Source organism: Massilia sp. BKSP1R2A-1, assembly GCF_050586525.1.
Lineage (GTDB): Bacteria > Pseudomonadota > Gammaproteobacteria > Burkholderiales > Burkholderiaceae_D > Telluria.
On the sequence record NZ_JBOBRE010000003.1, the window covers coordinates 280,865 to 391,963 of the forward strand.

102 protein-coding genes and 3 tRNA genes (2 of these 105 only partly in view) are annotated in these 111,099 nt (G+C 66.0%); 33 read left to right on the top strand and 72 right to left on the bottom strand.

What is annotated here, in order from left to right; genetic code table 11:
* From ACQ7JA_RS06885 to ACQ7JA_RS06920, 8 genes are all read right to left on the bottom strand, one after another.
* Window positions 1-604: the 5' portion of an SIMPL domain-containing protein gene (locus ACQ7JA_RS06885; protein WP_430895913.1), read on the bottom strand. Its footprint begins 182 nt before the window's first position; only the first 604 of its 786 coding nucleotides appear in the window; the start codon lies at window positions 602-604; the stop codon falls past the left edge of the window.
* Window positions 605-1,041: 437 nt separating this feature from the next.
* The gene (gene ilvC / locus ACQ7JA_RS06890; RefSeq protein ID WP_430895915.1) at window positions 1,042-2,058 is read right to left on the bottom strand and encodes a ketol-acid reductoisomerase; all 1,017 of its coding nucleotides are present in this window, start codon (window positions 2,056-2,058) and stop codon (window positions 1,042-1,044) included.
* A 94-nt stretch (window positions 2,059-2,152) separates the two neighbouring features.
* Window positions 2,153-2,644: an acetolactate synthase small subunit gene (ilvN, locus tag ACQ7JA_RS06895; protein ID WP_027867685.1), complete on the bottom strand. Its 492-nt coding sequence runs from the start codon at window positions 2,642-2,644 to the stop codon at window positions 2,153-2,155.
* Window positions 2,644-4,371, bottom strand: coding sequence for an acetolactate synthase 3 catalytic subunit (locus ACQ7JA_RS06900; protein WP_430895918.1), 1,728 nt, complete (start codon window positions 4,369-4,371; stop codon window positions 2,644-2,646). Before ACQ7JA_RS06900 ends, ilvN begins: the two co-directional genes overlap by 1 nt.
* 399 nt (window positions 4,372-4,770) lie before the next feature.
* Window positions 4,771-5,622, bottom strand: a complete 852-nt coding sequence (locus tag ACQ7JA_RS06905; protein WP_430895920.1) for an ABC transporter permease — start codon at window positions 5,620-5,622, stop codon at window positions 4,771-4,773.
* Window positions 5,615-6,505 (bottom strand): ABC transporter ATP-binding protein, encoded by an 891-nt coding sequence (locus tag ACQ7JA_RS06910; RefSeq protein ID WP_430895922.1) that lies wholly within the window; start codon window positions 6,503-6,505, stop codon window positions 5,615-5,617. Before ACQ7JA_RS06910 ends, ACQ7JA_RS06905 begins: the two co-directional genes overlap by 8 nt.
* A 2-nt stretch (window positions 6,506-6,507) precedes the next feature.
* A complete protein-coding gene (locus ACQ7JA_RS06915; protein ID WP_430895924.1) occupies window positions 6,508-7,509 on the bottom strand; it encodes an ABC transporter substrate-binding protein in 1,002 nt (333 codons plus the stop codon).
* A gap of 13 nt (window positions 7,510-7,522) precedes the next feature.
* A complete protein-coding gene (locus tag ACQ7JA_RS06920) occupies window positions 7,523-8,398 on the bottom strand; it encodes a TauD/TfdA dioxygenase family protein (protein WP_430895926.1) in 876 nt (291 codons plus the stop codon).
* 213 nt (window positions 8,399-8,611) lie between these two features.
* On the opposite strand from ACQ7JA_RS06920, the gene ACQ7JA_RS06925 reads away from it, so the two are divergent.
* The 5 genes from ACQ7JA_RS06925 (at window position 8,612) to ACQ7JA_RS06945 (ending at window position 11,909) form a co-directional block, all read left to right on the top strand.
* Window positions 8,612-9,181 carry an RNA polymerase sigma factor gene (locus ACQ7JA_RS06925; protein ID WP_430895928.1) on the top strand — a complete coding sequence of 190 codons (570 nt, stop codon included), beginning with the start codon at window positions 8,612-8,614 and terminating at the stop codon, window positions 9,179-9,181.
* A complete protein-coding gene (locus tag ACQ7JA_RS06930; RefSeq protein WP_430895930.1) occupies window positions 9,178-9,576 on the top strand; it encodes a DUF3619 family protein in 399 nt (132 codons plus the stop codon). The genes ACQ7JA_RS06925 and ACQ7JA_RS06930 overlap by 4 nt, the downstream gene beginning before the upstream one ends.
* Window positions 9,573-10,346 carry a DUF3106 domain-containing protein gene (locus tag ACQ7JA_RS06935; RefSeq protein ID WP_430895932.1) on the top strand — a complete coding sequence of 258 codons (774 nt, stop codon included), beginning with the start codon at window positions 9,573-9,575 and terminating at the stop codon, window positions 10,344-10,346. Before ACQ7JA_RS06930 ends, ACQ7JA_RS06935 begins: the two co-directional genes overlap by 4 nt.
* Before the next feature lie 10 nt (window positions 10,347-10,356).
* Window positions 10,357-10,845 (top strand): RDD family protein, encoded by a 489-nt coding sequence (locus tag ACQ7JA_RS06940; RefSeq protein ID WP_430895934.1) that lies wholly within the window; start codon window positions 10,357-10,359, stop codon window positions 10,843-10,845.
* Window positions 10,846-10,940: 95 nt separating this feature from the next.
* Window positions 10,941-11,909, top strand: coding sequence for an SDR family oxidoreductase (locus tag ACQ7JA_RS06945; RefSeq protein WP_430895936.1), 969 nt, complete (start codon window positions 10,941-10,943; stop codon window positions 11,907-11,909).
* Here ACQ7JA_RS06945 and ACQ7JA_RS06950 read toward each other — a convergent pair.
* The 12 genes from ACQ7JA_RS06950 to ACQ7JA_RS07005 form a co-directional block, all read right to left on the bottom strand.
* Window positions 11,906-12,637 carry an rRNA pseudouridine synthase gene (locus ACQ7JA_RS06950; RefSeq protein WP_430895938.1) on the bottom strand — a complete coding sequence of 244 codons (732 nt, stop codon included), beginning with the start codon at window positions 12,635-12,637 and terminating at the stop codon, window positions 11,906-11,908. The two genes, ACQ7JA_RS06945 and ACQ7JA_RS06950, sit on opposite strands and share 4 nt — an antisense overlap.
* A complete protein-coding gene (ltaE, locus tag ACQ7JA_RS06955; protein ID WP_430895940.1) occupies window positions 12,637-13,668 on the bottom strand; it encodes a low-specificity L-threonine aldolase in 1,032 nt (343 codons plus the stop codon). Before ltaE ends, ACQ7JA_RS06950 begins: the two co-directional genes overlap by 1 nt.
* Window positions 13,669-13,675: 7 nt before the next feature.
* The gene (locus ACQ7JA_RS06960) at window positions 13,676-14,572 is read right to left on the bottom strand and encodes a class I SAM-dependent methyltransferase (RefSeq protein ID WP_430895942.1); all 897 of its coding nucleotides are present in this window, start codon (window positions 14,570-14,572) and stop codon (window positions 13,676-13,678) included.
* Window positions 14,559-14,753: a Fe-S cluster assembly protein IscX gene (gene iscX, locus ACQ7JA_RS06965; RefSeq protein WP_430895944.1), complete on the bottom strand. Its 195-nt coding sequence runs from the start codon at window positions 14,751-14,753 to the stop codon at window positions 14,559-14,561. The genes ACQ7JA_RS06960 and iscX overlap by 14 nt, the downstream gene beginning before the upstream one ends.
* A 16-nt stretch (window positions 14,754-14,769) precedes the next feature.
* Window positions 14,770-15,111 (bottom strand): ISC system 2Fe-2S type ferredoxin, encoded by a 342-nt coding sequence (fdx, locus tag ACQ7JA_RS06970; RefSeq protein ID WP_036249155.1) that lies wholly within the window; start codon window positions 15,109-15,111, stop codon window positions 14,770-14,772.
* 23 nt (window positions 15,112-15,134) lie between these two features.
* Window positions 15,135-17,024 (bottom strand): Fe-S protein assembly chaperone HscA, encoded by a 1,890-nt coding sequence (gene hscA / locus ACQ7JA_RS06975; RefSeq protein WP_430895946.1) that lies wholly within the window; start codon window positions 17,022-17,024, stop codon window positions 15,135-15,137.
* A gap of 170 nt (window positions 17,025-17,194) precedes the next feature.
* Window positions 17,195-17,710, bottom strand: coding sequence for a Fe-S protein assembly co-chaperone HscB (gene hscB, locus ACQ7JA_RS06980; RefSeq protein WP_430895948.1), 516 nt, complete (start codon window positions 17,708-17,710; stop codon window positions 17,195-17,197).
* A 4-nt stretch (window positions 17,711-17,714) separates the two neighbouring features.
* Entirely contained in the window at window positions 17,715-18,038 is a 324-nt protein-coding gene (gene iscA, locus ACQ7JA_RS06985) for an iron-sulfur cluster assembly protein IscA (RefSeq protein ID WP_227798954.1), read from the bottom strand.
* Between the two features lie 27 nt (window positions 18,039-18,065).
* Entirely contained in the window at window positions 18,066-18,455 is a 390-nt protein-coding gene (gene iscU / locus ACQ7JA_RS06990; RefSeq protein WP_281909145.1) for a Fe-S cluster assembly scaffold IscU, read from the bottom strand.
* Between the two features lie 24 nt (window positions 18,456-18,479).
* Window positions 18,480-19,736 (bottom strand): IscS subfamily cysteine desulfurase, encoded by a 1,257-nt coding sequence (locus ACQ7JA_RS06995; RefSeq protein WP_430895951.1) that lies wholly within the window; start codon window positions 19,734-19,736, stop codon window positions 18,480-18,482.
* A 26-nt stretch (window positions 19,737-19,762) separates the two neighbouring features.
* Window positions 19,763-20,242, bottom strand: coding sequence for a Fe-S cluster assembly transcriptional regulator IscR (gene iscR, locus ACQ7JA_RS07000; protein WP_430895953.1), 480 nt, complete (start codon window positions 20,240-20,242; stop codon window positions 19,763-19,765).
* Between the two features lie 199 nt (window positions 20,243-20,441).
* A complete protein-coding gene (locus tag ACQ7JA_RS07005; protein ID WP_430895955.1) occupies window positions 20,442-21,212 on the bottom strand; it encodes a uracil-DNA glycosylase in 771 nt (256 codons plus the stop codon).
* Between the two features lie 137 nt (window positions 21,213-21,349).
* Between ACQ7JA_RS07005 and ACQ7JA_RS07010 the strand changes: the two genes are divergently transcribed.
* Window positions 21,350-21,796: a CBS domain-containing protein gene (locus ACQ7JA_RS07010; RefSeq protein ID WP_430895957.1), complete on the top strand. Its 447-nt coding sequence runs from the start codon at window positions 21,350-21,352 to the stop codon at window positions 21,794-21,796.
* Between the two features lie 58 nt (window positions 21,797-21,854).
* Here the strand turns inward: ACQ7JA_RS07010 and maiA are convergent, their stop codons facing one another.
* Both maiA and ACQ7JA_RS07020 read right to left on the bottom strand, forming a co-directional pair.
* Window positions 21,855-22,499, bottom strand: a complete 645-nt coding sequence (gene maiA, locus ACQ7JA_RS07015) for a maleylacetoacetate isomerase (RefSeq protein ID WP_430895959.1) — start codon at window positions 22,497-22,499, stop codon at window positions 21,855-21,857.
* On the bottom strand, window positions 22,496-23,521 hold the full coding sequence (locus tag ACQ7JA_RS07020; protein WP_430895961.1) for a fumarylacetoacetate hydrolase family protein: 1,026 nt from the start codon (window positions 23,519-23,521) through the stop codon (window positions 22,496-22,498). The genes maiA and ACQ7JA_RS07020 overlap by 4 nt, the downstream gene beginning before the upstream one ends.
* Window positions 23,522-23,616: 95 nt before the next feature.
* On the opposite strand from ACQ7JA_RS07020, the gene ACQ7JA_RS07025 reads away from it, so the two are divergent.
* The 3 genes from ACQ7JA_RS07025 (at window position 23,617) to ACQ7JA_RS07035 (ending at window position 29,452) form a co-directional block, all read left to right on the top strand.
* A complete protein-coding gene (locus ACQ7JA_RS07025; RefSeq protein WP_430895963.1) occupies window positions 23,617-24,495 on the top strand; it encodes a LysR family transcriptional regulator in 879 nt (292 codons plus the stop codon).
* 134 nt (window positions 24,496-24,629) lie between these two features.
* A complete protein-coding gene (locus ACQ7JA_RS07030) occupies window positions 24,630-25,208 on the top strand; it encodes a gamma-glutamylcyclotransferase (protein ID WP_430895965.1) in 579 nt (192 codons plus the stop codon).
* 86 nt (window positions 25,209-25,294) lie between these two features.
* Complete coding sequence (locus ACQ7JA_RS07035) at window positions 25,295-29,452, top strand: CheR family methyltransferase (RefSeq protein ID WP_430895967.1); 4,158 nt, start codon at window positions 25,295-25,297, stop codon at window positions 29,450-29,452.
* 45 nt (window positions 29,453-29,497) lie between these two features.
* Here ACQ7JA_RS07035 and ACQ7JA_RS07040 read toward each other — a convergent pair whose 3' ends face one another.
* On the bottom strand, window positions 29,498-30,937 hold the full coding sequence (locus tag ACQ7JA_RS07040; RefSeq protein ID WP_430895969.1) for a cytochrome P450: 1,440 nt from the start codon (window positions 30,935-30,937) through the stop codon (window positions 29,498-29,500).
* Window positions 30,938-31,024: 87 nt separating this feature from the next.
* Here ACQ7JA_RS07040 and ACQ7JA_RS07045 point away from each other — a divergent pair, with 87 nt between their 5' ends.
* From ACQ7JA_RS07045 to ACQ7JA_RS07060, 4 genes are all read left to right on the top strand, one after another.
* Complete coding sequence (locus tag ACQ7JA_RS07045; protein ID WP_430895971.1) at window positions 31,025-31,957, top strand: helix-turn-helix domain-containing protein; 933 nt, start codon at window positions 31,025-31,027, stop codon at window positions 31,955-31,957.
* Window positions 31,958-32,023: 66 nt separating this feature from the next.
* Entirely contained in the window at window positions 32,024-32,515 is a 492-nt protein-coding gene (locus ACQ7JA_RS07050; RefSeq protein ID WP_430895973.1) for a YciI family protein, read from the top strand.
* A 26-nt stretch (window positions 32,516-32,541) separates the two neighbouring features.
* A complete protein-coding gene (locus tag ACQ7JA_RS07055) occupies window positions 32,542-33,159 on the top strand; it encodes a hypothetical protein (RefSeq protein ID WP_430895975.1) in 618 nt (205 codons plus the stop codon).
* A 160-nt stretch (window positions 33,160-33,319) separates the two neighbouring features.
* Window positions 33,320-33,568, top strand: coding sequence for a hypothetical protein (locus ACQ7JA_RS07060; protein WP_430895977.1), 249 nt, complete (start codon window positions 33,320-33,322; stop codon window positions 33,566-33,568).
* Window positions 33,569-33,751: 183 nt separating this feature from the next.
* Here the strand turns inward: ACQ7JA_RS07060 and ACQ7JA_RS07065 are convergent, their stop codons facing one another.
* The 5 genes from ACQ7JA_RS07065 to ACQ7JA_RS07085 all read right to left on the bottom strand — a co-directional run bounded on the left by ACQ7JA_RS07065 (window position 33,752) and on the right by ACQ7JA_RS07085 (window position 39,734).
* On the bottom strand, window positions 33,752-34,885 hold the full coding sequence (locus ACQ7JA_RS07065) for a PA0069 family radical SAM protein (protein WP_430896114.1): 1,134 nt from the start codon (window positions 34,883-34,885) through the stop codon (window positions 33,752-33,754).
* 106 nt (window positions 34,886-34,991) lie between these two features.
* The gene (locus ACQ7JA_RS07070; protein ID WP_430895979.1) at window positions 34,992-35,609 is read right to left on the bottom strand and encodes a tRNA-uridine aminocarboxypropyltransferase; all 618 of its coding nucleotides are present in this window, start codon (window positions 35,607-35,609) and stop codon (window positions 34,992-34,994) included.
* Window positions 35,606-36,976, bottom strand: coding sequence for an efflux transporter outer membrane subunit (locus ACQ7JA_RS07075; RefSeq protein WP_430895981.1), 1,371 nt, complete (start codon window positions 36,974-36,976; stop codon window positions 35,606-35,608). The genes ACQ7JA_RS07070 and ACQ7JA_RS07075 overlap by 4 nt, the downstream gene beginning before the upstream one ends.
* A complete protein-coding gene (locus ACQ7JA_RS07080) occupies window positions 36,973-38,058 on the bottom strand; it encodes an HlyD family secretion protein (protein WP_430895983.1) in 1,086 nt (361 codons plus the stop codon). The genes ACQ7JA_RS07075 and ACQ7JA_RS07080 overlap by 4 nt, the downstream gene beginning before the upstream one ends.
* A gap of 5 nt (window positions 38,059-38,063) precedes the next feature.
* Complete coding sequence (locus ACQ7JA_RS07085; RefSeq protein ID WP_430895985.1) at window positions 38,064-39,734, bottom strand: MFS transporter; 1,671 nt, start codon at window positions 39,732-39,734, stop codon at window positions 38,064-38,066.
* 232 nt (window positions 39,735-39,966) lie between these two features.
* On the opposite strand from ACQ7JA_RS07085, the gene ACQ7JA_RS07090 reads away from it, so the two are divergent.
* Window positions 39,967-41,220, top strand: a complete 1,254-nt coding sequence (locus tag ACQ7JA_RS07090; protein WP_430895987.1) for a dienelactone hydrolase family protein — start codon at window positions 39,967-39,969, stop codon at window positions 41,218-41,220.
* Window positions 41,221-41,277: 57 nt separating this feature from the next.
* Here ACQ7JA_RS07090 and modC read toward each other — a convergent pair whose 3' ends face one another.
* The 3 genes from modC to modA are packed head-to-tail and all read right to left on the bottom strand — an operon-like array spanning window position 41,278 to window position 43,781.
* Window positions 41,278-42,360 (bottom strand): molybdenum ABC transporter ATP-binding protein, encoded by a 1,083-nt coding sequence (gene modC / locus ACQ7JA_RS07095; RefSeq protein WP_430895989.1) that lies wholly within the window; start codon window positions 42,358-42,360, stop codon window positions 41,278-41,280.
* On the bottom strand, window positions 42,357-43,040 hold the full coding sequence (modB, locus tag ACQ7JA_RS07100; protein ID WP_430895991.1) for a molybdate ABC transporter permease subunit: 684 nt from the start codon (window positions 43,038-43,040) through the stop codon (window positions 42,357-42,359). Before modB ends, modC begins: the two co-directional genes overlap by 4 nt.
* A gap of 3 nt (window positions 43,041-43,043) precedes the next feature.
* Window positions 43,044-43,781 (bottom strand): molybdate ABC transporter substrate-binding protein, encoded by a 738-nt coding sequence (gene modA, locus ACQ7JA_RS07105; RefSeq protein WP_430895993.1) that lies wholly within the window; start codon window positions 43,779-43,781, stop codon window positions 43,044-43,046.
* Window positions 43,782-43,889: 108 nt separating this feature from the next.
* On the opposite strand from modA, the gene ACQ7JA_RS07110 reads away from it, so the two are divergent.
* Complete coding sequence (locus tag ACQ7JA_RS07110; RefSeq protein WP_430895995.1) at window positions 43,890-44,642, top strand: TOBE domain-containing protein; 753 nt, start codon at window positions 43,890-43,892, stop codon at window positions 44,640-44,642.
* A 129-nt stretch (window positions 44,643-44,771) separates the two neighbouring features.
* The gene (locus ACQ7JA_RS07115; RefSeq protein WP_430895997.1) at window positions 44,772-45,959 is read left to right on the top strand and encodes an esterase/lipase family protein; all 1,188 of its coding nucleotides are present in this window, start codon (window positions 44,772-44,774) and stop codon (window positions 45,957-45,959) included.
* 17 nt (window positions 45,960-45,976) lie between these two features.
* Here the strand turns inward: ACQ7JA_RS07115 and ACQ7JA_RS07120 are convergent, their stop codons facing one another.
* Window positions 45,977-47,881, bottom strand: coding sequence for a PAS domain S-box protein (locus tag ACQ7JA_RS07120; protein WP_430895999.1), 1,905 nt, complete (start codon window positions 47,879-47,881; stop codon window positions 45,977-45,979).
* Between the two features lie 182 nt (window positions 47,882-48,063).
* On the opposite strand from ACQ7JA_RS07120, the gene ACQ7JA_RS07125 reads away from it, so the two are divergent.
* Both ACQ7JA_RS07125 and ACQ7JA_RS07130 read left to right on the top strand, forming a co-directional pair.
* Complete coding sequence (locus ACQ7JA_RS07125; protein WP_430896001.1) at window positions 48,064-50,313, top strand: ATP-binding protein; 2,250 nt, start codon at window positions 48,064-48,066, stop codon at window positions 50,311-50,313.
* Window positions 50,314-50,321: 8 nt separating this feature from the next.
* Window positions 50,322-50,777 (top strand): response regulator, encoded by a 456-nt coding sequence (locus tag ACQ7JA_RS07130; RefSeq protein WP_430896003.1) that lies wholly within the window; start codon window positions 50,322-50,324, stop codon window positions 50,775-50,777.
* Here ACQ7JA_RS07130 and ACQ7JA_RS07135 read toward each other — a convergent pair.
* On the bottom strand, window positions 50,759-52,405 hold the full coding sequence (locus ACQ7JA_RS07135) for a response regulator (RefSeq protein ID WP_430896005.1): 1,647 nt from the start codon (window positions 52,403-52,405) through the stop codon (window positions 50,759-50,761). The genes ACQ7JA_RS07130 and ACQ7JA_RS07135 overlap by 19 nt on opposite strands.
* Before the next feature lie 155 nt (window positions 52,406-52,560).
* On the opposite strand from ACQ7JA_RS07135, the gene ACQ7JA_RS07140 reads away from it, so the two are divergent.
* From ACQ7JA_RS07140 to ACQ7JA_RS07150, 3 genes are read left to right on the top strand one after another with little or no spacing between them, the layout of a single operon-like run.
* The gene (locus tag ACQ7JA_RS07140; RefSeq protein ID WP_430896007.1) at window positions 52,561-52,896 is read left to right on the top strand and encodes a hypothetical protein; all 336 of its coding nucleotides are present in this window, start codon (window positions 52,561-52,563) and stop codon (window positions 52,894-52,896) included.
* A 20-nt stretch (window positions 52,897-52,916) separates the two neighbouring features.
* On the top strand, window positions 52,917-53,162 hold the full coding sequence (locus ACQ7JA_RS07145) for a DUF6691 family protein (RefSeq protein ID WP_430896009.1): 246 nt from the start codon (window positions 52,917-52,919) through the stop codon (window positions 53,160-53,162).
* A gap of 52 nt (window positions 53,163-53,214) precedes the next feature.
* The gene (locus ACQ7JA_RS07150; protein ID WP_430896011.1) at window positions 53,215-54,735 is read left to right on the top strand and encodes an amidase; all 1,521 of its coding nucleotides are present in this window, start codon (window positions 53,215-53,217) and stop codon (window positions 54,733-54,735) included.
* A gap of 38 nt (window positions 54,736-54,773) precedes the next feature.
* On the opposite strand, the gene ACQ7JA_RS07155 is transcribed toward ACQ7JA_RS07150, so the two are convergent.
* Window positions 54,774-54,849: transfer RNA gene (locus tag ACQ7JA_RS07155), tRNA-Asn, on the bottom strand.
* A gap of 124 nt (window positions 54,850-54,973) precedes the next feature.
* Between ACQ7JA_RS07155 and purT the strand changes: the two genes are divergently transcribed.
* The 3 genes from purT to ACQ7JA_RS07170 all read left to right on the top strand — a co-directional run bounded on the left by purT (window position 54,974) and on the right by ACQ7JA_RS07170 (window position 59,557).
* Entirely contained in the window at window positions 54,974-56,182 is a 1,209-nt protein-coding gene (purT, locus tag ACQ7JA_RS07160; RefSeq protein ID WP_430896013.1) for a formate-dependent phosphoribosylglycinamide formyltransferase, read from the top strand.
* A 98-nt stretch (window positions 56,183-56,280) separates the two neighbouring features.
* Window positions 56,281-58,392 (top strand): TonB-dependent siderophore receptor, encoded by a 2,112-nt coding sequence (locus ACQ7JA_RS07165; protein ID WP_430896015.1) that lies wholly within the window; start codon window positions 56,281-56,283, stop codon window positions 58,390-58,392.
* A gap of 13 nt (window positions 58,393-58,405) precedes the next feature.
* Entirely contained in the window at window positions 58,406-59,557 is a 1,152-nt protein-coding gene (locus ACQ7JA_RS07170; RefSeq protein ID WP_430896017.1) for a PepSY-associated TM helix domain-containing protein, read from the top strand.
* Window positions 59,558-59,707: 150 nt separating this feature from the next.
* On the opposite strand, the gene ACQ7JA_RS07175 is transcribed toward ACQ7JA_RS07170, so the two are convergent.
* The 4 genes from ACQ7JA_RS07175 to ACQ7JA_RS07190 all read right to left on the bottom strand — a co-directional run bounded on the left by ACQ7JA_RS07175 (window position 59,708) and on the right by ACQ7JA_RS07190 (window position 62,132).
* Window positions 59,708-59,783: transfer RNA gene (locus ACQ7JA_RS07175), tRNA-Asn, on the bottom strand.
* A gap of 67 nt (window positions 59,784-59,850) precedes the next feature.
* Window positions 59,851-60,609 (bottom strand): alpha/beta fold hydrolase, encoded by a 759-nt coding sequence (locus tag ACQ7JA_RS07180; protein WP_430896019.1) that lies wholly within the window; start codon window positions 60,607-60,609, stop codon window positions 59,851-59,853.
* A 120-nt stretch (window positions 60,610-60,729) separates the two neighbouring features.
* Window positions 60,730-60,805: transfer RNA gene (locus tag ACQ7JA_RS07185), tRNA-Asn, on the bottom strand.
* 115 nt (window positions 60,806-60,920) lie between these two features.
* Window positions 60,921-62,132 carry an aromatic amino acid transaminase gene (locus ACQ7JA_RS07190; RefSeq protein ID WP_430896021.1) on the bottom strand — a complete coding sequence of 404 codons (1,212 nt, stop codon included), beginning with the start codon at window positions 62,130-62,132 and terminating at the stop codon, window positions 60,921-60,923.
* Between the two features lie 118 nt (window positions 62,133-62,250).
* On the opposite strand from ACQ7JA_RS07190, the gene uvrB reads away from it, so the two are divergent.
* The gene (gene uvrB / locus ACQ7JA_RS07195) at window positions 62,251-64,347 is read left to right on the top strand and encodes an excinuclease ABC subunit UvrB (RefSeq protein ID WP_430896023.1); all 2,097 of its coding nucleotides are present in this window, start codon (window positions 62,251-62,253) and stop codon (window positions 64,345-64,347) included.
* Window positions 64,348-64,666: 319 nt separating this feature from the next.
* On the opposite strand, the gene ACQ7JA_RS07200 is transcribed toward uvrB, so the two are convergent.
* The 19 genes from ACQ7JA_RS07200 to ndk all read right to left on the bottom strand — a co-directional run bounded on the left by ACQ7JA_RS07200 (window position 64,667) and on the right by ndk (window position 85,183).
* The gene (locus tag ACQ7JA_RS07200) at window positions 64,667-66,685 is read right to left on the bottom strand and encodes an ATP-binding protein (protein ID WP_430896025.1); all 2,019 of its coding nucleotides are present in this window, start codon (window positions 66,683-66,685) and stop codon (window positions 64,667-64,669) included.
* Between the two features lie 83 nt (window positions 66,686-66,768).
* Entirely contained in the window at window positions 66,769-67,365 is a 597-nt protein-coding gene (locus ACQ7JA_RS07205; protein ID WP_258830258.1) for a MarC family protein, read from the bottom strand.
* A 179-nt stretch (window positions 67,366-67,544) separates the two neighbouring features.
* On the bottom strand, window positions 67,545-68,012 hold the full coding sequence (locus ACQ7JA_RS07210) for an Lrp/AsnC family transcriptional regulator (protein WP_430896028.1): 468 nt from the start codon (window positions 68,010-68,012) through the stop codon (window positions 67,545-67,547).
* Window positions 68,013-68,308: 296 nt separating this feature from the next.
* The gene (locus ACQ7JA_RS07215; RefSeq protein WP_258830260.1) at window positions 68,309-68,848 is read right to left on the bottom strand and encodes a phosphoribosyltransferase; all 540 of its coding nucleotides are present in this window, start codon (window positions 68,846-68,848) and stop codon (window positions 68,309-68,311) included.
* Between the two features lie 145 nt (window positions 68,849-68,993).
* A complete protein-coding gene (locus ACQ7JA_RS07220) occupies window positions 68,994-70,310 on the bottom strand; it encodes an adenylosuccinate synthase (protein WP_430896030.1) in 1,317 nt (438 codons plus the stop codon).
* A gap of 3 nt (window positions 70,311-70,313) precedes the next feature.
* A complete protein-coding gene (locus ACQ7JA_RS07225; RefSeq protein ID WP_430896032.1) occupies window positions 70,314-71,468 on the bottom strand; it encodes an ATP phosphoribosyltransferase regulatory subunit in 1,155 nt (384 codons plus the stop codon).
* A gap of 219 nt (window positions 71,469-71,687) precedes the next feature.
* Window positions 71,688-72,560, bottom strand: coding sequence for a protease modulator HflC (gene hflC, locus ACQ7JA_RS07230; protein ID WP_430896034.1), 873 nt, complete (start codon window positions 72,558-72,560; stop codon window positions 71,688-71,690).
* Window positions 72,560-73,855, bottom strand: a complete 1,296-nt coding sequence (hflK, locus tag ACQ7JA_RS07235; protein WP_430896036.1) for an FtsH protease activity modulator HflK — start codon at window positions 73,853-73,855, stop codon at window positions 72,560-72,562. Before hflK ends, hflC begins: the two co-directional genes overlap by 1 nt.
* Before the next feature lie 3 nt (window positions 73,856-73,858).
* A complete protein-coding gene (gene hflX / locus ACQ7JA_RS07240; RefSeq protein WP_430896116.1) occupies window positions 73,859-75,058 on the bottom strand; it encodes a GTPase HflX in 1,200 nt (399 codons plus the stop codon).
* Window positions 75,059-75,090: 32 nt separating this feature from the next.
* Window positions 75,091-75,327 (bottom strand): RNA chaperone Hfq, encoded by a 237-nt coding sequence (hfq, locus tag ACQ7JA_RS07245; RefSeq protein ID WP_026354376.1) that lies wholly within the window; start codon window positions 75,325-75,327, stop codon window positions 75,091-75,093.
* A 140-nt stretch (window positions 75,328-75,467) separates the two neighbouring features.
* Window positions 75,468-76,811 (bottom strand): ribosome biogenesis GTPase Der, encoded by a 1,344-nt coding sequence (gene der, locus ACQ7JA_RS07250; RefSeq protein WP_430896039.1) that lies wholly within the window; start codon window positions 76,809-76,811, stop codon window positions 75,468-75,470.
* Window positions 76,812-76,820: 9 nt separating this feature from the next.
* Complete coding sequence (gene bamB / locus ACQ7JA_RS07255) at window positions 76,821-77,993, bottom strand: outer membrane protein assembly factor BamB (RefSeq protein ID WP_430896041.1); 1,173 nt, start codon at window positions 77,991-77,993, stop codon at window positions 76,821-76,823.
* A gap of 188 nt (window positions 77,994-78,181) precedes the next feature.
* Window positions 78,182-78,859: a YfgM family protein gene (locus tag ACQ7JA_RS07260; RefSeq protein WP_430896043.1), complete on the bottom strand. Its 678-nt coding sequence runs from the start codon at window positions 78,857-78,859 to the stop codon at window positions 78,182-78,184.
* A 48-nt stretch (window positions 78,860-78,907) separates the two neighbouring features.
* Window positions 78,908-80,284 (bottom strand): histidine--tRNA ligase, encoded by a 1,377-nt coding sequence (gene hisS / locus ACQ7JA_RS07265; RefSeq protein WP_430896118.1) that lies wholly within the window; start codon window positions 80,282-80,284, stop codon window positions 78,908-78,910.
* A gap of 105 nt (window positions 80,285-80,389) precedes the next feature.
* Entirely contained in the window at window positions 80,390-81,682 is a 1,293-nt protein-coding gene (gene ispG, locus ACQ7JA_RS07270; protein WP_430896045.1) for a flavodoxin-dependent (E)-4-hydroxy-3-methylbut-2-enyl-diphosphate synthase, read from the bottom strand.
* 15 nt (window positions 81,683-81,697) lie between these two features.
* Window positions 81,698-82,705 (bottom strand): RodZ domain-containing protein, encoded by a 1,008-nt coding sequence (locus ACQ7JA_RS07275; protein ID WP_430896047.1) that lies wholly within the window; start codon window positions 82,703-82,705, stop codon window positions 81,698-81,700.
* A 10-nt stretch (window positions 82,706-82,715) separates the two neighbouring features.
* On the bottom strand, window positions 82,716-83,516 hold the full coding sequence (gene pilW / locus ACQ7JA_RS07280) for a type IV pilus biogenesis/stability protein PilW (RefSeq protein WP_430896049.1): 801 nt from the start codon (window positions 83,514-83,516) through the stop codon (window positions 82,716-82,718).
* A complete protein-coding gene (gene rlmN / locus ACQ7JA_RS07285; protein ID WP_430896051.1) occupies window positions 83,516-84,685 on the bottom strand; it encodes a 23S rRNA (adenine(2503)-C(2))-methyltransferase RlmN in 1,170 nt (389 codons plus the stop codon). The genes pilW and rlmN overlap by 1 nt, the downstream gene beginning before the upstream one ends.
* Before the next feature lie 84 nt (window positions 84,686-84,769).
* The gene (ndk, locus tag ACQ7JA_RS07290) at window positions 84,770-85,183 is read right to left on the bottom strand and encodes a nucleoside-diphosphate kinase (RefSeq protein ID WP_430896053.1); all 414 of its coding nucleotides are present in this window, start codon (window positions 85,181-85,183) and stop codon (window positions 84,770-84,772) included.
* Window positions 85,184-85,414: 231 nt separating this feature from the next.
* Between ndk and ACQ7JA_RS07295 the strand changes: the two genes are divergently transcribed.
* Window positions 85,415-86,113, top strand: a complete 699-nt coding sequence (locus tag ACQ7JA_RS07295) for a Bax inhibitor-1/YccA family protein (RefSeq protein WP_430896055.1) — start codon at window positions 85,415-85,417, stop codon at window positions 86,111-86,113.
* A gap of 152 nt (window positions 86,114-86,265) precedes the next feature.
* Here ACQ7JA_RS07295 and rlmD read toward each other — a convergent pair whose 3' ends face one another.
* The 7 genes from rlmD to ACQ7JA_RS07330 form a co-directional block, all read right to left on the bottom strand.
* A complete protein-coding gene (gene rlmD / locus ACQ7JA_RS07300; RefSeq protein WP_430896057.1) occupies window positions 86,266-87,654 on the bottom strand; it encodes a 23S rRNA (uracil(1939)-C(5))-methyltransferase RlmD in 1,389 nt (462 codons plus the stop codon).
* 112 nt (window positions 87,655-87,766) lie between these two features.
* Complete coding sequence (gene rpoS / locus ACQ7JA_RS07305; RefSeq protein WP_430896059.1) at window positions 87,767-88,765, bottom strand: RNA polymerase sigma factor RpoS; 999 nt, start codon at window positions 88,763-88,765, stop codon at window positions 87,767-87,769.
* 6 nt (window positions 88,766-88,771) lie between these two features.
* Window positions 88,772-89,683 carry a peptidoglycan DD-metalloendopeptidase family protein gene (locus ACQ7JA_RS07310; RefSeq protein WP_430896061.1) on the bottom strand — a complete coding sequence of 304 codons (912 nt, stop codon included), beginning with the start codon at window positions 89,681-89,683 and terminating at the stop codon, window positions 88,772-88,774.
* Window positions 89,684-89,905: 222 nt separating this feature from the next.
* Window positions 89,906-90,778 (bottom strand): protein-L-isoaspartate(D-aspartate) O-methyltransferase, encoded by an 873-nt coding sequence (locus ACQ7JA_RS07315; RefSeq protein ID WP_430896063.1) that lies wholly within the window; start codon window positions 90,776-90,778, stop codon window positions 89,906-89,908.
* Window positions 90,775-91,509: a 5'/3'-nucleotidase SurE gene (gene surE / locus ACQ7JA_RS07320; RefSeq protein ID WP_430896065.1), complete on the bottom strand. Its 735-nt coding sequence runs from the start codon at window positions 91,507-91,509 to the stop codon at window positions 90,775-90,777. Before surE ends, ACQ7JA_RS07315 begins: the two co-directional genes overlap by 4 nt.
* A gap of 115 nt (window positions 91,510-91,624) precedes the next feature.
* Complete coding sequence (locus ACQ7JA_RS07325) at window positions 91,625-93,817, bottom strand: tetratricopeptide repeat protein (protein ID WP_430896067.1); 2,193 nt, start codon at window positions 93,815-93,817, stop codon at window positions 91,625-91,627.
* A gap of 8 nt (window positions 93,818-93,825) precedes the next feature.
* A complete protein-coding gene (locus ACQ7JA_RS07330; protein ID WP_430896069.1) occupies window positions 93,826-94,434 on the bottom strand; it encodes a toll/interleukin-1 receptor domain-containing protein in 609 nt (202 codons plus the stop codon).
* Between the two features lie 169 nt (window positions 94,435-94,603).
* Between ACQ7JA_RS07330 and ACQ7JA_RS07335 the strand changes: the two genes are divergently transcribed.
* Window positions 94,604-95,578 carry an NADPH:quinone oxidoreductase family protein gene (locus ACQ7JA_RS07335; protein ID WP_430896071.1) on the top strand — a complete coding sequence of 325 codons (975 nt, stop codon included), beginning with the start codon at window positions 94,604-94,606 and terminating at the stop codon, window positions 95,576-95,578.
* A gap of 136 nt (window positions 95,579-95,714) precedes the next feature.
* Here ACQ7JA_RS07335 and ACQ7JA_RS07340 read toward each other — a convergent pair whose 3' ends face one another.
* The gene (locus ACQ7JA_RS07340) at window positions 95,715-97,757 is read right to left on the bottom strand and encodes an ATP-dependent DNA helicase (RefSeq protein WP_430896121.1); all 2,043 of its coding nucleotides are present in this window, start codon (window positions 97,755-97,757) and stop codon (window positions 95,715-95,717) included.
* A 56-nt stretch (window positions 97,758-97,813) separates the two neighbouring features.
* On the bottom strand, window positions 97,814-98,014 hold the full coding sequence (locus ACQ7JA_RS07345; RefSeq protein WP_231057281.1) for a YdcH family protein: 201 nt from the start codon (window positions 98,012-98,014) through the stop codon (window positions 97,814-97,816).
* 173 nt (window positions 98,015-98,187) lie between these two features.
* On the opposite strand from ACQ7JA_RS07345, the gene ACQ7JA_RS07350 reads away from it, so the two are divergent.
* Entirely contained in the window at window positions 98,188-98,994 is an 807-nt protein-coding gene (locus ACQ7JA_RS07350; protein ID WP_430896074.1) for a PP2C family protein-serine/threonine phosphatase, read from the top strand.
* A 71-nt stretch (window positions 98,995-99,065) separates the two neighbouring features.
* On the opposite strand, the gene ACQ7JA_RS07355 is transcribed toward ACQ7JA_RS07350, so the two are convergent.
* The 6 genes from ACQ7JA_RS07355 to ACQ7JA_RS07380 all read right to left on the bottom strand — a co-directional run bounded on the left by ACQ7JA_RS07355 (window position 99,066) and on the right by ACQ7JA_RS07380 (window position 107,078).
* The gene (locus ACQ7JA_RS07355; protein ID WP_430896076.1) at window positions 99,066-99,752 is read right to left on the bottom strand and encodes a hypothetical protein; all 687 of its coding nucleotides are present in this window, start codon (window positions 99,750-99,752) and stop codon (window positions 99,066-99,068) included.
* Window positions 99,753-99,766: 14 nt separating this feature from the next.
* Window positions 99,767-100,864, bottom strand: a complete 1,098-nt coding sequence (zapE, locus tag ACQ7JA_RS07360) for a cell division protein ZapE (protein ID WP_430896078.1) — start codon at window positions 100,862-100,864, stop codon at window positions 99,767-99,769.
* A 129-nt stretch (window positions 100,865-100,993) separates the two neighbouring features.
* The gene (gene lpdA / locus ACQ7JA_RS07365) at window positions 100,994-102,424 is read right to left on the bottom strand and encodes a dihydrolipoyl dehydrogenase (RefSeq protein ID WP_430896080.1); all 1,431 of its coding nucleotides are present in this window, start codon (window positions 102,422-102,424) and stop codon (window positions 100,994-100,996) included.
* 69 nt (window positions 102,425-102,493) lie between these two features.
* Window positions 102,494-102,835: a PspC domain-containing protein gene (locus tag ACQ7JA_RS07370; RefSeq protein WP_430896082.1), complete on the bottom strand. Its 342-nt coding sequence runs from the start codon at window positions 102,833-102,835 to the stop codon at window positions 102,494-102,496.
* Between the two features lie 64 nt (window positions 102,836-102,899).
* Window positions 102,900-104,150: a 2-oxoglutarate dehydrogenase complex dihydrolipoyllysine-residue succinyltransferase gene (gene odhB, locus ACQ7JA_RS07375; RefSeq protein WP_430896084.1), complete on the bottom strand. Its 1,251-nt coding sequence runs from the start codon at window positions 104,148-104,150 to the stop codon at window positions 102,900-102,902.
* A gap of 72 nt (window positions 104,151-104,222) precedes the next feature.
* Window positions 104,223-107,078, bottom strand: coding sequence for a 2-oxoglutarate dehydrogenase E1 component (locus tag ACQ7JA_RS07380; protein WP_430896086.1), 2,856 nt, complete (start codon window positions 107,076-107,078; stop codon window positions 104,223-104,225).
* A 278-nt stretch (window positions 107,079-107,356) separates the two neighbouring features.
* Between ACQ7JA_RS07380 and ACQ7JA_RS07385 the strand changes: the two genes are divergently transcribed.
* The 5 genes in view from ACQ7JA_RS07385 to ACQ7JA_RS07405 are tightly spaced (at most 46 nt apart) and all read left to right on the top strand, a layout consistent with a single transcriptional unit that may run on beyond the window.
* Window positions 107,357-108,028 (top strand): PepSY-associated TM helix domain-containing protein, encoded by a 672-nt coding sequence (locus ACQ7JA_RS07385; RefSeq protein ID WP_430896088.1) that lies wholly within the window; start codon window positions 107,357-107,359, stop codon window positions 108,026-108,028.
* A 46-nt stretch (window positions 108,029-108,074) separates the two neighbouring features.
* On the top strand, window positions 108,075-108,587 hold the full coding sequence (locus tag ACQ7JA_RS07390; protein WP_430896090.1) for a DUF2271 domain-containing protein: 513 nt from the start codon (window positions 108,075-108,077) through the stop codon (window positions 108,585-108,587).
* 33 nt (window positions 108,588-108,620) lie between these two features.
* On the top strand, window positions 108,621-109,442 hold the full coding sequence (locus tag ACQ7JA_RS07395) for a DUF4198 domain-containing protein (RefSeq protein WP_430896092.1): 822 nt from the start codon (window positions 108,621-108,623) through the stop codon (window positions 109,440-109,442).
* A gap of 5 nt (window positions 109,443-109,447) precedes the next feature.
* Window positions 109,448-110,455 (top strand): FAD:protein FMN transferase, encoded by a 1,008-nt coding sequence (locus ACQ7JA_RS07400; RefSeq protein WP_430896094.1) that lies wholly within the window; start codon window positions 109,448-109,450, stop codon window positions 110,453-110,455.
* Window positions 110,452-111,099, top strand: the beginning of a protein-coding gene (locus tag ACQ7JA_RS07405) for a sulfite reductase subunit alpha (protein WP_430896096.1). Its footprint extends 699 nt past the window's final position; 648 of the gene's 1,347 nt are visible here — the first part of the coding sequence; the start codon lies at window positions 110,452-110,454; its stop codon lies beyond the right edge, outside the window. The genes ACQ7JA_RS07400 and ACQ7JA_RS07405 overlap by 4 nt, the downstream gene beginning before the upstream one ends.

A 111,099-nucleotide genomic window follows, 5' to 3' on the forward strand; every position in this document is an offset into this window, starting at 1 on the left:
GCACGGCTTCCTGGGGCTGGCGGCCCATCGCGCGGGCGATCGAGACGATGCGCTCGTTCAGGTTGCGATAAGTCGCGGCGATGCGCTGGTCGTCCAGGCGCTTTTCCAGTTCCGGGCTCAGGCCGAAGTTCACACCATTGATTTGCAGGACTTTCTGCGCGGCAGCAGCGGTCTTCGGCAGCTCGGCCAGGTTCTTCGTCTTGACTTCCAGGTACTGCCCGACGCGCCAGGCGATCGGCACCGGCTTCGTGGCGGCGCGCGTAGCAGGCTGGGGCATCGGCGGCACTTCCGGGTAGACCGGATAGGTGTAGTAGCCCATGGTCTTCAGCTCGGCCTGCGGGTCGGCGCGGCGCACGATCTCCGTGCCTTCCTTCATCTTGCGGTTCACGCGTGCGGCGGCGGCGGCCTTGTCCTTGTCGTGTTCCTCGACAGCGAACATCATGGTCGCCTGGTCGTTGGCGTGCTTGATCTCGCCGAAGGCGGGGACCACGACGAGGGTGCCGGTGGTGGCCGGGGCGGCGGCCTGGGTCTGGGCCTGGACCTGGGCCTGCGCCTGGAAAGCCAGCACCAGGGCTGCGGCGACGAGGGATTTCGAAAGTTTCATTGTTGTTCTCCAGTATGTATGACGAATGTCGACGTCACTTATACGATACCGGGCTTGGGACATCTATCGTGATTTTGTAATGAACAGTTGCAAAACACCAAGCCGCGTAACAGCTGTCTTGAATTGTCTCGGCGCGATTGCAATTGATTACATGGCGTGGGTCGGATCCTCGAAGCCCGGCAGGGAGCGGATCCGTTCGACCGCGAAATCGCAAGCAATTGCTCGCGCTGGCGCCGGTCGAGATGCCTTACGCGCGCCAGCCACCTCCTGAAGCCCGCCGCCTGCATTGCCGCCTCCGCTATCGACCGGGATGGCAATCAGACAGCGAATTAGCTCGACAGTTCACCCTGACCCAACAGCCAATGGTGACAGCGCCATGCAAAAAGGCGGCAAGCGCCTGCACAGCGCTTGCCGCCCTCCGGGATGACACAGGAAGCTTAGTTCTTCGACTGGTCCACCAGCTTGTTCTTCGCGATCCACGGCATCATCGCACGCAGCTTGGCGCCGACTTCCTCGATCTGGTGCTCGCTGGTCAGGCGGCGGCGCGAGATCAGGGTCGGGGCGCCGGCCTTGTTCTCGAGGATGAAGCTCTTCGCGTATTCGCCGGTCTGGATGTCCTTCAGGCACTGGCGCATCGCGTCCTTGGTCGCCGAGGTGACGACCTTCGGGCCGGTGACGTACTCGCCATACTCGGCGTTGTTCGAGATCGAGTAGTTCATGTTGGCGATGCCGCCTTCGTAGATCAGGTCGACGATCAGCTTCAGTTCGTGCAGGCACTCGAAGTAGGCCATCTCCGGCGCGTAGCCCGCTTCCACCAGGGTCTCGAAGCCGGCCTTGATCAGTTCGACGGCGCCGCCGCACAGCACGGCCTGTTCGCCGAACAGGTCGGTCTCGGTCTCTTCGCGGAAATTGGTCTCGATGATGCCGGCGCGGCCGCCGCCGTTGGCCATGGCATAGGACAGCGCGATGTCGCGCGCGGCGCCCGATTTGTCCTGGTAGACGGCGACCAGGTGCGGCACGCCGCCACCCTGGCGGTAGGTGCCGCGCACGGTGTGGCCCGGGGCTTTCGGAGCGATCATGATGACGTCGAGGTCGGCGCGCGGCACCACCTGGCCATAGTGGACATTGAAGCCGTGGGCGAAGGCCAGTGCGGCGCCCTGTTTGGCGTTCGGTTCGACGTTGTTCTTGTAGACCTCGGCGATGTTCTCGTCCGGCAGCAGGATCATGATGACGTCGGCGTTCTTCACCGCTTCGTCCACTTCGGCGACCTTCAGGCCGGCCGCTTCGACCTTGTTCCAGGAAGCGCCGCCGCGGCGCAGGCCGACGGTGACGTTCACGCCGGATTCGGAGAGGTTCTGGGCGTGGGCGTGGCCCTGCGAGCCGTAGCCGATGATGGCGACGTTCTTGCCTTTGATGAGGGAGAGGTCGCAGTCTTTGTCGTAGAACACTTTCATGGTCATTCCTTTAAATTTTAATATTGTGTGGGTAGGCTGGCGCTGCTTGAACGCGTGGGCGGGGGACCGCCCACCCTACAAATGCGATGTATCGTCAAACCTTGAGAATCCGTTCGCCGCGGCCGATACCGGAGCCGCCGGTACGGACGGTCTCGAGGATGGAGGCGCGGTCGATGGCGTCGATGAAGGCGTCGAGCTTGCTCTTGGCGCCGGTCAGCTCGATCGTGTAGGTCTTCTCGGTCACGTCGATGATGCGGCCGCGGAAGATGTCGGCGGTGCGTTTCATCTCTTCGCGTTCCTTGCCGACCGCCCGCACCTTGATGAGCATGAGTTCGCGCTCGATGTGCTGGCCCTCGGTGAGGTCGACCACCTTCACCACCTCGATCAGGCGGTTCAGGTGCTTGGTGATCTGCTCGATGATGTCGTCCGAGCCGCTGGTGACGATGGTCATGCGCGACAGGGTCGCGTCTTCGGTCGGCGCCACGGTCAGGGTTTCGATGTTGTAGCCGCGCGCCGAGAACAGGCCGACCACGCGCGACAGCGCGCCGGCTTCGTTCTCGAGGAGGACGGAAATGATGTGTCGCATTACAGGTCCTCCGAGCCGAGCAGCATTTCAGACAGGCCGGAACCCGCCTTGACCATCGGCCAGACGTTCTCGCTCTGGTCGGTGATGAAGTTCATGAACACCAGCCTGTCCTTCATGGCGAAGGCCTCGCGCAGCGAACCCTCGACGTCGTTCGGGTTCTCGATGCGCATGCCGACGTGGCCATAGGCCTCGGCCAGCTTCTCGAAGTCCGGCAGCGAATCCATATACGACTCGGAATAGCGCGAGCCGTAGTCGATCTGCTGCCACTGGCGCACCATGCCGAGGAAGCGGTTGTTCAGCAGGATGATCTTCGGCGTCAGGTGGTACTGCTTGCAGGTCGCGAGCTCCTGGATGCACATCTGGATCGAGCCTTCGCCGGTCACGCAGGCCACGGTCGCATCCGGGTTCGCCATCTGCACGCCCATCGCATACGGCAGGCCGACGCCCATGGTGCCCAGGCCGCCCGAGTTGATCCAGCGGCGCGGCTTGTCGAAGCCATAGTACTGCGCGGCCCACATCTGGTGCTGGCCGACGTCCGAGGTGATGAAGGCGTCGCCGTTCGTCACCTTGTGCAGCTGCTCGATCACCGACTGCGGCTTGATGACCTCGTTCGAACCCGGATAGGCCAGGCAGTCGCGGCCGCGCCATTCGGCGATCTGCTTCCACCAGGTCTGCAGTGCATGCGTCTGCGGCTGCGCCGTGGAAGCGTCCAGCTGCGACAGCAGCTCGACCAGCACGTCCTTGACGTTGCCGACGATCGGGATGTCGACCTTCACGCGCTTCGAGATCGACGAAGGGTCGATGTCGATGTGGATGATCTTGCGCGGGTTGGAAGCGAAGTGCTTCGGGTTGCCGATCACGCGGTCGTCGAAACGGGCGCCGATGGCGATCAGGACGTCGCAGTTCTGCATCGCCATGTTCGCTTCGTAGGTTCCGTGCATGCCCGGCATGCCGACGAAATGCGGGCTCGAGGAGCGCGAAGCGCCCAGGCCCATCAGGGTATTCGTCACCGGGAAGCCGGTCTTCTCGACCAGGCGGTTCAGCTCATTGGAGGCGTTGGCCAGGATGACGCCGCCGCCCGCATAGATCATCGGGCGTTCGGCGCCCTGCAGCAGCTGCACGGCCTTGCGGATCTGGCCCGCGTGGCCCTTGTCGACCGGCTTGTACGAACGCATCTCGATCTCGCGAGGGTAGTCGTACACACACTTGTGCATGCTGATGTCCTTCGGGATGTCGACCAGCACGGGGCCGGGACGGCCGGTGCGGGCGATGTAGAAGGCTTTCTTGATGGTCGAGGCCAGGTCCTTGACGTCCTTGACCAGGAAGTTGTGCTTGACCACCGGGCGGGTGATGCCGACGGTATCGCATTCCTGGAAGGCATCCTGGCCGATCGCATGGCTCGGCACCTGGCCGGTGATGACGACCATCGGGATCGAGTCCATATAGGCCGTGGACAGGCCGGTGACGGCATTGGTCACGCCCGGACCGGAGGTCACGAGGGCGACGCCGACGGTGTTGGAGCTGCGGGAATAGGCGTCGGCGGCATGCACCGCGGCCTGTTCGTGGCGGACGAGAACGTGCTGGAACTTGTCCTGCTTGAAGATCGCGTCGTAGATGTAGAGGACTGCCCCGCCGGGATAACCGAAGACGTGCTTGACGCCCTCTTCCGCGAGACAACGCACCACGATTTCAGCGCCCGTGATCGGGGCTGATGTTTCGTTACTCATGTTCATTCCTTTCAAGACCCAATGGGAGTTTGATCGGATGCCCGTTCCTAACGAGGTGCGACTGCCGCAACAACCCTCATGCTTCCCTTCTCTCTGCGTGGCACGTCCGTGGTTCAGGTCGCCGTAGGGACCTTACGCACGAGCGCTGGGCGCAACTCGTTCGGCTTGAGTGTTTGTTGGCGGTGGGACGCATCTCTCGCGCTTGTGGCGCGGGTCGGAGCAAACTGCCTACAAATGAAAGCGCGTCATTCCGGAATGGGCGTGTGGGCCTGGACCGGATGACTTGGGAGCTTCGGGGGTGCAAAGCGTTGGAACACATTACTGCGTTGCACCATTTTGGTCAAGCCTTCAATGTAATAATTTACAGGCGGTCCAAAACGGTGCGTTCCGGGAAGGGTGTCAGCGCTGCATGCCCCAACGGCGGACGGTCAGGCGTTCGAGGGTCTGGAACACGAAGTGCTCCACGCTAAGGCCGATGAGGATGACGGCGGCGAGGCCGGCGAAGACTTTATCGGTAAAGAGCTCGTTGCGGCTCTGGAAGATGTACCAGCCCAGCCCGCCCTGCCCCGAGGTGCTGCCAAAAACCAGCTCGGCCGCGATCAGGGTGCGCCAGGCGAAGGCCCAGCCGATCTTCAGGCCGGACAGGATACTCGGCAGTGCGGCCGGTATCAGGATCTGCAGCACCATGCGCAGGCCACCGAGCCCATAGTTGCGCCCAGCCATGCGCAGGGTATCCGGCACCGAGCGGAAGCCCGCGGTGGCGTTCAAGGTCAGCGGCCACAGCACGGAATGCACGAGCACCATCAGCAAACTGCCCTTGCCCAGGCCGAACCACAGCAGCGCCAGCGGCAGCAGCGCAATCGCCGGCAGCGGGTTGAACATCGAGGTCAGCGTATCGATCAGCTCGCGGCCGGGCTTGCTCGAAACAGCGAGCCAGGTCAGCAGGAAGGACCCGATCACGCCGAGCACGAAGCCCTGGGTCAAGATCTTCAGCGACACACTGACGTACCCCCACAGCTCCCCCGAAGCGACGCCCTCGGCGAATGCCTTGCCGGTCTGGATCGCGCCGGGCAGCAGCAGATCGTTGTCGAAGTAGCGCGCCAGCAGTTCCCAGACGATGGCGATCACCGCCAGCATGCCGAGCTTGCGCAGCCAGGCAAGATCAGGCAACGCCGTCTTGGCTGCAGGAATAGCCGGTGACGCTGGCGCCAGCTCCAGGATGTATTCGGGACGGATCGGCGGATTATTCATTGACGACTTTCGTAGGGGTGCGTTGGACCAGTGGACCAACGCACGCTCCGCCGACCGCGCGGTCAACTCCCGCATGCTCCGCCTGACCACCAAACAACAAGCCATGAATCCTCTGCGTCGCCGCCTGAAACTCGCTACTGCCCGCGCTCGCCAGACTGAACTGATGGCTATTCAACTCCGCCCTCACCCTCCCCGGATGCGGCGACAACAACAAAATCCGGTTCCCCACCACCAGCGCCTCTTCGATCGAGTGCGTCACGAACAGCATCGTGAACCCGATCCCGTCCCATAGCGCTTGCAGCTCTTCCTGCATCGTCCTTCGCGTCAAGGCATCGAGCGCCGCAAACGGCTCATCCATCAACAGCACTTCCGGCTGCATCGCCAGCGCCCGCGCAATCGCCACGCGCGCCTTCATCCCGCCCGACAAGGTATGCGGATAGGCATCGGCAAACCTTGCCAGCCCCACTTTGCCCAGCCAGTGCCGCGCCCGCTGATCCGCCTCCTTGCGCTTCACGCCACCGGCCAGCAGCGGGAACATGACGTTCTCCCGCACCGTCTTCCAGGGCGGCAGCTGGTCGAATTCCTGGAACACGACGATCCGGTCCGGCCCCGGCCTGCTGATCGCCTTTCCGCCCAGGGTCAGGCTCCCCGCCTGCGGTGCAATGAAGCCGCCCACCGCCTTCAGCAAGGTCGACTTGCCGCAGCCCGACGGCCCCAGCAGCACGAAGCGATCGCCCCGATGTACCTCGAAACTCACGTCCTCGGTCGCGCGCACGACACCATGCTCGCCCTTGTACTCGAGCGTGACGTGCTCCGCGCGCAGCAGCGGCCCGGGCGATGGCGGTGGAACCAGAATGAGCGGATTCAAATTAGGCGGGCTCATGCTCAGCTCCCCTTCTCCAGCGCCGGGTGCACGAAGAAGTAATCGCGCCAGCTCGCCGGCTTGGTCTTGATTGCCCCGACCTCGTGCAGGAACTGCCCCAGCACCAGGGTGTTCTGCGGCGCCACCTTGAACTGCACCTGCGGATTCCTGATCACCTTGATCAACAGCGCCCGGTCGATATTGCCCTTGTTCATCCGCAAGTAGGCATCCGCCGCTGCTTCCGGGTTCGTGGACGCCAGCTGCGCCGCTTCGCTCAGCGCATCGATGAAGGCCCGGTAGGTCTTCGGATTCTCCTTGACGTACTTCTCGGTCGCATACAGCACCGTGGCCGAGCTCGGCCCGCCCAGCACGTCATAGGAATTCAGCACGATCTTCGCCTGCGGATTGCCGGCCAGCTCCTGCTCCTGGAACGGTGGATTGCCGAAGTGGGCATTCAGCTCGGTCTTGCCGGCAATGAGGGCGGCCGCGGCGTCCGGGTGCGGCACCGTCTGCGTGATCGGGTCGAGTTTCTTGAACGCCGCTTTGCCCCACTGCTTGGCCGCCGCCATCTGCAGAATGCGCGCCTGCACGGAGACCGTCACGGCCGGCAGCGCGATCCGGTCCTTCTGACTGAAGTCCGCGATGGTCTTCACCGCCGGGTTGGTGCTGACCAGGTAATACGGGAAATTGCCAAGGGACGCCACCGCGCGCACGTTCTGGCGCCCGGCCGTACGGTCCCAGATCGTGAACAGCGGACCGAGTCCGGCGCCGGCCACGTCGATCGAGTTGGAGAGCAGCGCATCGTTGACCGCCGCGCCACCCGAGAGCTTGACCCAGTCGACGTCGATGTCCACGCCCTGCTTCTTGCCGTGCTTCTCGATCAGCTTCTGGTCCTGCGCCACGTTGAGCAGCAGGTAGACGATGCCGAACTGCTCGGCGATGCGGATCCTGCCTTCCGCCTGGGCGGTCCCGGACACACCCAGGGCCAGCGCGACGGCCGCAGCCGCGAATTTCATCTTGATCATGGTTGCCTTATGGTCAGAACGGGACGTCGCCCTCGATGGTGGTGCGGTAGAGCTTGCGACGCTGCTCCTGGGGGAATGGCGTGGCCAGGTGCAACAGCGAGCGGTTGTCCCAGAATACGAGGTCGTTCGGCTGCCACCCGTGGCGGTAGACGAATTCGGGGCGGGTGCTGTGCTCGAACAGGATGTCGAGCAATTCGCGGCTGCGCTCCTCCGGCACGCCCAGGATGCGTGTGGTGAAGTGCTCGCTCACGAACAGCGCGCGGCGCGCCGTCTCCGGGTGGGTGCGCACCACCGGGTGCACGGCCGGCACCACTTCGTCGATCTGCTCCTGCGTCAGCTTGGGGCGCCAGGGATTGCGCTGGCGCAGCTCCTCGTAGCGCGCCAGGTAGCTGTGCTCGGCGCTCAGGCCCGCGATCTCGCGCTTGAGCTTCGAGGGCAGGCTTTCGTAGGCCGCGTGCTGGTTGGCGAACAGGGTGTCCCCTCCCTCGTCCGGCAATTCCTGGGCGTGCAGCATCGAGCCCAGGCTCGGCACCGCTTTATAGGACAGGTCCGAATGCCAGAAGTGGCCGGCGTCGCCCAGGCCGATCGGCTCGCCGTTCTCGCGGATGTTCGAGATCACCAGCACTTCCGGCGCCTCGGGCAGCTGGAACTGGCGCAGCACGTGGATCTGCAACTGGCCGAAGCGGCGGCTGAAGTCGACCTGCTGCTGCGGCGTGAACGTCTGGTCGCGGAAGACCAGCACATGGTGTTCCAGGTGGGCGCGGTGCAGGCGGTCGAAATCGTCGATGCTCAGGGGACGGGCCAGGTCGAGGCCGAGCACCTCGGCGCCGAGCGGCTGGTTCACGAAAGCACGGATGTCGAAATCCTGGCGGGTCGAATCGAGCGGCATGGTGACAAGGGAAGCGTTGATCGTTTTTCCAGCATATCGACGCACAAAGGGCGCAACAACGAATCATTTCGACTAACTTCATGCACTTTTTGCAGGCGGGCCCAGGCCTCGAAAAGGCCTCGCTGCGCGATTTGGATGCGCGCGCCAAGGTTTTTTGCTAGCATTCGTCAGTTTTCCTCACGGCATTCGCACCACACGCCCTTTCAACCACGCATGGCCACTGACAAAGAACTCAACGACTTCCTCGAGAATGTCGAACGGCGTGCGTTCAAGCAGGCGGTGTATGCGGTCCGCAAGGACGAATCGGCCCTCGACATCGTCCAGGATGCGATGATCAAGCTGGCCGAGAAATACGGCGACAAGCCTGCCGCCGAGCTGCCGATGCTATTCCAGCGCATCCTGCAGACCACCATCCTCGACTACTTCCGCCGCGAAAAGGTTCGCAATACCTGGATCAGCCTCTTCTCGGGCTTCAGCCGGCCGGATGGGGAGGACGAGGAGTTTGATATACTTTCCTCGTACGAAGCGGAGGAAGGGACGGCTGCTGCGGAGTCGAGCGCGGACCAGTTCGAACGCGCGCAAACCTTGCGCCTGATCGAAGAGGAAGTAGAAAAGCTCCCCGCGCGTCAACGGGAAGCCTTCCTCATGCGTTACTGGCAGGACATGGACGTGGCCGAGACGGCCGAAGCGATGGGATGCTCGGAGGGAAGCGTCAAGACGCATTGCTCACGAGCAACCCACACCCTCGCCGCGGCGCTCAAGGCCAAGGGAATCAAGCTATGAACACGGACGACATCAACCTCGCGTACAAGATACGCCATGCCCTGAACGAGAACCTCGACGCACTGCCGGCTTCGACGACCGACCGGCTGGCGGCGGCGCGCGCGGCCGCCCTGGCGCGCAAGAAGCCCGATGCGGCGCCCGCACAGCCGGGCAAGCGTCCGCTGTTCGATTTCAACGCCCTGTTCACCGGCCCCGCCCTGGCGCGCCTGGGCGTGGCGATCCCGATGCTGGCCCTGGTCATCGGCATGGGCGGTGTCTACCAGTATGAGCAACAGCAGCGCATCGCCGCCCTGGCCGACATCGACGCGGCCGTGCTGGCCGACGAGCTGCCGCTGACCGCGTACCTCGACCACGGTTTCAACGCCTACGTGGAGTCGCAGCAGCGCAAGCAATGACGAAGCCCGCTCAGAAGCCCCGACTCGCCGTTGTTGCAACTGCGGCAGCGGTCTTGATTGCCGGGGCCGCGACCTGGGCGGTCTACAACCGGTCCGCATCGACGCCGCCCAGCGCGGCCAGCGTCAATCCGGCGGACGCCACGGCGGTCGGCGCCAAGCCGGTCGCCAAGACCCTCGACAAACCCCTCTGGCGCGAACTGTCGCGCAAGCAGCAGGCGGCGCTCGCCCCCCTGAAACCCGAGTGGGACCAGCTGGAAGGCATGCGCAAGCGCCGCTGGCTCGAACTGTCCGCGCGCTTCGCCTCCATGAGCCCCGCCGAGCAAGAGCGCGTGCACGACCGGATGCGCGAATGGATGCGCCTGACGCCCGAGCAGCGCAACCTCGCCCGCGAAAACTTCAACAAGACCCGCAGGCTCGATCCGGGCCGGAAGGCCGCGACCTGGGAAAGCTACAAGCAGCTGTCCGAGGAAGAAAAGCGCAAGCTGGCCCGCTCCGGCAAACTGCCGCAGGGCGTGCCCTCGATGCCGCATTCCCCGATGATCGACACGCCCGTGACCTGCCCGCCGGGTGCGATGCGGCGCGGGACGTCCTGCATCATGCCGGCGCAGCCGGCGCCCGCCACGGCGGCAAACCCGGCCCCAGCCGCGCCGGCCACGGCGCCGTCGGCTGTTCCGGCAAGCCCTTCCTCTGCCCTTCCTCCCGCACAGAACGCATCCAATGCAAGCAGCCCAAGCAACGCCAGCGCCAGCGCCAGCAACGCCAGCAACTGAGCCGATCAAGGTGGAAACGCCGAGCGTGCGGCGGCGCCTGATGGCCATGGTCTACGAGGCCTTCTGCCTGTTCGCCGTGTGCGCCTTTGCGATCGGGCTCTACATGCTGCTGACCCTGAACAGCCAGCATCCGGTGGCGAAGATCGGCATGAACCTGTGGCTGGTAGCGACAGCGGGGGCCTATTTCATGTGGTGCTGGATCGACAGCGGCCATACCCTGGCCATGAAGACCTGGCGCATGAAGGTCGTCAAGGTGGGCCATGCGAAGCTGCCGTTCAGGACAGCGCTGCTGCGCTATGTGCTGGCCTGGGGCTGGTTCGCGCCGGCGATGATGGTGTGCTGGGCATTCGGCCTGCACAAGCCCGGCCAGATCGCGATCGCGCTCGCGGTGGGCATCGTGCCATGGGCGATGACGGCGCTGTTCGACCGCGACCGCCAGTTCCTGCACGACCGCCTGGCCGGCACCCGCCTCATCACCCTGCCCAAGCGCAAGCGCTAGACACCCCGATGCTTGCCGCGCGGCATTCGAACGCGGCATTACCCGAATCCACGGAATAATCGACAGCTTCCATCCATCTTGAAGAAAGGTGAGCCATGAAGCTTTCGAACACCCGCGTCGTCATCATGGGCGCATCGAGCGGCATCGGCGCCGCGACGGCCGTCGCTTTTGCCCGCCAGGGCGCCCGGCTGGTGCTGGGCGCGCGCGGCAAGGAAGGGCTCGACGACGTCGTGCACCGCTGCCGCCAGGCCGGCGGCGAGGCCGAGGCCCTGGTCGTCGATGCAATCGACGCCGACGCGGTCGCGGCATTCGCACGCGAGGCCCGCGCCATCCTGGGCCGCATCGACCTGTGGTTCAGCAATGTCGGCGCCGGCGTGGTCGGCAAGTATGCCGAGGTGCCGATGGGCGACCACCGCCGCGTGATCGAGACCAACCTCCTCAGCCACATGAACGACGCCCACGCGGTGCTGCCGGTCTTCCTCGAGCAGGACCACGGCATCTGGGTCAACATGATCTCGAGCGGCGGCTTCGTCGCCACGCCCTATGCGGCGGCCTACGCGGCCAGCAAGTACGGCCTGCGCGGCTTCAGCGAGGCCCTGCGCGCGGAACTGGGCAAGCGGCCCAACATCCACGTCTGCGACGTGTATCCGACTTTCGTGGATACGCCGGGGTTCAGCCACGGGGCCAACTACACGGGCGCGAAGCTGTCCTATCCGCCCGGGGTGCTGTCGCCGGAAAAGGTGGCGGATGCCGTCGTCGCCCTGGCGCGCCATCCCCGCCCCACCACGGCGGTCGGCGCCCCGGCCCTGCTGTACAGGCTGAGCAACTTCGCGGCGCCGAACCTGATCGCATCGGGCATGAACCGCGTGCTGGACAGGTGGGCGAAGCGGGCCGACCGTGTGCCGGAGACGCGCGGGGCGCTGTACGAGCCGCCGCGCGGCGCGAGCGGCATCCATAGTGGAGAGCGCAGGCCCGGGCAGCCGCAGAACAAGGCACTCATTGTCGGCGCCGTGGCGCTCGGGGCTGCAGTGGGGATGGGGCTGTTGCGGCGGCGCGCGAACTAGAAGCGTTCGTAGTCGAGCAGGTAGCGCCACTGGCCTGCCTGCAGGCCGGCCATCGGCACGCGGCCGATGCGGATGCGCCGCATGTCGACGATCTCCAGGCCGACTTGCCCGCACATGTGGTCGATCAGGCCGGGCTTGACGCCCTTGAGGGCGAAGCGCAGGCGGTGCTCGCTCTGCCAGCTGACCTTCATCGGAGGAATCGGCTTGCCGTTGAAGTGCAGGCCGTGGTTCAGCAGCGCGAGGCCGCCTTCCTTGATGGCGCCGGTCACGTCGACGATGAACTCCTGCTCGACGCGATCGCCCTCTTCCAGCAGCTTGCGCGCCACGCGGAAGTCCTGGGTGAAGACCACCAGCCCGCTCGCATCGGTTTCCAGCGGATTGGTCAAGGTCAGCTTCGCGAGGTGCCGCTTGAGGAAGCGCGGCTGGCCGTGGCCCTGCGCCAGCGATTCCGGCGTCAGGCAGTCCAGGGCCGGTTCACCGCGCGTGCCCACGCCGGAATTGAAGCCGGCCGGCTTGTGCAGCAGGATGGTCACCGGCGGCGCTTCTTCGTTCGAGGCGCCCGGCAGGACGCGCACGTCCTGCGAGGGCAACACGCGGCTGGCGGGGTCTTCGACCACCTTGCCGTCGACGCTGATGCCGCCGCTGGCGATGTAGCGTTCTGCTTCGGCGCGCGAGCAGCCCAGTTGCACGGCGACCCGCTTGGCCAGGCGAATGGCTTCGTCAGTCATCAGGCCCGCCAGTCTGCGAAGAAAGCCGTGAACACCTCGACGGTGCGCGCCACATCGGCGGCGCTCACGTCCAGGTGGGTCACCAGGCGGGTGCGCGGGCCGATCGAGGCACGGATCTGCGCACGGGCCAGGGCCTGGCGCAGCGGCTCGCAGGCCGCCGCCGGGATGTCCAGCCAGAAGATGTTGGTCTGCGGCGTGCCGACCTTCAGTTGGGCGATCTGCGACAGGCCACGCGCCAGCTCGGCGGCATTGGCGTGGTCGTCGGCGAGGCGCTCGACGTTGTTCTCCAGCGCATACTGCGCAGCCGCCGCCAGCACGCCGGCCTGGCGCATGCCGCCGCCCAGCATCTTGCGCCAGCGCTTGCCCTGCTCGATGAAGGCCTTCGGTCCCAGCAGGACCGAACCGACCGGGGCGCCCAGGCCCTTGGACAGGCAGACCGAGACGGTGTCGAAGCCTTGCACCGCGTCGCGGAGCGAAACACCGTTCTTGACGGCGGCATTGGCGATGCGGGCGCCGTCCAGGTGGGTGGCCAGGCCCTTGCTGTGCGCGAGATCGGTCGCGGCCTTGACGTAGTCCTGCGGCAGCACGCGGCCGCCGATGGTGTTTTCCAGCGCCAGCAGGCGGGTGCGTGCGAAGTGCATGTCGTCGGGCTTGATGTAGGCCTCGATGTCCGACAGCGCGATCGAGCCGTCCGCCTGGTTGACGATCGGCTGCGGCTGGATCGAGCCCAGCACCGCGGCGCCGCCGCCTTCGTACTTGTAGGTGTGCGCTTCCTGGCCGACCAGGTACTCGTCGCCACGGCCGCAGTGGGTCATGAGGGCGATCAGGTTGGTCTGGGTGCCCGAGGGCGCGAACAGGCCGGCCTCATAGCCGAACAGCGCGGCGGCATAGTCCTGCAGGCGGTTGACCGAGGGGTCGTCGCCGTAGACGTCATCGCCGACGCTCGCTGCGGCCATCGCGGCGCGCATCGCCTCGGACGGCTGGGTGACGGTGTCGCTGCGCAGGTCGATCCAGTTGTTCGTGTCGCTCATCTCGTTTTCAGTCCGCTTGGTTTGCTTCAACAGGGGTGTAGAAGCGCTGCTTCATTTCGTCGAGGCCCAGCTCGGCCATCACTTCCTGCAGGCGCTCCGTCGGACGGCGGCGCGGCACGTTCTTGTAGGTCGCGACGATGAGTTCGTTCTTCATCGAGTGCTCCCAGCCCACCAGCTCGGTCACGGTCACCTGGTAGCCGTGCGCCTCCAGCTGCAGGCAGCGCATCACGTTGGTGATCTGGCTGCCGAACTCGCGGGTGTGGATCGGGTGGCGCCAGATCTCGGTCAGCGCGCTGCGGCCCAGGTCCCTGCCCTTGTTCTTGCGCAGCACGCTCGCTACCTCCGCCTGGCAGCACGGCACCAAGACCATGTGCTTGGCCTTCTTCTTCAGCGCGAAGTCGATGGCGTCGTCGGTGGCCGTGTTACAGGCGTGCAGCGCGGTGACGATGTCGATGGTCTCGGGCAGCTTATCGGAGGTGGTCGATTCCGCGACCGACAGCGGCAGGAAGGACATGCCCTCGCTGAAGCCCAGGCGCGCGGCCAGTTCGGTCGATTTCTGCACCAGCTCTTCACGCGTTTCGATGCCGTAGACGTGGGCGCCTGCGCCATGGCCCTTGAAGAACAGGTCGTAGAGGATGAAGCCGAGGTAGGACTTGCCCGCGCCGTGGTCGACCAGGGAGACGGTCTGCTGTTGTTCCGGACTGCGCTCGCGCACCTCCTTCAGCAGCGGCTCGATGAAGTTGACCAGGTGGTAGACCTGCTTGAGCTTGCGACGGCTGTCCTGGTTCAGCTTGCCGTCGCGCGTGAGGATGTGCAGTTCCTTCAGCAGCTCGACGGACTGGCCGGGGCGGACTTCTTCCGGCAGCGCGGCCGGTGCTTGCTTCGTTTGTTTAGCGTGCTTCATCGATCCATGCTGCCTGAATGGCTTCCAGTACCCGTTCGCCGCCGCGGGTGCGGTCGTCGCTGAAGTCCTCGAGCGCCACGACCCAGTTGTGCAGGTCGACGAAGCGCACGGTGGCCGGATCGACGTCCGGGTACTTCTCGTACAAGGCTTCGGCGATGCTCGAAACGTCGGTCCACTTCATGGCAGCCCTCCGTGGTTCAGTGGTTTTTCTCTGCTGCGTGGTTGATGGTGTACTTCGGGATCTCGACGACGAGGTCTTCGTCGGCGACGATCGCCTGGCAGGACAGGCGCGAGTTCGGCTCCAGGCCCCATGCCTTGTCCAGCATGTCCTCTTCCTTTTCTTCCTGCTCGTTCAGCGAGTCGAAACCTTCGCGCACGATCACGTGGCAGGTGGTGCAGGCGCAGACGCGGTCGCAGGCGTGTTCGATCTCGATGTCGTTTTCCAGCAGGACGTCGCAGATCGACTTGCCGGCCGGGGACTCCAGCACGGCGCCGTCAGGGCAGAAGACTGGGTGGGGGAGGATGACGATTTGTGGCACTTGATAACCTCGGTTGTATGTTTTTAGACTTCGTCCAGCGACTTGCCCGCCAGCGCCTTGCGCACGCTCTTGTCCATGCGTCGCGCCGCGAATTCCTCGGTGCCCTTGGCCAGCGCCTGCACCGCCGCGTGCAGCGCGTCCTGGCGCTTGCCGGTGTCGAGCGACGCGTCGTTCGAGCCAGCGATCGCATCGCGCACGCCCTGCATCAGCGTGGCGACCTGGCCCTGCTCGGCAGCGTCGAGCAGCTCGGTATCGCTGTCCAGCGCCGACTGTGTCGCGAGCAGGATGCGCTCGGCCTCGACCTGCTCTTCGCGCAGCGCGCGCATCTGCATGTCGCCCTGGGCCGAGGTGTAGGAATCCTGCAGCATGCGCGCCACTTCGTCGTCGCCCAGGCCATAGGACGGCTTGACGGTGATCGACGCCTCCACGCCCGAGCGGGTCTCGCGCGCCGAAACCGACAGCAGGCCGTCGGCGTCGACCTGGTAGGTCACGCGGATGCGCGCCGCCCCGGCCGCCATCGGCGGGATGCCGCGCAGCTCGAAGCGCGCCAGCGAGCGGCAGTCGGAGACCAGTTCGCGCTCGCCCTGCACCACGTGCACGGCCAGGGCCGTCTGGCCATCCTTGAAGGTCGTGAACTCCTGCGCACGGGCGCAGGGAATCGTCGAGTTGCGCGGGATGATCTTCTCGACCAGGCCGCCCATGGTCTCGATGCCGAGCGACAGCGGGGTGACGTCGAGCAGCAGCCAGTCGTCGCCCTCGGCGCGGTTACCGGCCAGCAGGTTCGCCTGGATGGCGGCGCCCAGCGCCACCACCTTGTCCGGGTCGATGTTCGCGTGCGGGATGGTGTGGAAGAAGTCGCCCACCGCGCGGCGCACGTGCGGCATGCGGGTGGCGCCGCCGACCATCACGACGCCGTCGACGTCCTCGACGCTCACGTCGGCGTCGCGCATCGCCTTGCGGATCGCATTCATGGTCTTGGCGACCAGGTGTTTGGTGATCTCGGCGAAGGTTTGCGCCGTGATGCTCACCTGCACGATCTCGCCCGACTTCAGGATCGCCTCGATCGTCGTTTCTTCATTGGTTGACAGCAGTTCCTTGGCCTGGCGCGCCTTGACCATCAGGGTCGCGGTGTCGTGGTCCGACAGCGGCGCCAGCTTGGCCTGCTCGACGATCCAGCAGAACAGGCGGTGGTCGAAGTCGTCGCCGCCCAGGGCCGAGTCGCCGCCGGTGGACAGCACTTCGAACACGCCCTTGGACAGCTTGAGGATCGAGATGTCGAAGGTGCCGCCGCCGAGATCGTACACCGCGTAGACGCCTTCCTTGCCATGGTCGAGGCCATAGGCGATGGCGGCGGCGGTCGGCTCGGACAGCAGGCGCAGCACGTTCAGGCCGGCCAGCTGGGCCGCGTCCTTGGTCGCCTGGCGCTGGGCGTCGTCGAAATAGGCCGGCACGGTGATGACGGCGCCGACCAGTTCGTCGCCAAGCGAATCCTCGGCGCGCTGGCGCAGGGTGGCGAGGATCTGGGCCGAAGTCTCGACCGGGCTCTTCACGCCGGCCACCGTGTTGATCTGCACCATACCGGGGGCGTCGACAAAGTCATAAGGCAGGTTCTCGGCGTGGGCGATGTCCTTCAGGCCGCGGCCCATGAAACGCTTGACCGAGACGACCGTGTTCTTCGGGTCGGTGGTCTGGTGCGCCTGCGCCATGTAGCCGATATTGGCATTGCCGCCCGGGAGGTAGCGCACGACCGATGGCAGCAGCGGACGGCCGTCCTCGTCGCTCAGCACTTCCGGGCTGCCGCTGCGGACGGTGGCAACCAGAGAGTTGGTGGTGCCCAGGTCGATGCCGACCGCCAGGCGGTGCTGGTGCGGAGCGGTGGACATGCCGGGTTCGGCGATTTGGAGTAGTGCCATGGTGTGTCTGTTACCTGTTTGTTCTTTTTGTAGGGTGAACGTTCGTAATTCCGGGCATTGCCCGAAATTACTCCGCCCACGCGGTTAACTGCCGGTCGCGTCGTCGAATTGCATGGTGTATTTGAACGCGCGGACGGCGAAGCCGTCCACCCTACGGAAACCTGTCGCGGTTACGCGTCCAACGCCTCGAACGCGTACTGTACCTCTTCCCCGAACTTATCGAGGAACATCATCGCGCGCACGGTCTGGGCGGCGCCGTGGTAATCGGCGGCGTCGAGCTGCCTGCCGACCTGCTCCAGCATGCGCTTGCGCTCGCGGCGCAGCTCGGCGTCGATGCCGTCGAGCGTGGCGGCATCCTTCGTGTCGCGCGCGTCCTCGAGCGCCTCGCGCCATTCCATCTGCTGCATCAGGAAGGCGGCCGGCATCGCGGTGTTGGACTCGGTCTGCAGGTCGACGCCGTTGATCTCGCACAGGTACTGGGCGCGCTTCTGCGGGTTGCGCAGGGTCTGGTAAGCCTCGTTGGCGCGGGTCGCCCACTGCATGGCGACGCGCTTCTCGGCATCCAGGGCGTTCACGAAGCGGTCCGGGTGCACGCGGCCCTGGACGTCGCGGTAGGCCGCGTCCAATTGATCCTGGTCGACCGCGAACGTGGCGGGAAGCTGGAACAGCTCGAAGTGGTTCTGCATCACCTTAGATACGGAAGCTTTCGCCGCAGCCGCAGTTGTCCTTGACGTTCGGGTTGTTGAAGCGGAAGCCTTCGTTCAGGCCTTCGCGGGCGAAGTCCAGTTCGGTGCCGTCGATGTAGGGCAGGCTCTTCGGGTCGACGAAGACCTTCACGCCATGCGATTCGAAGACATTGTCTTCTGCGCTGGCATCGTCGACGTATTCGAGCTTGTAAGCCAGGCCGGAGCAGCCGGTCGTGCGCACACCGAAGCGCAAGCCGATGCCCTTGCCCCGGCGTTCGAGGTAACGGTTGACGTGTTTCGCGGCTTTTTCGGTCAGGGTGATTGCCATAACGGTGCTCCAGTCTGTACTTACGGGTTACGCCTTCTCGGCGTGCTTTGCCTTGTAGTCGGCCACGGCGGCCTTGATCGCGTCCTCGGCGAGGATCGAGCAGTGGATCTTCACAGGCGGCAGCGCCAGCTCTTCGGCGATCTGGGTGTTCTTGATCGCCAGTGCTTCGTCCAGCGACTTGCCCTTGACCCACTCGGTCACCAGCGAGCTCGATGCGATCGCCGAGCCGCAGCCGTAGGTCTTGAACTTCGCGTCTTCGATCAGGCCCTGCTCGTTGACCTTGATCTGCAGCTTCATCACGTCTCCGCAGGCCGGTGCGCCGACCATGCCGGTGCCGATCGCATCGTCGCCCTTGTCGAAGGCGCCAACGTTGCGCGGGTTTTCGTAATGGTCCAGAACTTTGTCGGAATATGCCATTTTGATGCTCCTAGTATTCGTGAATTAGTGGGCTGCCCATTGGATCGAATTGAGATCGATCCCTTCCTTGAACATGTCCCACAGCGGCGACAGTTCGCGCAGTTTGCCGACCTTCGACTTCAAGAGTTCGATCGCGAAGTCGATGTCCTGCTCGGTCGTGAAGCGGCCGATGGTGAAGCGGATCGAGCTGTGCGCCAGTTCGTCGCTGCGGCCCAGGGCGCGCAGCACGTAGGACGGTTCCAGCGAGGCCGAGGTGCAGGCCGAACCGGACGACACGGCGATGTCCTTGATCGCCATGATCAGCGACTCGCCCTCGACATAGTTGAACGAGACGTTCAGGTTGTGCGGCACGCGGTGGTCCATGTCGCCGTTGATGTAGACCTCTTCGATCTCCAGCAGGCCGCGGGCCAACCGGTCGCGCAGCGCCTTGACCTTCACCAGCTCGGCGTCCATTTCTTCCTTCGCGATGCGGAAGGCTTCGCCCATGCCGACGATCTGGTGGGTCGGCAGCGTGCCCGAGCGCAGGCCGCGCTCGTGACCGCCGCCGTGCATCTGGGCTTCCAGGCGCACGCGCGGCTTGCGGCGCACGTACAGGGCGCCCACGCCCTTCGGACCGTAGGTCTTGTGCGCGGTGAAGGTCATCAGGTCGCACTTCGTCTTATTCAGGTCGATCTCGACCTTGCCGGTCGCCTGCGCGGCGTCGCAGTGGAAGATGATGCCCTTCGAGCGGCACAGTTCGCCGATGGCGTCGATCGGCTGGATGACGCCGATCTCGTTATTCACCAGCATGACCGAGACCAGGATGGTGTCCGGGCGGATCGCCGCTTCCAGCTGCTCGACGGTGATCAGGCCGTTGTCCTGCGGCTCGAGGTAGGTCGCTTCGAAACCCTGGCGCTCCAGTTCGCGCACGGTATCCAGCACGGCCTTGTGCTCGGTCTTGACCGTGATGATGTGCTTGCCCTTGGTTTTGTAGAAGTGGGCGGCGCCCTTCAGGGCCAGGTTGTTCGATTCGGTCGCGCCCGAGGTCCAGATGATCTCGCGCGGATCGGCGCCCACCAGGGCCGCCACGTGGCCGCGTGCCTCTTCGACCGCCGCCTCGGCGCTCCAGCCGTACATGTGGCTGCGCGATGCCGGATTGCCGAACTGCTCGCGCAGGTAGGGAATCATCTTGTCCGCGACGCGCGGATCGATCGGCGTGGTAGCCGAATAATCCATGTAGATCGGGAAATGCGGCGCAGTCACGAAGCTCTGCTCGATTTGTTTGTCCAAGGGCGCGTTCATCAGTTCACTCCGGTTTCAATTTGTGCTCAGTTTTGTGCGGCAGCGGCGGCGGCGGTGCGATGCACGACCACGACGTTCTGTTCTTTCTGCTTCTGCTGGTCGACCAGGTCCTGCAAGGTGACCGAATCGAGGTAGTCGACCATCTTGGCGTTCAGCGTGGTCCACAGTTCGTGGGTCATGCAACGGGTGCCGGAAGCAGCATCGGCGCCGTGACAATTTTCTTTGCCGCCACACTGGGTGGCATCGAGCGGCTCGTCGACCGCGATGATGATGTCGGCCACCGTCACCCGGTCCGCGGAACGCGCCAGGCTGTAGCCGCCGCCCGGGCCGCGGATCGACTCGACGATCTCGTGGCGGCGCAGCTTGCCGAACAGTTGTTCAAGGTAAGACAGCGAAATGGCCTGGCGCTGGCTGATGCCCGACAGCGTGACGGGACCATTACCCTGGCGCAGGGCGAGATCGATCATCGCAGTAACAGCAAAACGGCCTTTGGTGGTCAGACGCATCACAACCCCGGTTTCATGTAAAATGTTGCACTTCCTCAAGTAATCAGTGCAGCGCAACAATTTATCTTGTGTATGCGCTTTGCAAATAACCTGATTACCCGATTGATTTAGTCAAGTATACCAAAATCCGGAGACCTTGTCTTGGGACCCGCGATTTCGGCGGGGCGGGTAACTCCCCTGCCCGCACGGCCGACCAGCCTTATCGCATTCGCAACAATTTCATCGGACCAAACAGCGCCTGCATCCCCCTGTGCTGGATGAAGGACAGGTTGTAGGGATGCTCCGCCTGGATCTGCGGCAGCCGCGCCGTCTCCGGTAGTTTCGCCAGCTGCTCCGCGATCTTCCCCCACAGCACCAGGGTCGGCGGCGCGGGACGCTCCGCCAGCGCCGCCAGCACGGTCCTGAGAAAAGGCAGCCAACCGCGCGCGTCGATCACCGGCGCCACGTGCTTGCGAAACACCAGCGCCGCGTTCAGCAACAGGAATCCTTCCGCATGCAGGTTGTCCTGCAGCTGCGCCAGGGTCTGGATCGAGCCGTCCGTGCGCGCACCTTTCGCGACCGGCGCCAGCGCCGCGCCGCCCGTATCATCCGCCTGCAACTGGCCGTCCGCCACCAGCAGCATCTTCATGAAGTTGCGCAGCGAGGTGGCCCGGTTGACGGGCTTGGACAGCCCCGTCTCGCTCCACAGCTCGCCCACCGCGCCATCCATGAAGCAGACGCCGGTCGCGCTCTCCGCGCGCGGATACGGCCCCTCCCCCACCAGCACGTGGCGCACGCGCTCGAGCGGCTGGGCGAAGGCGGCGAAGATGCGTCCGCCCGTCGGCAGGTAGTCGTCGACGGCCAGCGCCGGCAGGTAGGCGGGATCGGCGGCCGCAACGGCCTGCAGGCCCGCTTCCAGGATGGGGCGCCAGGAGGCGTCGGCACGGTCGAGCGCGTCGAGGATGGACTGGGGAATCGCGTGAATAGTCATGACTGGTCGGCAAGTCGCAGGGAGCGGGATTGTAGCTGCATTCCCAAGGTCAATCTAGCGTCCGCCTTCGCGGATTCAAGGCGTGATTTTCGGGTCGCCCGCAACGCGGGCTTTCTACCGACTCGGCAGGAGTAATCATGCAAACCATTCGTGAAGTGATGACACCCGATGTGCGCACCATCTCGCCCCAGGAAACGGTCCAGCGCGCCGCCCAGCTCATGGACGAGCTGAATGTCGGCGCCATACCCGTCTGCGACGGCGCCAGGCTGGTCGGCATGATCACCGACCGCGACATCACGGTGCGCTCGGTGGCCGCGGGGCAGTCGCCGGACCAGACCTTTGTCGGCGACGTGATGAGCACCGACGTGCGCACCTGCTACAGCAACCAGGATCTCGACGAGGTGCTGGACAAGATGGGCGACGTGCAGATCCGGCGCGTGCCGGTGATCGACGAACAGTCGAAGCAGCTGGTGGGGATCGTTTCGCTGGGGGATATCGCGACCAGGACGCACGGTGCGGCCGAGGGTGCGCTGGATGAAATTTCGTCGCCGTCGGAGCCGGATCGGTCGGCGACCAGGCATTGAGCGTGCGGTGCGCGCTTGGGTCCCAGGCCGGGACCCAAGTCAAATTTGCTTCTACAAGCTACTCCGCATCCGGCTGCTGCGCCGGGTGCGCCGCCTTAAACGCCGGCAAATCCACGCACATATCGTTGATGCGCGAAATGGTCGGATACGCCGTCACGTCGATATCGAAGCGCTGCGCATTGAACACCTGCGGCACCAGGAAGCAGTCCGCGATGGTCGGGGTATGGCCGTAGCAGAAGGTGCCGGTATCCAGGTGGCGCGCCAGGTGGGCTTCCAGGGACTGGAAGCCTTCGATGACCCAGTGGCGGTACCAGTCGGTCTTGGCCTGGTCGCTCAAGCCCAGCTGCTTGACCAGGTATTTCAGCACGCGCAGGTTGTTCACCGGGTGGATGTCACAGGCGACGATCTGGGCCAGCTCGCGCACATGGGCGCGCGCCACCGCGCCTTTCGGCAGCAGCGGCACGTCGGGATAGGCCTCTTCGAGGTACTCGAGGATGGCCATCGACTGGGTCAGCGTGATGGCGTCGTCCTGGAAGGCCGGCACCAGGCCGCTCGGGTTGATCGCGCGGTATTCACTTGCCAGGTGCTGCCCGCCGTCACGCACCAGGTGCACGGGCACGGCGTCATAGCCGAGGCCCTTCAGGTTCAGTGCAATCCGCACCCGGTAAGCGGCCGAGCTGCGGAAATAGGTAAACAGTTTCACGTCGTTCTCCGATGATAGCGAACCACCTCCTGGTCGATCGCCCCAAAAATGCTCGCACCGCTCTCGTCCACCATCTCGATGCGCACAGTGTCACCATACGCCAGAAATGGCGTCACTGGCTTGCCGCCTTCAATCGTCTCGTACATGCGCACCTCGGCCAGGCAGCAATAGCCGACACCACCGTTGGCGATGCTGGAGCCGTGCAGGCTGCCCTGTTTATTGGACACCGTGCCCGAGCCGACGATGCTGCCGGCGCCCAGCTCGCGGGTCCGGGCCGCGTGGGCGACCAGCTGGGCGAAGCTGAAGGTCATGTCCTCGCCTGCGTTCGGGCGGCCGAAGGGCTGGTCGTTGAGCGTGACCAGCAGCGGCAGGTGCAGCTTGGAATCCTTCCACGCATCGCCCAGCTCGTCGGGCGTCACGGCCACTGGAGAGAATGCGCTGGCCGGCTTGGACTGGTAGAAGCCGAAGCCCTTGGCCAGTTCGTTCGGGATCAGGTTGCGCAGCGAGACGTCGTTCACCAGCATCACCAGGCGGATCGCGTTCGCCGCTTCCTCGACGCTGGCGCCCATCGGCACCTCGCCGGTCACCACCGCCACCTCGGCTTCCAGGTCCACGCCCCAGGCTTCGTCCAGCACCGCGATCGGGTCGCAGGGGCCGACGAAGGAATCCGAGCCGCCCTGGTACATCAGCGGATCGGTGTAGAACGATTCCGGCACCTCGGCATTGCGCGCCTTGCGCACCAGCTCGACGTGATTGATGTAGGCCGAGCCGTCGCACCACTGGTAGGCGCGCGGCAGCGGCGAATGGCACTCTTCCTCGATGAAGGACTCGGCCTTGTCGGCGCTGCCGGCGTTCAGGCGCTCGTAGATTTTCTGCAGCTGCGGCGCGGCTTCATCCCAGTTGTCCAGCGCGCATTGCAGGGTGCGGGCGATCTTGGGCACGGCCTGGCAGGTGACCAGGTCGCGGCTGACGACGACCAGGGTGCCGTCGCGGCCGCCCGTCTTGAGTGTGGCGAGTTTCATTGCGATTCCTTCAAGGTTGAATGCTTTTCGCCATTACAATCCAAATCGAACTATCATACAAACAGTATTTTCCGCTCGATTTATCAGACTATCTTATGAATCCCACCCTCAGGCAGATGCGCGCCTTCGTTGCCGTCGCCAAGACGGGTAACTTTACGCTCGCCGCCCAGAACCTGCACGTGACGCAGTCCGCCTTGTCCGGTTTGATCAAGGAGCTGGAACAGACGCTGGAGGCGAAGGTCATCGACCGCAGCACCCGGCGCATCACGCTCACCGACATCGGCAAGGAGCTCTACCCCCTATTCAGCCAGATGATCGACGACCTCGACGGTGCGCTGGCGAACGTGGCCGACCACACGAGCCTGAAAAAAGGCATCGTGCGCATCGCCGCGCCCCAGCTGCTGTCCTGCACCCTGCTCCCGGAGGCGATCGCCGCCTACCGCGCGCAGTATCCGGACATCGAGGTGCGTCTGAAGGACACCGAGGTGGAAGGCGTGATCGCGCGGGTGCTGTCGGGCGAGGCGGATCTCGGCATCGGCCCCGAGCGCGAACCGGCGCCGCCGCTCGACTCCCGTCCCCTGTTCGAGATGCCCTTCGCCCTGGTCTTTCCCATAGGACACGCGCTGGAACGCCAGGCCCGCATCACCTGGCAGGACGTGGCGCGCTTTCCGCTCATTTCCCTGCAGGGCCAATTCACCGAACGCCTGCTGGACGAGGTGCAGGCGGCGCCGCTGACGCCGGCCAACGAGGTGACGTTCATGACGACCGCGCTGGCCATGGCGGCCGCAGGGCTGGGAGTGACGGTGTGCATGCCCTATGCGGCGCCGCTGGTGACGCTGTATGGGCTGGTCATGAAGCCGCTGGAAGAGCCGGTGCTGAGCCGGCGTTTCTTCGCCTATACCCGCCAGGGACGTTCGCTGTCTCCCGCTGCCGAAAGCTTCATGACTTTCCTCGACGACTTCGTGGTCCGGTAGGGTGGACGGCTTCGCCGTCCGCGCGTTCAATCGGCGTGAGAACGGACGAGTCGCGTCATCTCACCATGTATTTGAACGCGCGCATGACAGAGCCATGCACCCTACAATAGCGTATCGCCGCCATTGATCGCCCCATGTCCCTGAATACCACCGAAATCAACCGCCTGATGAACCGTTTCGACAGCCACGCAAGCGTCTGGCTGTTCGGCTACGGTTCCCTGATCTTCAAGGCCGACTTCCCCTTCCTCGAACGCCGCCCCGCCTCCATCACCGGCTGGAGCCGGCGTTTCTACCAGGGTTCGCACGATCACCGCGGCACGCAGGAAGCGCCCGGCCGCGTGGTCACCCTGGTGCCCGAGGACGACGCCGTCTGCCACGGCATGGCCTATCTGGTCACCCCCGAGGAATTCGCCCATCTCGACCACCGCGAAAAGAACGGCTACCTGCGCCTGGCGATTGAAATGACATTTGGAGATGGCGGTACGGCGGAAGGCATCGTCTATATCGCGACCCACGAGAACGCGGCCTGGCTCGGCCCGGCCAGCGAGCGCGACATCGCGCGCCAGATCGCCGGCGCGCGCGGACCGAGCGGTCCGAACAGCAAATACCTGCTCGAGCTGGCGCGGGCACTGCGCGCACTGGGCAAGCACGACGCGCATGTGCAGGGGATCGAAGCGCACCTCCAGGAATTCTTGCAATCCGAGAAAGGATAGTTCCAGAAAGTATTTCCTCGATTTTCTCTTCCAACAAGCATGGCAGATCGTCTAGACTCGCGGCATATACCTACAACGACAAGACGATGCCAAACTCCGCCGCAGCCTCCGACGCCCTGCCCTCTCCTGCGGGCGCCGCCACCGGTTCGCCGAGCTTCCCGGTGGTCGGCATCGGCGCCTCGGCCGGCGGCCTGCCCGCCTTGCTGCGCCTGTTCGAGAACCTGCCGGCGGTCAGCGAGATGGCCTTCGTGGTCATCCTGCACCTGTCGCCCAAGCACCCCAGCTCGGCCGCGGAGATCCTGCAGCGCGCCACCCGCATGCCGGTCATCCAGGTCACGTCGACTGTCAGGATCGAACCCGGCCACGTCTACGTCATTGCGCCCAACCTGCACATGTCGATGATCGACAGCATGCTGATCGTCGAGGACCTCGAGCGGCCGCGCGGCCAGCACGTGGCGATCGACCTGTTCTTCCGCACCCTGGCCGGCGTGCACCGGGAGCGCGCGATCGCGATCATGCTGTCCGGCACCGGCTCGGACGGCGCCGTCGGCATCACCCGGGTCAAGGAACAGGGCGGCGTGACCATCGTGCAGTCTCCCGGCGACGCCGAACACGACGGCATGCCGACGGCTGCGATCCGCACCGGGGCGGTCGATTTCGTGCTGCCGGCGGTCGACATACCGCAGAAGCTGATCGACCTGTGGAACAATGCCAAGATCATCAGGTTGCCGCTGGCGCCGGACAGCGACATCATCGCCGAGCCCGTGACGACGGCGACCGAGCTGGCCAACGCCGAATCGGCGCTGCAGGGCATCATCACCGGCCTGCTGTCGAGCACCGGCCACGATTTCCGCCACTACAAGCGCGCCACCGTCCTGCGCCGCATAGAGCGGCGCATGCAGGTGCGCCAGGTGCACACCTTGCAGGAATACCTCGAAGTGCTCGACGCTGACGGCAACGAGTACAAGGCCCTGCTCGACGACATGCTGATCGGCGTCACCAATTTCTTCCGCGACCGCGAATCCTTCGAGGCGCTCGAGCGCGAGGTGATTCCCGAGCTGTTCAAGGACAAGGCGGCGACCGACGAGATCCGCGCCTGGGTCGCGGCCTGCGCCACCGGCGAGGAAGCATATTCGCTGGCCATGCTGATGGCCGACCAGGCTGCCACCATGGAGCATCCGCCCGCCTACCAGGTCTTCGCTTCGGACATCGACGACCACGCGATCGACGCCGCCCGCGCGGGCAGCTATCCATCCTCGATCGTCACGGACGTGGCGCCGAGCCGCCTGCGCCAGTACTTCAACAAGGACGATGACCGCTACCGCACCCGCAAGTCGCTGCGCGACCACATCCTGTTCGCCTCGCACAATCTGCTGCGCGACCCGCCGTTCTCGCGGCTCGACCTGATCTCGTGCCGCAACCTGCTGATCTACCTGAACCGCGACGTGCAGATGCGCCTGATGCAGATCTTCCACTTCGCACTCAAGCCCGGCGGCTACCTCTTCCTCGGCAGCTCCGAATCGGCCGAATCGGTGTCGGACCTCTTCATTCCGGTCGACAAGAAGAATCGCATCTACCGCGCCCGCGGCGGCGGCCGCTCGATGAATTACCAGGGCGCAGGATCTACCACTTTTGGCACCCGCATGCCAGATACGGCGCGCATCAAGCTCCCGGGCAAGCGCCAGTCCTCCTTCGCCGAACTGCACCAGCGCGCCCTGTTCCTGGTGGCGCCGCCGTCCGTCGTGATCGACCGCGAGGGCAACCTGGTCCACATGTCCGACCAGGCCAGCCGCTACCTGCGCATGAACGCGGGCGAACCCTCGCGCAACCTGCTGTCCCTGGTGATGCCGGAACTGCGCCTGGAGCTGCGTTCGGCCATGTACCAGGCGATGCAGCACGAGACGAGCGTCGACTGCCGCCCCATCGAGCTGCTCGAGCAGAAGGAACCGGGCACGGTGGCGATGACGGTGCGGCCCTACCGCGACGAGGAGTCCGAGACCGATTACCTGCTGGTACTGTTCAACCCCGTCGAGCAGGCGCCCGACAGGGGGAGGACGCCGCGACCGGACGGCAGCCACGACGTGGTGCTGGCCCAGCTCGAGGCCGAATTGCAGCGCAAGCGCGAGCAGCTGCAGGAAACCATCGAGAACTCCGAGATCTCGACCGAGGAACTGCGCGCCTCCAACGAGGAACTGCAGGCCATCAACGAGGAGCTGCGCTCGGCCACCGAGGAACTCGAGACCAGCAAGGAAGAGCTGCAATCGGTGAACGAGGAACTCGTCACCGTCAACTACGAGCTCAAGGTCAAGGTCGAGGAAACCGGCAAGGCCAACGACGACCTGAACAACCTGATCGCCTCGACCGACATCGCCACCATCTTCGTGGACAGCGGCCTGCGCATCAAGCGATTCACGCCGCGCGCCGCCGACCTGTTCTCGATCATCGCTTCCGACGTCGGCCGTTCCCTGCTCGACCTGACCCACAAGCTGGACTACGACCAGCTCGCCGAGGACGTCAGCGCGACCTTCGACACCCTGCGCCTGGTCGAGCGCGAGGTGCGCAGCCTCGAAGGCCGCTACTACATCGTGCGCCTGCTGCCCTACCGGACCAACGAAGACCGGATCGAGGGCGCGGTGATGACCTTCTTCGACATCACCCTGCGGCGCCAGGCCGAAGAGCAGGCGCGCGTGAGCGAGGCGCGCATGCAGATGGTGGCCGACAGCGCCAAGGACTACGCCATCATCACGCTCGACCAGGATGGGCGCATCACCAGTTGGAACAAGGGCGCGACCACGGTGTTCGGCTGGAGCGCGGACGAGATGCACGGCCAGACGGCCGAGCGCCTGTTCACGCCGGAAGACCTGGCGCGCGGCGTGCCGCAGGACGAATTGCGGCGCGCGCGCGAGGACGGCCGCGCCGAGGACGAGCGCTGGCACCTGCGCAAGGACGGCACCCGCTTCTTCTGCAGCGGCGTCACGACGCCCTTGCGCAACGGCGACTTCTACGGCTACGCGAAAATCTCGCGCGACATGACGGGGCGCGCCCAGCACGACAGCGAACGCCAGCAGGCCCTCGGCCGCGAAACGCTGGAGCGCCAGAGTGCGGAACATGCGTCCGCCGTGAAGGACGAGTTCCTGTCCATCATGTCGCACGAGCTGCGCCATCCGCTCAACATGATCCACATTAACGTCGAGCTGCTCTCGCGCATGCCGGAACTGCGCCAGGCGCCCGCTGTCATGCGCGCCACCTCGATCATCCGCAACTCGGTCATGACGCAGGCGAAGATCATCGACGACCTGATGGACATGTCGCGGGTCCGCACCGGCAAGCTGTCCCTGACCATGGCGCCCGTTGCGCTCGACGCGGTCCTGCAGGGCATCGTCGACGTGGCCCGCAGCGACCCGGCGGCGCGCGACCTCGGCATTACCTTCGAAGGCAGCATGGGCGGCGTGCCGGTGCTGGCCGACGTGGCCCGCATCGAGCAGGTCGTGATGAACCTGCTGAGCAATGCGATCAAGTTCACCCCGCAGGGTGGCCACGTGAAGGTGTGCCTGCGACGCGAAGACGCCTGCGCGCGGATCGACGTGACCGACGACGGCCAGGGCATCGCGCCCGCGTTCCTGCCGCGCGTGTTCGACATGTATGGCCAGAGCGCGTCGGTGACGACGCGCTCGAAGGGCGGCCTGGGCATCGGCCTGGCGCTGGTGCGCGAGATCGTCGCCCTGCATGGTGGACGGGTCGAAGCAGCGTCGGAAGGCGTCGGCAAGGGCGCGCGCTTCAGCGTCTGGCTGCCGGTGCTGGACCGCGCCGCAGCGGTGCTGCCGGGAGAGCACGGCGCTGGCGAGGACAGCCTGACCGGCCTGCGCATCCTGCTGGTGGACGATCAGGAAGACATGGTGCAGGTGTTCAAGGCGCTGCTCGAGACCACCGGAGCCACCGTCTTCGAGGCCACCAGCGCGCAGCAGGGCCTGGAAGTGCTGGCACGCGAGGACGTGGACGTCCTGATCTCGGACATCTCGATGCCCGAGGTCGACGGCTACGAATTCCTGCGCCGCGTGCGCGCGCTGCCGAAGTGCGCGAAACTGCCGGCTATCGCGATTACCAGCATGCGGCGCGACACCGACATCGCCAACGCGCGCGCGGCCGGCTTCGCGGCGCATCTCGGCAAGCCGGTGTCGGTGGATCGCCTGAATGCGATCATCAACGACCTGCTGCCGAAGCGCCGGGAAAAGCAGGACAGCTGAGGTTTTGTAGGGAGGTCGGCTCTGCCGACCTCCCTACAGCTTCCGTTACACCCTGCGTTCGATCCCCAGCCGCAGGCCATCCTTCGGCCGCAGCGAGATATTCAACACCGTCTCCGGCGCCTTTTCTCCTTCCGGGACCGACAGCCTGAAGCGCTGCAGCACCATCGCCGCCACGGCTGTCAGCTCCGCCATTGCCAGGTGCTGCCCCAGGCACACCCGCGGTCCCGCACCGAAGGGCATGAAGGCCCCGCGCGGGATCGGCGGCGCATCCGGCGCAAACCGCTCCGGCCGGAAGGCCTGCGGCTCCGGAAAGATCCGTTCATCTTCATGCAGCAGGAAGACCGGAATCATGAGCATGGTCCGCTTCGGCACCGTCCAGCCGTCCAGCACGATCTCGCGCGTCGAGCGCCGGCTCATGAGGATCGGCGCCGCCGGGTAGAGGCGCATGGTTTCGTTGAGCGTCTGCGCGAGGTAGCCCAGGCGCGGCAGGTCGGCCTCCAACGGCGCCCTGCCTTCCAGCACCGCGTCCACCTCGCGCCGCGCCGCCTCCTGCGCCTGCGGGTTGGACGCCATGCACCAGGCCCACCAGGCCAGCGTGACGGCAGTGGTCTCGTGGCCGGCCAGGAAGGCGGTCATGCACTCGTCGATCACGGCGCGCAGGGGCCAGGCGGCGGGCTCGAGCCGGTGCAGGTGCAGGAGGCGCGCCAGCATGTCCGCCGGCCATTCCTTGACCGGCATGGCCAGGCGCGCCTCGACCTGGCGCGCGACCAGCGCCGCCAGCGTGGCCTTCACCGCCCGCTTGCGGCCATTCCAGGGCATCCAGTCGGGCCAGCTCGCCGGCCAGAACATTTCCCGGTTGGCCATCACCAGCGCCTCGTGCACCGCGCCTTCCGCGGCGCGGGCCTCGCTGCCGATCTCGCTCGAGAACATCATGCGCATGATGACATCCATGGTGAGCGCGGTCAGCGCGCTGTCGATGGCTTGCTGCTGCGGCTGGCCCGGCGCGCCGGCTGACCAGGCGTCCAGCGCACTGCTCGCCGCCGCCGCGATGGTGCCGACGAATGCCTTCACCGGACGCGGCGCGAACTCCGGCTGCAGGGCCTGGCGCTTCGCGCTCCAGGCGGCGCCTTCGGCGACCAGCACGCTGTGACCCTGGACCTGGGAGAACACCTCGATGCCGCGCTCCCAGCGCACCAGCGCGTCGTGGTGCTGCACCAGCAGCTCGCGCACCAGCGCGGGGCTGGCCACGACCAGCTCGTGTTCCGGCCACATGCGCAGGTGGAACAGGTCGCCGTATTCGGCCCGCCAGGCGCGCAATGCGGCCGGCATGTCGCGCGCCATGCGCGCCAGCAGGCTCCAGCCGGTGATGCGGACTGGCGGACCGGGCGGCCAGGCGCCGCGCGGATGGCTGGCCGGCGTCTCGCCGGGCTGCCGGGGCGGCTGGCCGCCGTGGAAGGGACATTGAGGAGAGGTCGAGGTAGTCATGCGGCACATTCTTCCCGACCGCCAGCGGCGCGTCTTGAACCCAAACGACATCGACAGGGGGCTGGCGCTTGCCTATACTTCAAACCCATGGTGCCCGATCTTCCAGCCGCTCCCCTGCCCGCCTGCCCCGGCCGGCACGCCCGTGGGCCGCGCGCATGCGAGGCGGGTAAGCAGCCCATCGACCGCCTGGTGCTGGCGCCGCCCGCGCTGCAGGGCGCGATGCTGGCCATGGTCAGCCGCGACACCTCGCACGTAGCCCTTTCCGACGCGCAGCGGCTCTCGCACTTTCCCGCCTCCCCCATCGTGACCCTGTCCTGGTACCACGAGGTGGAAGCGGGCCTGGTCCACGCGCGCCATGGATGGCAGCGTCTCGCGTCGCGCGTGATGCTGTCGGGCAGCCAGTCATCCCCGCTCGTCACCTGGTCGCCCAACAGCGGCCGTGGCTACATGGCCTGCTTCGCGCCGGATGCCGCCCAGGCATTGTTCGGGCTGGACCTCGGCGCCGTGCAGGACCGCTTCGTGCCCGCGCGGGATGTGCTGGGCTCCGAATGGCAGCCGATGTGCGAAGCGCTGCTCGCGGCGCCAGATGATGCGGTTTCGCTGAGGGTGCTCGAGCAGCACCTCGCTCCACGCTGGCGCATGCTGCAGGGGCGCAGTTCGGGACGTCCCTCGCTGCGCCAGTTCGGCCGCCATTGGGTCGAACGCCTGGCCCTGCGCGCCCATGAATGGCGCAATACCCACAGCACGCGCCAGGTGGAACGGCGCATCAAGTCCTTCAGCGGCCGCTCGCTGCGCCAGTGGCAGGCGCTGGTGCGCACCGAGGGGATGTTCTTTGCCGCACGCGAACGCTACGAGAACGGCCAGCCCTTCGACTGGGCGACGCTGGCGCTGGACGAAGGGTTTTCGGACCAGGCCCACATGAGCCGCGTGGCCAAGGAAATCTGCGGTTTTTCGCCGACGGAATTCGCGCAGCGCTACGTCGAGGACGAGTCGTTCTGGATCTACCGGCTGTGGGTCTGAGCCGGCTTCGTCACACCATTTTTATAACGATAAAGCGCGCCAGGCGCGCTTACAAGGAGAACGGAAATGTCCAGGAAGATCTTGAGTATGCTGTGTGCGGGCCTGGTGCTGGCCGGCGGTGTCGCCCATGCGGAGACGCGTGTCGCCAAGCCTGTCCCGGTGTACGACCCCGCCCTGGCGAAGGCGCTCGGCGCGGACGAACACGGCATGCGCAGCTATGTGCTGGTCATCCTCAAGACCGGGCCGAAGAAGGCCACCGACAAGGCCGAACGGGCGCGCATCTTCGAAGGGCACTTCGCAAATATGGGCCGCCTGGCCTTCGAAGGGAAACTGGCGGTCGCCGGGCCGCTGGACGGCAAGGAGGACCGGCGCGGGATCTTCATCCTGGCCACCGCGGATATCGACGAGGCCAAGACCTGGGTGGCGACCGATCCCGTCATCCAGAGCGGCGAGATGGTGGCGGAGTACCACAAGTTCTTCAGCTCGGCGGCACTCATGATGGTCAATGAGGTGCACGGGAAGGTCGAGAAGCCGAAATCCACTGCCCCAGCCAGGTAAGCGTACTCTCGAGATCAGGAGCCTTCATGCATCGCTTCACGCACGCCCTGGCGGCGCTGGCACTGGCTGCGCCCGCCGCCGCGGCCTTCGCCGCCGACACCAACGCCTTCAGCAATCCGACGGCGGGCCTCGCACTCAGCAAGCCCGCCGGCTGGCACTACCTCAGTGCGGCGCAGAACATGGACAACATCAAGCGGATGAAACTCGGCGACGAGGAGTTCCATGCCTTGATGAAGCAGTACGCCAGCGCGCCGCTGGTCGCAATGAGCAAGTACCAGGAGCCTTTCGACGACGTCAATCCCAGCTTCAAGGTCAACCTCAAGCCCTATGGCCAGCTGAAGGGCATTCCGGCGACGGAACTCATCAGGCTGATCCTGCCGCAGTTCCAGAAGACCTTCAAGGACTTCTCCCTGGTCCAGGCCCCGGTCGAGGTGAAGGTGGCAGGAATTCAGTCGGCTTACGCCCGGATCGACTACACCATGGAGTTGCCCGATGGGCGCAGCTTTCCCACTTCGTCCGAACTCTGGATCGTCCCGCGTGGAGATTATTTCTTCATGATCGGTGCAGGGACGCGGCAGGACGAAAAGACGGGCACGCGGGCGGAAATCCAGGGCATCCTCGACACCGTCAGGATCACACAATAGACACCGCCGCCGCGCCTGCCGGAGGTGGTGGCAACAGCGGCCGCTCACGAGCGGCTGCCTGCGCCGCCATCCCGAGCGCGGCGCCGGCGCCGCCCGCCCCCTCGCCCCTGGTCCCAAGGCCGTACAATGGCGCCTGTCTTCCCACTTACAGAGCGTTCATATGGAAAATAAGGACCAGCGTTACCTCGTGCAGCAAAACAAAATCGCCGATGGCGAGAAGAAGCCTCCCGTGTTTGCCAAGGTCATGCGCAGCAGGGAAGGCAAGTTCGAAGGCGTTTCCTTTATCAAGAACAAGGAAAAGGCCACGGTCATGTCGGTCGCCGAGGCGCAGGAAGTCATCGACTGGGCTGCCAGCAAGAAAAGCAATGCCGCTGAATACGCGACGAAAATCATCTGCCTGGGCCAGTAGCCCGCCCCTGCGCCATGGGCCAGGGTCTGTCTGACTGATTGAGGAAGATACAAATAATTGTTCTCTCCATCGTAGTTCAGCTCCCCTGTAAACGGCGTTATCTCCTCGCGGACGAAATTTGGACGCGCGGTCGGCGTAGCCGACCACCCTACGGAAAATACCGCTCCGCGCCCCCAAACTTACTCAGAACAGATCCAGCTGTCCCGCCGTCTTCGTGCCTGACTTGCCGCTCTTCCCCTGCAGCGCCGCCGGCACCACCAGCGGGCGCCGGAACTGGCTCGCATCGAGCCGGTCGAAGCGACTACCCAGCTTGCCCAGGCCGAGGCGCTCGACTGTCTTGGTGAAACGCTGGTGGATCAGGTCGGCCCAGACACCCTCTCCCTGCATGCGCTTGCCGAACTCGCTGTCGTAATCCTTGCCGCCGCGCATATCGCGCACACGGTTCATCACGCGCTGCGCACGCTCGGGGAAATGCGCTTCCAGCCATTGCTGGAACAGCGGATTGACCTCGAACGGCAGGCGCAGCACCACGTAATGCGCGCTGACGGCGCCGGCATCGCGCGCCGCTTCCAGGATGCGCTCTATTTCCGGTTCCGTGACGAAGGGGATGATCGGCGCCACGCTCACGCTGACCGGGATGCCGGCTTCGGTCAGCGTGCGGATGGTGCGCAGGCGCCGGGCCGGGGCCGCCGCGCGCGGTTCCAGCGTGCGCGCGATCTGCGGGTCGAGCGTGGTCAGGGTAATGGCGGCGCAGGCCTGCCCTTTCTCTGCCATCGGCGCGACCAGGTCGATGTCGCGCTCGATCAGCGAGGACTTGGTGATCAGCCCATAGGGATGCCGGCATTCCTTGAGCACTTCCAGCACCTGGCGTGTAAGGCCCCGCTCGCGCTCGCAGGGTTGATAGGCGTCGGTGTTGACGCCGATGGCGATGTGTTCCGGCACGTAGCCCGGCTTGGCGAGTTCGCGCCGCAGCAGCTCGGCCGCATTGACCTTGGCGAACAGGCGGCTTTCGAAGTCGAGGCCGGGCGACAGGCCGAGATAGCTGTGCGTGGGGCGCGCGAAGCAATAGATGCAACCCTGCTCGCAGCCGCGGTAGGGGTTCAGCGAGACGTTAAAGGGAATGTCGGGCGAACTGTTACGCGAGAGGATGCTCTTGGCGATCTCATCGCTGACGACGGTGCGGATGCCCGTCGCTTCGTCCTCGTCGCGCTCCCAGCCGTCGTCGAATTCCTCGCGGCCATTGACCTCGTAGCGGCCCTGCAGATTGGAGACGGCGCCCCGCCCCTTGCGTGCGGCGAGCGGACGCGGGCCGAGCATGGGCTGCTCGTCCAGGCGTTCTCGTTCGGGCGGGAGTTGGCGGTCGTGCACGCTGGGTCCATTACTGTATGTCTATACAGTATATTACGCCGCTCCCATCCGGAATTCAAGTGGGCCGCACGTGCGGCATGAAGGCGGCCTGCTGTTCCACAAACCCCTCGAAGGCATCGAACAGGGGGCGGAACTTTTCCGCATTGCCCTCCAGCTGGCCCAGCGCCAGGGCGGCGGCTTCCAGCGACGAGAGCTGGTGCGGCGCGTGAGCCTTGCGGATACGGTAGCCGGACGGCGCCACATCGAGCAGGGCCAGGCGCGGCAGCCGCTGCAGAAGCGGATTCAGGTAAAGCATCTTGCGGCTCTTGCGCCAGGTGGCGTCCAGCACCACCAGGCGCAGCGCGCGCGCCGGCGTCAAGGCCAAGGGCGGCGGCGCGGGCAAGGCGGCATCTCCCGGGGTCTCCGGATACAGCAGCACGGGCGTGCGCCCATCCGCATGCAGCAGCGCCTCCAGTTCGGGCGGATCAAACGCCTCGCCCACCGCCAGCGCGCTGCCGTCCACGCACAGGTGCAGCAGGCGCGCACTGTTCTTGGCGTTGCCGACCTCCAGCGGATGCTGCAGCACCAGCAGGGCCGCCTCGGAGTCGAGCGGCCTGATCCACCGGCAGATGCAGCCCGAGGCCGCCCGCAGGCACAGCGCGCAGCGCGCCCGTTTCACGATCGCTTCGCTCATGGCGCCGGCGTCCAGCCGCCGCCCAGGGCGCGGTACAGGTCGACGTGGGCCGCGAGCAGGCTGGCGCGCAGCTGCAGGACATTGGTCTCGGCGCTGAAGGCGGTGCGCTGGGCGTCCAGCTCTTCGAGGTAGGAAGCGTAGCCGTTGGCGTAGCGGTTGCGCGCCACCCGCAGCACCTCGTTCGCGGCCCGGCTGCGCGCCTCGGCTTCGAACAGCTGGCGCCGCAGGCCATCGATGCCGGCCAGCGCATTCTCGGTCTCGGCAAAGCCGGCGCGCACCGCGTTCTCGTAGGCGAACAGGGCGCGGTCGCGCACGGTGGCGGCGATGTCGGCCTGGGCGCGCAGGCGCCCTCCGTCGAAGATCGGCGCCAGCACGCTGCCGCCCACGCTCCACAACTCGACCGGATCGCGCAGCAGGCGGGCGACGCTTCCTCCCTGCGCGCCGAGCGAGGCGCTGAAGCGGATCGACGGCAGCAGCTGGTCGCGCGCAGCGGCCAGGCTGGCGTCGGCGGCCGCGACCTGCCGCTCGGTCTGGGCGATGTCGGGACGGCGGCGCAGCAGTTCCGAGGGCAGCCCCGGCGCGGGCGCCGGCAGGCGCACCTCCAGCAGCGGAACGCCGCGCGCCACCGGTCCGGGGCTGGCGCCCACCAGCAGGCGCAATGCCTGTTCCTGCTGGGCGATGGCGCGTTCCAGCTGGGGCACCACCGCGGCCGTCGCATGCAGCTCGGCCTCGGCCTGCGACATCTCCAGGCGCGAGCTGTAGCCGACCTCGAACTGGTGGCGCGCCAGCGCGAAGGAGCGCTCGCGCGAGGCCAGGGTCGCGCGCGCCAGCGCCAGCTGGGCGTCCAGGCCGAGCAGGTTGAAGTAGCCGGACGCCGTATTCGACACGATGGACAGCGCGGCCGCATCCAGGGCGGCTTCCTGCGACAGCTCCTCGAAGCGGGCTGCATCGAGCGTTGCCGCGATGCGGCCGAACAGGTCGAGTTCATAGGAGGCCTGCACCGAGCCGGCCACCGACGTCACCTCCACCGGCTGGCCGAGCGGACCGATGGCGCGTGCGCGGCTCGGACCGAACGACAGGTTCAGGGCCGGCAGGTTCGCGCTTTGCGCGACACGCACGCGCGCCCGGTACTCCTCCAGCCGGCTGCGCGCGATGCGCAGCTCGCCGTTATTGTCGAGCGCACGCCGCACCAGCGTGTCGAGCGCCGGGTCGCCGAACGAGCGCCACCAGTCGCGCGCAACCGCACCCTCTCCTCCCGGCGCCGTGCGCCACACAGCCGGGACCTGCAGGGTCGACGCGGGCTTGGGATGCGGCGCCATCGCGCATCCCGCCACCAGCAGCAGGGGAAGCAGCCGCGCCGCCCTCATCGCGCTTCCCTGCCTGCGGAGGCGGTATCGATCGTCGCCACCACCGACATGCCCGGCCGCAGGCGCTGGGCCAGCGGCTGGTTCGCGTCGATCTTGACACGCACCGGGATGCGCTGGGCGATCTTCACGAAGTTGCCGGTCGCATTGTCCGGCGTGATCACCGAGAATTCGGAACCCGTGGCCGGCGCGATGCGTTCGACGTGGCCGCGCAGCGTCGCATTGTTCAGCGCGTCGACGGTGAAGCTGACCGGCTGGCCCAGGCGCACGTCCGCCATCTGCGTTTCCTTCATGTTCGCGATAATCCAGAGCTGGGCCGGCACCAGGGCCGTCAGCTGGGCGCCGGCATTCACGAAGGCCCCCTGGCGCACCGTCACCTGCCCCAGCTGGCCGTCGCGCGGCGCCAGGATGCGGGTGTTCGACAGGTCGATCTCGGCCAGGCGCACCTGGGCTTCGGCATTCGCAACCGCCGCCTCGAGCGAGGCGCGGTTCACGCCCACCGAACGCAGGTTGGTGCGCGCGATCTCCAGCGTGGCGCGCGCCTGGTCGCGGCTTGCGACCGCCTGGGCATTGGCCGCGCGGGCGGCGTCGCGTTCGCGCGCGGACAGCGAACCGTCGGCGGCCAGCTCCTCCACGCGGCGCAGGTCGAGGGCCGTGCGGCGCGCCAGCGCTTCGGCGCTGGCCAGCGTCGCCCGGTTCTGCTCGATGGTGGCCTGGGCGCTGCGATTCGTCTGCGCGAAGTTCTCGAGCGCCGCGCGGCGGTTCGCCAGCTCGGCGCGCGCCTGCTCCAGGCGCTGGGTCGGAATGCGGTCGTCGATGCGGATCAGGAGCTCGCCCTGCTTCACCTGCTGGAAGTCCTGCACCAGCACCTCGACCACGTAGCCGCTCAGCTGGGGACTGATGATGGTCACCTGGCCGCGCACGAGTGCGTTCTCGGTGGCCTGCAAGGTAGTGCGAAACGGCGGCAGCTTCCAGGCGTAGAGCACGACCAGGACGCCGGCAAGGGCGATGGCGCCGAAGAGGGCGGCGCTGACGAGAATGCGGCGCGAACGTTTGCTGGCCGGGGATGGAGTCTGGTCTGGCATGGTGCTCAATCGGTGACGGGTTCGGGTGGTGGTGGCGCGCCCGGCGCGGGCGCGGCGGGTACGGGCTTGGGCGCGGCGAAGTACTGCAGCCAGACGGCGTGCAGGAAGATCCAGAGCGCGCTGGCGGCGGCGATCGCCGCCAGCACGAGGAAGACGTCGTTATAGGCCAGGATGTTGGCTTCGCGCGTGGCGCTGGCCGCCAGCGATGCCGCGCCCTGGCGGGTGCGCGCGGCCGGGTCGGCGACCAGCTGGCCGACGGCGGCGGCGCCGGCCTGGATGCGGTTCGCGACCAGCGGATCGAGGCTGCTGAGGTGCTCGGTGATGATCGAGGAATGGTATTTCTCGCGCAGCACCTGGAAGGTGCCGACCAGCGAGGAGCCCAGCAGGCCGCCCAGGTTCTGGGTCAGGCCGAACAGCACCGAGAAGCTGATCAGGTTGGCCGGGTTGGCGATCACGGTGCCGATCAGGGAAATCACCAACGGGCCCAGGAACAGGGTGCCGCCGAAGGCGAGCAGGCTCTGGCTCAGGTACATCTGCTCGGGGCGGGTCTGGTTGGTGGCGTGGGCGTCGATCCAGGCGCCGATCGCCATCAGCACCAGCGAGATGACCTGCGGCGCCATCAGGTGATTCACGTTGACGGTCAGCGCGGAGACCACGATGCCGGCCACCGTGGCGCACAGCACGATGCCGTACAGGGTCTGCATCTGGGTATTGTCCAGGCCCACGGAGCGCAGGAAGCCGACCGCGCCCACGCTCTGCTCCGACAGCACGATGCGCACCAGGACCATCGACACGGCAAGGCGCACGATGTTGGCGCTCGTGAAGAAGCGGATGTTCAGCAGCGGGTTGGCGCGGTTGTGCTCCACGCAGAAGGCGGCCGCCAGCAGCACGATGGCGCCGGCGAGGGCGACGCCGATCCAGGGCTGCTCGAACCACCACAGCACGCGTCCGAAGCTCAAGGCCGCGCAGAGCAGCGCCATGCCGGGCGCGAACAGGGCGAAGGTGACGAAGTCCATCGGCCGGAAGGCCTTGAAGCGGTCGCCCGGCGGCAGCTTGAGCATCAGCACCGCGCCCAGCGAGACCAGGGCCAGGCCCAGCTCGAACATGTACAGACCGCGCCACTCGGCGATCTGCAGCAGGTCGCCGGAAAAGAGATAGGCCAGCGGCAGCGCCAGCTGGGCCGTGCCGAGCGCCAGGGCCACGCCGCGCAGGCGCCATTGCTTCTTGAAGGCCTGCAGCACGTAGTACAGGCCGAGCGGCGAGATCGCCGCCGCCAGCATGCCGTGGGCGGCGCGCACCGCGATGGCCGAGCCGAGGTCGTTCACGAACAGGTGGGCGAAGGTGACCAGCGCGTAGAGCACCAGGAAGAATTCGGTGAACAGGCGCAGGCCGAACTGCTGGCGGAACTTCACCAGCAGCAGGTTCATCGAGGCGTTCGCCATGACGTAGGCGGCCGGCAGCCAGGCGGTTTCGGTGGAATAGGCGCCCAGCGTGCCCTGCAGGTTGACGAGGTTGACCGAGACCAGCGCATTGCCAAGGCCGCCGGTGACCGTGATCAGGATGCCCACGAACAGGTAGGCAAAGCGCAGCGGCGTCGGATGGGCGGGCGTCGACGGCGAGCCAGGGAGCATCGGCTTTTCATCCGGCGCCCAGGCGCGCGGCGCGTACTTGCTCATCCGGCCACTCCCTCCTGTTGTTGTCACCTTCGCATGATAACCGCACAAGAAAAAGCACGCTGGCACGACTCGCAGGCGTTCAAGATGTGGTCACCTTGACACGCCACGAAAATTTACCTTCGGAATTGCCAAAACCGATATTGCTCTGTCGATTCAGCATACCTAGAATCAATTTGTGCCTCACGGAAATTGTTCCAGAACTGTTCAGGCACGCAGTTTTGACAGAGTCGCCATGCAACCACGCCGTACGCTCCGCCAGCTCTTCGCCGCCGCCTTTGCCGTCGCCGCCATGTATCCCGGCGTCGCCGTCCAGCAGGAGTTGCAACTCGACCATCGGATGAACGAACACATCGAGCAGGTGCCCGCCGGACCGCAGGGGCGCGCCATGCTGGAGACCACCGTGTTCCAGCCGAACGGCCCCGGCCCCTTCCCGCTGATCATCATCAACCACGGCAAGGACCCCGGCCGGCCAAACCTGCAGCCGCGCGACCGCTTCTACCACATGGCCACCGCCTTCGTGAAACGCGGCTATGCGGTGATGGTGCCGATGCGCCAGGGCTTCGCCAACTCCACCGGCCGCTACCGCGACTTCGGCTGCGACATGAAGGCCAACGGCTACATCCAGGCCGAGGACATCCTCTCCACCCTCGCCTATGCGCGCAAGCAGCCCTGGGTCGACGGCAACCACATCGTCATCGCCGGCCAGTCCTACGGCGGCCTGGCGACCATCGCGGCCGGCACGAAGGACTTGCCCGGCGTGCGCGGCCTGATCAACTTCGCCGGCGGCCTGCGCGACGACAGCGACCGCTGCGCCTGGCGCTCGGCCCTAGTGACCGCCTTTGCCGACTACGGCACCAAGGCGAAGCTGCCGACTCTGTGGATGTATGGAGAGAACGATTCCCTGTTCGGCCCCGAGCTGGCGCAGCGCATGCACGCCGCCTTCGAGGGCGCGGGCGGCCGCGGCAAGCTGGTCGAATTCCCGGCCTTCAAGCGCGATTCGCACGGCATGCTGGCCAGCCGCGACGGCGAGAAGGTCTGGCTGAACGACACCATGGCCTTCCTGCAGCAGATCGGCATGCCGACCAAGGTGATCCACGACGTGCCGCCGCCTCCGACCCCGGCCCGCACCGATTACGCGAAGGTGGACGACGTCGAGGCCGTGCCCTTCCTGTCCGAGAACGGCCGCCGCGCCTACCAGGAATACCTGGGCAAGATGACCCCGCGCGCCTTCGCGGTCTCGCCGAGCGGCGCCTGGACCTGGGCCGAGGAAGGCGAAGACCCGGACGGCCGCGCCCTCGCCACCTGCACCGCGAAGAGCACCGAGCCCTGCCGCCTGTATTCGGTGGACGACTACGTGGTGTGGACGGGTGACCTCGACCAGGCGGCGGAAGCTGCGGTGACGGCGTCAAGGACGCCTGCGCCGAAGGTGGATGCGGAGAACTCGGTGCCGACGACCTCGATCGGTAGCAACAAGGCCACGAACTGACGCGCTGGCGACTTTGTAGGGTGGACCGGGCCACGAGAGGCGGCTTCGCCGTCCACCCTACGACACCAGGGCCACCGATTTCACCTGGGCCCACGCCCGGCTCCCCTGCTCGAGCTTCAGATCGAACAAGGCCCGCCGCGTGATCCGCGCCAGCAGCACCGTCTCCCCGCACTTCAGCCTGAGCAGCACCTGCGAAGGATGGCGGTCCACCGCGATCGACTCCACCGCGCAGGGGAAGTGATTCTGGATGCTGGTATCCGCCGGCTCACGCGAGCTCAAGCTGACGTCGCGCGCCAGGATCCGCAGCCGCACCGCGCTTCCCACCTTGATGCCGCTGTCGCGCAGCCATAGCGCGCCCCCGTTGAAGTCCACCCGGATCAGCTGCCACTCCGCGCTGCGCTCGGCGACCATGCCATGCACCAGCGCGCCCGCGTCTTCTGCGAAAGCTGCAGCATCACCGAGCGACAGCAGCACCTCGTCCACCGCCCCCGCTGCCTTCACCTTCCCCTGTTCGAGCATGACGACGTGGTCGGCGAGCCGCGCCAGCTCGTCGGCGGAATGCGTCACGTAGAGCATGGGGAGCTTGAGCTCGAGGTGCATCTTCTCCAGCCACGGCAGGATTTCCTGCCTGCGCGCGGCGTCGAGCGCGGCCAGCGGCTCGTCCAGCAGCAGCAGGCGCGGCATCGTGGCCAGGGCGCGCGCGATCGCCACGCGCTGGCGCTCGCCGCCGGACAGCTGGGCCACCTGCCGGCCGAGCAGGTGGCCGATGCCGAGCAGTTCGATGGCATCCGCCAAGGTGCGCGCCGCCTCCGGCGACGGGCTGCGCTTCCGGCCGAAGTCGAGGTTGCCCCGCACGTCGAGGTGGGCGAACAGGCTGGCCTCCTGGAACACGTAGCCGAGCGCGCGCCGATGCGTCGGCACGAACACGCGCGCGGCATCGTCCTGCCAGGTTTCCTCGCCCACCACGACGCGTGCCTCGCGCGCCTTCTCCAGTCCGGCGACACAGCGCAGGATGCTGGTCTTGCCGGAACCCGAAGGCCCGAACAGCACCGTGATGCCGCTGCCCGGCAGGCGCAGGTCGACGTCCAGCAGGAAGTCGGCGCGCGGCAGTTGCAGGCGGATTTGCAGCGCATGCGTCAAGGCAGCACCCGCGTATCGCTGCGGCGCAGGCTGGCCAATACCAGCAGGACCACGAAGCTGAACAGCAGCATGCCGCCGGCCAGCCAGTGCGCGGAGGCGTATTCCATCGCCTCCACATAGCCATAGATCTGGGTGGACACCACGCGCGTCGCGCCCGGGATGTTCCCGCCGATCATGAGGACCACGCCGAATTCGCCGACCGTGTGCGCGAAGCTCAGGACGGCGGCGGTGATGATGCCGGTACGCGCCTGCGGCAGCGCGACGGTGAAGAAGGCGCTCAGGGGCGAGGCGCGCAAGGTGGCCGCCACCTCCATCGGGCGCGGTCCCATCGCCTCGAAAGCATGCTGCATGGGCTGGACGGCGAAGGGCAGCGAGTAGACGATCGAGCCGACCAGCAGCCCGGTGAAGGTAAACGAGAGCACGCCCAGGCCGAGCGCCTGCGTGAACCTGCCGAGCGGCCCGTCGGGGCCCATGGCCACCAGCAGGTAAAAGCCCAGCACCGACGGCGGCAGCACCAGCGGCATCGTCACCAGCGCGGAGACCGGCAGGCGCCAGCGCGAGCGGGTGCTGGCCAGCCACCAGGCCAGCGGGGTGGCGAGCAGCAGCAGGAGCAGCGTGGTGGACGTCGCCAGCTCGACGGTCAGCCAGATGGCCTGCCAGGCCTCTTTCTCGATCGGCATCGGTCAGATCTCGTAGCCGAAGCTGCGGATCACCGCCTTGGCCTTGCTGCTCTGCAGGTACTGCATCAGCGCGATCGCCGCCGCATTGTCCTTGCCCTTGCCGAGCAGGATGGCATCCTGGCGGATCGGCGCATGCATCGAGGCCGGCACGATCCAGGCCGAGCCTTCCTTCAGCTTGCCGTCGGCATAGACCTGGGACAGCGCGACGAAGCCCAGCGCCGCGTTGCCGGTCGCGGCGAACTGCCAGGCCTGGGCGATGTTCTCCCCCAGGACCAGTTTCGGACGCAGCGTGTCCAGGAGGCCGAGCTTCCTCATGGTGTCGATGGCAGCGGCGCCGTAGGGCGCGAGCTTGGGGTCGGCAACCGCGACCCGGTCGAAGCGTCCACGCTTCAGGACCTCGCCCTGCGCATCGACGAAGCCGGCCTGCCTGCTCCACAGCGCCAGCCTGCCCACCGCATAGGTGAAGCGGCTGCCGCCCTGCCCTTCGCGCTCGAGTCTCGCAGGGGTCTCGTCGTCGGCCGCCAGCAGCACTTCGAACGGCGCACCATGTTTGATCTGCGCATAGAACTTGCCGGTCGAGCCGAAGGAGAGCACCGCCTTATGGCCGGTGTCCGCCGCGAACATCGGCGCCAGCTTTTCCATGGGCGCGGTGAAATTGGCGGCGACAGCCACCTGCACTTCGCCCGCCCGTACACCAAAGCAGATCGCCAGGCCCGCGGCCAGCATGCACCACTGTTTCATTGTCGGCCTCGCTATTCGGATCGGGAATAGCGCAACTCTAGCACAAGTGGCGGCTCGCTATTCACTAGTGGAATAGCGCATGCCATCCCGCCCTGCTACCATGGCAGGATGAACAAGCAAACCCTCCCCCTGGACGAGGTCCTCGGTTTCCAGGCCGTCGACAAGCGCATCGACATCCTGCGCCGCGTGGGACAGGCCGGCTCCATCTCCGAAGCGGCGCGCGCCGCAGGGGTGAGCTACAAGGCGGCCTGGCAGGCGCTGGAGACGCTGGCCAACCTGGCCGGCACGCCGCTGGTCGAGAAGGCGGTGGGCGGCAGCGGCGGAGGCGGCGCGACGCTCACGGCGGCCGGGCAGCGCGTGCTCGAGGCGGCGGACGACATGGCCAGGGCCCGCCGCCGCATCCTCGACAGCGTCAAGCACGGCGACGCCAGCGGCCGCGCCGCGCTCGCGCTGCGCACCAGCATGCGCAACCAGTTCCCCTGCACGGTCGGCACGGTCAGGCAGCACCGGGGACAGATGCGTGTGCAACTGCTGCTGGCCGAGGGCAGCGCCCTGCACGCGCGCATCACGCGCGAGAGCGTGCAGCTGCTCGGCCTGGCGCCGGGCATGGAGGTGCTGGCCCTGTGCAAGGCCACGGCGGTCAGGATCGCACAGCACATCGACAGCGCGGAGCCGGCCAATGTGCTCAGCGGGGAGATCGTTCGCGCCGGCCGTTCGGCGTCAGGCGGCGAAGCCACGCTGCGCCTGGCGAGCGGCGTACAACTGGTGGGCTTCGGCGCTGCGGGCGCCGCGCTGCGCGCCGGGCGCATGGGCATGGCCTCGGTCGACGAGTCCAGTGTCGTGATCGGCGTGCTGTCCTAGCCTCTGTCAAGCCTCCGACGCACTGTTTCTGTGCGTGAAGCCGCCCAGCCGCCAGGCTATGCGACACAGCGCAAACCGCATCCGGCTTTCAGCTCCGACAATGGCATCGAGCCCATTTTGGAGAAGCACATGGTTCGCATCCTCCACGCCTGCATGGCCGCGCTGCTGGCGCTCGGCATGAGCGTGCCGGCTGCCGCGGCGAACAACGATCCCGTCATCCTGGTCCACGGCTTCCTCGGCTTCGGCCCCGACACCTTCGAGCACAGCGGCTTCACCTACTGGGGCGGCTACGGCGACATCGCCTCGCACATGCAGGTCTACCGCGGCCCGCGCACCGTGTTCGCGGCCGTGGTGGGCCCGGTCAGCTCCAACTGGAACCGCGCGGCCGACCTCTACGCCCAGATCAAGGGCGGCTGTGTCGACTACGGCGCCGCCCACGTGAGGAAGCGCGGCCTGCCGGGGCAACAGCAGACGCCAAGCGGCAAGTGCTGGGCCGCCGACCCGAAGAACAATCCCGAAAACTACCCGCTCGCCCTCTACCCGGCCTGGGACGCCGCCCACCCGGTCCACTTCATCGGCCACAGCCAGGGCGGCACCACGATCCGCGCCCTGGTCCAACTGCTCGAACACGGCTCGCCCGACGACGAAGGCGGCCACGAACTGTTCAAGGGCGGCAAGGTCGGCTGGGTACGCAGCGTGACGACCATCTCGGCGCCGCACAACGGCACCACCTTCGCCGACGCCGTGCTCAACGTGACCCCTGGCCTGCAGACGCCGCTCGGCGACGTGCTCAAGAACCGCTGGGCCAAATGGGAGCTGTCGCCCGACGGTGCGCGCGAATTCAATGCCTGGGCGCGCACCTCGCCGCATATCTACTGGTATTCGGTGGGAACGGTCGCGACCGAGGCTGGCGCCTGGTGCTGCAATGCGACCGACCGCGTGATCGCTCCCATCCAGACCACCTATCACCAGTACCCGCGGCTCGACATGATCCCGGCCTTCAAGCCCATGGCGGGCGAATGGATCGTGCCCTCGGCCCTGCAGCGCGGCCTGGGCGGCTACACCCAGCAGGCCGCGGGCCGGGTGCGCATCGACAGCGACTGGTTTCCCAACGACGGGGTGGTCAATACCGTGAGCATGCGCTCACCCGCCGGGCATCCGGTGCGGGACTTCGACGGCAAGTCGGTGAAAGGCTGCTGGAACTTCCTGGGGAATCAACAGGGCTACGACCATTTCGACATCCTGAACTGGCCGAACCCGGGGCCGTCGGCCAATCCGCTTTACGAACGAATCAGCGACATCATCTTCGCGCTCTGAGCCGCTGCCGGGTCTGTTCAATGCACGCTGCGCAGCCCCCGCGCCAGGTCGGACAGTCGATACGGCTTGCTGACGAAGGTGTACTCCCCCAGCCGGCTCTGGTCCAGCTTGAGCGCCGGCTGCGGGTAGCCCGAGGCAAGCATCACCTTGATGTTCGGGTAGTTCTCGCGCGTGAACTCGGCCAGCTCGATGCCGTTCGGGCCGTTCGGCATGACGATGTCGGTGAACAGGATGTCGACATCGCGGCTGGCCAGCACGTTCATGGCATCCTGGCCGCTGGCCGCCGTCATCACGTCGTAGCCCATGCTCAGGAACAGGGCCGAGGCCACGTCCAGCAGGTCCGGCTCGTCTTCCACGATCAGCACCGTCTCGGTGTCGCCGTGCGCCGCTTCGCGCTCTTCGTTGTTCACGGCAGGCAGGTAGATGGTGATCGATGTACCCTCGCCCAGCGTGCTCCGGATGACCACTTCGCCGCCCGACTGCTTGATGAAGCCGTAGACCTGCGACAGGCCCAGGCCCGTGCCCTTGCCGGTTTCCTTGGTCGTGTAGAAGGGCTCGAAGGCGCGCTGCACGGTCTCCTCGCTCATGCCGCTGCCGGTGTCGGTGACCGAGATGCAGACATAGGGCCCCGGCGCCAGGCCCGTGACCTCGCCTTCGCGCAGCCCGACCGGCGCCGTGCCGAGCGTCAGCTGGCCGCCGTCCGGCATGGCGTCGCGCGCGTTCACCACGAGGTTCAGCAGCGCCGACTCGAAGCGCGCCGTATCCACCACCGCGCTGCCGGCCTGCGGGTCGAGGTTCAGTTCGAACGCGATGCCGGAATGCCCGGCGCGCCGCAGCACCGACTCGAAACCGGAGATGATGCGGTTGATGCTGCGCGTTTCCGGCTGCAGCGGCTGCTGGCGGGCGAAGGCGAGCAGCTGCTGGGTGAGCGTGGCGCCGCGGTCGATGGCGCGGCGCATGCTGTCCAGGGTCTTGGCATCCGCCCCAGGCCGGGTCATGGTCAGCACCTCGATGCCGCTGGCCAGTACCGACAGCAGGTTGTTGAAGTCGTGCGCGATGCCGCCGGTGAGCTGGCCGATCGATTCCATCTTCTGCGACTGGAACAGCGCGCGCTGCGCCTGCTCCAGCGCCTCCTCGGCCTGCTTCTTTTCGGTGAGATCGCGCGTGATCTTGGCGAAGCCCAGCAGCTGGCCGTCGTCGCCGTGGATGGCGTCGATGATGACGTGGGCCCAGAAGCGCGTGCCGTCCTTGCGCATGCGCCAGCCTTCGGACTCGTAGCGGCCGTCGCGCCGCGCGGCAGCCAGCGCGCGCAGCGGCAAGCCGCCTTCACGGTCTTCGTCCGTGTAGAAGCGCGAGAAATGGCTGCCGACGATTTCGTCGTAGCTGTAGCCTTTGATACGTTCGGCGCCGACGTTCCAGTTCGATACCACGCCCTCGGCCGAGAGCATGTAGATCGCATAGTCGGTCACGCCCTGCACCAGCAGGCGGAAACGCTGCTCGCTCTCGCGCAGCGCGTCCTCGGCCTGCTTGCGCGCCGTGACGTCGCGGGTGATCTTGGCGAAGCCCAGGTGGTTGCGGTGCTCGTCGTAGATCGGATCGATCACCACGTGCGCCCAGAAGCGGCTGCCGTCCTTGCGTATGCGCCAGCCTTCGGCTTCGAACTTGCCGTGCTCGAGGGCCTGGGCCAGGGCGCGCGCCGGCAAGCCGCCCTCCTGGTCTTCCGGGGTGTAGAAACGCGAGAAATGCTGGAACAGGATTTCCTGCGGCAGGTAGCCCTTGAAGCGCTGTGCACCCGCATTCCAGCTCTTCACATGGCCGGCGGGGTCGAGCATGTAGATCGCATAGTCGCTGATGCCGGCGACCAAATATTGAAAGCGTTGCTCGTCGGTTAGCGGTGGCGTGACGGGATGAGGCGAATTCATGAGCCTTGGACATTGGCGGGTCAGGTACCGAAGGATCGTATCATAGGGCCGCTCAGCAATACCGCGCGCTTCGCTTGTACAGACAAGCCAATATTGGAAAATCAGCCACTCATCCGGTTGAAGTGCCGAATTTGACGTTACAATGCTGAATTGTATCTTTTCATCGCCTTTCAGTTAGCAATATGACACAGGCCCCCACCGACCTCCTCGACCTGACCCATTGTGCGAACGAGCCGATCCGCACGCCGGGCAGCATCCAGCCGCATGGCTTCATGCTGACCCTGTCCGCGGCGCCGGGCCAGGGTATGGTGGTGCAGCAGGCAAGCGCCAATCTGGACCATTGGACCGGCATCCCGGCGAAGGAAGCGATCGGCATGCCGCTCGCGCGCATCCTTGGCGAGGCGTCCATGGCGCGCCTGGCGCCGGAGCTCGAAGACAAGCCCCTGGCCTCGCGCCCCGCCTACATCGGCACCATCACGCTCGACAACGGCGCCCACTTCGACGTGCTGGCGCATGCCTGGGACGGCCTGGTGATCCTCGAGTGCGAGGGCGTGAACCGTCCCGGCGCCGCCGACTTCCGCCACCTGTATCCGCTGATCGGCGACTTCCTGCTCAAGGTGAACGGTTCGGCCTCGATCACCGCCTTGTCCGAACTGGCCGCGCGCCACGTGCGCGCCGTCACCGGCTACGGCCGCGTGCTGGTCTACCAGTTCGACAATGACGGCCACGGAAAAGTACTGGCAGAGTCGAAGGAGAGCGGCTACGAGTCCTACCTGGGCCAGCATTTCCCGGCCAGCGACGTCCCGGCCCAGGCGCGCGCCCTGTACGCGCTGTCGCCGATCCGGGTGATCCAGGACGCCAACTACACGCCCGCTCCCCTGCTGCCCGAGCTCAATCCGATCAGCGGCGCCCGCAACGACCTGTCCTTCGCGGCCCTGCGCAGCGTCTCGCCGGTGCACCTGCAGTACATGCGCAATATGGGCACGCTGGCCTCGATGTCGGTCTCGCTGATCGTCAAGGGCCAGCTCTGGGGCCTGATCTCCTGCCACAACGCCGCGCCCTGCCCGGTGCCGGTCGAGAAGCGCACCGCCTGCGAGCAGCTGGGCCAGATCCTGGCCCTGTGCATCGAGTCGCGCGAGGATGCCACCGAGCTGCAGTTCCGGCTGGAAGTGCGCCGCATCATGGTCGAGATGCTCGGCCACCTGACCAAGGGCGCCGATTTCATCGAAAACATGAGCGGCGTGTTCCCCGAGCTGCTGCGCTTCGGGCGCGCCGGCGGGGTCGCCATCGTGGTCGACGAGCGCGTGCTGACCTATGGCGACACGCCCGACGAGCCGGCCATCCGTGACTTGGTCGACTGGCTGGCCGTGCAGGGACACGCCGAGATATTCCACACCGACCACTTGAAAGCGCTCTATCCGGCTGGCGTCGACATGGTGCGCAACGCCAGCGGCCTGATGGCGCTGCCGATCTCGCGCATCCACAAACACTACCTGCTGTGGTTCCGGCCGGAGGTGGTGCAGACCATCGAGTGGGCCGGCAATCCGCACGGCAAGCAGGCGTCCGCGAACGACCCCGCCCAGCTCACGCCGCGCCTCTCATTCGACGCCTGGCGCGAAACCATCCACGGCCGCAGCCTGCCCTGGCACGTGGCCGAGATCGAACTCACCATCGAGTTCCGCAGCGCCCTGCTCGGCATCGCCCTGGAGCGCGCCGAGCAGATGGCCGAACTGGCCGAAGAACTGGGCCGCGCCAACAAGGAACTCGAAGCGTTCTCCTACTCGGTCTCGCACGACCTGCGCGCGCCCCTGCGCCACATCGTCGGATTCTCCGACCTCCTGATCGAATCGGCCGGCGGGGAAGACCCGGAGCGGCGCCAGCGCTTCCTCAAGAACATCAAGGAATCGGCTCGCCTGGCGGGCAAGCTGGTCGACGACCTGCTGTCCTTCTCGCAGATGGGCCGCGCCGCGCTGCGCCCGACGCAGGTCGACATGAACGACCTGGTCGCGGCCTGCATCGACAAGCTCGGCATGGAGATCGGCCAGCGCAACGTCGACTGGCACATCGAGCCCCTGCCCACCATCTGGGCCGACCCGACCTTCGTGCACCTGGCGGTGTTCAACCTGCTGTCGAACGCGGTCAAGTTCACCAGCCAGCGCGACCCGGCCGTCATCACGATCACCTCGGAAGAAGTGGGCAACGAGTTCGTGTTCCACGTCGCCGACAACGGCGCCGGCTTCAATATGGAGTACGTCCACAAGCTGTTCGGCGTGTTCCAGCGCCTGCACCGCATGGAAGATTTCCAGGGCACCGGCATCGGCCTGGCCAATGTGCGCCGCATCGTCGAGCGCCACAACGGCCGCGTCTGGGCCACGTCCGTCCAGGGAGAAGGCGCGACCTTCTCCTTCAGCTTTCCGAAACACCCTAATTGAGGCATACGATGCTCAAGCCCATCCTGCTCGTCGAAGACAATCCACACGATCTCGAGCTCACACTCATCGCCCTGTCGAAAAGCCAGCTAGCCAATGAAGTCGTGATTGCGCGCGATGGCGCGGAAGCACTCGACTACCTGCACCGCCGTGGCGAACACAAGGACCGCGTCGTCGGCAACCCGGCGGTCGTGTTGCTCGATCTGAAGCTGCCCAAAGTGGACGGATTGGAAGTCCTGCGAGAAATCCGCAATACCGAGAGCCTCAAGAGCATGCCGGTCTGCATGCTGACCTCGTCGAAAGAAGAGCAGGACGTGGTGCGCAGCTACGAGCTGGGCGTGAATGCCTACGTGGTCAAGCCGGTCGACTTTGGAGAATTCCTGCGTGCTATCGCCGACCTTGGCGTCTTCTGGGCGGTCCTGAACGAACCGCCGCCGGGCTCGCGCCGCTACGTCAAGCCGAAATGAGTCCTGCCTGATTTCACGCCCGCGCCGGCGCCATGGGGGCGCTCGCGGCGGCGCAGCAGGTGGCGGATCCGCGCCGCCAGCGCCTCCGGATGATAGGGCTTCTGCAGCAGGTGCAGGGTGGCGTCCAGCTTCCCCTCATGGACCAGCACCCCTTCCGCATACCCCGAGGTGTACAGGATCTGCGTGCCCGGCAGCCGCTCGGCGATGATCTCTCCCAGCTGCAGGCTGCTGACCGGCCCCGGCATGATCACGTCGGTGAACACCAGGTCGATATGGCGGCCGCTCTCGATGATCTCCACCGCCTGCGCGGCATGCTCCGCTTCGATCACGTCGTAGCCCAGCGCCGACAGGATGCCGGCGGTCGACTCGCGCACGTGTTCCTCGTCCTCGACCACCAGGATGGTTTCCAGGCCGCCGGTGAGCTGGGCGCTGTGCACCGCCTCCACCGGGCTGGGCGCCGCGTCGCTGCGTGGCAGATAGATGCGCACGCTGGTGCCGCGCCCGACTTCGCTCGTCAGGACGATCTCGCCGCCGGACTGCTTCACGAAACCATAGGCCATCGACAGGCCCAGGCCCGTGCCCTGCCCGACCGGCTTGGTGGTGAAGAAGGGCTCGAAGGCGCGCTGCAGGACTTCCTTCGGCATCCCCCTGCCGGTGTCGGCCACTTCCAGCATCACGTACTCGCCCGGCGCCACGTCGAGCGGCAGATCGGGGCCGGCATTCATGGCGCGGATGGTCAAAGTGCCGCTGCCGGCCATGGCGTCGCGCGCATTGATGGCCAGGTTCAGCAGCACGTTGTTGAGCTGGTTGGGGTCGACCATGGTGCTGCCGAGATCGGGATCGATCTCGGTGACCACGCGCGCGCTCGGGCCCAGCACGCGGCGCATCATGTCGTCCATGTCGCGCAGCAGGTGGCCGGGATCGACCACCACCGACTGCAGCGGCTGGCGCCGCGCGAAGGCCAGCAGGTGGGCGGCCAGCTTGGCGCCGCGCTCGACGCCGGTGAGCGCCATCTCCACGCGCGCTTTCGCGCCGTCGTTCAGGTTGCCGACGAGTTTCAGCAGCTGCAGGTTGCCGCCGATGATCTGCAGGACGTTGTTGAAGTCGTGGGCCACGCCGCCGGTGAGCTGGCCGATCGCTTCCATCTTCTGGGCCTGGTGCAGGGCCGACTGGCTGGCCGCAAGCTGCTCCTGGCTCACGCGCAGCGACGCGAAAGCGCTATCGCGCTGGCGCCGCGCATTGCAGGCGCCGCTGTGGTAGCGCACGCGCGCCACCAGCTCGCGCGGGTCGGGCCACTTGACCAGGTAATCGTTGGCGCCCACGGCGAAGGCGCGCGCCTTGATCTCGGGGTCGTCTTCGGAAGACAGGACGATGACGGGGATGTCTTCAGTATCCGGGTGGGCGCGCAGGCGGGCGGTGACTTCGAAACCATCGAGGTCGGGCATGCGCAGGTCGACCAGCACTACCGTCGCACGCACCTCGCGCGCCACCTGGACCGCGCGAACCGGATTCGACTCATAGCACAGGTTATGGCTGACACAACCCGTCAGCCCGTGCGCGATAATGTCCTGCGAAAAGGGCTCGTCGTCGATGAGGAGAACGGAGCAGTCTGGGCGATCATCAATCATTGCGGCGAGGGATCGTTGGACGACACGATCTTGCAATTGGGTAAGCATTGATTCTACTACAATGTGCGGTTTTTAACACAATTGACGATCCAGTTGTGCGCGTCTGTATTGACAAACGCCTTGCAAGTTGCGGGATCTGGCACCATCTTTGCCGTATGCCCAAGCGCCAGCCTCTTCCCATCCGCCCGCCGGCCGATCCCGTGGCCGACGCGCCCTGCCCCTTGTGCGGCCGGGTGCTAGGCACGATCAACATCGACCGCCATCACCTGATTCCGAAGACGTTCAAGGGCAAGGAGCAGTTCCCGATCCACAAGATCTGCCACCGCAAGATCCACTCGGCCCTCACCGAACGCGAGCTGCTGCAGGCCTATCACACATGGGAAGCGTTGCGCGCCCACGAGGACATCCGCAATTTCATCGAATGGGTGGCGAAGAAGCCATCCGACTTCTACACCCGCACCTACACGGCGAACAAGAAGAAATTCCGCTAGCTTTCCCGCGGTGGGCGGCGATGCCGGCTACCCGCTACCCGCTACTGGTGCTGGCCGGCCTGGCCGATCCACACCGTGATGGGCGGCGCCCTGCTGGTCTCGGCAGCCTGGTGTTCGGCGCCGGCTGGGGCCTGGCCGGCTATTGCCCCGGGCCCGCCCTCGCCTCCCTGGGCTGGGGTGGGATCAAGCCCCTGCTGTTGGTGGCGGCGATGGTCGGCGGCATGGCCCTGTTCGAATTCTTCGAGCGGCGCCGGCCGCCACCTTGACAAGCCCGCCGCGCCGGGCTCTCATCATGGCACCTTCAACAAGAGGCTTGCCATGCACTTCAACGACTACCTGGACCACGACGCCACCTCCCTCGCCGCCCTCGTCGCCCGCGGCGAGGTCAGCCCGCACGAATTGCTCGACACGGCGCTGGCGCGCCAGGCGCAGGTGCACGGCCAGGTGAACGCCGTGGTGCGGCTGATGGAAGAGCAGGCGCGCCGGCAGTTGCAAAGGCCAGTACCCGGTCCCTTCGCGGGCGTGCCCTTCCTGCTGAAAGACACCTTGCAGGACTATGCCGGCCTGCCCACCACCAACGCCAGCCGCGCGATGCGCAAGCACGTGCCGACCGGGCACGCCAGCGTGGTACGGCGTTATCTCGACGCCGGCCTCGTCGTCTTCGGCAAGACCAACCTGCCGGAGTTCGCGCTCAAGGGCGTGACCGACCCCGAACTCTTCGGCCGCACGAACAACCCCTGGAACCTCGCGCACACGCCGGGCGGCTCGAGCGGCGGCGCGGCGGCGGCCGTGGCGGCGGGCATCGTGCCAATGGCGGCCGGGAACGATGGCGGCGGCTCGATCCGCATTCCCGCCGCCTGCTGCGGCCTGTTCGGCCTGCGGCCTTCGCGCGGGCGGGTGTCTGCCGGGCCGGATGTCGGCGAAGTCTGGTTCGGCGCCTCGAGCGAAGGCGTGCTCTCGCGCAGCGTGCGCGATTCGGCGCTGGCGCTCGATGTGCTGCAGGGCGCCGAGCCGGGCGATCCTTTCGTGATCGCGCCGCCCGCGGCGCCTTATGCGGAGCTGGTGCGCCGCGATCCCGGCCGGCTGCGCATCGGTTTTACGAGCGCATCGCCGATCGGCACCGACGTGCATCCGGAGGCGGTGGCGGCGGTACGGCACGCGGCCGAACTGCTGCGCAAGCTGGGGCACGAGGTCGAGGAAGCGGCGCCCGAGATCGACGGCGCGGCGCTCGCGACCAGCTACCTGCACGTCTACTTCGGCCAGGTGCCGTCCCTGGTCGCGCGCATGAAGGCGGCGGGTGCCAGCGGCGGTGAACCGGAACTGATGACGCGTCTGCTGATGACGCTCGGCGGCGCGCTCAAGGCGCCGGCGCTCACCACCCAGCTGGCGCAGTGGAACACCTTCGCGCGGGCGCTGGGCCGTTTCCACCAGCGCTACGACATGCTGCTCACGCCGACGCTGGCGCATCCGCCCGTACGCCACGGAACCGGAGATTTGCCGGCGGCGCAGCAGGCGGTGCTGGGATTCCTGCAGCGCAGCGGCATGCTCGGCCTGCTGGCGCGGCTTGGACTGCTCGACAGCACGGTCGAGCAAATCGCGCGCGACAACCTGCGCTATGTGCCGTTCACGCAGCTGTCGAATCTGACGGGGACGCCGTCGATGTCGGTGCCCCTGCACTGGACACAGGACGGGCTGCCGCTGGGCGTGCAGTTCGTGGCGAAGTTCGGGGCGGAGGACAGGCTGCTGCAGCTGGCGCGGCAGCTGGAGGAGGCGCAGCCGTGGTTCGATCGGCTGCCGGCGATGACGCGCAAAGCAATCATCGCCGCGGCAGAGGCGTAAGCAAAAAGGGCCGCGTTCTCACGCGGCCCTTCGTATTCTGGCTCCCCGACCTGGACTCGAACCAGGGACCTGCGGATTAACAGTCCGTCGCTCTACCGACTGAGCTATCAGGGAAAGGAGGCCGCATTATAGCGGCCCATTCCGGATTTGACCAGTGCTGCGCATAAACAGCCGCCAGCCAGCGCCATCGATGACGCTTTGCTATAGTTCGCACCTCCTCCAATCACCTGTAATTCCCATGACGACCGCACGCACTCTCGGCACGCCCCTCTCCCCTTCCGCTACCAAAGTCATGCTGCTCGGCTCGGGTGAGCTGGGCAAGGAAGTGATCATCGCCCTGCAGCGCCTGGGTGTGGAAACCATCGCGGTCGACCGCTATCCGAACGCCCCCGGTCACCAGGTCGCGCACCGCGCCCACGTGATCGACATGACCAACGGCGAGGCGCTGGCCGCCCTGATCGCGCTCGAGAAGCCCGACCTGGTGGTGCCCGAGATCGAGGCCATCGCCACCGAGACCCTGGTCGCGCTGGAAGAAGCCGGCCGCATCACCTGCATCCCGACCGCGCGCGCCGCCCTCTTGACCATGAACCGCGAAGGCATCCGCCGCCTGGCCGCCGAGGAACTCGGCCTGCCAACCTCGCCCTACCGCTTCGCCAGCAGCCTGGAAGAACTGCGGCAAGCCTGCGCCGAAGTCGGATTCCCCTGCGTGGTCAAGCCGGTGATGTCCTCATCCGGCAAGGGCCAGTCCAAGCTCGACGCGGCCAGCGAGGTGGCGCAGGCCTGGGAATATGCGGCCAGCGGCAGCCGGGTCGACGCCGGACGCGTGATCGCGGAAGGCTTCATCGACTTCGACTACGAGATCACCCTGCTGACCGTGCGTTCCCTCGACGCGAACGGACAGATCGAAACCAGCTTCTGCGATCCGATCGGCCACAAGCAGGTGCAGGGCGACTACGTCGAATCCTGGCAGCCGCACCCGATGAGCGCGGCCGCCCTGGCGAGCGCGCGCGACATCGCCGGCAAGGTCACGGCCAACCTGGGCGGCTGCGGCGTGTTCGGCGTCGAGCTGTTCGTGAAGGGCGACATGGTGTGGTTCTCGGAAGTGAGCCCGCGCCCGCACGACACCGGCATGGTGACGATGGCGAGCCAGGTGCAGAGCGAGTTCGAGCTGCACGCCAAGGCCATCCTCGGCCTGCCGGTCGACGTCTCGCTGCGCGCCCCCGGCGCCTCGGCCGTGATCTATGGCCAGCATGAAGCTGCCGGCATCGCCTTCGAAGGCGTGGCCGATGCGCTACGCGTGCCGGGCGCCGAGCTGCGCCTGTTCGGCAAGCCGGAGTCCTTCGCGCGCCGCCGCATGGGCGTGGCGCTGGCAACGGCGGTCGACGCCGACACGGCGCGCCAACGTGCGCTGGAAGCGGCATCGCGCGTAAAACCGGTCATCCGTTAACCCGGACAGGGGCGGCCTCGCCGCCCTGCCGGGTTGACACGGGCTCAATACGAATTGATAATAGTTCTCATTATCATTCGTATTAATAAAAAGAAATCATGTCGACCTTTATCGTCCTGCGACGTAGCCTGCTGGGCCTGCTCGTGCTCTCTACCCTTCCTCCTCTCGCCAACGCCCAGGATTCCCTTGATACCGCGCAGGTCGTCGTGACCGCCACCGGCTACCGCACCACCGGCACCAAGTCGGACCTGAAGCCGCTCGAGTCGCCGATGAGCTACGAGGTCTACGACAACGAACTGCTGAGCAGCCGCCAGGCCGACAGCGTCAACGAGGCGCTGCGCTACGTGCCCGGCGTGACGCCGGAGAGCCGCCCGACGGTAACGATCTTCGACCAGTACACGATCCGCGGCTTCGAGAGCTACCGCAACTACTACGACGGCCTGCCGCTGCAGTACGACACCCTGTGGAACCTGGTGCCGCAGGTGGACGCCTTCGCCACCGAGAGCGTCGAGATCCTGAAAGGCCCGGTCTCGGTACTGTATGGCTCGGCGCCGCCGGGCGGCATGGTCAACCAGACCGCCAAGCAGCCACGTTCGAAGCAGGAGACGAACCTGCGCGCCCGTATCGGCACCAATGCCCTGCGCGAGCTGGCCGTCGACAGCACCGGCCCGCTGTCACGCGACGTCGACTACCGCGTGGTCGCCCTCGCGCGCGAACGCGACGGACAGCAGGTCACGACCGAGGAAGAGCGCCGCCTGCTCAACCCCTCGCTCACCTGGCGCATCAGCCCGTCCACGCGCCTGAACCTGAACCTCTACTACCAGAACGATCCGGCCCTGATCCCGTCGACGCCGCTGCCGGCGCTCGGCACCCTCCAACGCGCGCCCTACGGCCTCCTGCCGTCCGACACCTTCGCCGGCGACGCCAACTGGTCCGGCATGGAGCGCGAAGTCACGATGGCGGGCTGGAAGTTCGAACACGCCTTCAACGACAGCGTGAGCTTCCTGCAGAACTTCCGCTACACGAAGGCCGACGGATACCAGAAGAACACCTATAACCGCGGCCTGCTGCCAGACAACCGCACCCTTACCCGCTCCGCCTACTTCACGGACGAAAAGATGAACGGCTGGGTGGTCGACAACCAGCTGGCATGGCGCGTGAACACGGGCGCCTTCGCGCACCGCATCCTGGCAGGCATCGACTACCAGAAGCTGCGCACCCGCGTCGGCTATGGCGACACCCTCGGCACCGGCACGCCGACGATCGACCTGGGCGCACCGAACCACGATCTGTTCGACGTGTCCCGCCTGCCGTTCGGCTTCTACACCGAGCGCCACGCGATCCGCCAGTCGCAGCTGGGCTTCTACCTGCAGGACGAGGTGCGCGTGGGCGCCCTGACCCTGATCGGCGGCCTGCGCCGCGACCGCTACCGCAGTCTCGACGACAATGCCTCGAGCTATGACGGCTTCCCATCGACCAGCTCCACCGCCATCGTCCAGCGCAAGACCAGCGACCGCATCGCGGCGATCTACCAGATCGGCAATGGCCTGGCGCCCTACATCAACTACTCGACTTCCTTCGAGCCGACGTCGGGCGTCGATACGGTCACCGGCGAAGCCTTCAAGCCGACCACGGCGAAGCAGATCGAAGGCGGCATCAAGTACAAGTCGCCGGACAGCGGTACCCAGCTGACGGCGGCGGTCTTCGACATCCGCAAGCAGAACGTCGTCGTGAACACGCCGACCTTCAACCAGTACACGCAGAACGGCGAAGTGCGTTCGCGCGGCGCGGAGCTGTCGTGGAACCAGGCGCTCACCGACCAGATCGACTTCACGCTCGGCCTGACCAAGCTCGATATGGAAGTCACAAAAAACGAGCTCGATCCATCCCTGATCGGCAAGACCCCGGTGTGGGTCGCCGACAAGCAGGCCTCGCTGTGGCTGAACTACGCGCCGGTCGACGCGCTGAGCCTGAACGCCGGCGTGCGCCACGTGGGCGAGAGCCAGATGGACGCGGCCAACAGCGCCATCGTCCCTTCGTACACCGTGTACGACGCGGCCGCCATGTATCGCCTGAACAGGACCTGGCGCGTGGGCCTCACCGCCAGCAACCTGGGCGACAAGCGCTACGTCGGCGCCTGCCACAGCGCGCAGAACTGCTGGATGGGCGCGGAGCGCAGCGTCGAGCTGACCCTGCACGCGGCGTTCTGACCGGAGTCCCGCCATGAGCTTCCGCGCCTGGTACCTCGTCCACAAGTGGACCAGCCTGGTCTCCACGCTGTTCCTCCTGATGCTGTGCGTGACCGGCCTGCCCCTGATCTTCTCGCACGAGATCGCGCACCTCACCGGCGCCAGCGTCGAGCCGCCCAAGCTCGCCGCGGAGCCGAGCGCGCCCGCCAGCATCGACGCCATCGTCGCCGATGCGCAGAAGCGCCGGCCGCAGGACGTGCCGCAGTTTCTGGTGGCCGAGGCCGACGAGCCGGAACTCGTCTACGTGCGCATGGCCGAGAAGGTGGATTCCGAAGGCCTCACCGCCTTCTACACCTATGACGCGCGCACCGGCGAATTCTTGAGCGAGTACCCGCTGGGCCAGGGCTTCATGGACCTGATGCTGCGCCTGCATACCGACATGTACCTCGGCCTGGGCGGCACCCTCTTCCTCGGCTTCACCGGCCTGCTGCTGGGCGCCTCGATCGTGTCGGGCATCTATGTGTACGGCCCCTACATGAAGAAGCTGCGCTTCGGGACCGTGCGGCGCGACCGCGCGGTGCGCCTGAAATGGCTGGACCAGCACAACCTGCTCGGCATGGTGACGCTGGTGTGGCTGCTGGTGGTGGGCATCACCGGCACCATCAATGCGCTGAACCGGCCGATCTTCGCGGCCTGGCAGGCGACCGAACTGGCGGCGCTGGCGGCGCCCTACCGCGACGTGCCGCCGGTGACCGGCTTCGTGTCGGCGGATGCGGCCATGAAGGCGGCGCGGCAGGCGCATCCGGACAAGTCGCTCAGCTTCATGGCCTATCCGGGGAACGGTTTCGCGACGCCGCAGCATTTCGTGGCGTTCATGAACGGGAACACGCCGATGACCTCGAAACTGCTGTCGATCGCGGTGATCGATGCGCGCACGGCGCAGGTGGTGGCGAGCGGCGAGATGCCCTGGTATGTGTCGACGCTGATGCTGTCGCAGCCGCTGCACTTCGGCGACTACGGCGGGATGGCGCTCAAGCTGCTGTGGGCGCTGCTGGATGTGCTCAGCATCGTGGTGCTGTGGAGCGGACTGGTGCTGTGGTGGAAGCGGAGGAATGTGACGGCGGAGCAGAAGCTGGCGTCGTTACAAGGCAATCCAGTGCCGGCAACAGCATCGGTAACGGAATAGTCACCGCCTGCATTACCCCCAGCCTCACCCAACGTCGTTCCGGCCCACGCCGGAACGACGATTCCGTACGTGCACTCTTCAAATTTCAAGGCCGCCTTTTGGCACCCACAACGAAAAAGGCCGCATCTCACGATGCGGCCTTCTGTATTCTGGCTCCCCGACCTGGACTCGAACCAGGGACCTGCGGATTAACAGTCCGTCGCTCTACCGACTGAGCTATCAGGGATTAGAGGCCGTATTATAGCAGCGCTTTTCAATTTCGCGAATACCTGAGCTAGCGAAAAGCAATATTTCTATTTCGGCACACGCGCGATGAGCTTCTTCAGCTCATCCAGCACCAGTTGCGGCTCGGTCATCTGCGGAAAGTGCGCACTGCGCGGTGCGATCACTCGCTGGCCCAGCGGCGAGAGCTTCGCCAGCCCCTCCTGGTTGCGCGCCCGCTCCTCGACCGATGCGGTCGATACCATCCAGCTCGGCAGCCGCTTGCCACCCGACAGCACGGTCACAGGAATCGGCGGGAACGCCGGCGCCTCCGCGATCTCGGCCACGGTCTCCTCCTCGTTGCTGATCTCGTCATTCGGATCCGGCGGCGACACGCGGTCCAGCAGTCCTGCCACCGCGCGCTGCATGGCCGAGCGGTACTGCTTCAGATTGATCACGTCATCAGGCGCAGTCGCCTCGAGGAAGAGCACGCCGCAGGTATCCTCCGGATACACGCGCGCAAACAGGTTCGCATGCAAGCCGCCGAAGGAATGCGCGACCAGCAGGAATGGCGGCCTGGCGCCGATCTCGCGCAGCAGGCCGCGCAGCTGCATCACGACGGTGGTGCCCAGCTGCGCCTCCTTGGGACGCGGACTCGCGCCCACGCCCGGCCGGTCGTAGCTCACCACGGCGCCCAGCGCCGCGATCTCGGGATACAGCTTGTGCCAGCCTTCCAGCGGCCCGCCGGCGCCATTGATCATCACGATGGTCGGGCTGCCCTGGCCGGACAGCGAGAAACGCAGCACCTGGCCGCCGACGGCGATGCTTCTGCTCTTTGGTAAATGCTTCACTATGCTGCCCTGATGAGAACGATGTTGCCAGCGTACTAGCTGTGCACGTCAACAGGCAACCCTCAAACGGCGAAGCAAAAACAAAAAGGCCACATCTTGCGATGTGGCCTTCCGGAATTCTGGCTCCCCGACCTGGACTCGAACCAGGGACCTGCGGATTAACAGTCCGTCGCTCTACCGACTGAGCTATCAGGGAATTGATGACAGCATTATATGTTTGCAGTGACATGCTGTCAAATTCGAAGCATGCCGTGCAGCCATTTTTGCTGCTCTTCGGAATCGAGTTGCCTCAGTTCCGAAGAGCCAAGATTTTAAAGAACTTTCGCGACGGCGTCAACGACGCGATCCAGATTGGTCGAGTTCAGCGCGGCCACGCAGATGCGGCCGGTGTCCACGGCGTAGATCGACTGTTCGCGCAGCTTGCCGACCTGCTCTTTCGTCAGGCCCGAGTACGAGAACATGCCCACCTGCTCGCGCACGAATTCGAAATCGTGGCCCGGTGCTTTTTCCTTCAGCTTCTCGACCATCAGGTTGCGCATTTCCTTGATGCGCACGCGCATGCCGGCCAGCTCTTCTTCCCACAGCTGGCGCAGCTCAGGCGTCGACAGCACCATCGCAACCACCTTGGCGGTATGGGTCGGCGGGTTCGAGTAGTTGGTGCGGATGACGCGCTTCAGCTGCGACAGCACGCGCGCCGCTTCTTCGGCGCTGGTTGCGACGATCGACAGCGCACCCGCGCGCTCGCCGTACAGCGAGAACGATTTCGAGAACGAGTTCGACACCAGCAGCGGAATGTTCTTCTCGGCGAAGCGGCGCACCACGGCGCCGTCTTCCGCAATGCCCGCACCGAAGCCCTGGTAGGCCATGTCGAGGAATGGCACCAGGCCGCCGGCGACGACGGCGTCGATCACCTGGCCCCACTGGTCCTGCGTGAGGTCGGCGCCGGTCGGGTTGTGGCAGCAGGCGTGCAGCACCACGATGGCGCCTTGCGGCATGGCTTTGAGTGCCGCCAGCATGCCTTCGAAGTTCACGCCGTGGGTGGCCGCGTCGTAGTAGGTGTAGTTGTTGACCACGAAGCCCGCGCTTTCGAACAGGGCGCGGTGGTTTTCCCAGCTCGGGTCGCTGATGTAAACCTCGGAACCCGGCGCGAAACGCTTGAGGAAGTCGGCGCCCAGCTTGAGCGCACCGGTGCCGCCCAGGGCCTGCACGGTGATCGCACGCTTCTCTTGAATAACGGCGCTGTCGGCCCCAAATACCAGCTCTTGCACGGCTTTGTCGTACGCTGCCAGGCCCTCGATCGGCAGGTAGGTACGCGGAGCCGGCTGCTCCATCAGCTTCGCTTCCGCTTTCTGCACGCACTGCAGCAAAGGCACCTTGCCATTATCGTCATAGTAGACACCGACGCCCAGGTTGATCTTGGCCGGGTTGGTGTCGGCGTTGAATGCTTCGGTAATGCCCAGGATCGGGTCGCGGGGCGCCATGTCGATGGCGCCGAAGAGGCTGGCGGAGGCTGTGGAAGTCATCGTGATAGACTGGCTAACTGAGTGAGTTTTGTCGGTGGGTTCGCAGCGGTTGTATAGACATAGACGGCAGTGCTGCACTGCGTCAAGTGGACTCCCATTCTAGCAAAGGTCTGAAAGTATGGCTGATTTATCCATCGCAAATGCCCCCGAGCCGACCGTGATCACCTACCCCGGATCGCCCTTCAAGCTGCACCAGCCCTTCCCTCCAGCCGGCGACCAGCCGACCGCGATCGAAGGCCTCATCGAGGGCATCAACGACGGCCTGATGTACCAGACCCTGCTGGGCGTGACGGGCTCGGGCAAGACGTACACGATGGCGAACGTGATCGCGAAAGCGGGCCGCCCGGCCATCGTCTTCGCGCCCAACAAAACGCTGGCGGCCCAGCTGTATGCGGAGTTCCGCGAATTCTTCCCGCAGAACGCGGTCGAGTATTTCGTCTCCTATTACGACTACTACCAGCCGGAAGCCTATGTGCCGCAGCGCGACCTGTTCATCGAGAAGGACTCGTCGATCAACGAGCACATCGAGCAGATGCGCCTGTCGTGCACCAAGTCGCTGATGGAGCGGCGCGACGTGGTGATCGTCGCCACCGTGTCGGCGATCTACGGTATCGGTAATCCGAACGAATACCACAAGATGATCCTGACCCTGCGTCACAAGGATAAAGTGGCGCAGCGCGACATCATCGCGCGCCTGATCCAGATGCAGTACACCCGCAACGAGATGGATTTCTCGCGCGGCTCCTTCCGCGTGCGCGGCGACACCATCGACATCTTCCCGGCGGAACACGCGGAACTCGCGATCCGCGTCGAGATGTTCGACGACGAGATCGAATCGCTGCAATTGTTCGACCCGCTGACGGGCCGCGTGCGCCAGAAGATCCCGCGCTTCACCGTCTACCCGGGTTCGCACTACGTGACGGCGCGCAGCACCGTGCTGAAGGCCGTCGAATCGATCAAAGCCGAGCTGCGCGACCGCCTCGAGGAATTCCGCCAGCAGAACAAGCTGATCGAGGAACAGCGCCTCGAGCAGCGCACGCGTTTCGACCTCGAGATGCTGGCCGAGATCGGTTTTACCAAGGGCATCGAAAACTACTCGCGTCACCTGTCCGGCTCGATGCCGGGCGAGCCGCCGCCGACGCTGATCGACTATCTGCCGAAGGACGCGTTGATGTTCATGGACGAGTCGCACGTGATGATCGGCCAGCTCAACGCCATGTACAACGGCGACCGTTCGCGCAAGGTCAACCTGGTCGACTACGGCTTCCGCCTGCCCTCGGCGCTGGACAACCGGCCGCTGAAGTTCCAGGAGTTCGAAAGCAAGATGCGCCAGACGATCTTCGTCTCCGCGACGCCCGCCGAGTACGAAAAGGAAAAGGCCGACAACGTGGTCGAGCAGGTGGTGCGACCCACCGGCCTGGTCGACCCGCTCGTCATCGTCAAGCCGGCGCGTTCGCAGGTCGAGGACCTGATGAGCGAGATCACCGACCGCATCGCCAAGGACGAGCGCGTGCTCGTGACGACGCTGACCAAGCGCATGGCCGAGCAGCTCACCGAATACCTGAGCGACCACGGCATCAAGGTGCGCTACCTGCACAGCGATATCGAGACCGTCGAGCGGGTCGAGATCCTGCGCGACCTGCGCCTCGGCACCTTCGACGTGGTGGTCGGCATCAACCTGCTGCGCGAGGGCCTGGACCTGCCGGAAGTGTCACTGGTGGCGGTGCTGGACGCGGACAAGGAAGGTTTCCTGCGCTCCGAACGTTCGCTGATCCAGACCATCGGCCGCGCGGCGCGTAACCTGAACGGCGTCGCGATCCTCTACGCCGACCAGATGACCGATTCGATGAAGCGCGCGATCGACGAAACCGAACGTCGCCGCGCCAAGCAGATCGCCTTCAACGAGGCGCACGGCATCACGCCGAAGGGGGTGAACAAGAAGATCAAGGACATGATCGACGGCGTCTACAGCAACGCCGCGCAGAAGGCCATGGTCGAGGGCGTCCGGGAAGACGCGGAGACGGCCAAGGTCGAGTCGATGAGCGAGAAGCAGATCAGCAAGGAGATCAAGCGCCTCGAGAAGCTCATGGTCGATCACGCCAAGAACCTCGAGTTCGAGAAGGCGGCCCAGGTGCGCGACCAGCTGCACGTGCTCAAGCAGCAGGCCTTCGGGGCGCCGGGGGCGGACAACGTGGTCTCGATCCTCGGCAAGTAAGCCCCGCTGTTCGCATGAACGGCCGACACCTCTGCTCATCCGGGCGTTGAACGCGCGGTCGGCAGAGCCGACCACCCTACGCCTTGGTTGAAACGGGATTCGGCTGCTGTTTCAATTCCGGATACGCCTTCATGGCCGCGCACAGGGCCGCGCAGCCTTGGCTATGCCGGTGCCCTCCACTCCTGCGCGCCCCTTCGCAGCTGCGCTCGAGCGCCACGTCTTCCTCTGCGATTCTCCAGGTTCTCATTCGACCGGTTCTCCCACGATGCTGGGAACCAGCCTACACCCGGCACAATGCCGGGCGCGCACGAAAGCGTGCTCAGCGTACGGCGGGGTCGCGCACCTGCGCGAGGATGCGCAGCAGTTCTGACAGGTCGGCAGGCTTCACCAGGTGGCGATTGAATCCGGCCTCGTAGGCGCGGTCGCGGTCCTCGCTCTGGCCGTAGCCGGTCAGGGCCACCAGGGTCGCATCCGCGGTCTCCCTGGCTGCGCGCAGGCGGCGCGCCAGTTCGTGGCCGTCGATGTCGGGCAGGCCGATATCGAGCAGCATGACCTCGGGCCGCTCGCGCAGCGCCCGCGCGTAGCCGGTGGTGCCGTCATATTCGACGCTCACCTCGTGGCCATGCGCCTCGAGCAGGGTGGCGAGCATCTGCGCCGCATCGGCGTTGTCGTCCACCACGAGCACGCGCACCGGCCCCGTGGCGGGGGCGGTGTCGCCCTCCGCAAGCTCCGGCGCCGGGCCGTCCTGCATCACCGGCAGGCGGACCGAGAACTCGCTGCCCTGGTTCAGGCCCGGGCTGTTTGCCGCCACCCGTCCGCCATGCAGGGCCACCAGGCTTTTCACCAGGGCGAGCCCGATGCCCAGGCCGCCCTGGGAGCGGTCCGGCGTGCGTTCGGCCTGGGTGAACAGGTCGAAGATGTAGGGCAGCACCTGCGGGTCGATGCCCTGGCCGTTGTCGCACACGGCGATCACGGCTTCGTCGCCGTCGCGGCGCACGCGCAGATCGACGCGCCCGCCCGGCGGCGTGTACTTGGCGGCGTTGTTCAGGATGTTCGACACCACCTGCACCAGGCGCGTGCGGTCGCCGCTCACGTGCATCGGCTGATTCGTCAGGTCGAGCGTCAGCTCATGGCGGCGGGCGTCCAGCAGCGGCCGCACCTGCTCGACGGCGCCGTTCACGATGTCGGCCACAGGCAGCTCTTCCTTCTCGATGGTGGCCAGGCCGCGCGTGACGCGCGAGACGTCGAGCAGGTCGTTGACGAGGGAGGTCATGTGTTCGGCCTGGCGCGCGATGATGTCGCTCGCGTGGCGGATGCGCACCGGGTCCATGTTCCCGCGCTGCAGCAGCTGGGCGGCCGTCGTGATCGGCGCCAGCGGGTTGCGCAGCTCGTGCGCCAGCATGGCCAGGAACTGGTCCTTCTGGCGGCTGGCGGCGCGCAGCTCGTCCTCGACACGCTTCCTCACGGTGACGTCGCTGCCCTCCACGAAGATGCCTTCGACGTCGCCCTTCGGCCCGAGGATCGGCTGGTAGACGAAGTCCACGAATCGTTCCTCGAGGTCGCCGCCGGCCTCGCGCTGGATGCGCACCGGCACCGCGTGGCCGACGAAGGGCTGGCCGGAACGATAGACCTGGTCGAGCAGCTCGAAGAAACCCTGGCCCGCCACCTCGGGAAGTGCTTCGCGCGCCGGCTTGCCGATCAGCTCCCGTCGTCCGATGAGCTGCAGGTAGGAGTCGTTGGTGATCTCGAAGACATGATTCGGGCCGCGCAGCACGGCAAGAATGCCTGGCGCCTGCTCGAACAAGGTCATCAGGCGCTGGTTCTCCTGTTCCCGATAGCGTTCGGCCAGCACCTCCCCCGTCATTTCGACGCAGGCGCAAAACATGCCGGCCACGTCGCCGTCCTCGTCGCGCACCGGCGAATAGGAAAAGCGGAACCAGGTGTCCTCGTCGTAGCCGTGGCGGTTCATGCGCAGCGGCAGGCGGTCCATATAGGTCGCCTCGCCCTTGAGCGCGCGCACGATCAGCGGATGGATGTCCGCCCAGATCTCGCGCCAGATGTCATGGAAGCGGCTGCCCAGCGCCGCAGGATGTTTCTCACCCAGGATGGACGCATAGGAGTCGTTGTACAGGAAGCCCAGTTCGGGGCCCCAGGCGACGAACATCGGGAACTTCGAATTGAGCATCAGGCCGACCGTGGTGCGCAGGGCCTGCGGCCAGTTGCGCGGATGGCCGAGCGGCGACGTTGACCAGTCGTGCGCCCGCATCATCGCCCCCATCTGGCCGCCCCCGCTGAGGAAAGGCAGCCATTCGGAGGGAGTCGCGTGTTCAGTTTTCATGCTTCTGTTGATGAGGGCGGACCGATGTGGTCGTGATAGCAAAATTTTGCCAGAAATACGACATCTGGCCCGCACCGCAGGTATCACAGCGTTTTGACGAACTCTCTGATACCACCCAGCAGCATCTCGACCGACATCGCCGTCAGGATCAGTCCCATCAGGCGCTCGAAGGCCGTCATGACCTGCGGGCCGAGCTTCTGCTGCAGGCGTTCGGCGCTCAGGAAGACGGCCAGCCACACCACGCCGACCGCGGCCAGCGCGGCGACATGGACCATGGTGTCGACCAGGCTGCCCGAGCTGAACAGCAGCACGGTGGCCAGCGCCGAAGGGCCCGCCAGCGCCGGAATCGCCAGCGGCACGATGAAGGGCTCTCCGTGCTCGCTGCGCCCCAGCACGCCGTCCGGATGCGGGAAGATCATGCGGATCGCGATCATCAGGAGAATCACGGCGCCGCCGATGCGCAGGGCGACCGGGCTCAGGTGCAACGCCGCGAGGAAGTGCTGGCCGAAGAACATGAAGACCAGCAGCAGCAGGAAGGCGATCGCGCATTCGCGGACCACGATCTTGTTGCGGCGTTCGATGGGCACGTCCTTCAGCGCGGCGACGAAGATCGGGATGTTGCCGAAGGGGTCGGTGACGAGGATGAGGAGGATGAAGGTCTGGAAGAAGCTTTGGGTCATGTTCTCGGTTCTTATTGTTGGACTTGCCTAGACAGGCTGATGCATCTTACCAGAGTAGGCTGGGCGGTCCTCCGCCCTCGCGTTCAACTCCCGCATGCATGGACGCGGTGCGTGCCATGCGGGCACTGTTTGGACGCGTGGGCGCGGGATCGTGATTGGTCCACCGGGCCAAATCACCCCTACGGTTCCACGGAATGCGTGCGCTTCAGGGTCCGCAGGACGAAGGTGGAGCGGCTGTGACGGATACCCGGAATCTTGTACAGGCGCTGGCGCAGGAAACGCTCGTAGCCCTCGGTGCCGGCCACGGCGACCTTGATCAGGTAGTCGTAGTCGCCCGTGAGCAGGTTCGCTTCCATCACTTCCGGCAGCTTGGCCAGCTCTTCGCCGAAACGGATCAGCATGTCGTCGTCGTGGCGGTCCAGGGTCACCTCGATCAGGACCGTGTCCGGCAGGCCGAGGGCGCGCTGCGACAGGAGCGCGGCATAGCCTTCGATGAAGCCGCCCTCCTCCAGCGCCCGCACACGGTTCCAGCAGGCCGTGGGCGACAGGTGCACGCTGACGGCCAGGTCCTGGTTGCTGATGCGCCCGTCGGTGCGCAGCGTACGCAAGATCTTGCGGTCGATGTCATCGAGTTGACCATCCCTCACACCAGCCTCCAACTCCAAATAGAAGAGATGACTACATTATCACGAAATAGTAGAAGATTCCTCTATGCATCGACAAATTCAGCGAAACTATGAAAGCACCTTTTCGCTCTCCAGTCTTACGATAGAGGGACTTTATCGAGCACTTCCCGCGCCGCCCAGAACCGCCGCCACGACCGGCGCTGCATCGCGCGCCGCGGACGCCCCTTCACGAGAGAGGCCGCGTAAAAAGCAGAACGGGCAGGAAAGGTTCACACCTTCCCTGCCCGTTCTCTTTGCCTTGTCAGGCGTGAAGCGGATTACTTTTCGAACTTCTTCATCCATGCCGCCAGCTGGTGCGGACGCAGGCCGTCGTAGTCTTCGAACGGCTGGTGGATCCACGGATTGTGCGGCAGGTCCTGCAGGTGGTAGTCCGGCTTGAAGCTCGACGTGCCCTTCACCCAGATGACGGCCGAACGCACTTCGGTGACGTCCGGGTAGTTCGTCTTCAGGTGCTCGCCGACCTTCTGCAGGGTGACGCCGGTGTCGGCCAGGTCGTCGACCAGCAGGATGCGGCCGGCCAGCGGGCCCTTGGTCATCGTCATGTACTTGGCGATGTCCAGGTTGCCCTGCTTGGTGCCGGCTTCTTCGCGGTAGGAGCTGGTCGACAGGATCGCCAGCGGCACGTCGAAGATGCGCGAGATCACATCGCCGGGACGCACGCCGCCGCGCGCCAGGCACAGCACCATGTCGAACTTCCAGTTCGATTCATACACTTGCAGCGCGAGGCGCTCGACCAGGCGGTTGTACTCGTCCCACGAAACCCAGAGGTCCTTGTCGGTCGATGCAGGGGTGTTCATTTCAGGCTATTCCTATTCTCGAACCTCTAAAAACCTACTACGCGTCGCATTGTCGGCCTGCGATGCTCGCTGTACGTTCGTACAGCTGCGCTTCTCGGCCAACACTGCTTCCGCTCGCTACGGTTTTTTGAGGTCCTTGTTTTAATTAGGCTGCGAACGGATGGCGCAGCACGATGGTTTCTTCACGGTCCGGACCGGTCGACACCATGTCGATCGGGATGCCGACCAGTTCTTCGATGCGCTTGATGTAGGCGCGGGCATTCGCCGGCAGGTCTTCCATCGTCTTGGCGCCGACGGTCGATTCGGTCCAACCCGGCATCTCTTCATAGACCGGCTGGCACAGCGCGGCTTCCTCGGCGCCGACCGGGAAGATGTCGACGTCGCGGCCGTCGACCTTGTAGCCGGTGCACAGCTTGAGCGATTCGAGACCGTCCAGCACGTCCAGCTTGGTCAGGCACATGCCGGTCACGCCGTTGATCTGGACCGAGCGGCGCAGCAGCGCGGCGTCGAACCAGCCGCAGCGGCGGGCGCGGCCGGTGACGGTGCCGAACTCGTGGCCGACGCGCGACAGGTGCTCGCCGACGCCCTGGTCGGTCGGCAGTTCGGCCGGGAACGGGCCCGAACCGACGCGGGTAGTGTAGGCCTTGGTGATGCCCATGATGTAGTGCAGCATGCCCGGCCCCACGCCGGCGCCGGCGGCGGCGTTGCCCGCCACGCAGTTCGACGAAGTGACGAACGGGTAGGTGCCGTGGTCGACGTCGAGCAGCGAGCCTTGCGCGCCTTCGAACAGCAGGCTGCCGCCGGCCTTGTGCGCGGCGTGCAGGAGCGAGGACACGTCGCCAACCATCGGACGCAGGCGTTCTACCTGTGCCATCGCGTCGTCGTAGGTCTGCTGGAAGTCGATCGCTTCGCCGCCCAGGTAGTTCACCAGCACGAAGTTGTGGTACTCGAGGTTCTCTTTCAGCTTCTCGGCGAAACGCTCCGGGTTGAGCATGTCGGCGATACGGATCGCGCGGCGCGCCACCTTGTCTTCGTAGGCCGGGCCGATGCCCTTGCCGGTGGTGCCGATCTTGTTCTCGCCGCGCTTGGCTTCGCGCGCCTTGTCGATGGCGACGTGGTAAGGCAGGATGACCGGACAGGCTTCCGAGATCTTCAGGCGCGACACGACTTCCACGCCGGCCGCGGCCAGCTTGTCGATCTCGCGCAGCACGTCCGGCACCGAGACCACGACGCCGTTGCCGATGTAGCAGGCCACGCCTTCACGCATGATGCCCGAAGGGATCAGCTGCAGCGCGGTCTTCTGGCCCTTGATCACGAGGGTGTGACCCGCGTTATGGCCGCCCTGGAAACGGACGACGCCGGCCGCATGGTCGGTCAGCCAGTCGACGATCTTGCCCTTACCTTCATCGCCCCACTGGGTGCCGATGACAACGACGTTCTTTGCCACGTTAGTATTTGACATCACTTAACCTAAGTTTTTGAGAATCCAATTTCCGTTTTCGAGGACGAGCACGCGGTCGCACTCGAACTCGTCCTGAACATTGTCGTGACCCGGCATGGACTGGATCACGACTTCGCCTGCCTTGCGCAGGTCAGCGATTTTTTCCTTCAGTTCCGGCGCATTGCCCCAGGGCGCGCGGATGGAATGCTTGCGCTCGGCCGTCGGCAGCAGACGGGCCAGTTCGCGCAGGTCGAGCGAGAAGCCGGTCGCCGGACGCGCGCGCCCGAAAGCCTCGCCCACATGGTCATAGCGGCCGCCGCGCGCCACCGCGTTCGGCAGGCCGGGCACGTAGAGCGCGAACATGGCGCCGCTTTCGTACTGGTAGCCGCGCAGGTCGGCTAAATCGATCGCCACGTCCGCGCGCTTGAGGGCGCCGGCGGCAAGCGCGGCCAGTTCGGCCAGCGCGCGGGTGACGCCCGGCAGCGCCGGCAGTTCTTCCTTCGCACGCGCCAGCACCTCGACGTCGCCGTACAGGTGCGGCAGCGCCAGCAGGGCCTTGCGGGTGCTTGGCGCGTAATTCTGCGTGAACTCGTCCAGGCCCGGCGCGTCTTTCGCGCGCAGCAGGCAGGTCAATTGCGCTTCGTCGCGGCGCGCGGCCGGGTCTTCGGCCAACAGGGCGCGCAGGATGCCGACGTGGCAGAGGTCGAGGCGCACGTCGTCGAAACCGGCCAGGGCCAGCGAGGCGAGCGCCAGTTCCTGGATCTCGGCGTCGGCTTCCAGGCCGGCGTGGCCATAGATCTCGCAGCCGATCTGGACCGGCTCGCGGGTGGCGTGCAGGCCCGACGGACGGGTATGCAGCACGCTGCCGGCGTAGCACAGGCGGGTGACGGTGTCGCGGTTGAGCAGGTGGGCATCGATGCGCGCCACCTGGGTGGTCATGTCGGCGCGCAGGCCCAGCAGGCGGCCGGAAATCTGGTCGACCACCTTGAAGGTGCGCAGCTCGGTGTCCTGCCCTGCCCCGGCCAGCAGCGACTCGACGTACTCGAGCAGTGGCGGCATCACCAGTTCGTAGCCGTACAGGCGGAAGGTATCGAGCATCTTGCGGCGCAGATCCTCGATCTTGCGCGCCTCGGACGGCAAGACATCGGCGATATTTTCAGGCAGGAGCCAATTCGGCATGGGCAGACAGCTAAGGAATTGTTTTCAAGAGCAACAGAACAAGCGCACAGACGTGCGGGCGCACGGTGCGAGCGCCGAATCGGCAATTTTACCCGAAAATGGGGAGGTGTAGGACGGGGATCTTGGTTTGACAGCGCCGGCGGGTTGCCAGAGTGCCATGTTGCAACAGTTGTATAGACTGAAACCGTAGGGTGGGCGATCCCTCGCCCACCCTACGGATTACTTCGATGCCGGCTGACGGAAATACTTGAAGAACTCCGAATTCGGATCCACCACCATCACGTCGCCGCGGTTCTTGAACGTCGCGCGGTAGGCTTCCAGCGAGCGGTAGTAGCGGGCGAACTCCGGGTTCTTGCCGAACGAATCCGCATAGATCGCGGTCGCCTTCGCATCGCCGTCACCCTTGATCTTCTCGGCCTCGCGGAAGGCTTCGGCGATGATCACGGTGCGCTGACGGTCGGCATCGGCGCGGATCTGTTCGGATTCGGCGGCGCCGGTCGAACGCAGTTCGTTGGCCACGCGCACGCGCTCGGCCTTCATGCGTTCGTACACCGAGTTGTTGATCTGCTCGATGTAGTCGACGCGCTTGAGGCGCACGTCCACCACGCCGACGCCGATCTCCTTGGCTTCCGCCACGACCTTGTCCTTCACCGCATTCATGACGGCGCCGCGCTCGCCCGAGATCACTTCGCGCACGGTGCGCTTGGTGATTTCGTCGTTCAGGGCTGCCTTTACGATCTGCGACATGCGGTCGCGCGCTCGGCTTTCGTCGCCGCTGAAGGAGACGAAGTACAGGCGCGGGTCGACGATGCGCCATTTGACGAAGGCATCCACCAGGATGTTCTTCTTCTCGGCCGTGATGAAGCGGTCGGCGTCAGGCGTGTCCAGCGTGAGGATGCGCTTGTCCAGGTAGATCACGTTCTGGAACGGCGGCGGCAGCTTGAAGTGCAGGCCCGGCTCGGTGATCACGTCGCGCACCTGGCCCAGGGCGAACACGATGGCGAAGCGGCGCTGGTCCACCACGAAGACGGTGGACGACAGCAGCATCAGGGCAATGAAGCCCGCCACAAATAAAGTTACAAGGCGGTTCATTAACGGCTCTCCCGATCACGTGAGGAATCGCGGCTGCGGTTGTCGCGCTGGCGCACCGCATCCATGGCTTGCAGGACGTCCGCCGGCGCGCCCGACTGCGGCACGGCCGGCACCTGCTGCGGGCCCGAACGGCTGCCCACGGCGTCGTGGCCGGCGTTCTGCTGCAGCAGCTTGTCCAGCGGCAGGTAGATCATCGGATTGCCCGCGCGCGAATCCACCATCACCTTGCTGGTGCTGGAGAAGATCTGCTGCATGGTGTCGATGTACATGCGGTCGCGGGTGACCTGCGGGGCCTTCGCGTAGGCGGCCACCACCTGGTCGAAGCGCGAGGCGTTACCGGTCGCGTTCTCCACCACCATCGAGCGGTAGGCTTCGGCGTCCTGCATCAGGCGGAAAGCCTGGCCGCGCGCCTGCGGGATCACCTGGTTGGCATAGGCCTCGCCTTCGTTGCGGGCGCGGGCGCGGTCCTGGCCGGCCTTGACGGCATCGTCGAAGGCTTCCTGCACCTGCTCCGGCGGCTGCACCGCCTGCATGGTCACGTTGGTGATCAAGGCGCCCAGGGCGTAGCGGTCGCTGATCTGCTGCATCATCTGGTGCACGTCGCTGGCCACCTTCTCACGGCCTTCGTAGAGCACGAAGTCCATCTTGCTCTTGCCCACCACCTCGCGGATGGCGGTCTCGGCGATCTGGCGCACGCTGTCGTCCTGGTCGCGGTTGTTGAACAGCCACTGGACCGGGTCTTTCAGGGTGTACTGGACCGCGAACTGGATGTCGATGATGTTCTCGTCATCGGTCAGCATCAGGGCTTCCTGCGGCTGCTTGTTGCGCACGTTCGCGCGGTAGCCGATCTCGGCGGTACGGATCTGCGAGACGTTGACGGTCTCGTGGGCCTGGATCGGGTACGGCCAGCGCCAGTTAAAGCCGGCGCCGGTCTTGTGGCTGAGCTTGCCGAAGGTGGTGACGACGCCGACCTGGCCTTCCTGCACGATGAAGGCGCCGCTCGCCAGCCAGATCAGGCCGACGATGACGGCCACGACGCCGGCGGTGATGCCGGCGCCGCTCGAGCCGCGGTAAGGACCGCCGCCGTCGCCGCCGCCGTTGTTGCCATTGCCGCGCGCGCCGAACAGGCGGTTCAGGCGCGCATTGAAGTCGCGCCAGAGTTGATCGAGATCCGGTGGGCCTTCACCCGGCCGGCGGCCCTCCTGGGCCTTGTGGTCACCCTGGGGTTTGTGGCCCCAGCGCGGATCGTTGAGCGACAGTTTGATGCCGCAACGCTTGAGTAAGGAAACGAGCATAGGCTAGTGGGGCCCGAATTGGGTGGAAGTTGGCATATTGTCGGCAGAACCGCCCAAGGAGCCGCCACCCGGCAGCTCGTCTTCGGCGAAGCCAATGGCTTCGTCCTGCCCTTCGTTCGTATTGTTGTTGCCTCGTGCGGAACTTGCTGCCTCGACGATTGCTGCGCGCAGCAGGTCCAGACCAGCACCACTATGGGCACTGATGAAAACGCGGCTGATCTTATCATACTCATCACGCTCGATCCCGGGCTCCAGCCCGGCCGCGTCGATCTTGTTCCAGACCAGGATCTGGGGGACATGATCGGCGCCGATTTCGCGCAATACTTCATTGACCTGCTCGATCTGCTCCATGCGCACCGGCGAATTGCCGTCGACCACGTGCAGGAGCAGGTCGGCGTGGATGGTCTCTTCCAGGGTGGCGCGGAAAGCCGCCACCAGCTGGTGCGGCAGCTCGCGCACGAAGCCGACCGTGTCGGAGATGACCACCGACCCCACCTCGTCGCCCAGATACAGGCGGCGGCTGGTGGTGTCCAGCGTTGCGAACAGCTGGTTCGCAACATACACGCCGGCCTTGGTCAGCGTGTTGAACAGGGTCGACTTGCCGGCATTGGTATAGCCGACCAGCGACACGGAAAAGGTCTGGTTGCGGCCGCGCTGGCGGCGCTGGGTCTCGTGCTGCTTGCGCAGCTTGGTCAACCTGGTGCGCAGCATCTTGACGCGCTCGCCGATGAGCCGGCGGTCGGTCTCGAGCTGGGTTTCACCGGGACCGCGCAGGCCGATACCGCCCTTCTGGCGTTCAAGGTGGGTCCAGCCGCGGATCAGGCGGGTCGCCAGGTGCTGCAGCTGGGCCAGCTCCACCTGCAGCTTGCCCTCGTGGCTCTGGGCGCGCTGGGCGAAGATGTCGAGGATCAGGCTGGTACGGTCGACCACGCGCACTTCGAGCCTGCGCTCGAGGTTTCGCTGCTGGGCGGGCGACAGGGCGTGGTTGAAGATGACGATGTCGATCCCATCGGCCTTGCAGGCCATCTTGATTTCGTCGGCCTTGCCGCTGCCGACGAAATGGGCGGGATCGGGACTGCTGCGCTTGGCCGTGATCGTGGTGATCGGATCGGCGCCGGCGGAGCGCGCAAGCAGGGACAGCTCTTCGAGGCTGGCGGAAAAATCGCCAGTACCGAAGTCGATGCCGACCAGCGCTGCGCGCATGGAGGTGTTGCCGGGGGCGTCAGCCATCGGCCTTACTCGGCTTCGGAGTCGAGGTTAAGGTTGACGGCGCGAGCCGGAACGACGGTGGAAATGGCGTGCTTGTAGACCATCTGGGTCACGGTATTACGAAGCAGGACGACGTACTGGTCGAAGGATTCGATGTGGCCTTGCAGCTTGATGCCGTTGACCAGGTAGATGGAGACGGGGACGTGCTCCTTGCGCAAAGCGTTCAGGAATGGGTCTTGTAACAGTTGCCCTTTGTTGCTCATAACAGCTCCGTAATGTTGTTGTAGTTTAAAAGTTGTGGCGATTTGCCGGTTTTCAAGTGCTTGGGCCACATTCCGCTGTGGCGAATGAAAGCCCTAAGCTACTGTAACCTGTTTCGCCAATTTTTGTCGTACTGCTACGCTTAACTCTGCTCCTTGGCAAAGGGATTTTTACCGGACTTGAACTCGATGCGCACCGGGGTGCCGACCAGGTTGAATGTCTCGCGGAAATGCTTTTCCAGGTAGCGCTTGTACGGGTCGCTGACGGCTTCCAGCGCATTGCCGTGGATGACGATGATCGGCGGATTCTGGCCGCCCTGGTGGGCGTAGCGCATCTTCGGACGGACACTGCCCTTGCGCTTCGGTTCCTGCTTCTCGATCGCTTCCTGCAGCGCGCGCGTGAGGCGCGGGGTCGACAGGTTGGCGGTGGCGGCGGCATAGGCCGAATCCACCGACTTCATCAGCTGGCTGATGCCGGTGCCCTTCAAGGCCGAGACGAAGTGGGTCTTGGCGAAGGACAGGAAGTCCAGCTTGCGGTCGAGGTCCATCTTGACCTGGTCGCGCTGGTCCGACTGCAGGCCGTCCCACTTGTTGACGGCGACCACGAGCGCCCTGCCCGACTCCAGGATGAAGCCGGCGATGTGGGCGTCCTGCTCGGAAATATCCTGTTGAGCATCCAGTAGCAGGATGATCACGTTGGCGTCCGAGATCGACTGCATGGTCTTGATGACCGAGAACTTCTCGATGGCCTCGAATATCTTGCCGCGGCGGCGGATACCGGCCGTGTCGATCAGCGTGTACTTCTTGCCGTCGCGCTCGAAAGGCACTTCGATCGAGTCGCGGGTGGTGCCCGGCATGTCGAAGGCGATCACGCGCTGCTCGCCGACCAGGGTGTTGATCAGGGTCGACTTGCCCACGTTCGGGCGGCCGACGATGGCGATCTTGATGCCGTGGTCCGGATGCTCCGGCTCGCTTTCCTCGTCCGGACGGTTCTCGAAAGCGAAATCGAGCGCCTCGTTGACCAGGTCGTGCACGCCGTCGCCGTGGGCGGCCGAGATCACATACGGGTCGCCCATGCCGAGTTCGTAGAAATCGGCGGTGACCGAGGTGTACTTCATGCCCTCGGACTTATTGACTACGAGCATGACCTTGCGGCCCGTCTTGCGCAGGTAATCGGTGATGGTCTTGTCGTGCGGGGTCAGGCCCTGGCGGCCGTCGACGATGAACACGACGACGTCGGCTTCCGCCACCGCCTGGCGCGTCTGCTGCGCCATTTCGTGCATGATCCCCTCCTTGGCCACCGGTTCGAAACCGCCGGTGTCGATGACCAGGAAGGGGCGCTCGCCGATGCGGCCCTCGCCATAGTGGCGGTCGCGGGTGAGACCAGGGAGGTCGGCCACCAGCGCGTCGCGCGAACGGGTCAGGCGATTGAACAGGGTCGATTTCCCGACGTTGGGGCGACCTACGAGTGCGATTACCGGCTTCATGTATTTATTCTATTCGACCGCGATGGCGGTCACAGTTCCATTTTGTGTTTGAAAAATCAGGTGCGATCCGGCCACCACGGGGGTGCCGATGATCTGGCTGCCGTCGGTGGCGGCGCGCGCCAGGAAAGAGCCGTCTTCGCGCGACAGGAAGTGCACGTAGCCCTGGTAGTCGCCGACGGCCACGGCGCGGCCGTAGGACACCGGGGTCGACAGGCGGCGGAAGGCCAGCTTGTCGTTCTTCCAGGCATTCGCGCCCGTATCGCGGTTATAGGCGAACAGCGCGCCCTTGTCGTCCGGGGCAAAGACGTAGAGCTGGTCGACGGCCACGCCGACGCTCGCGGACAGGTCGCGGGTCCAGCGCTGCGAACCGCTCGCCACTTCAAAGCATCCCACGCGGCCCTGGTAGGACACGGCGCAGACGTCGGTTTCGAACAGCACCGGGGCGCCGCCGATGTCGGTCACGCGTTCCAGCTCGGTGGCGCCGCGCGAGACGCCCACTTCCAGGTCCCAGCGCGGCGCGCCGGTGGCCAGGATCAGGGCCGAAAGCTTGCCGGCCGGCTGGGCGACGATCACGTCGGTGCCCGTCGTCACCATGCCCGGCGCGGTGCGCAGGGTCAGCGGCGGCGAGGTGCGCTGGGTGGTCCACTTGGCCTGGCCGGTCTTGGCGTCGAGGCCGACGATGCGGTTGTCCAGGCTGCGCGCGACGACAATGCCTTGCGACACCACCGGCGAGGACAGCAGCTCGCTCGAGAGCTGGGCGTCCCACAGCTTCTTGCCGTCCATGTCGAAGGCGAGCAGCTTGCCCTTGTCGCCGCCGACGACGATCAGGTTGCCGTCGGTGCCGACGCCGCTGGAGAGCTCGGTGCCGGCCTTGATGCGCCACATCAGCTTGCCGGTGGCGGCCTCGACGCGGGCGATGTCGCCGCCATTGCTGGCGACCACTACCGTGTTGCCGGCCAGCGCAGGCGAGAAGGTGAAGGCGCCGGCCTTGCCGATGTCGAGCTTCCACGCGGTGCGCACGGCCATCGAGCCCTTCAGCTCGACGAGCGGGGCCGGCTGGTCGCCCTTCTCCTTGGACGAGAAGGGATTGAGTTTGCTGAGCGAAGACAGCTGCGGCACGCTCGAGCAGCCCGTCACCAGGGCCAGTACACCAACACCAACAAGTTTGCTGCTAATACGCATATTCTTTAACCTTGTTCCTGGACTATGGAGGAGCAAAGCCCGCGCCTACCTGAGCTCGTAAAAAAATCCTTCATGGCTGCGTTGCATTCGTCTCGCCGTACTAGCGTACTGTCTTCGACGATGCGCCTTGCCCTGAAGGTTTTTTTACAAGCTCTTGATGGCGGGCGCGGGCCTTTCAATCTGGGGTATTACGCGGCCGCTTTCGTCTCGCCGGCTTTCGCATCCTTGTCCGCCGGCACGGTGCCGCCGATGGCTTCGAGCTTGACCTGGACCAGCTGGCGGCCCGGGTTTTCCTTCGCCATCGCGGCGTAGGCGGCGGTATAGGCCTGGCGTGCTTCGGCCAGTTTATTTTGCGCCACCAGCACGTCGCCCTTGCGGTCCGACACTTCGGCCGAGAAGGTCGCCGGATACTGCTCGTTCAGCAGCTTCAGTGCCGCGTCATAGGACTTCTCGTCCAGCAGGACGCCGGCCAGGCGCAGCTTCGCGATGGCCTTGTACTCGTCGTTGCCCTTGTCGATCGCCCACTGCAGCTGGGCCTTGGCGGTCTTCAGGTCGTTCGCTTCGAACGCGGTCTTGGCGGCGCCCAGGGCGGCCATCGGCGCGTAGGCGGTGCCTTCGTACTTCTTCTGGATGTCGCCGGCAATGCGCTGGGCCTTGGCGTTGTCGTTGGCGGTCACGGCATTCTGCAGCTCGTCGTACAGCGCCGAGGCCTCGACGGCCTGGGTGCGCTTGTGCGAATTCCAGTAGTTGTAGCCGGCGTAGGAACCCAGCGCGATGATCAGCACCCACATGATGAGGTTGCCGAAGCGGTTCCAAAAGGCCTTGAAAGTCGCTATCTGTTCCTGTTCTTCGAGATCGTATGCCATGTTCTGCTCTGTTGTTCTGGTTGTGGGTGGATCGGTTGGGGGTGCTGCTTATGGACGGTGGTGGTGGCCGTGTTCCGCGCAGTTCTCGTCGTCGCAGTCGTGCTCGCCGCCGCCGATGATCTGGTCGACGACGTGGTCCACGAGCTCCTCGAAGGCGACGCTGGTCTGCTGCTGCTCGCCCGCTTGGCCTCCAACTGCGCGCATCGACTTGACGGCCGCCTGGCCTTTCGCCATTTCGTCTTCGCCGATGATGACGGCAAACGCCGCGCCGCTGCCGTCGGCCTTCTTCATCTGACTCTTGAAGCTGCCCGCGCCCGCCGGCGTTGCGCAATGTAACACAACATCCAGGCCGGCATCCCGCAGGCGCTCGGCCATGATGAAGGCCTGCAGCTGGGCCGCTTCGCCCTGGTGCACCATGTAGACGTCGCACTGCGCCGGGGCCTGCGGTTCGCCGAGGCCCTTCATCAGCTCGACGATGCGCTCGATGCCCATCGCGAAGCCGACCGCCGGGGTCGGCTTGCCGCCGAACTGCTCGATCAGCGGATCGTAGCGGCCGCCCGCGCAGATGGTGCCCTGCGAGCCCAGCTCGTCGGTGACCCACTCGAACACGGTGCGGTTGTAGTAGTCCAGGCCGCGCACCAGGCGCGGGTTGATGGTGTACTGCACGGCGTTGCGGTCGAGGATGTTCTTCAGGCCGTTCAGGTGCGCCAGCGATTCTTCGCCGAGGTAGTCGAGCAGCTTGGGCGCGCCGTTGACCATGTCCTGCATGGCCGGGTTCTTGGTGTCCAGGATGCGCAGCGGGTTGCTGTGCAGGCGGCGCTTGGCTTCCGCGTCGAGGATGTCCTCGTGCTTTTCCAGATAGGCGATCAGGTCGGCGCGGTGGCGCAGGCGCTCGTCGGCGTTACCGATGGAGTTCAGTTCCAGGCGCACGTTCTGCAGGCCCAGGTCGTCCCACAGCCGGCGGCACAGCATGATCAGCTCGGCGTCGATGTCCGGGCCCGAGAAGCCGACGGCTTCGGCGCCGAACTGGAAGAACTGGCGGTAGCGGCCGCGCTGCGGACGCTCGTGGCGGAACATCGGGCCCTTGTACCACAGGCGCTTGGGGCCGTCGTAGACGAGGTTGTGCTCGATCACGGCGCGCACGGCGCCGGCGGTGCCTTCCGGACGCAGGGTCAGCTGGTCGCCGTTCATCGAGTCCTCGAAGGAATACATCTCTTTCTCGACGATGTCGGTGACGGCGCCGATGGCGCGCGCGAACAGGGAGGTGTCCTCGACGATCGGGGTGACGATCTTCTGGTAGCCGTAGCTTTTCAGGATGGTCTCGGCGGTGTTCTCGAACAGCTCCCACATCGGTGCGTCTTGCGGGAGGATGTCATTCATGCCTTTGACGGCGACGATTTTTTCTGGTTTGGACATGTCTTTAATCTTTCTTGTAGGGTGGGCGGTCCTCCGCCCACGCGTTCACATCAGGCATGCACTGTTTGAACGCGTGGGCGGGGACCGCCCACCCTACGAAAACCGTGGTGTATTTTATTGCGCCGCCACTTCGCGGCTGTAATTCTTCTGTACGTAATTCAGCACGATGGTCTTGAACTCCTCCACGATGCGCTCGCCGCGCAGGGTGGCGAATTTCTGGCCGTCGACGAAGACCGGCGCCGCCGGCGATTCGCCCGTCCCCGGCAGGCTGATGCCGATGTTCGCGTGCTTCGATTCGCCCGGGCCGTTGACGATGCAGCCCATGACGGCCACGTTCATCGCCTCCACGCCCGGATAGGTCTTCTTCCACTCCGGCATCTGCTCGCGCAGGAAGGTCTGGATGTTGTCCGCCAGTTCCTGGAACACGGTCGAGGTCGTGCGGCCGCAGCCCGGGCAGGCGATCACCATCGGGGTGAACTTGCGCAGGCCCATGGTCTGCAGGATCTCCTGGCCGACCACGACTTCGCGCGAACGGTCGCCGCCCGGTTCCGGGGTCAGCGAGATGCGGATGGTGTCGCCGATGCCTTCCTGCAGCAGCACCGACAGCGCCGCGGTCGAGGCGACGATGCCCTTGCTGCCCATGCCGGCCTCGGTCAGGCCCAGGTGCAGCGGGTAGTCGCAGCGGCGCGCCAGTTCGCGGTAGACCGCGATCAGGTCCTGCACGCCCGAGACCTTGCAGGACAGGATGATCTTGTCGCGCGCCAGGCCGACTTCTTCGGCGCGCACGGCGTTCTCGATCGCGGAGGTGATCAGGGCTTCGTACATCACGGCCTGGGCGCTCCACGGATTCGCACGCGACGCGTTCTCGTCCATGATGCGGGCCAGCAGCGACTGGTCGAGCGAGCCCCAGTTGACGCCGATGCGCACCGGCTTGTCGTACTTCGCGGCGATCTCGATCATCTGGGCGAACTGGGTGTCGCGCTTGGCGCCCTGCCCCACATTGCCCGGGTTGATGCGGTATTTCGACAGCGCCTGCGCGCATTCCGGATAGTCGCGCAGCAGCAGGTGGCCGTTGTAGTGGAAGTCGCCCACCAGCGGGGTGTCGATCTCCATGCGGTCGAGCTGCTCGCGGATGGCGGGCACGGCGGCGGCCGCCGCCGGCGTATCGACGGTGATGCGGACGATCTCGGAGCCGGCGCGGGCCAGTTCCTTGACCTGGATCGCGGTGCCGATCGCGTCGGCCGTATCGGTGTTGGTCATCGACTGGACGACGACCGGCGCATCGCCGCCGACCCAGACCGTACGCTGGCCGTGCGAGACCGCGACCTTGCGGCTGGCGCGGCGCGCCAGCGGACCGGACGGAATGGGCCGGGCCGCGTCAGGCTCGCCGATGCAGGGTTGGTTCATGTTCTGTTCCATTGCTTACTTCAGGGAGATTTGCGCGAACTTCTTGCCCGGCGTTTCCTGCAGACCGACAGCGGCGCCACGCAGGGTTGCCGTCACGCCGGCCGGATTGCCGACGGTCAGGGTGACCGGGCCGGCGAGATCGATGGTCTCGGTCGAACCAGCCTTGACCTCGCGCCACAGCAGGGCCTTGCCGCCGCCGACCGGTCGCACGCCGATCCAGGAATCCTCGCGCACATTCAGCACCAGCGTGTTGCCGCCGGTGCTTGCGGGCGCTGCGGCGGCCGGTGCGGTCGTCGCGGCTGCCGGCGCAGCGCCAGCGGCGGACGGCGTCGCGGCAGGCGTGGTGACCGGAGCGGTTGCGGGCGCGGTGCCCGGCGGGGTCGCAGGCGCGACGGTCGTCGTGCCGGGGGCAGCCGGGGGAGTCGCCTCGCCGGCCGGCGCCGGCACCGAGATCAGCGGCACGGACGGGCTCTGCAGCGTGTCATGCGGCGCCGGCGCGGCGCCGTTCGGCGTCACCACCGGGGTCTCGAGCACGGCGCCATCGGTCGTGCCTTGCGAGGCAGGCTGCCGGCTGCCCGGGATCAGGCCGAAATGCCACAGCGCGGCGCCGGCGGCAACCACGACCGCCACGCCGGCGATCAGGCCGACCGGCACTTTGGCGCGCTTGCCGCCCACCGGGAAGCGGCTTTCCGAGAACGAGGTCGGACGCTGCTCGCGGCGCACATTGCCGGCGCCCGCCTGCGCTTCGGCCGGCATGTTCATCTCGATCATGGCCACCAGCGGGGCGGCGTCGATCTTCAGGAGCTTGGCATAGGCGCGCACGAAGCCGCGCGTCACGGCCGGACTCGGCAGCGAGGCGTAGTCGCCCGCTTCCAGCGCCACCACCTGGCGCGGCGCCAGCTTCAGCTGGTCCGCCACCTGCTCCACGCTCCATCCCATCGCTTCGCGCTGGGATTGCAGGGTCTTGCCGGGGATGCCCGTGTCCTTGCCCGGGGTTGCCGGCTGGTCTGCATGCTCGTTCATGTTCCTCGTCTCACTCGTCAAAAGCGCCGCGCTCGAAAGCCGCATACTCGGGCGAACCGGGGAAGCGGCGCCGCAGCTGGGCTGCCAGGCTCGCATCAATGGTTCGATCGTCCAGCTTGCGCTTTACGCGCAGCGCCAGCCATAGCGTGTCGGCCGACAGCGTGTCGAGTTTCGCTGTCTCGATCAGGCGGTTGATGAAAAAACCGGCGCGCGGGTAGGCGCGCCGCTCGTAATAGATCCGCGCCAGGCCGGCGTTGCTCGCCTGCAGGTCGGGGTTGTAACGCAGGGCCTCGAGCAGGTAGCGCTCGGCGGCGTCGAAATTCCGGTTGCGGATGCCGCACACGCCGGCGTTCACCAGCGCGCTCACCGGAGTCTGGTAGCTGCGGTTGCCAAGTGCCCGCTCGAAGTAGGGCATGGCCTGCGCCGGCTTGTTCAGCGACTGGCACAGGAAGGCGCCGTAGTTGTTCGCCAGGTCCGGGTTGTTCGGCTGCAGGCGCAGGGCGTGCTGGTAGTTGTCGTCGGCCAGCGGCAGCTGGCCCATCCCGGTATAGATCAGGGCGCGCAGGCCGTAGGCCTCGGCGTAGTCGGGGTCGATGGCGATCGCCTGCTTGACCTCGTCGAGCGCCGTCTCGTACTGGGCGTTCTGGTAGTAGCCGACCGCCAGCTGCAGGCGGATCGCGGCGCGCTTTTCGATCGCCGTCTGGTCGGACGCAGTCCTCAGCTCGCCGCTGCCGCTCCCGCCATTACTGGCGCATCCGCCCAGCAATGCCAGGGCGGTGAGGAATGCTGCACAGCCGGCGAGGCGGCCCATCAGGAGGGGATCTCCACGATGCGCCCGAAGTCGGCGCCGAACTTCTTCTGGTATTCGGCCATCTTCTCCATGCGCTCGGCCACGCGGGTACGGTCCTTGACCTCCCCCGCCAGCTGGCCGCAGGCGGCGTCGATGTCGTCGCCGCGCGTCTTGCGTACGGTGGTCACGATGCCGGCATTCATCAGCACTTCCGCGAAGGCCTTGATGCGCGGGTTCTTCGAGCGGGTCAGGCCCGATTCCGGGAAGGGATTGAAGGGAATCAGGTTGAACTTGCAGTTCACGCCGACCACCGGGTCGTTCACCAGCGCGATCAGCTCGCGCGCGTGCTCGTCGGAATCGTTGAAGCCGTCGAGCATGCAGTATTCGAAGGTGATGAAGTCGCGCGGGGCGAATTCGAGGTAGCGCTTGCAGGCGGCCATCAGCTCGCGCAGCGGGTATTTCTTGTTGAGCGGGACCAGGATGTCGCGCAGGGCGTCGTTCGACGCGTGCAGCGACACGGCCAGGGCCACCGGCACATCCTGAGCCAGCTTGTCGATGTTCGGCACCACGCCCGAGGTCGACAGGGTCACGCGGCGGCGCGACAGGCCGTAGGCGTTATCGTCCAGCATCAGCTTGAGGGCGGTGACGGTCGGTTCGTAGTTCAGCAGCGGCTCGCCCATGCCCATCATGACCACATTGGTGATCTGGCGCTCGCCTTTCGGGCCCGGCTCGATGCCCTTGGTGCGGCGCAGCTCGAACTCGGCCATCCACAGCTGGCCGATGATCTCGGCCACGGTGAGGTTGCGGTTGAAGCCCTGCTTGCCGGTCGAGCAGAAGCGGCAGTTGACGGCGCAGCCGGCCTGGGTCGAGATGCACAGTGTGCCGCGGTTTTCTTCCGGAATGAACACGGTTTCCACGGCGTTGCCGTTGCCGACGTCGACCAGCCACTTGCGGGTGCCGTCGTTTGACGTATGGTCGCTGATGATGCCCGGCGCGCGGATCTCGGCGCGGGTCTTGAGTTTCTCGCGCAGCGATTTCGCCAGGTCGGTCATCTCGTCGAAATTCGACGCGCCGAACTGGTGGATCCAGCGTTGCAGCTGCTTGGCGCGGAACGGCTTCTCACCCAGCTCGGCGCAGTAAGCCACGAGTTGCGCGGGATCGAAGTCCAGCAGGTTGGTGAGAGTCGTCATGATGTTCAATACCTAAAAAATGATGCATTCCCCGCTCGCCAGGCCCGGGGCATCGGGCGAGCGGTTCTTATTGCTTGAAGCCGATTACTTCAGTTCTGGGAAGAAGTAAGCGATTTCGACTTTTGCAGCTTCGACAGCGTCCGAACCGTGGACGGCGTTGGCGTCGATCGAATCGGCGAAATCGGCGCGGATGGTGCCTTTTTCAGCCTTCTTCGGATCGGTTGCGCCCATCAGGTCGCGGTGCGCCAGGACGGCATTCTCGCCTTCCAGGGTCTGGATCATGACCGGGCCCGACACCATGAAGGTGACCAGGTCGTTGAAGAAGCCACGCTCTTTGTGCGCAGCGTAGAAGCCTTCAGCCTGCTCGCGGGTCAGCTGGGTCATGCGCGCTGCAACGATCTTCAGGCCAGCGTTTTCGAAGCGGGTGTAGATTTGGCCGATCACGTTTTTTGCAACTGCATCTGGTTTGATGATCGACAGGGTGCGTTCGATTGCCATATAAAAACTCCAATAAAAAGAAAGGTTTGGATCAAGAACTGAACAAAATTTTAGGAACTCAATCAACCTTTAATTTTACCATACATCCCTCATATAGCCGATATTGCGGCACTGGCAAGGAAAGTGCTAGAGTTGCGGCGAGAATTCGTCCTGAATGGGGTCTGATTTAAGCGGCAACTAAGTTTGCGGTCCTATTTTGTCAGTGACGCTCATCCACTAACCGGAGGCACCATGTTCCCTAATTCGCAACCACGCAGCACCATCGACCTGACCAAGGCTGGCCGGGGCCAGGTCGCACGCAACAACGTCCTGCGCAACACCTACTGGCTGCTGGCGCTGTCGATGATCCCGACCGTGCTGGGCGCCTACATCGGCGTGAGCTTCGCCCTGCCGATGCTGACCGGCGGCCTCGGCTTCATCGTCTTCCTGGCCATCGCCTTCGGCTTCATGTTCGCGATCGAGAAGACCAAGCATTCCGCAGCGGGCGTGGCCGTGCTGCTGGGCTTCACTTTCTTCATGGGCCTGATGCTGACCCCGCTTCTGCGCCATACCCTCGGCTATTCAAATGGCGGCACCCTGATCATGACCGCCTTCGGCGGCACCGCCTGCGTGTTCGCGGTGATGGCCAGCATCGCCACCACCACCAAGCGCGACTTCTCGGGCATGGGCAGCTGGCTGATGGCCGGCGTGATCGTGATCCTGCTGGCGGCCGTGGCCAACATCTTCCTGCAGATGTCGGCGCTGTCGATCGTGATCTCGATGCTGGCGATCGGTATCTTCTCCGCCTTCATCCTGTATGACGTGCAGCGCATCGTCAACGGCGGCGAAACCAACTACATCACCGCGACCCTGGCGATCTACCTGGACGTGTACAACATCTTCACCAGCCTGCTGCACCTGCTGGGCATTGCCGGCGGCGACCGCGACTAAGCGAACCCTTCTGCAATTGAAAAGCCGACCCTTGAGGTCGGCTTTTTTACGCCCCGAAACCCGGTGTCAGGTCTGACATTCGGACACAAGCTCATCCGAATTTGCGGTTGAGTCCGTGTCCGAATGTCAGACCTGACACCCAGGGGTTGAGGTTAATCGGTTTCGGCAGGGACTTCGTAGGCGGCAGCGGCGACCGGCTTCTCGCCCAACTCGAACACGGCGATCGACTCCACATGGGAGGTATGCGGGAACATATTGCAGACGCCCGCCTTTTTCAGCACATAGCCGGCCTTGTGCACCAGGATGCCGGCGTCGCGCGCCAGGGTCGAGGGGCTGCAGGAGACGTAGACGATCCGCTGCGGCATCAGTTCCTCGTGGGTCTCGCGCAGGTCGGCCAGCGCCAGCGAGAGGGCCATGGCGCCGTCGCGCGGCGGGTCGACCAGCATGCGATCGAAACGGCCGAGGGCGACCAGGTCGTCCTTCGTCACTTCGAACAGGTTGCGGGTCGAGAAGGAGGTCTTGGCGGCCAGGCCGTTGGCCTGGGCGTTGTCGAGCGCGCGGGTGGTCAGTGCCGTGCTGCCTTCGATGCCCACCACTTCGCGCGCCTGGGTCGCCAGCGGCAGCGTGAAGTTGCCGAGGCCGCAGAACAGGTCGGCCACGCGGTCGTTCGGCTGCACCTCGAGCAGGCGCAGGGCCTTGGAGACCAGCACGCGGTTGATCTGGTGGTTCACCTGGGTGAAGTCGGTCGGCTTGAAGGGCATGCGGATACCGAATTCCGGCAGCGTGTAGTAGAGCTCCTTGCCCAGCGGGTAGTAGGGATAGGCGGTGTCCGGGCCCTTGGGCTGCAGCCACCACTGGATGTTCCACTGGTCGGCGAAGGCCTTGGCCAGTTCCTCGTCCGCCGGGGTGAGCGGCGCCATGATGCGCAGCACCAGCACGGTGACTTCTTCGCCGATGGCGACTTCAATCTGCGGCATCTGGTTGTAGATCGACAGCTTGCCGACGAACTCGCGCAGCGGCACGATCAGCTGGGCCACGTGGTCCGGCAGGATCTCGCAGTAGGTGATGTCGGCGACGTAGGATGAGGCGCGCTCGTGGAAGCCCACCAGCACCCCGCCCTTCTTGGCCACGTGGCGCACCGACAGGCGGGCGCGGAAGCGGTAGTCCCAGGTCGGGCCGTACATCGGGCGCATGATCATCTCGGACTTCACCTTGCCGAGGTGCCAGAGGTTATCTTCCAGCACGCGCTGCTTCATCGCCACCTGGGCCGAGGGCTCGAGGTGCTGCATCGAGCAGCCGCCGCAGTAGCCGAAATGCTTGCATTTCGGCTCCACGCGCATCGAGGAGGCGCGCTGCAGGGTGACCATGCGGCCCGATTCCCAGTTCTTCTTCTTGCGCAGCGTCTCGAAGCTGACGCGCTCGCCCGGCAGTGCGCCTTCGACGAAGATCACTTTACCTGGCGTGCCGTCCTCGTTCTCGAGGTGGCCGACGCCGCGCGCGTCCGCATCCAGGGCCTTGATGTCGATGAAAATTTCTTGCATGGTGATGAAGGAAAAGGGAAAGGGGCGCAGGACAGGCTGCGCGGGGAGTTCGCAAATAAAAAATGGGCGGAAAACGCCCGGCGGGCATGATAGCAAGGAAACGGGACAGGCGCTACAGCAGGGAGTCGCGCACCACGCCGCGCGCCGCCATCGCCCGCTTGAGCTTGACCAGCGCCTCCTGCTGGATCTGCCGCACCCGCTCGCGGGTGACGCCCATCTCCTCGGCCAGGGTTTCGAGCGTGGCCGGATCGTCGTTGTCCAGCCCGAAGCGCCGGGTAACCACCACGCGCTGCTTGTCCGGCAGCCGGGCCAGCCAGTCGCGCACCAGCACCGTCATCTCGTGGTGCTCGGCCAGTACGTCCGGCATGATCTCGCCCTCGTCGGGCAGCATGTCCATCAGGCTCGATTGGGGGTCGTTGTCGAGCGGGGCGTCGAGCGAGGCCGCGTGCTCCGACAGGGCCAGGATGTCCTGCACCTCTTCCACGGGACGCCCGACCAGGCTGGCGATGTCCTCGGCGGCGGCTTCCTTGCCGTCGTGCTTCTGGGCTTCGAGGTGGTATTTGGCGCGCAGGACGGCGTTCAGCTCGCGCACCATGTGCACCGGCAGGCGCACGGTGCGGGCCTGGTTCATGATGGCGCGCTCGATGCTCTGGCGGATCCACCAGGTGGCGTAGGTAGAAAAGCGGAAGCCGCGCTCGGGCTCGAACTTGTCGATGGCGCGCATCAGGCCGATGTTGCCCTCTTCGATCAGGTCGAGCAGCACGACGCCGCGGTTGATGTAGTGCTTGGCGATCGAGACGACCAGGCGCAGGTTATGCTCGATCATCTTCTGGCGCGCGGCGAAGTCGCCGGCCTTGGCCAGGGTGGCGACCTGGACTTCCTCGCTTGCCGTGAGAAGCGGCCGGGTGCCGATCTGGTTCAGGTAGTGCTGGGTGGTGTCGGTCGCGAGCTCGGCCTGCAGGACCTTGCGCAGCTCGTCGCTTGAATCGACTTCGTGGGCGGCCGGGAGGACCTCCGCCCCATCCGTGGTCGCAAGCGCGCCCTCGCTCTCCGGTTCGTCCGGAAACTCGTCCGTATCCTGCGGGTCCAGCGAGTGCGGCGGCTGCGTCATAACTCCCTATCGGCCGGGCAGGAACCTCGACGGGTCGACGGGTTTGCCCTGTTGGCGGATTTCGAAATGCAACTTCACCGAGTCGGCGTCCGAATCGCCCATTTCCGCGATCACCTGGCCCTTGGCCACGTTGTCGCCTTCCTTGACGACGATCTTGCGGTTGTGCGCGTAAGCCGACAGCAGGCTGTTGCTGTGCTTGACGATAACAAGGTTACCATAGCCACGGATACCGCTGCCAGCGTACATCACCTTGCCCGCGCCGGCGGCCATCACGGCCTGGCCGGGTTTGCCGGCGATGTCGATGCCCTTGTTGCGGCCTTCGTCGAAGGTGGCGACGATGCGGCCGTCGGCCGGCCACATCCAGCTCAGCTTGTCGTCGTCGTTGGCGCTGACGATGCTGCCGGTGGCGATGCCGCCTGCCGGCGCCGGAGCGGCTGCGGGCGCGACGGCATCGGCGCGGGCGCCCGATTCGCGCGGCGCGCCGGCGACCGTGCCTTCGCTGTAGGGCTGCTTGTCGGCGCGCGGCGCGGTCTTGCGCGGCGGCGCGGCCGGCGGCGGCATCGGGACCGGCTGGGTCTGCATGTTGGCGCTGCGCTCGCCCTTCTCCGGCGGCGCCACGCGCAGGGCCTGGCCGACCTTGATGTCGTCCGGGTCGGACAGGTTGTTCCAGGCGACGAGGTCGCGGTAGTTCTGGCCGAAGTCCAGCGCGATCCGCAGCAGCGTGTCGCCGCGGCGCACGGTGTACATGCCCTTCTCGTCCTGCTTCGGTTCCTCGGCCTTGGCCGGCGCCGGGCGCGGATGGGTGGCCGCCGGGGCCGCGGTGCGCTCGACGACAGGCGCCTGGCGCGTGAGGGAGTTACAGCCGGCCAGCAGGCCGAGGGCAAGGGTGAGCAGTGCTAATCGGGGTGCTTGGTTCATTGTCTTTCTGTTTTCTGTTTCAATTCGTTGGCCGCGACATCCCAAGGGAGCGCACAGGCCGCCGGCGGACCACGCGCTGCGGGTCATGCCGGCCGGAGGAGTCCGGGCCAAAGGCCGGGACCGCGACAGAGTGCCAGACTCTACAACGCCGCTCATGGGTGCGGCGATGACACGGCTGTAATGACCCTGCCCCACAAGGGATAGGGTCGCAAGGGGCAACGCCTAGACGGTGCCCGGGCGCAGCGGCACGAAATGGCACGCTTCCAGCGTCTCGCTGGTCCATTCGCTTTTGCCGATGCGGGTGATGCGTTCAAGGTGCTGGACCTGGGCGCCTACCGGTGCAACCAGGTGGGCGCCGATGGCCAGTTGTTCGAGCAGGGCGCGCGGCACTTCGAGGCCCGCGGCCGCGAGGATGATGCCGTCAAAGGGCGCAACCTGCGGCAAGCCTAGCATACCATCGCCGTATTGCAAACGCAGGTTCGAGATCCGCATCGGCCGCAGATTGGTCTTGGCCAGCTCGTGCAGCGGCTTGATGCGCTCGATCGAATACACCTCGCGCGCGACAAAGGACAGCACCGCGGCCTGATAGCCGCAGCCGGTGCCGATCTCCAGCACCCGACCCAGCTGCCCGCCTGCCCGCATGGCTTCGATCATGCGCGCCACGATATAGGGCTGCGAAATCGTCTGGTTGTGCCCGATCGGCAGCGAGGCGTCGATATAGGCCTGGGCCGACAGCGCCGGCTCGATGAACAGGTGGCGCGGCACCGCCTCCATCGCGGCCAGCACGACGCCGTCCTTGACGCCCTGGCGCGCGACCCGGCCCACCATGGCGCGGCGCACCGCTTCCGAGGCCAGCAGGTCGGAGCGCTGGGCCACCGGGGCGGATGGCGTGTGTGCCTGGGCATAGCCGGGCGGACGCGGCGCGGGGCCGGGTGCGGCCGGCGGCAGGGACGCGCCCTTGTTCACGGCCGTGTGCGCGGCGTTGCGGGTCGCGGTCTGGGGCGTGGCCACCGGCGCGGGCACGCGCGGCTTGCGGGCATCGCCGCCGGTCACCGAGGACAGCGGCAGCGGGAAGGTGCTGCGCTTGTCGTTCATACCAGCCCTCGCAGCAGTTCCAGCTGGGCCTTGTGGGTCAGGTCGATCTGCAGCGGCGTGATCGACACCTTGCCCTGGGCGGTCGTGTGGAAGTCGGTGCCCTCGCCCGCATCGCGGCAGGCGCCGGGCGCGCCGATCCAGAAGATCTCGCGGCCGCGCGGGTCCGTCGAACGCACCACCGGCTCGGCCTGGTGGCGGCGTCCCAGGCGCGAAGGCGTCAGCGGGCCGATCTCTTCATACGGCAGGTTCGGGATGTTCACATTGAACAGGAAAGGCAGCTCGAGCTTGTCGAAGCGGCGCTCGACGATCTCGCGCGCCACCTTGGCCGCGGCGTCGACGTGGGCCCAGCCGGCGTTCACCTGCGAAAAGGCGATCGCCGGGATGCCGAACAGGTAGGCCTCGGTGGCGGCGGCAACGGTGCCGGAATACAGGGTGTCGTCACCCATGTTCTGGCCATTGTTGATGCCGGAGACCACGAGGTCGGGCGGCGCGTCGCCCATCGCGGTCAGGGCGATGTGGACGCAGTCGGTCGGCGTGCCGTTAACAAAATGAAAACCGTTCGCCGCTTTCTGGACCGTCAGCGGCCGGTCCAGCGTCAACGAATTCGACGCACCCGAGCGGTTGCTGTCGGGTGCGACCACCACGATGTCCGCGATCGCGGACAGCGCATCAGCCAGCGCGCTGAGACCAGGCGCCAGGTAGCCGTCGTCGTTACTGATAAGAATTCGCATCCTGCGATTTTACCTGAAGCAACGCCCGCTTCGTTCGCCTGTGGCGCGTTTTTTGTTTCCCGACGGCGATTTTTTGTCACCGCCGGTCGGCCTGCCGGGCTGATTGCCATTACCACTATCGCAACATGGACGAGCCCGCGCGCTCGGCCTGGAACAGGGCGCCCTCCAGTGAGGCGACCACGTCCTCGGCCCAGGACAGCAATGCATCCTTGTCACCATCCTGCTGGTAGACGCGCTTGATCATCTCGGCCCCGCGCTTGCGTAGCGGATGTGCCACACTGGAATTCAGGACCGAGGGACGCAGGCTGTCGGCCAGGGCGCGCGCCTCGCGCGGGCTGTCGCTGTCGATCAGGCTTTGCAGCTGGGCGAGCTGGTGCTGGAGGCTGCTCGATGCGGGGTGGCAGTCCGCCCCCGGCGGCGCCATGCCGCCGTCCGGGCCGTCCGGCTGCCCAGGCTCGCTGCCCGCGGGTGTTGTCCCCTGGCGCAGCACGGCCATTCCCTCTCGCGCCCAGGGCAATTGCTCCTGGATGCGCCGCACCGCCGCCACATCGCCCTGGGCGGCGTACACGTCGGCCAGGGCCGCGCGCACCTGCAGCGTCGCCGCGGCGTCCAGCCCGTCCTGGCGTTCGCGGGCGCGCAGCACCGATTCGAGCAGGCGGCGCGCGTTGCCGAGGTCACCCATCTCGCCGAGCAGGCGGGCCAGGCGCTGGCCGCACAGCAGCGTGTCTTCGTGCTCGCCGCCCTGCAGGCGGCGCCGGCCGTCCAGCACCCGTTCGAACAGCAGGCGCGCCCTTTCGTTCTCGTGCTGCTCGCTCAAGGTGAGGGCCAGGTCTTCGAGGCTGCCGAGGGTGGCCGCATGCAGGTCGCCGAACTGGCGCTCGCAGCCGGCCACGACCTGTTCGTGCAGCGCCAGCGCCCTCTCCCCTTCGCCCAGCCGGCCGAGCACGCAGGCCAGGCGCGAACGCGCCCCCAGGGTCTCGGGGTCTTCCGCGCCCAGGCTGCGCGCGCAGCTTTGCGCCAGCGCTTCGAATTCGCGGCGCGCCTCGTGCAGGCGGCCGCCGGCGGCGTGCAGGCTGGCCAGCGCGGCCAGGCCGGCGCGCACGTCGGGGTGATCCTCGCCCAGCGCATCGTGACGCATGGCCAGGCTGTCGCGCAGCAGCGCCTCGGCTTCGCCCTCGCGCCCTTCTTCCTGGCACACGACGCCGAGCCGTGCGAAGCAGGCCGCCAGCGCGAGGCTGGCGCCGCCCTCCCGGCCCGCCCGCGCGATCGCCATGCGCAGGCGCACCTCGGGCAGCGGCTGCCAGGGATGGCAGCCCTGCGCGAGCCAGCACAGCAGGCTGGCGGCCGGGCGCGCCAACGCGGGGTAGCCGGCGCCGGCGCGCCTGACGGCGACGGCGTCGCAGGCGGGCAGCTGCACCTCGTCGAACCAGCTGCCCAGGCGCAGCCGCGAGTTGCCGTACGCTTCGCGCAGCAGGGTCTCCAGGCGCGGCTGGTAGCCGGCCATGCCCAGCGCCGGATCGCCGCGCCGCCAGCGCTGGCCCGGGTCGCTGCCGGCGCCGAAGGCCGGACAGGCGACCGGGTAGACCAGCAAGGGGCGCTGCTCGTCCTCGTGGGTGCAGCGGTAGTCGATGGCGCGCCGGACCACGCCCTCCAGCCCCTCCAGGCTGCCGGGGGCCGGCGTGAACAGGCCGACCAGGCGGTCGGCCAGCAAGGTGGTGCAGGCGCTCACCGCCGCCGAACGGCCGGCGCGGCTGGCCACCAGCACGTGGCGGAAGTGGCGGCCCATGCGCGCGGCGAAGCGGCGCAGCAGGGCCGGGCAGGCGTCGAACAGGGCCACCCAGTCGAGGCGCGCGGCGCGTTCGGCATAATCGTCGTCGAAGCGGCCGGCGCGCATCAGGTAGAGCGGATGGCGGCCGTCGGCGCGCGCGAGGTGGGCGCGCCAGTCGACGGCGTCGAGCACGGAATCGGCCAGGGATTCCGCGGCCGGGCCGGCGCCGGCCGCGCGCGCGGGGCGGCGCGCGAGCGCGTCGCGCAGGGCGCCGAAATACTCGACCAGGCCGGGCGGCTCGGGCTCGATGCCCGCTTCGCCTCCGGCATCGTGGACCGGCGCGCCCAGGTACTGGTGCAGCGCGGGCGATTCGAGGTCCCAGTCGATTACCAGCACCGGGCCCTGCGCGGGATCGGCAGCCAGCTGCAGCGCCATCGCGGCGAGCAGGCCATTGCGCGCCGGGCCGCCTTCGTAGGCATACAGGGTGGTCACCGCACCGGGGCTGTCCAGGGATGGAAACGTGTCGCTGTTCTTGTCCATGAGACTCCTCATTTTTTTGGAAACGTCAGGCTCGGTACCGCACGCCATTCGGGTGGGACATCGGGCAGCACGAATTGGTTGCAGTCATGGCCTGGCGGCGTATGTTTTTTTTGATGGTGGTAGTGCGTGGCGATGCGCTGGACTATCTTGTCGATGTCGGGCAGGAAGTCCGGGTTGGACTTGAGGTCGCCGGTCGCCATCGTGAAATGGGAAAAGTCCACGTAGAAGCTGCTCTCTGTAATTTGCGGCGGCAGCGAGTCCGGGTGGCGCGTCATGATGACCGGGATGATCAGGTGGCTCGGCAGCGGATACCAGGCGGCGCGCTCGGCCTCCAGCTGGCGCATGGCGGCGTGCTCGCGGCGGGTGTAGGCATGCGCCTCGTATTTCGGGGTATAGATCAGGATCATGCAGACGCTCTCGCACATGGCGCGCGCGATCTTGCGGTCGAGGTCGTCCCCGCCGCCCAGCTGTTCGGTGTCGATAAACAGTTCGTCTTCGTTGTCAAAGTGAGGTTTGAGATAGCAGCGCAGCGCGTCGGCCAGGGCGTTCTTGAACCGACGCATGAGTTCGTGCCTGCCGTGTGCGTAGCTGAAAAAGCACCCGTAGCGGATCGCCATTGCCTGCCCCCATTCCAATGTGCCAAAGGCGTATCCCCCGACTCTAGCGCTGCCGACCCCGGCCACTTTGCGGATGCACAATCGGGCTGACGGACTCGGCCATGCTGCTGTCGAATGGTCTTCAGGCATAATTCCGCCGATTAATGAACAAGACTATGAAGGAGCGAACATGAAAGCCGTGCGATGCAAGGATTGGGGTCCGATCGACAGCCTCGTCATCGAGGACCTGCCGGAGCTCGTGCCCGGCGCGGGCGAGGTCGTCGTCGACGTGCAGGCGGCCGGCGTGAATTTCCCGGACGTGCTGACCGTGCAGGGCAAGTACCAGGTGCGCCCGGAACTGCCCTTCACGCCGGGCAACGAATTCGCGGGCACGGTGCGCGCCGTGGGCGAAGGCGTGACCGCCTTCGCGCCCGGCCAGGGGGTGATCGGTTTCACGCGCACCGGGGCGTTCGCGGAGCAGGCGGTGGCGCCCGTCGAGGCCCTGATGCCGATGCCGCCCGGGATGGACTTCGACATCGCCGCCGCGATCACCCTCACCTACGGCACCTCGCACCACGCGGTGGTGGATCGCGCCGCACTGCAGCCGGGCGAAACCATGCTGGTGCTGGGGGCGGCCGGCGGCGTGGGACTGGCGGCGATCGAGATCGGCAAGGCGCTGGGCGCGCGCGTGATCGCGGCGGCGTCCAGCGAAGAGAAGCTGGCGATCTGCCGCGCGCATGGGGCGGATGCGACCATCAATTACGAGAAGGAAGACCTGCGCGAGGCGCTCAAGGCGGCGACGGGCGGGCGCGGGCCGGACGTGATCTACGATCCGGTCGGCGGACCGTACAGCGAACCGGCGCTGCGCTCGATCGCCTGGCGCGGGCGGCACCTCGTGGTGGGCTTCGCGGCGGGCGAGATCCCGAAGCTGCCGTGGAACCTGATGCTCCTGAAGGGCGCCTCGGTGGTCGGCGTGTTCTGGGGCGACTTCGTGCGGCGCGAACCGCAGGCCAACCTGCAGGCGATGCGGCAGATGCTGGGGTGGATGGCGGAAGGGAAGCTCAAGCCGCTGGTGTCGGCGAAGTACCGGCTGGAAGATACGGCGCAGGCCTTGAACGACATGGCGGCGCGCAAGGTGACCGGCAAGGTCGTCATCACCCCGTAGGGTGGGCGGTCCTCCGCCCACGCGTTCAACGGACGGATTTCCAACCACGGAGCGGGCCGGGATACGTAATTTGAACGCGTGGGCGTCCGTAATTCCGGGCATTGCCCGAAATTACCCCGCCCACCCTACGGTAAACCTAGGCGTTCAGGTCCGCCGCGTCGGCGATCGTCCCGGGCTGGAAAAACTCGATCACATCCGCCTGCACCCGCGTGCGCCTGAACGGCGGCAGGCTTTGCCAGATGCGCCGTCCATAGGGCTTGGTGATGAGGCGCGGATCGCAGATCATCAGCACGCCGCGGTCTTCCACGTCGCGGATCAGGCGTCCCGCGCCCTGCTTGAGCGTAATGATCGCTTCCGGCAGCTGGTGATGCATGAAGCCGTTCATGCCCTGCTTTTCCATCACCTCGATGCGCGCCGCCAGCACCGGGTCGTCCGGCGGGGCGAAGGGCAGCTTGTCGATGATGACGAGCGAGAGCGCGTCGCCGCGCACGTCGACGCCTTCCCAGAAGCTCTGGCTGCCCACCAGCACGGCGTTGCCGGCGTTGCGGAAGGAATCGAGCAGCTCGGTGCGGCCACGCTCGCCCTGCACGAAGAGCGGGAAATCCAGGCCGCGCTCCGCGAATTCGGCGCGCAGGCGCTCGGCCACCTTGTTCACGGCCCGGATGGTCGTGCACAGGAAGAAGGTGCGCCCGCCGGCCGCCTCGATCACCGGCAGCGCCGTGTCGACGCAGGCGTCGGTGTAGTGCATCGAGTTCGGTTCCGGCAGGCCGGTCGGCACGTAGAGGATGCCCTGCTCGCCGTAGTTGAAGGGGCTCGGCCAGGTCATGGCCGGCTCGCCCGTCAGGCCCATCTGGTCGGAGAAGTGCTTGAAGTCGTTCTTCACGGCCAGCGTCGCGGACGTGAAGATCCAGCTGCGCGGCGTACCCTCCCTCTGGCCGGAGAAGATCGGCGCGATCGACAGCGGCGTCTTGTGCAGCTGCAGCGAGGACGAGAAAGCCTCGACCCACAGCACGGCCGCGTCGTCGCCGACCATCTTCCCTTTCTTGGGATCGGGCTTCCACGCCTCGAAGGACGCAGCCAGTTCCTGGGCGCGCACGCGGCAGGCCTCGACGGTCTCGGCGCGCGCCGCGTGTTCTTCCAGCACGGTGATCATGCCGGAGAGTTCTTCCTTGAGCTTGTCCAGCGCCGGGAAGAAATTCGAGGTCGGCAGGATCTGCGGCAGCGAGAGGCGGATGCCGCCGTCCGGAAAGGAGAGTCGCAGGTCGCGCGCGGCCTTCTCCACCACCGTGACCACCTTGGCCCAGTCCGGCCCGCGCGCATGCGCCAGGCCTTCGGCCAGCACGTCGCGGCACAGTTCCAGCACCTGCGAGGTCGACACCGACTGGCCGAAGAACAGGGTCGCGGTATCGGGCAGCTGGTGCGCCTCGTCGAAGATGATGGTGTTCGCCGACGGCAGCAGTTCGGCCACGCCGGTATCCTTCAGCGCCACGTCGGCGAAGAACAGGTGGTGATTGACGACCACCACGTCGGCTTGTTGCGCTTCCCTGCGCGCCTTCATCACGAAGCAGTCCTGGTAGTACTGGCATTCCGCGCCCATGCAGCTGTCGCGGGTGGAGGTGACGAGGTTCCAGACCGTGGCAGTCTCGGGCACCTTGGCCAGTTCGGCCTTGTCGCCCGACTGCGTCATCTTGATGAAGCGCGAGATCTCGCGCAGGTGGCCGACGTCGTCGCGCGAGGTCAGGCGGCCATTGTTCAGCGTGCGCTCGAGGTGGAAGTGGCAGACGTAGTTCGAGCGCCCCTTGAGCAGGGCCACCGAGACCGGCGCGCGCAGGGCGGCGCGGATGGTCGGGATGTCGCGCAAAAACAACTGGTCCTGCAGGTTCTTGGTGCCGGTCGAGATGATGGTCTTGCCGCCCCACAGCAGGGCCGGGACCAGGTAGGCGAAGGTCTTGCCCGTGCCAGTGCCGGCCTCGGCCATGAGCACCTTCTGCTCGGCGATGGCCGAGGCGATGGCCTTGGCCATCTCGGTCTGCGACTGGCGCGGTTTGTAGGTGCCGACGTTGGGCGCGAGCGGGCCTCCCGCCCCGAACAGGCGGTCGAGCTCGTCGTCGTATTTACCCGGAGGACGGGCGGCGGCAGGCAGGACATCGCCCTGCTGTTGAGGCTGCTGCTGCGCCACGGCGGTGCCGGTGGGGAGGTCGTCGGTCAAAATGCGTGCTTCGGTGGACGCCTTGTTCAGGCGGGAATATCGGGGACAAGCTGCATCTTCAGCAGCGTAATATGATCCTTCAGCTGCAGCTTACGTTTCTTCAAACGGCGCAGCTGGAGCTGGTCGGCATGGCCATCGGCAGTCAGCATGGAGATGACAGCATCGAGGTCGCGGTGTTCCACGTCGAGTTCAATGATACGGCGCTGGAGGTCCTGGACGTCGGTCATGATTGCTGTTCTGGTCAAAAGCGTTTGCGGGATCGAATGGCGCGGCGCGCCGGAGGCTGGCAGCCGCGCGGGTGTTCGGCTTGCAACACCGGGGCTTCTCAGTGCATAGTTTAATCTACGCTGAGGTTGCCGCCAACAAAGATTGGCGCGGGCGCCAGGAAAACAAGCTATTTATGACAACTTACAAGATCGAAGCGGGAACCGCGCAACACATCGGGAACCGCCCGCAGCAGAACGACCGCGTTGCCTTGATGACCGGCGCCCGCGCCCCCGGTTACGTCCTGGCGGTGCTGTCGGACGGGATCGGCGGCAGCGCCGGTTCCGAGCAGGTGCTGCACACGGCGCGCCAGGTCTTCGACGAATTCAAGCCGGGCGACCATCCGAGCCTGGAACGCATCGGCGAACTGCTGCGCGAGATCGTCGGCGAAACCCACCTCGTCATGAAGATGAATGCCGTGATGGGAAAAGGAAATGAGCAAGTCGAGGCGCATGCCAGCTTCGTCGGCCTGGTATTGACGCCGCACCGCGAGGCGGTCTGGGCCCACGTGGGCGACTCGCGCCTGTACCGCTTTGCGGAAGGCAAATGCCTCACGCGGACCAATGACGCGGCCTATATCGAACACCTGGTCTCGAGCGACCGCCTGCCGGAAGAAGCGGCCCGCAATCACCGCAAATCCAAGCTTCTGCTCAATGTGATGGGCAATAGCCGCAAGGAACCCCATGTGACCATCGGCAGCCACACGGGCCTGGCGCCGGGCGACGCTTTCCTGCTGTGCACGGACGGCCTGTGGCACTTCTTCACTGACGCGGAGCTGGGGGCGGCGACCCACAAGGCGACGCCGCGCCAGGCTTCGGAAATGCTGATCAACAAGGCTGCCGAGCGTTCCCAGGGCAAGGGCGGGAACTGCACGATGGCGATCGTGAAGCTGGTCAAGCCGGCGCAGGATGGCGTTGCGCCGCGGGTCGCGCGGCCGGTCTGAAGCCACCCGGCGACGTTGCCTGCCGGCGCCGGTCTTTGCGCCAAAGGCGATGACTGGCGCTAGCGACCTGCTTACTTTCCAGCGGGTGCCGGCGTAGCGGCCTTTTTCTTCGCTTCCTCGGCCTTGCGCGCGGCAGCCTTCGCTTCGCGCTCGGCCACGCGCCGGGCGACCTCTTTCTGCTTCTGCTCCGACTTGCGCTTGCGCTCCTCGAAAGCGGCCGCGCTGGCCGCGGCCCGCGCCGCCTCCTGCGGTGCGCGTGCGGCCTCTTCCTGCGCCCTGGCATTGCGGCGCGCCATGCGCGAGGCGGCCGGGGACGGCTTCGGCGGCGGCAGGGCCGTGGTCTCGCGCGGCGCGGCCGCCGGTTCGGCCGCCAGGCGGGCTTCCTCGGCCTTGTACTCGGCCTCGGCCGCCGCGATCTCGCGGTCGCGCTCTTCCACCTTCACGCGGCGCTTGAAGCGCTCGGCTTCGATTTCGATATTGCGCTGGGCGACCAGGGCCACGCGGCGGCGCTCCTTGGCCTCATCCAGGCAGTTGTTGACGAAGAACTTGTCGTAGCAGACGGCTTCGCGCTCGGCGTAGCGCGCCTCGATCGCGGCGCGCTCTTGCGCCACCGCGGCCAGGCGAGCGTCGGCCTGTTCCACCGAGGTGGTCGGCTCGATCGCCGCCACGGAGGCGCCCGGTTCCGGCGTGGCGCAGGCGGCCAGGCTCGCGCCAAGGGCAAGCGCTGCCAGAACACGCAATGCGGAAAGTGAGGTCATGGTTTCCTTTCGATTCAGGCGATGGCGTCGGCGGCGCCGCGGCGCTCGGCCAGCATGTACTCGCGCGACTGCATTTCAATGATACGCGAGACGGTGCGGTGGAATTCGTTCGCCAGCATACCCCGGGTGTAGAGCTCTTCCGGCTCGACGGCGGCCGACATGATCAGCTTGACCTTGTGGTCGTAGAACACGTCGATCAGCCAGGTGAAGCGGCGCGCCTCCGAGGACTGGCCGGCCGACATCGCCGGGATGCCGGACAGGATCACGGTGTGGAAGCGCGAGGCCAGTTCCAGGTAGTCGTTCTGCGAGCGCGGGCCGCCGCACAGGGTCGCGAAATCGAACCAGATCACGCCGCCCGCGCGGCGCAGCGCGCGGATCTCGCGGTTCTCGATGTGCACGATCGGGCTCTCGTCGGCGGTGTCGGCCACCTTCGCGTAGGCTTCGCGCAGCGCGTGGTCGGACCTGGCGTCGAGCGGCATGTAGTAGGCCTGCACCTGCTCCAGCGCGCGCTTGCGGTAGTCGTTGCCGGCGTCGACGTTGAGGATGTCGAGCTTTTCCTTGAGCAGCGCGATGGTCGGCAGCATGCGGTCGCGGTGCAGGCCGTCCGGGTACAGGGTCGAGGGTTCGTAGTTCGAGGTCATGACGAAGGAGACGCCATTGTCGAACAGGGCCTTGAGCAGGTTGTAAAGAATCATCGCGTCGGCGATGTCCGAGACGTGGAATTCGTCGAAGCAGATCAGGCGGTATTTTTTCGCGATGCGCTTCGCAACCTCGTCGAGCGGGTCGGCCACGCCTTTCAGTTCGTCCAGCTGGCGGTGGACGGCGCGCATGAATTCGTGGAAGTGCAGGCGCGTCTTCCTCACCACCGGCACCACCGAATAGAAGGAGTCCATCAGGAAGGACTTGCCGCGCCCCACCCCGCCCCACATGTACACGCCCTTCGGCACGTCGGGACGGTTGATGAGGCGCTTGAAAGCGGACGACCGCTGGGCCTTGTACTGGACCCAGTCGTCGTACGCCTGCTGCAGGCGATCGACCGCGGCAGCCTGGGCCGGGTCGGACTTGAAGCCGCGCTCGGTGAGAGCGTGCTGGTAATACTCTTGAACGTTCATAGCGACGGTGTAAACGTAGGGTGGGCGGTCCCCCGCCCACGCGTTCAACGCACGGTGATGAGCCACGGAGCGGGCCATGACACGTGATCTGAACGCGTGGGCGGGGACCGCCCACCCTACGGTAAAGCCTTAGAAATTAAGCGACCGCTTGTCCACCGCCAGCGCGGCTTCCTTGACGGCTTCCGACAGCGACGGGTGTGCGTGGCAGATGCGGGCGATGTCTTCCGACGAGGCCTTGAACTCCATCGCGACGACGGCTTCCGAGATCAGCTCGGAGGCGACCGGGCCGACGATGTGCACGCCCAGGATTTCATCGGTGGCGGCATCGGCCAGGAACTTCACCATGCCCGAGGTATCGCCCAGCGCGCGCGCACGGCCGTTGGCCATGAACGGGAAGGTGCCGGCCTTGTACGACACGCCTTCGGCCTTCAGCTGCTGCTCGGTCTTGCCGACCCACGCGATTTCCGGCGAGGTGTAGATGACCCAGGGGATGGTGTTGAAGTTGACGTGGCCGTGCTGGCCGGCGATGCGCTCGGCGACCGCGACGCCCTCTTCTTCCGCCTTGTGCGCCAGCATCGGGCCGCGCACGACGTCGCCCACCGCCCACACGCCCGGCAGGCTGGTGCGGCACTCGTCGTCGACGACCACGAAGCCGCGCTCGTCCAGCTGCAGGCCGACGGTCTCGCCACCCAGGCCGATGGTGTTCGGCACGCGGCCGATCGAGATGATCAGCCGGTCGAAGGTAGCCTTCTGCTCCGCGCCGGTGCTGTCCGCGTATTCGACGGTGACGTCGTTCGCGCCCTTGGTGATCTTGCCGATCTTGCAGCCCAGGTTGATCTTCAGGCCCTGCTTGGTGAACAGCTTGTGCGCTTCCTTGGCGATCTGCTCGTCGACCGCGCCGAGGAAGGTCGGCAGGCCTTCCAGCACGGTGACATCGGCGCCCACGCGGCGCCACACCGAGCCCATTTCCAGGCCGATGACGCCGGCGCCGATCACGCCGAGTTTACCGGGCACGGCATCGATCGCCAGTGCGCCGGCGTTCGACAGGATGATCTTCTCGTCGAATTCCGCGCCCGGCAGCTGGCGTGCGTTCGAACCGGTCGCGACGACCACGTTCTTGGCGGTGATGGTGTCGGTGGTCGGGCCGCTGACGTTGATGGTGTAGCCGCCATCGGCCTTGCCGGCGAAGGCGCCGCGGCCGTGGAAGAAGGTGACCTTGTTCTTCTTGAACAGGAACAGGATGCCGTCGTTGTTCTGCTTGACGATGGTGTCCTTGCGCTTGAGCATGGTGGCCAGGTCGAGCTCCAGGCCCGAAACCTTGATGCCGTGCTCGCCGAAGGCGTGGCCGGCGTGCTCGAAGTGTTCCGACGATTGCAGCAGCGCTTTCGACGGGATGCAGCCGACGTTGGTGCAGGTGCCGCCCGGGGCCGGTTTGCCGGCTGCGTTGCTCCACTCGTCGATGCAGGCGGTCTTGAAGCCCAGCTGCGCTGCACGGATGGCAGCGATGTAGCCGCCAGGACCGCCGCCGATCACGACGACGTCAAATTGTTTGTCACTCATGTTGATTCCTTTTGGGGCCGGCCGGCGGGCGCGCACTTCAAGGCGCACTGCCTGCGGGGACCGGCTTGTTTATTCTTCGGGAACGAAAATCCACAACAGCACGTAAATCGCAACGCCGAAGCCGAAGGTCAGGGTGAACAGCACGAACATCAGGCGCCACAGCCAGGTCTCGACGCCGGTGGCAACCGCGAGGCCGCCGCAGACGCCGCCGATCCAGCGGTCCAGGCGCGAGCGGCGCAGCGTGTTGAGGTTGCTGCCGATGACGCTCTCGCCATTCTTGTTCAGGTTCACGCCGGGAGACGCGGGGCTGGAAGACAGCACCCGGGTCTTGGCCTGTTCGAATTCGGCGTCGCTCAGCGCGCCGGCCTGGTGCAGCTCGTGCAGCCGCTTGATTTCGTCAGACAGATTCATGCCCTACTCCTTCAAACTGACCGCACGGCGCGCCAGGCAGCGCGCCGGCGAAGTGGATGACTGATTACAGATCGAGCAGCAGGCGGGCCGGATCTTCCAGCGCGTCCTTCATGGCCACCAGGCCCAGCACGGCTTCGCGGCCGTCGATGATGCGGTGGTCGTAGGACATCGCCAGGTAGTTCATCGGACGGATCACGATCTGGCCGTTCTCCACGACAGCGCGGTCCTTGGTCGCGTGCACGCCCAGGATCGCCGACTGCGGCGGGTTGATGATCGGGGTCGACAGCATCGAGCCGAACACGCCGCCGTTCGAGATCGAGAAGGTACCGCCGTTCAGGTCTTCCAGGGTCAGCTTGCCGTCCTTGGCTTTCTGGCCGAATTCGCCGATCTTCTTCTCGATCTCGGCGATCGACAGCTGGTCGGCGTTGCGCAGGATCGGCACCACCAGGCCGCGCGGCGAACCGACGGCGATACCGATGTCGAAGTAGCCGTGGTAGACGATGTCGTTACCGTCGACCGATGCGTTCAGGATCGGGTACTTCTTCAGTGCGGCGACGGCGGCCTTGACGAAGAAGGACATGAAGCCCAGCTTGACGCCGTGTTCTTTCTCGAACTTGTCCTTGTACTTGTTACGCAGTTCCATGACCGGAGCCATGTTCACTTCGTTGAAGGTGGTCAGGATGGCGTTGGTCTGTTGCGATTGCAGCAGGCGCTCGGCGATACGGGCGCGCAGGCGGCTCATCGGCACGCGCTCTTCCGGACGGTCGCCCAGGTTGGCGCTCGGTGCGGCGACTTGCTGCAGCGCCGGCTTGGCGGCAGGAGCCGGTGCCGAAGCTTGCGCCGGCTTGTTGGCGACAGCGGCCAGGGCATCGCCCTTGGTCACGCGGCCGTCGCGGCCGGTGCCGGTGGCATCCGATGCGCTCATGTTGTTGTCGGCCAGGATCTTGGCGGCGGCCGGCATGGCGACGTCGCCCTTCGAGCCGGTCGATGCGCCGGCGGCCGGGGCTTCGATCGGAGCGTTCGGCGCGGCCGACGGGATCGGCTTCACTTCCAGCGGGCTGGTCTGAGCCGACGCTTCGGTGTCGATGATGGCGATGACTTCGCCCGACACGACGGTGGCGCCGTCGGCCTTGAGCAGCTGGACGATCACGCCTTCGTTCGGGGCCGGCAGTTCCAGGACCACCTTGTCGGTCTCGATGTCGATCATGTTCTCGTCGCGCGAGACCTTCTCGCCGACTTTCTTGTGCCAGGACAGGAGGGTCGCTTCAGCAACCGATTCCGACAGTTGGGGGACCTTGACTTCGATTTGTGCCATTTGTGTGTAGCTCCGTTAAGTATTCTGTGCAAAGGCCCCGGACCGAGGCCCGGGGCAGTGGTGTTTTTCTTCTTACTTGGTCAGGATGAAACCTTTGAGTTTGGAGAACGCGGTCTCCAGCAGTTCCTTCTGCTGCGCCGCGTGCTTGTCGGCGTAACCGACCGCAGGCGACGAGGAAGCGGCGCGGCCTGCATATGCCAGGCGCTGGCCGTCTTCCATGCTTTCGAAGACGTTGTGCTGGATCTGGAACCACGGACCCTGGTTCTGCGGCTCGTCCTGCACCCACACCACTTCCGTCGCGTTCGGATACTTCTTCAGCTCCGCGGCGAAGGACTTGTGCGGGAACGGATACATCTGTTCGATACGAACGATGGCCACGTCGTTGGCGTTGCGCGCCTTGCGGGTGTTGACCAGGTCGTAGTAGACCTTGCCCGAGCAGACCTGCACGCGCTTGACTTTCGAGGCCTCGATCTTCTCGTCGACTTCGCCGATGACGGTCTGGAAGCCGCCCTTGGCCAGGTCGGTCAGCGGCGAGCCGGCGTCCTTGTTACGCAGCAGCGACTTCGGCGTGAAGATGACCAAAGGCTTGCGGAACTGGCGCACCATCTGGCGGCGCAGCAGGTGGAAGATCTGGGCGGCCGTGGTCGGCTGCACCACTTGCATATTGTTGTCGGCGCACAGCTGCAGGAAGCGCTCGATACGTGCCGACGAGTGCTCCGGACCCTGGCCTTCATAGCCGTGCGGCAGCATCATGGTCAGGCCCGAGGCGCGGCCCCACTTCGCTTCGCCCGAGGCGATGAACTGGTCGATGACGACCTGGGCGCCGTTGACGAAGTCGCCGAACTGGGCTTCCCAGATGGTCAGCGTGTTCGGTTCGGCGGTCGAGTAGCCGTACTCGAAGCCGAGCACCGCTTCTTCCGACAGCACCGAGTCGATCACGGTGAAGTTGGCCTGGTTGTCCGAGATGTTGGCCAGCGGCAGGTAAATGCCCTGGTCCCAGCGTTCGCGGTTCTGGTCGTGCAGCACGGCGTGGCGGTGCACGAAGGTGCCGCGGCCGGCGTCCTGGCCCGACAGGCGGACGGCGTAGCCCGAGGACAGCAGCGAAGCGAATGCCAGGTGCTCGCCCATGCCCCAGTCGAGGTTCATCTCGCCGCGGCCCATGGTGGCGCGGTCGTTCAGGACCTTCTCGACCAGCGAGTGCGGCTTGAAGTTTTCCGGGACCTTGGTGATGCGTTCGGCCAGGCGCTTCAGTTCGGTGATCGGCACGGCGGTGTCGGCCGCGTCGGTCCACTTCTTGTTCAGGAACGGCGCCCAGTCGACGGCGTACTTGCCCTTGAAGTTGGTCAGCACCGGATCGTTGGTGTGCTTGCCCGCGTCCATCGCGGCGCGGAACTCGGCGACCAGCTGGTCACCGGTTTCCGGCGGCACGGTGCCCTGCGCCGACAGCTTCTCCGCGTACAGCTTGCGGGTGCCCGGGTGCTTGGCGATCTTCTTGTACATCAGCGGCTGGGTCAGCGCCGGGGTGTCCTGCTCGTTGTGGCCCAGTTTGCGGTAGCAGACGATGTCCACGACCACGTCCTTGCCGAATTCGGTGCGGTAGTCCATCGCCAGCTGCGAGGCCAGCACGACCGCTTCCGGATCATCGGCGTTCACGTGCAGCACCGGTGCTTCGATCATCTTGACGACGTCCGAGCAGTAGATGGTCGAACGGGCATCGCGCGGGTCCGAGGTGGTGAAGCCGATCTGGTTGTTGATGACGATGTGGACGGTGCCGCCGGTGCCGTAGCCGCGGGTCTGGGCCAGGTTCAGGGTTTCCATGACCACGCCCTGGCCGGCGAATGCGGCGTCGCCGTGCACCAGGATCGGCAGCACTTCCTTGCCCTTGCGGTCGCCGCGGCGTTCCATGCGCGCCTTGACCGAACCTTCGACGACCGGGTTGACGATCTCGAGGTGCGACGGGTTGAAGGCCAGCGACAGGTGGACCGGGCCGCCCGGGGTCGAGATGTCGCTCGAGAAGCCCTGGTGGTATTTCACGTCGCCCGCCGGCAGGTCGTCGGCGTGCTTGCCCTCGAATTCTTCGAACAGGTCGGCCGGGCTCTTGCCCAGGGTGTTGACCAGCACGTTCAGGCGGCCGCGGTGGGCCATGCCGATGACGATTTCCTGCACGCCCTTTTCACCGGCGCGCTGGATGACTTCGTCGATCGAGGCGATGAAGGATTCGCCGCCTTCCAGCGAGAAACGCTTGGCGCCGACGTACTTGGTGTGGAGGTAGCGCTCCAGGCCTTCGGCCGCGGTGAGTCGCTCGAGGATGTGCTTCTTCTTGTCGGCCGAGAAGGTCGGGGTCGAGCGGATCGACTCCAGGCGTTCCTGCAGCCAGCGCTTTTCGGTCGGATCGCTGATGTACATGAACTCGGCGCCGATCGAGCGGCAGTAGGTATCGCGCAGCCAGTTCAGGATGTCGCGCAGGGGCGCGGTTTCCTTGCCGAAATAGGTATTGCTGATGTTGAAGACGGTGTCCAGGTCCGCTTCGGTGAAGCCGTAGAAGGCCGGGTCGAGTTCCGGCAGGGGCGGACGCTCCTGGCGCTGCAGCGGGTCCAGGTTGGCCCAGCGCGAGCCGAGGTAGCGGTAGGCGGCGATCAGCTGGGTGACGGCGACGCGCTTGCGGCCCAGTTCCGGGTCCTGGTTGGCGGTCACGGTACGGATCGGGCCCTGCTTGGCGCGTTCCGCGAACGAGGCGATGACGGACGCGTGCACCACGTCCGGGCGGGCGCTGCCGTCGACCGCAGGCACGTGCTGCATCTGGTCGAAATAGGCGCGCCAGTTGTCCGGGACCGATCCCGGATTGTTCAGATAGGCCTCGTACAACTCTTCCACGTACGGCGCATTACCGCCGAACAGGTAGGAGTTGGCTGTTTGTTGCTGCATCATTCTTGCTCACCTTTCTTCGCGCTTCGCGAGTGTGGGGCGGGTTAGTCTAACCTTCCGCGACACGGCCTGACCGGTTAGCGGATCGCACTTACTACATCAAGTTGTGGGGGAAGGACGAATTCCGGGGACGGCTGCGCGCCGTCCTGCCTAATTAGCGCTGGGTATTGTAACGCAAGGCGTTAGTCAAGGCGGACACTACGTCCATAAATTATTTATTTCTATTTGTAAAGCGACATTCCCTGGTTGACCAGGTAAATGATAATCGTTATCATTTGAAGATGAACTCATCTGGTCCTACCACCTCCACCCCGGCGAACCCGGCCGCCGCCCTCCCCGGCGCGCGTCGCGCCATGTACTTAAAGCAGTTGCATCAATGGCATTGGATCAGTTCGGCGATCTGCCTGATGGCCATGTTGCTGTTCAGTTTCACCGGCTTCACCCTGAACCACGCGGCCCAGATCGAGGCCAAGCCCGAGGTCACCCGCCTGAAGGCCGACCTGCCCGCGCCCCTGCGCGCCCAGCTGGAACAGTACGCCCTCGAGCACGCGGACGCCGAGGTGCCGCTGCCGAGCGAGATCGCGGACTGGGCCAACGCCTCCTTCCCCGTGGACGTGCGCGGCAAGCGCGCCGAATGGAGCGAGCAAGACGCCTATATCGCCCTGCCCCGCCCCGGCGGCGACGCCTGGCTGCGCATCGCCGTGGACGGCGGCGCCGAATACGAGCGGACCGACCGCGGCTGGATCTCCTGGCTCAATGACATGCACAAGGGCCGCAATACGGGTGAGGTGTGGAGCTGGTTCATCGATATCTTCGCGATCGCCTGCGTGATCTTCTGCCTCACCGGCTTCCTGATCCTGAAATACCACGCCGCGAATCGTCCCTCGACCTGGCCGGTGATCGGCTTCGGCATCGTACTGCCGGCCGTGATCGCCCTGCTCTTCGTGCACTGATTTAGAAGTTAAGCAAATAGTCCACCTTTATATATAAGGCAATCCGATGAAACTGTCCCACTCGCTCGCCCTGACGCTGCCGCTGGCTTCCAGCTGGGCCACGGCCGCCGACCTGTCCGTCAAGTTCGAGCTGCCGCGCCTGAACGTCGCCGAATACCACAAGCCCTACGTCGCGATCTGGGTCGAGAAGGCCGACCAGGCCGTGGCCGCGAACCTGGCCGTGCTCTACGACGTCAAGATGAAGAACAAGGAAGGCGAGAAGTGGCTGAAGGACCTGCGCTCCTGGTGGCGCAAGGCGGGACGCGAGGCCACCATGCCGATCGACGGCGTCAGCGGCGCGACCCGCGCGCCGGGCACCCACACCATGAAGTTCGACGGCGCCAAAACCGGCCTGGACAAGCTGCCGGCCGGCGACTACACCCTGGTGGTGGAGGCCTCGCGCGAATCGGGCGGCCGTGAAGTGGTCAAGGTGCCCTTCAGCTGGACGGGCAAGGGCAAGGTCGACGCCAGTGCGGCGGGCAAGGAAGAACTGGGCGCCATCGCGCTCCAGATCCAGTAAGCGATTATCAAACAAAGACAACAGGAGAACTTCATGCAACTGCAGCGCCTCACCAAGACCATCGCCCTCGGCCTGATCGCCGGCCTGTCCTTCAGCGCCCAGGCCCACAACGCCTGGCTGCTGCCGAACGCCACCATGGTCGACTCGAAGGAAGCCTGGGTCTCGCTCGACGCCGGCATCTCGAACCAGCTGTTCGAGTTCAACCACGCGCCGCTGCGCCTGGACAACCTGATGATCACCGACCCGGACGGCAACACCACCAAGGCCGAAGGCGCGGTGCTGGGCAAGTTCCGCAGCACCCTCGACCTGCGCCTGCCGAAGGACGGCACCTATCGCCTGGCGATCGTCAACAACAACGTAATGGGCAGCTACAAGCTGAACGGCGAGACCAAGCGCTTCCGCGGCGCCCAGGGCAGCCCGCAAGTGCAGATCCCGGCCGGCGCCACCGAGGTGCAGACCACGCAGGTGCAGACCCGCCTCGAGACCTTCGTCTCGGCCAACAAGATGAACGAGACCGCCCTCAAGCCGAGCGGCGCCGGCCTCGAGCTGGTCCCGGTCACCCACCCGACCGACCTGCGCGTCGGCGAGCCGATCAAGGTCCGCTTCCAGCTCGACGGCAAGCCGGCCGCCAACCTGGCCTTCAGCGTGACCCCGGGCACCGCCAAGTACCGCGGCTCCTCGGGCGAGCAGCGCCTGACCACCGACGCCAAGGGCGAAGCCAGCTTCACCGTGCCGGCGGCGAACATGTACTGGCTGAACGCCGCCTATCCGGGCGGCGAACGCGGCGCCCCCCAGCAGCAGGCGCCGGCCAAGCGCTACACCTACGCGGCGACCTTCGAAGTCCTGCCGCAATAAGGCCGATGCGCGACGTCCTGGTCCCCCACACGATCGACCTGGCGATGCCGCCGCTGGGCAGCCGCCTGACGAAGGCGGAGGGCCGCAGCATGGGCACGAGCTGGTCGGCCCAGATGGTGGTCCCGCCCGACGTGGACGTGGACCTGGCCGCCCTGCTCCAGCGCGAGCTGGATGGCGTGGTCGACCAGATGAGCCACTGGGACCAGGACTCGCTGCTGGCGCGCTACAACCGGGCGCCGGCCGGCAGCTGGCATGCGCTGCCGCCCGAATTCTTCGAGGTGATCGACTTCGCGCTGCGGGTGTTTGATGACAGTGCGGGCGCCTACGACCCGGCCGCGGGGCTGCTGGTGAACCTGTGGGGCTTCGGTCCCACCGGCCGCCACAGCCAGGCCGGATTCTCGACGCCTGGGAACGGCGAGGTCGCCTCCGCGCTCGCCCGGCGGGCCGGCGCGACGCCGCAGCTCGACCGCGCAGGCCGCCGCCTGCTGCAGCCGGGCGGCGCCGTGCTCGACCTGTCCTCGATCGCCAAGGGCTATGGCGTGGACCGCCTTGGCCTGTGCCTGGAGCGCCTCGGGGTGCGCCACTACCTGGTCGAGGTGGGCGGCGAGCTGCGCGGCGCCGGCGTCAAGCCGGGCGGCGAACCCTGGTGGGTCGAGATCGAAGGCGTGCCGGACGCGGGCGACAACCCGAGCCAGGCCATCGTCGCCCTGCACGGGTTGGCGGTCGCCACCTCGGGCGACTACCGCAGCTATTTTCACCACGGCCCGCGCCGCGTCTCGCACACGCTGGACCCGCGCAGCGGACGCCCGATCGCCAACCACGTGGCCTCGACCACCGTGGTGGCCTCCACCTGCATGGCGGCCGACGCCCTGTCCACCGCGCTCACCGTGATGGGCGTCGAGGCGGGCCTGGCCTTTGCCGACGCGCGCGGCATCGCCGCCCGCTACCTGGTCCGCCGTGACGGCGCCCTGCAGGAATCCACTTCCAGCGCCTGGCGCGAACTGCTGCAATGATCCTGACCATCGATCCCGTACGCCTGGGGAGCGCGCTTGCCCTGTCGGGCGGCTACCTGGCCATGTGCGCCGCCATCTGGCGCGCCCGCGCGAGCGCGCGCCGTAGCGTTTCCACCGGCACTGCCGACTGGCTGGTCGTCCACGCGACCCAGACCGGCAGCGCCGAATACCTGGCCGAGCGCACCGCCGAGACGATGCGCACGGGCGGCCTGTCGGCGCGCGCGGCCTGCATGTCCGAACTCGACGCCGGCGCCCTGGGTAGCGCCACGCGGGTGCTGTTCATCGTCAGCACCTATGGAGAAGGCGACGCGCCCGACAGCGGCGCGCGTTTCGCCGCCCAGACCATGGGCACCACGCCCAATCTCTCCCACCTGCACTACGCGGTGCTGGCGCTGGGCGACAGCAGCTATACGAACTATTGCGGCTTCGGCCGCGCCCTGGACGGCTGGCTGGCCGCGCACGGCGCGACGCCCCTGTTCGATCGCATCGAGGTCGATCGCGGCAATGGCGACGCGCTGGCCGAGTGGCAGCACCACGTCGGCCGCCTGGCCGGCACCAGCGACGCGCCGGACTGGGAAGCGCCGGGCTACGGCGACTGGCGCATCGCCAGCCGCGTGCTGATGAACCCCGGCAGCGCCGGCGCC

What these genes read in the sequence shown, in the direction of transcription:
- ACQ7JA_RS07215 (WP_258830260.1), bottom strand. Translation starts at nt 68,848, where the DNA reads ATGAACACCCCTGCATCGACCGACAAGGACCTCTGGGTTTCGTGGGAC.
- ACQ7JA_RS07005 (WP_430895955.1), bottom strand. Translation starts at nt 21,212, where the DNA reads ATGACTATTCACGCGATTCCCCAGTCCATCCTCGACGCGCTCGACCGT.
- ACQ7JA_RS07335 (WP_430896071.1), top strand. Translation starts at nt 94,604, where the DNA reads ATGAAAGCCGTGCGATGCAAGGATTGGGGTCCGATCGACAGCCTCGTC.
- hscB (WP_430895948.1), bottom strand. Translation starts at nt 17,710, where the DNA reads ATGCAGAACCACTTCGAGCTGTTCCAGCTTCCCGCCACGTTCGCGGTC.
- ACQ7JA_RS07315 (WP_430896063.1), bottom strand. Translation starts at nt 90,778, where the DNA reads ATGAACGACAAGCGCAGCACCTTCCCGCTGCCGCTGTCCTCGGTGACC.
- iscU (WP_281909145.1), bottom strand. Translation starts at nt 18,455, where the DNA reads ATGGCATATTCCGACAAAGTTCTGGACCATTACGAAAACCCGCGCAAC.
- ACQ7JA_RS07055 (WP_430895975.1), top strand. Translation starts at nt 32,542, where the DNA reads ATGCATCGCTTCACGCACGCCCTGGCGGCGCTGGCACTGGCTGCGCCC.
- odhB (WP_430896084.1), bottom strand. Translation starts at nt 104,150, where the DNA reads ATGGCACAAATCGAAGTCAAGGTCCCCCAACTGTCGGAATCGGTTGCT.
- ACQ7JA_RS07380 (WP_430896086.1), bottom strand. Translation starts at nt 107,078, where the DNA reads ATGATGCAGCAACAAACAGCCAACTCCTACCTGTTCGGCGGTAATGCG.
- ltaE (WP_430895940.1), bottom strand. Translation starts at nt 13,668, where the DNA reads ATGAGCGACACGAACAACTGGATCGACCTGCGCAGCGACACCGTCACC.
- ACQ7JA_RS07125 (WP_430896001.1), top strand. Translation starts at nt 48,064, where the DNA reads ATGACACAGGCCCCCACCGACCTCCTCGACCTGACCCATTGTGCGAAC.
- purT (WP_430896013.1), top strand. Translation starts at nt 54,974, where the DNA reads ATGACGACCGCACGCACTCTCGGCACGCCCCTCTCCCCTTCCGCTACC.
- hflX (WP_430896116.1), bottom strand. Translation starts at nt 75,058, where the DNA reads ATGCGCGCAGCGCTGGTCGGCATCGACTTCGGTACTGGCGATTTTTCC.
- ACQ7JA_RS06900 (WP_430895918.1), bottom strand. Translation starts at nt 4,371, where the DNA reads ATGAGTAACGAAACATCAGCCCCGATCACGGGCGCTGAAATCGTGGTG.
- ACQ7JA_RS06920 (WP_430895926.1), bottom strand. Translation starts at nt 8,398, where the DNA reads ATGCCGCTCGATTCGACCCGCCAGGATTTCGACATCCGTGCTTTCGTG.
- ilvN (WP_027867685.1), bottom strand. Translation starts at nt 2,644, where the DNA reads ATGCGACACATCATTTCCGTCCTCCTCGAGAACGAAGCCGGCGCGCTG.
- iscR (WP_430895953.1), bottom strand. Translation starts at nt 20,242, where the DNA reads ATGCGTCTGACCACCAAAGGCCGTTTTGCTGTTACTGCGATGATCGAT.
- der (WP_430896039.1), bottom strand. Translation starts at nt 76,811, where the DNA reads ATGAAGCCGGTAATCGCACTCGTAGGTCGCCCCAACGTCGGGAAATCG.
- hscA (WP_430895946.1), bottom strand. Translation starts at nt 17,024, where the DNA reads ATGGCACTACTCCAAATCGCCGAACCCGGCATGTCCACCGCTCCGCAC.
- hflC (WP_430896034.1), bottom strand. Translation starts at nt 72,560, where the DNA reads ATGAACCGCCTTGTAACTTTATTTGTGGCGGGCTTCATTGCCCTGATG.
- iscX (WP_430895944.1), bottom strand. Translation starts at nt 14,753, where the DNA reads ATGAAGTGGACCGACGTTTCGAGCATCGCCGAAGCCTTGTACGAGAAG.
- ACQ7JA_RS07040 (WP_430895969.1), bottom strand. Translation starts at nt 30,937, where the DNA reads ATGACTACCTCGACCTCTCCTCAATGTCCCTTCCACGGCGGCCAGCCG.
- ACQ7JA_RS07150 (WP_430896011.1), top strand. Translation starts at nt 53,215, where the DNA reads ATGCACTTCAACGACTACCTGGACCACGACGCCACCTCCCTCGCCGCC.
- ACQ7JA_RS06930 (WP_430895930.1), top strand. Translation starts at nt 9,178, where the DNA reads ATGAACACGGACGACATCAACCTCGCGTACAAGATACGCCATGCCCTG.
- ACQ7JA_RS07140 (WP_430896007.1), top strand. Translation starts at nt 52,561, where the DNA reads ATGCCCAAGCGCCAGCCTCTTCCCATCCGCCCGCCGGCCGATCCCGTG.
- ACQ7JA_RS07205 (WP_258830258.1), bottom strand. Translation starts at nt 67,365, where the DNA reads ATGACCCAAAGCTTCTTCCAGACCTTCATCCTCCTCATCCTCGTCACC.
- ACQ7JA_RS07190 (WP_430896021.1), bottom strand. Translation starts at nt 62,132, where the DNA reads ATGACTTCCACAGCCTCCGCCAGCCTCTTCGGCGCCATCGACATGGCG.
- hfq (WP_026354376.1), bottom strand. Translation starts at nt 75,327, where the DNA reads ATGAGCAACAAAGGGCAACTGTTACAAGACCCATTCCTGAACGCTTTG.
- ACQ7JA_RS07370 (WP_430896082.1), bottom strand. Translation starts at nt 102,835, where the DNA reads ATGAATCTGTCTGACGAAATCAAGCGGCTGCACGAGCTGCACCAGGCC.
- ACQ7JA_RS07060 (WP_430895977.1), top strand. Translation starts at nt 33,320, where the DNA reads ATGGAAAATAAGGACCAGCGTTACCTCGTGCAGCAAAACAAAATCGCC.
- ACQ7JA_RS06925 (WP_430895928.1), top strand. Translation starts at nt 8,612, where the DNA reads ATGGCCACTGACAAAGAACTCAACGACTTCCTCGAGAATGTCGAACGG.
- ACQ7JA_RS07395 (WP_430896092.1), top strand. Translation starts at nt 108,621, where the DNA reads ATGCAACTGCAGCGCCTCACCAAGACCATCGCCCTCGGCCTGATCGCC.
- ACQ7JA_RS06905 (WP_430895920.1), bottom strand. Translation starts at nt 5,622, where the DNA reads ATGAATAATCCGCCGATCCGTCCCGAATACATCCTGGAGCTGGCGCCA.
- ACQ7JA_RS06950 (WP_430895938.1), bottom strand. Translation starts at nt 12,637, where the DNA reads ATGACTGACGAAGCCATTCGCCTGGCCAAGCGGGTCGCCGTGCAACTG.
- ACQ7JA_RS07345 (WP_231057281.1), bottom strand. Translation starts at nt 98,014, where the DNA reads ATGACCGACGTCCAGGACCTCCAGCGCCGTATCATTGAACTCGACGTG.
- modA (WP_430895993.1), bottom strand. Translation starts at nt 43,781, where the DNA reads ATGAAACAGTGGTGCATGCTGGCCGCGGGCCTGGCGATCTGCTTTGGT.
- ACQ7JA_RS07110 (WP_430895995.1), top strand. Translation starts at nt 43,890, where the DNA reads ATGAACAAGCAAACCCTCCCCCTGGACGAGGTCCTCGGTTTCCAGGCC.
- ACQ7JA_RS07090 (WP_430895987.1), top strand. Translation starts at nt 39,967, where the DNA reads ATGCAACCACGCCGTACGCTCCGCCAGCTCTTCGCCGCCGCCTTTGCC.
- ACQ7JA_RS06935 (WP_430895932.1), top strand. Translation starts at nt 9,573, where the DNA reads ATGACGAAGCCCGCTCAGAAGCCCCGACTCGCCGTTGTTGCAACTGCG.
- rpoS (WP_430896059.1), bottom strand. Translation starts at nt 88,765, where the DNA reads ATGACGCAGCCGCCGCACTCGCTGGACCCGCAGGATACGGACGAGTTT.
- ACQ7JA_RS07170 (WP_430896017.1), top strand. Translation starts at nt 58,406, where the DNA reads ATGAGCTTCCGCGCCTGGTACCTCGTCCACAAGTGGACCAGCCTGGTC.
- ACQ7JA_RS07325 (WP_430896067.1), bottom strand. Translation starts at nt 93,817, where the DNA reads ATGGACAAGAACAGCGACACGTTTCCATCCCTGGACAGCCCCGGTGCG.
- ACQ7JA_RS07080 (WP_430895983.1), bottom strand. Translation starts at nt 38,058, where the DNA reads ATGCCAGACCAGACTCCATCCCCGGCCAGCAAACGTTCGCGCCGCATT.
- ACQ7JA_RS07070 (WP_430895979.1), bottom strand. Translation starts at nt 35,609, where the DNA reads ATGAGCGAAGCGATCGTGAAACGGGCGCGCTGCGCGCTGTGCCTGCGG.
- modB (WP_430895991.1), bottom strand. Translation starts at nt 43,040, where the DNA reads ATGCCGATCGAGAAAGAGGCCTGGCAGGCCATCTGGCTGACCGTCGAG.
- ACQ7JA_RS07275 (WP_430896047.1), bottom strand. Translation starts at nt 82,705, where the DNA reads ATGAACGAGCATGCAGACCAGCCGGCAACCCCGGGCAAGGACACGGGC.
- ACQ7JA_RS07075 (WP_430895981.1), bottom strand. Translation starts at nt 36,976, where the DNA reads ATGAGGGCGGCGCGGCTGCTTCCCCTGCTGCTGGTGGCGGGATGCGCG.
- ACQ7JA_RS07020 (WP_430895961.1), bottom strand. Translation starts at nt 23,521, where the DNA reads ATGAAACTCGCCACACTCAAGACGGGCGGCCGCGACGGCACCCTGGTC.
- ACQ7JA_RS06910 (WP_430895922.1), bottom strand. Translation starts at nt 6,505, where the DNA reads ATGAGCCCGCCTAATTTGAATCCGCTCATTCTGGTTCCACCGCCATCG.
- ACQ7JA_RS07010 (WP_430895957.1), top strand. Translation starts at nt 21,350, where the DNA reads ATGCAAACCATTCGTGAAGTGATGACACCCGATGTGCGCACCATCTCG.
- ACQ7JA_RS07145 (WP_430896009.1), top strand. Translation starts at nt 52,917, where the DNA reads ATGCCGGCTACCCGCTACCCGCTACTGGTGCTGGCCGGCCTGGCCGAT.
- pilW (WP_430896049.1), bottom strand. Translation starts at nt 83,516, where the DNA reads ATGGGCCGCCTCGCCGGCTGTGCAGCATTCCTCACCGCCCTGGCATTG.
- rlmN (WP_430896051.1), bottom strand. Translation starts at nt 84,685, where the DNA reads ATGACGACTCTCACCAACCTGCTGGACTTCGATCCCGCGCAACTCGTG.
- ACQ7JA_RS06995 (WP_430895951.1), bottom strand. Translation starts at nt 19,736, where the DNA reads ATGAACGCGCCCTTGGACAAACAAATCGAGCAGAGCTTCGTGACTGCG.
- lpdA (WP_430896080.1), bottom strand. Translation starts at nt 102,424, where the DNA reads ATGAGTGACAAACAATTTGACGTCGTCGTGATCGGCGGCGGTCCTGGC.
- ispG (WP_430896045.1), bottom strand. Translation starts at nt 81,682, where the DNA reads ATGAACCAACCCTGCATCGGCGAGCCTGACGCGGCCCGGCCCATTCCG.
- hflK (WP_430896036.1), bottom strand. Translation starts at nt 73,855, where the DNA reads ATGCTCGTTTCCTTACTCAAGCGTTGCGGCATCAAACTGTCGCTCAAC.
- surE (WP_430896065.1), bottom strand. Translation starts at nt 91,509, where the DNA reads ATGCGAATTCTTATCAGTAACGACGACGGCTACCTGGCGCCTGGTCTC.
- ilvC (WP_430895915.1), bottom strand. Translation starts at nt 2,058, where the DNA reads ATGAAAGTGTTCTACGACAAAGACTGCGACCTCTCCCTCATCAAAGGC.
- ACQ7JA_RS07225 (WP_430896032.1), bottom strand. Translation starts at nt 71,468, where the DNA reads ATGCCGAATTGGCTCCTGCCTGAAAATATCGCCGATGTCTTGCCGTCC.
- ACQ7JA_RS07065 (WP_430896114.1), bottom strand. Translation starts at nt 34,885, where the DNA reads ATGCTCGGCCCGCGTCCGCTCGCCGCACGCAAGGGGCGGGGCGCCGTC.
- ACQ7JA_RS06960 (WP_430895942.1), bottom strand. Translation starts at nt 14,572, where the DNA reads ATGAAGCACGCTAAACAAACGAAGCAAGCACCGGCCGCGCTGCCGGAA.
- ACQ7JA_RS07350 (WP_430896074.1), top strand. Translation starts at nt 98,188, where the DNA reads ATGACAACTTACAAGATCGAAGCGGGAACCGCGCAACACATCGGGAAC.
- ACQ7JA_RS07165 (WP_430896015.1), top strand. Translation starts at nt 56,281, where the DNA reads ATGTCGACCTTTATCGTCCTGCGACGTAGCCTGCTGGGCCTGCTCGTG.
- ACQ7JA_RS07025 (WP_430895963.1), top strand. Translation starts at nt 23,617, where the DNA reads ATGAATCCCACCCTCAGGCAGATGCGCGCCTTCGTTGCCGTCGCCAAG.
- ACQ7JA_RS07310 (WP_430896061.1), bottom strand. Translation starts at nt 89,683, where the DNA reads ATGAACCAAGCACCCCGATTAGCACTGCTCACCCTTGCCCTCGGCCTG.
- ACQ7JA_RS06915 (WP_430895924.1), bottom strand. Translation starts at nt 7,509, where the DNA reads ATGATCAAGATGAAATTCGCGGCTGCGGCCGTCGCGCTGGCCCTGGGT.
- ACQ7JA_RS07220 (WP_430896030.1), bottom strand. Translation starts at nt 70,310, where the DNA reads ATGTCAAATACTAACGTGGCAAAGAACGTCGTTGTCATCGGCACCCAG.
- ACQ7JA_RS07030 (WP_430895965.1), top strand. Translation starts at nt 24,630, where the DNA reads ATGTCCCTGAATACCACCGAAATCAACCGCCTGATGAACCGTTTCGAC.
- ACQ7JA_RS07135 (WP_430896005.1), bottom strand. Translation starts at nt 52,405, where the DNA reads ATGATTGATGATCGCCCAGACTGCTCCGTTCTCCTCATCGACGACGAG.
- ACQ7JA_RS07035 (WP_430895967.1), top strand. Translation starts at nt 25,295, where the DNA reads ATGCCAAACTCCGCCGCAGCCTCCGACGCCCTGCCCTCTCCTGCGGGC.
- ACQ7JA_RS07130 (WP_430896003.1), top strand. Translation starts at nt 50,322, where the DNA reads ATGCTCAAGCCCATCCTGCTCGTCGAAGACAATCCACACGATCTCGAG.
- ACQ7JA_RS07200 (WP_430896025.1), bottom strand. Translation starts at nt 66,685, where the DNA reads ATGAAAACTGAACACGCGACTCCCTCCGAATGGCTGCCTTTCCTCAGC.
- ACQ7JA_RS07330 (WP_430896069.1), bottom strand. Translation starts at nt 94,434, where the DNA reads ATGGCGATCCGCTACGGGTGCTTTTTCAGCTACGCACACGGCAGGCAC.
- uvrB (WP_430896023.1), top strand. Translation starts at nt 62,251, where the DNA reads ATGGCTGATTTATCCATCGCAAATGCCCCCGAGCCGACCGTGATCACC.
- ACQ7JA_RS07115 (WP_430895997.1), top strand. Translation starts at nt 44,772, where the DNA reads ATGGTTCGCATCCTCCACGCCTGCATGGCCGCGCTGCTGGCGCTCGGC.
- ACQ7JA_RS07295 (WP_430896055.1), top strand. Translation starts at nt 85,415, where the DNA reads ATGTTCCCTAATTCGCAACCACGCAGCACCATCGACCTGACCAAGGCT.
- ACQ7JA_RS07355 (WP_430896076.1), bottom strand. Translation starts at nt 99,752, where the DNA reads ATGACCTCACTTTCCGCATTGCGTGTTCTGGCAGCGCTTGCCCTTGGC.
- ACQ7JA_RS07050 (WP_430895973.1), top strand. Translation starts at nt 32,024, where the DNA reads ATGTCCAGGAAGATCTTGAGTATGCTGTGTGCGGGCCTGGTGCTGGCC.
- ACQ7JA_RS07085 (WP_430895985.1), bottom strand. Translation starts at nt 39,734, where the DNA reads ATGAGCAAGTACGCGCCGCGCGCCTGGGCGCCGGATGAAAAGCCGATG.
- ACQ7JA_RS06945 (WP_430895936.1), top strand. Translation starts at nt 10,941, where the DNA reads ATGAAGCTTTCGAACACCCGCGTCGTCATCATGGGCGCATCGAGCGGC.
- ACQ7JA_RS07390 (WP_430896090.1), top strand. Translation starts at nt 108,075, where the DNA reads ATGAAACTGTCCCACTCGCTCGCCCTGACGCTGCCGCTGGCTTCCAGC.
- ACQ7JA_RS07260 (WP_430896043.1), bottom strand. Translation starts at nt 78,859, where the DNA reads ATGGCATACGATCTCGAAGAACAGGAACAGATAGCGACTTTCAAGGCC.
- bamB (WP_430896041.1), bottom strand. Translation starts at nt 77,993, where the DNA reads ATGCGTATTAGCAGCAAACTTGTTGGTGTTGGTGTACTGGCCCTGGTG.
- iscA (WP_227798954.1), bottom strand. Translation starts at nt 18,038, where the DNA reads ATGGCAATCACCCTGACCGAAAAAGCCGCGAAACACGTCAACCGTTAC.
- ndk (WP_430896053.1), bottom strand. Translation starts at nt 85,183, where the DNA reads ATGGCAATCGAACGCACCCTGTCGATCATCAAACCAGATGCAGTTGCA.
- ACQ7JA_RS07045 (WP_430895971.1), top strand. Translation starts at nt 31,025, where the DNA reads ATGGTGCCCGATCTTCCAGCCGCTCCCCTGCCCGCCTGCCCCGGCCGG.
- zapE (WP_430896078.1), bottom strand. Translation starts at nt 100,864, where the DNA reads ATGAACGTTCAAGAGTATTACCAGCACGCTCTCACCGAGCGCGGCTTC.
- ACQ7JA_RS07120 (WP_430895999.1), bottom strand. Translation starts at nt 47,881, where the DNA reads ATGAATTCGCCTCATCCCGTCACGCCACCGCTAACCGACGAGCAACGC.
- ACQ7JA_RS07385 (WP_430896088.1), top strand. Translation starts at nt 107,357, where the DNA reads ATGAACTCATCTGGTCCTACCACCTCCACCCCGGCGAACCCGGCCGCC.
- ACQ7JA_RS07400 (WP_430896094.1), top strand. Translation starts at nt 109,448, where the DNA reads ATGCGCGACGTCCTGGTCCCCCACACGATCGACCTGGCGATGCCGCCG.
- rlmD (WP_430896057.1), bottom strand. Translation starts at nt 87,654, where the DNA reads ATGCAAGAAATTTTCATCGACATCAAGGCCCTGGATGCGGACGCGCGC.